Below are 115,343 nucleotides of genomic sequence, written 5' to 3'. Positions count from 1 at the left end.
GTACCAGTCACAACTTTCAAACCCACAACCCAGTCACGCGTCAGACCATAGCGTACAACCTTGATACCACCCGCATTGGTAGAAATATTTCCGCCCATTTGCGAAGAGCCAACGGCTGCGAAGTCGACGGGATAAAAAAGATTTTTTGAGTGTGCGAATTCTTGCAAAGATTCAGTCACAACACCCGGTTCGATAATCACTGTTTGATCAACAGGAGAGAAGTCTTTGATCTTATTCATTTGATCAAACGACACAACCACTTCACCTTGCGTTGCTACAGCAGCACCCGATAAACCTGTGCGACCGCCTGAAGGAATCAATGCGATTTTGTTAGCGCGCGCCCATTTAACAAGGCTTGCGACTTCTTCAGTTGTGTGTGGGAAAACGATAGCCGAAGCTTTGATATCGAAATAAGTTGTCCAGTCTTTGCCCCAATATTTCAGACTCTCTTCGTCGGTTTTGATTTGTTCTTTTTTAAGAAAACTTTCAAGTGCGAGAAGTGCTGATTGCGACATGGGAAACATCCTTATTCGTCGTAAGTCGGTCGGTGATAATCTTTTAGAGTTCTGATTCTAAAGAATGCGTAGACAGGACACAAGCCCCAACCTGCTGTGATGAGGCCATAAATGCCAATGTACGCCCAAAATGGACCACCTGCGACGGCGTATGTCGTTAACAACACACCGAATACAAAACGCAGAATACGGTCCCAAAGGGCGACATTGCATCTCACGGGATTATGCTTTCAAAAGGTCTTGAAGCTCACCAGATTGGTACATTTCCATCATGATGTCGCTACCACCAACAAGTTGTTTGTTGATGTAAAGTTGTGGGATCGTTGGCCAGTTGCCGTATTCTTTGATGCCTGAACGAATTTCTTCGTCATCAAGTACGTTCACATCGTGAAACTGTACACCGATGTCTTGAAGAATAGCGCAAGCACGTGCGGAGAAACCGCACATTGGGAACTGTTGAGTGCCTTTCATGAAAAGCACAACTTTGTTTTGGCCAAGAATGCCTTCGATTTTTTGGTGTGTAGGATTCATTTTCTTAATTTCCTTTGTAGTACAGTACAAACTTTATTACTTCGGCGGAGCCGAAGTGTTTAAGGTATTTTAGTCTTAATCGACAGAGCATGAACCTCGCCTGTCTTCAATTCTGGACCAAAGCAACCCATCACATGTTGATGCTGTTGAATACGAGTCATGCCCGCGAAAACGGAACTTTCCACGTAAACTTCCCAGTGGTCTTGAGTGCCTGTCAGATCGAAAACTTCAATCGTCGAGTTCGGATAATTTTGTGTTAAACGGTCTTTCATTTGCTCTGGCGTCATAGGAGGGGAACGTAGCATAAATTCCGGGGCAAAGTCCAGCCTCCTCGAGTGACACGAGGAATGCAAACGCGCCGACCTCGTTCTTGCTTAATGCAACCTGTCAGCGTAGGATACGCTCATGTTTGGGCCTTCACAGCGTATTCTTAAGATTTTTACTCTGATTTGTGTCGTTATCGGCTTTTATTTCATAGCTAGGATCGAATTCTTGGCCTGGAACTGGAATATGTTCAGGACGAAGCCCGTAGCCGATCTATTTTACGCACTATTTGTCGGTTTGCGTTTTGATATCTCGGCGGCTTTTTCAGTCGCAGCGCCCATTCTGCTTTTGTCGTTTTTACCATGGCCCCAAAGCTGGGAACGTTTCTGGCGAGTCGGGACGTGGATCATCTTTGCAGTCACACAGATTCCGTTTCTGATTCTAAACCTTGTCGATACTGAGTTTATTAACTTCGTAGGCCGTCGTTTCACTTACGACACCTTGTTCATCGTGGGCGAAGCGCAAGGCAAGATGATGGGTTTCATCGGAACTTATTGGCTGCTGTTTTTGATTAACACGGTTATTACTTTTGCGTTCGGTTGGTGTGCATGGAAAGTTGTGCAGGCCAATTGGAAAGTATCATGGCCTACAGTGGGCCGTGCAAAACACTGGGCCTTGCATGGCTTCTTAAGTTTTGTTGCGATTGTTATAACAGTGGTTGCGATTCGCGGTGGCTTGCAAGGGAAGCCGATCAGTTTTGTGAATGCCAATGTCTTCACGGCGCCGGTTTTGAATAATCTGGTTTTGAATTCTACTTTCACATTCATCAAAAGTTACGGCGCAGATGAAATTAAGCACGAAAAGTATTTCACGAATAAAGACGAAATGCTGAAGTACTTAAACGGATCTATCGAAACGCCGTCGCTGCTTGAGGGTAAACGTCCTTCCGGCAAACAAAACGTCGTTATCATCATTCTTGAAAGTTTTGGCAGTGAATACGTGGGACCTCACAACGGGAAAACTTATACGCCGTTCTTGGATTCATTGATGGCAAAATCTTTGGTGTTTAACAACGCCTATGCCGATGGCCGTCGATCCATCGAAGGCATTGCTGCTGTCATGGCAGGCATTCCCGCATTGATGAGTGAGCCCTTTATTTCTTCACATTTCACGGCGAATTATTTCTTGGGCATGGGCACGCTGTTGTCGCCAAAAAAATACTCATCTGCGTTCTTTCATGGTGGTCACAACGGCACGATGTACTTTGATTCATTCATGCAAAGTGCGGGTGTTGAAAAATACTATGGCTCGACAGAGTATGCGAATAGCAAAGACGATGACGGCATCTGGGGTATTTGGGACGAACCGTTTTTGCAATTTATGTTAACTAAGATCGACACGATGTCATCGCCGTTCCTGGCCTCGGTCTTTACATTGTCTTCGCATCATCCGTTCAAAGTTCCTGTACAGTACGAAAAAGATTTTCCTGAAGGACCGATCGAGATTTTAAAAACGGTTTCGTACACGGATATGGCTTTGAAGAAATTCTTTGCCGAGGCGGAAAAGAAGCCGTGGTTTAAAGATACTCTGTTCATCGTCACGGCTGACCACACATCAAAACATTATTTGCCAGAGTTTGAAAACGAAGTCGGGGACTATCGTATCCCGCTGTTCTTCTATCATCCGACGTACAAATTCCCAGCGGTAGACCGCGATATGGTCGTGCAGCAGATCGATATTTTACCAAGCGTTTTGGATTTCTTGGGTATTCGCAATAAGGAAGAAAACTTCTTAGGAAGTTCCGTGTTCATTCCGGGCGATAAAGATGCCGTGGCATTTATCGATGATCATTACTTGTTGTTTGCAAAGGACTACCGCATTCGTTGGTCACCAGGTCGAACGGAACCACAAATGTTTGCGATGAGCGATGTTGTCGGGGAAAATCCGCTGACGGAACCCGCAGCAAGAAAGAACGAGCTGACTTTAAGACTCAAAGCCAGCATTCAGTATTTCAATGAAGGTATGTGGGATAATAAACTTTATTATCCGGCTTTGCGGAAATAAAGTTCGCGTTGAAGATCTGTCAACGACGCGATGATTTTGTCTTCGCTTGGAGTCGCCAAGTGGTTGAACTCAACCCCTAAAACCAAGTGACTGACGCCACGACCCCGGATGTTTTTAATCACACCCTGAACCAAGATCGGTTCGCGATCGCCTAAGAAGATCTCTGCTTGAACGAGGTCTTCTAATTTTAACTCTGTTTCTTCCTGATGAATTTCAACGGCACAACCTTCTGTGGAAAGATCCAGCAGACGGCATTGGTGCGAGCAAATTGCTTGATTCAAATAGTTGATCACAAAGGTTGCAGAATAGTTCTGCGGAAGCGTGTAACGGAAATTACGGCGGCGTTGCAAGTGGTACAGATGGGTCACTGGCAACGAGATGTAGTTTTCATGCACAACAGGCTTCGTTTCGAACAAGTATTTTTCGTGACCAATTTGAAAGTTAGCCATGAATACTGAATTTTCTTGAAAGTTCATCGCTGTTTCTTCAGGCGGATGGCATTTCAGGTGGCCTTGCGAATTCACGCTAATTACACGCATTGTAATTACGCGCTCAAATTTGTCTTTCAGCGTGATGCGTTCCTGCGAAGAAAGCAGCTTCTGTAAAAGCATCTGCTTTTCTTGCTCGGAACCGATGGCTTTAAAGATAATCAGTGCTTCGCTCATTATGCCGCCGCTACGATCTTGTGACCGCATTCGCTGCAGAATTTTGCGCCAGCTTGAAGTTCCGCACTACAAGCAGGGCAGGCAGGGCCACCCGCAGAGGCGCGTTTCTTCGGCTTTTCTTCTTTTTCGTCCATGTCGACGAAACCTTTTTCGTTCCATTTTTCGATCTCGCGAAGCATTTTCCAGCTTTGGAAGATAGAACGGAACTCTTTGATTTCAAATTGTAGAATAACGCCCGTGCTGGCGTTTTTTCTTTTCATGAACACGCCTTTACCTTCAAGACGGGCAAAGTGGTCATTGTTCAAGTTAATGCCGATTTCGTTTTTGCAGTATTCAGTGAATTTGGCGAATTCAACACCCACGACACCGAAGCGATCGGCTTCTTGGCCGTCAGCCATTTTCAACAAACCATCAAGCATTTGTTGGCATAATTCATCGACTTTCAAAAGCTCCGAACGGCCGCCTTTGAAGTAATAGTATTGATAGAATTCAAAGAAGCTTTCAAGCAAACCCAGATCCAAGAAGTGAACGCGTTGAATCTCGTCAGGTCCTTCTGGATTGTCAGGAGCTTTACCCATTTCGTATAACGCAAGCTTCTGCTTCACAAGAATGTTAATCACTTGCTCGACACGTTTTGGGCCTTCACCAAAAATACGTTGTGAATACTGCTTCATCATCGGCCACTCGACCACAATGCGACCTGGAGTTGATCGATCGCCTTTGTGATTTGCCGTATGAAAAACCGCGCCAAATGCTTTTGCCACTTGGTCTTCAGGACATGGTGAAGAGTCTTTTTCAAGTTTTGCTGAACGCACGTCATTCATCGCCAAACGCAAACGGTCAGCCAATGATTTGACGATTACTTTCAACATTTGCGGAGCGCCCTCGTAGTGAGACTTCAAAGTCTCTACCGGGATTTCTAAAACTTTCGTTTCAGTTGTCGCGATGGCAGATGTCGGATGAGTTGTCGCACCCAAGATCACTTGGTCACCCAAAATATGGGAAGCACCCAATTGGAAAAGATCGATATTCTTTTTTCCGCGGATCAAACACTGACTGGCGCCACCTGATTGAATCAGGTAAACAGCGGTGATTTTATCGCCGTCTTTGTAGATCACTTCGCCTTTTTTAAAGGTTTTTACAGACATAGCTCACAACTCCTGCAATTTATTCTCGAATCCTATCGGTAAAAAGGGCCTCAAAATGAAGGTTTAGAAGCCCTATATTGGTCTAGATCTTGGAGTTTCCATTCCAGGCAAAGCCCATTGCGATTCACCTCGATTTACGCTATAAAATCCGCAATGGATTACTTCTTTTCTGCGGCCCCGGCTGCCCACCAAAAAAAGGAAAAAGCAAAAGCTCGCGAGCTGCGCATGAGCCAATGGTGGAAACAAGAAGTCGGCAAAGGTGTCTGTTATCATTGCGGAAATCGCTTTAAACCCGCAGAATTAACGATGGACCATCTGATTCCAATCGCCCGCGGTGGCAAATCTACAAAGAATAACTGCGTTCCTTCTTGCAAAGACTGCAACTCAAAAAAAGGTTACAAAACCCGAGCAGAAATGGCATTGGAAGAACTGTCAGCATCTCAGAACGACACAACACCTTCGTCAGACATTCCGTCAGACGATGAATCCACTGATTAGAGGTTATAAATGAAGCCAGTATTTTTGGTTTTAGCATCGCTGGTGTTCACTCTTTCGGCATGGGCCCATGAGCAAGATCCGGGTCGCAAGCCAGCTTCAAGTCGTATGGAAATCGCTAAAGAAGCGTGCCGTAAAAATTCTTGTTATAAAGCAGTTCCCAAGCTCACAATCGCCGGTAAAGAATATTTATTTGCTGCTGATCACGGTTCTGATGATCACGCTATCAGTCACGAAGAGTTCACGGACACAGAAGCGGTTTTACAAGCGGTGTGTGTTTCTTTTGGGTGGGGCGATCTTGCGGATTGGTCCGTAGAAAATTCGAAAAAGGACGGCCTTTATTTCAGAGCGGGAGCGGCGCTACAAACTTCGTCCACTGACAAAAACGGCAGCGGGGTTTTAGTCAGTAAAGATCACGCGCCCAAATACATCAGCCTCATCACTTGCGCGGCAAAACACTAAACACTTCTTCGCCGTGGCTGCACGCTTCTTGCCTCGCATCGTCTTCACTTTTAGAATGATCCCTCTGACAAGAAAGAGGGAAGAATGGCTAAGAAAACGTTAACGCCGCCGCAGGCGTCCAAGCATCCGACAACTTTTAAAAATCATGGCGACACACGAGTCGATGATTACTTCTGGTTGCGTGATAAAAATCATCCAGAAACGATGCCATATCTTCACGCTGAGAATGCTTACTTTCAATCTGTGATGAAGCCGCTTCAGGCTTTTAAAAACAAACTCTTCAAAGAGATGAAAGCTCGAATCAAAGAAAATGATTCTTCTGTGCCGGCGCCAGACGGTAGCTACCTTTACACGACGAAATTTAAAAAAGGAAAACAATACGCGATTCATACGCGTAAGCCTAAAAAAGGTGGTCGTGAAGTTGTTATTCTTGATGGCAACGTGGTTGCTAAAGGCAAAAAATACTTCGCCTTAGCAAGCATGCATATTTCAGCAGAAGAAAACACACTGGCTTATGCGGTGGATTTCGACGGTTCAGAACGTCACACAATTCATTTCAAAAATTTGAAATCGAATAAGATTTTGAAAGACACGTTATTGAATAGCAGTGGAAACGGCATGTGGGCTGCTGATGGCATGACGTATTTCTATGTCGTGCTTGATGCAAATCTTCGTCCGTTCCAAGTATGGCGTCATACTTTGGGTGAAGATGTTAAGAACGATGTTCTGGTTTATGAAGAAAAAGATGCGCAATTCTTCGTCGGTGTCGAGAAGTCTGAATCCGAAGACATGCTTTACATCCACACAGGCGGTAAAATCACGACGGAAGTGTGGTACTTAAGCGCGCACGAACCACATGGTCATTTCAAATGCATCGAACCTCGTAAAGAAGGTATCGAATATTCTGTGACGGATCGTGAGGGTGAGTTCTGGGTTCACACGAACTACAAAGCCACAAATTTCCAAATCATGAAAACGTCTTTGCAAAAACCGGGTCGCAAGAACTGGAAAACGTTCATTAAGAACTCTGATGCGATTTTGCGCACGGGTTTGATGATGTTCAAAGACTTCATGGTGATTACAGAGCGCGAAGGCGGATTGCCGCAAATTCGTATCTATGATTTCACTAAGAAAAAAGATCATCTTGTTTCATTCGCTGATAAAGCCTATGACGTTTCATTGGGCGCAAATCGTGAATTCGAAACAGAGGCTTTGCGTATTTCTTACTCGTCACCGATCACACCTGATTCCGTGATCGAGTACAATATGAAGACGCGTAAATCCAAAACTTTGAAAACCAAAGAAGTGAAAGGTCACAAGAAAGCAAACTATGTTTGTGAACGTGTATGGGTGAAATCTCATGACGGAGTGAAAGTGCCTTTGACGTTGGTGTATCGCAAAGGTTTGAAGAAGAACGGAAAAGCGCCAGGTTACTTGTATGGTTATGGCTCATACGGCATGAGCATTCCTGATGCATTCCCAGCTCGTCGTGATGTGTTCCGTTTGATTGATCGTGGTTTTGTGTATGCATTGGCCCATCCGCGTGGTGGCTCTGAAATGGGTCGTTACTGGTATGAAGACGGTAAGTTCTTGAAAAAGAAAAACACATTCTTAGATTTCAATGCGTGTGGCGATTACCTGATTAAAAGCGGTCTTGTTGCAAAAGATAAACTTGCAGCCTGCGGTGGCAGTGCCGGTGGTATGTTGATGGGAGCTTGTATGAATATGCGCCCTGATCTGTACAGCGCTATCGCAGCTCACGTGCCGTTTGTGGATGTGATCAACACAATGTTCGATAAGGATTTGCCACTGACACAAATTGAATACAAAGAGTGGGGCAATCCAGCGGATAAGAAATACTACAAGTACATGAAGAGTTATTCTCCGTATGATAACGTCGAAGCGAAAGCTTATCCCACGTTGTTTGTGACTTGTGGTTTGAACGATCCACGCGTGACATATTGGGAACCAGCTAAATGGGTTTCTAAATTGCGCGAGTTGAAAACCGATAGCAATACGTTGGTATTTAAAACCAACATGGGCGCAGGACACTTTGGGGTGTCAGGACGCTTTGATCACTTGTGGGAACAAGCGGAAGAATACGCTTTCATCATGAATAAGTTTGGAATCACGAAATAAGACTAAAAAGCCGGAAGAAATTCCGGCTTTTTTTTGCTCTATTTTTCCGGGCGTGCCGTGATGACTAACATCACGGCTTTGAATTGCTTGTTCTGGTCAAAGAGCGGAACGAAGCGATGAACTTGCGCGAAGATTTTAAGGCGTTCAAGAGTTTCACTTTCAGAAACAGGACACTCGGGTAAGCCTAGCTCCATCGTTTTCTTTTCGCTTGCCGTGAAGAATTCGTTCACCTTTGCTTGAAAGGCGGCTTCGTGTTCTGGCGGACGCAAAAAGATATGATACCAACGACGACACAAAAGATCTTCCAGCGTATAACTTGAAACTTCAAAAAAACGGAAACTTCTGAAGATCTGTCGTTGATCGACATCATAGATTTCAATGATGTGTTGATCTTCGATGCGTTCAAGCTCTTTAGGATCAATGTGCAGATCCAAACGATCTAAAGCTTTTTCCGTAAACACGCGTGTACTCTTTAAAGTTTGTCCGGTCGCGCGCATATCCAAGCAAATCTGATAGTAGTTCATCAGGTCGACGACGATCGCGCGTTGTAAGGCTTCATCAAGCAGACTGAAATAAGTCAGGGCTTCACGGGCATAAGGGCGAAAACTCAAACCCTCTTCTGAAATCAGATGGCAAATGTTCTCGCTGTGAGTACGGAATTTCGAATGTTCAGAGCGAGATGTGTGCTTCACCAAGATATCTTAACAGTCCAAAGGTTCTATTCCAATAGGTGACTGTTTGAGTGCCCATATGAGAGATAGACTCTGATTTCCAGGGAATGAACTCATCGCCGGCCGATAAAAACCGGCAATTAACAGCAAAAAAGCCGTCGAATACGCATCAAAATGGTAGGTTTTTTTATTGTTTCAGAGCCCTTTTTTCGGGGTTTTTTATGCCTCTCAGATATGGTTTTCAGAGGGAAACGACTGTTTTTTGGGCTGCTTTTTTGGAACTCGGTTTTTCTCACATTCAATTTTACGCCAAGCAGCGTTGGGGCTTTGGTCTTGATTTGACTCCATGCGTTCGAGTTAAGCTATCAAAGTCATTCATTAAAAATTGGCCAGGAAGGCAAATTAGCGCAGCTCCGGTAAGGGAGCAAGGGCAGGAGCCCTCGATAAAAATTCGTTAACATCGTTGTAAGGATTAAGCGACTGTGAGCAAAATTACTAAAAGTAGTACAGCTGAATATTTTGCTAAGAACCTCCAACAGGTCGGTTTCTCGTCTCCATTGAAGGCCGTTTTGACGACCTTGAAAGAGGCCGTGGATAACTCATTGGATGCCTGCGAATCTGCGGGAATTCTTCCAGATCTATTGGTTGAGATTTCAAAAGTGGGCAGCGGTTCCACTAAAAATACCGATCTTATTCGTATCGTCGTTGAAGATAACGGACCTGGTATCGAAGCCGAAGATCTTGCCAAAGTTTACGGTGAGTATCTTGCATCATCTAAGTTCGGTCGCGGTCAATGTTCTCGTGGTCAACAAGGTATCGGTATCTCTGCTGCAACAACATGGGCGCAAATGACGAATGCCCGTGGTGTAAACGTCGTTTCTAAAACTAAAAAAATGCGTAAAGCTGTCGCGGCTCAAGTAGACGTCGACATCAAATCCAATACAGGTGTTCTAAAAAATAAAGAAACTTTGGATTGGGATCGCGACCATGGAACTCGCGTTGAGTTCGTTCTTGATGGACGTATTCAATTGAACGGTGACGGTGGTCTTGTGACGTATCTTGAAGGTACGATCCTAGTAAATCCGCACATGACGATTACGTATAAGTTGATGGAAAATGATTTCGTTACTGTGACTCGCGTAAGTACAGATGTACCGCAAGTTCCAGAGGCGTCTTTGCCACATCCTCATACATTTAAATTAGGTGAGTTCATCACTCACTCGACATTGTTCGGTAAAACGACTTTGTCTAAATTCTTGAAAACTGGTTTTTCGCGCATCTCTGATCAATCGATCTCTGAGTTCGTGAAAAAAGGTTTGCCTAAGAATTTGCTAGAAAAACCGATCACTTCTTTGTCTGAAGAAGACTTCAAAAAAGTTTTCCAAGCGGTGCAAAATACAGATTTGATGGCGCCTTCAACGAAGTCAGTTTTGACTGTGGGTGAAGAAGCTCTTTCTAAATCAATCACGCGTTTGGGTGAAATCGACTTCTTCGCAGTTGTGACTCGTAAGCCGACTATTTGTGACTTCAAACCGGTGGTTGTGGAAGTGGCTTTGGCGCGTTTCAAAAACCGCAATCAAGAAGCGGATTCTCCTGTGACATTGCTACGTTTCGCGAATCGCGTGCCGTTGCAATTCGATAAATCAGGTTGTGCGATCACGTGGGCGATTGAATCAGTAAACTGGAAATCATACGGTCTTGGTCAGCCGAAAGACAGCTTGCCATTGGGTCCGTATATTTTCGCGGTTTCAATCGTGTCTCCGTTCATTAAATTTAAAAATGCTTCGAAAGAAACAATCGACGCTTCTGAAGAGTTGGTTGGTGAAATTCGTCTTGCCTTGATCCAAGCGGGTCAAAAGCTTTCTCGTCACATCAAAAAAGAAGTGAAAGAAGCGGATCTTGAAAGAAAACTTGCTCACATCGAGCAGTTCGGTCCGATCTTGGTAGAAGGTTTGGCAAGAATCATCAAAGCTCCAGAGTCTCGTAAGAAAAAAGCCGAAGAAGGTTTGAAAAAACTTTTGGGTCGCGATTCTGAAGAGGCGATTGCAGATTTGGAAGCAGCGGAATCTAAACTTCTTGAGCAGAAAAAGCGCGAGAAGAAAAAAGGTATCGACCACGGTGATGAAGAAGAGTTGGACGTAATCAGCTCTGAAGATTTGGTCGATGAGGCGTCGGAAGATAGTTCTCAAGGAACTAAAAAAGCGACGACAAAAAAAGTAGCAACTAAGAAAACGACTGGGAAAAAAGCGTAATGGCAAAACTACTCAGCATCCGTGATTTAAAAATTGATATCCCTAAAGAGGCCCGCATCTTGGCTGACAAGATGTTGAAGGATCTTGAATCTTCAAAACGTCCTGTTTTGGAAGCGGTAAAGACTTCTTTGGATAACTCTTTGTACAACGCCAAAGTGGGTTACCTGACTCCAGGTGATAAAGTTGTTCGTACAGAGTTGAACGTATCTTCCGTACAAAAACTTGCGCGCGTGGTTTTCATTCTTGAGATCTTGTTGCGTAACCTTGATGTCGGCAACGTCAATACGAAGCGTGAACTTTACTACATCTGTAAAGGTGAGATTAAAGGCAATCCTCGTTTGAAACCTTTGGATTTCGAAGATCAGCCTGAATCAGATGCGATCATCGATTTCATCGGCGATATGCTTGAAGTGTATCGTGAGGAATTGAACGTTTTCGCCAATGACCGTGGTGGACAAACTTACTCGCAACAATTGATCGTGACTGAAACTTTGGCAGACGGTGACCGTGCGGTGATCGATCTTTCAACTTTGGGTACGTCACCATTCCAACCGAAGAATAAACCTCAAGCTTTGAAATTGAAGGCGAAAAAGAAAATCGACTTCTGCTTGATCGTTGAATCTGAAGGTACGGCGAATACGCTTGTAACAATGGGTTTCACAAAACGTAACAACTGTATCGTCATGGGTGCTCAAGGGGTTCCATCGAATGGTGTTCGTGGTTGGGCGAAGCTGATCCAAGAAGAACTAGATGTTCCAATGTACTTCTTCGGAGATCTCGATGCGTACACGATGCAAAATATCTTCCGTACATTGAAAGCAGGCTCTGCGGCATCTTTGATCCGTAACGCTGACTTCTCTGCACCGAATGTAAAATTCTTGGGTGTATTGCCTGAAGACGTGAAAAAATACGATCTGCCTCACTACAAAGTGAAAGAATCTGATCCGGCTGAAGCACGTGCTTTGAAAAAAGCAAAAGACGCTTTGGAAAACGATCCATTCTTCTTGGATAAGAAGAATAAAAACTTGGCGGACATCCTTCGCTGGTTGATCAAAGAAAAGATTCGTTGTGAGCAGCAATCATTCTTCTCGGTAGATCCAAAGGACCCTATCAAGACAGAAAAGTTGATCTTGGAAAAAATCAAACGCGGCTCGTACGTATAACGGCGGAAGCCGGCAGAGCTGGAGCGACGGCAGTCGCGGAAGCTGAAGCAGCTAAAATAAAAAGGCACCGAAAGGTGCCTTTTGTTTTTTCGGATTAGATGAAGTCGATTTCTTCGTGCAGCTTCATCTGAAGCATTTTGGCGAGTGGTCCCACTTGCACATTCAGATCTTCATTCGCAGCACTGATTAGTAAGTCCACGCGTGGAAAGTATCGAACCGTGATTTTTTCATTTAAGTCTTCGCAGTTTTTAGCTGGTGTTGTGACCGAATGTCTGCGGCACATGACGGGGCGATTTTCGTAAATACTACAAGCACCCTCATCATTCAAAAACACACAACGGCTTTCAGGACTTTTCTTGGGACCTTGAAACCATAAGGGATCTTGCAGTTTGCGCTGACTTTGTTGTTTTAGGCGCTCGCGGTCTATTGCATGCCCGTCGGTGACAAGCTTATGAAGAATATCAGCTTCATAACTTGTGACTTCAACTTCCATGTGACAACAAGCGGAACACCCTTTGGTGCAACTGACTTGAATTTCTTTTTCACTATTAATTTCTTGATCGACCAGGCTTTGCAGCAAACGTGCACGGGCCGGTCCCGCCGGAGCTAATAACAATTGCTGAGAGTATTTCTGCAGCTCTTCATCAAGATTTACTAAAAACGCAGCGAACGTGTCTTCCGGGAGTTGTTGCTGAAAATCCAAAACGAACTTTTTCAAAGAACGAGTGAGTTTTGAATGTCTTTGAAAAAAGCTGTCAGCAGTCATTCCTAAAATTTTAAGTTCCTACCTGCATTCCCGCAAGGTACGGACTTACTTTTGGTTCAAAACGACGTCAATTGACGCAATTCTTAATCAAAAGTAAGTCCGTCCCTTTGCGAAGGTCGAGGCGGGGATATGTGTTTTTCGCGCTGGCGTTGAGGCTAACAACCGCCCTTAGTGTGATAAACAGAGGGGGAAGTATGCTGAAGGTGGTTGTTGCGGCTCTGTCGGTTGTGAGTTTATTGAGTGCCTGTCAAAGCGAACAAAAAAAAGAGGCTAAAGCTCAATCAGAAAAATCGGGAACAAACATCGCTCTTGCGAAAGCCGGGTTGTCTGAAAAAGACGTGACCGATGCTTATGTATACTTGATGTCTCGTTACTTCGTGATTCGTCAAGAGCGCCTGGATGTGGCAGAGAAAAATCTTGGCTACAATAAAATTAAGTATATTCCGACGGGACAAACCTCCGCTCCGAATCCAAATTTGGATTCGACGAACGTTGAAGCGTGGATTGCCGTTGATGAAAAGACATGCCAGATCTTAAACATTCCCAAAATCAAAGGTCGTTATTATACCGCGCAAGTGATGGACGAGTGGGCAGGGATCATTGCAAACATTAACGAACGAACGCTCCCACAACATCCCAACGGCAAATTTGCATTTTGCCTGAAAGAGGGTCCACCGACTGCGAAAGATATGGTGCGCATCAACCTGCCTTCGAATAAAGCGAAACTTGTCGCGCGTATCGAGGGACAAGATGCCGAAGCGGTGCGTTTGCAGAAATTGTTTAAGCTGACTCGTAATACAGAAACAGATGTGGAACCCGCGCAAAAGATTCCGATGTTCGCGAATGAAAATCTTTTGCAGGTGGAAGCTTTCGAATATCCGATTGTTGAGACGGTTTTAAGAAGTGCGCCTGATTCAATGAAGGCCGCGCAAGACTTGCAAGCCAAAGTGCGCGCGGTCGCGCAGTACGCTTCACAAAGTGATGTGAACAAAAAACAGATTGATACCTTGATCGAAGAAAAATCAGTGCCGCAATTTCGTCGTTTTGTCGCCGACATCGGGGTTAAAAACAATGGCTGGAGTTCGACGGCTCCGTACAAAGATGGATTTGGCGAAGACTATTGGTTCAGAACCGCGACAACCTTCGGTACGATCTGGTGGAATGAAGCGAAAGAAGTCGTGTACTTTAAAGCTGAAAAAGATCGCGATGATCGCGTGATGAACGGGACGAATACTTATTTAGTGCATTTTGATAAAGGCGCATTGCCTAAAGATGTAAGTGGCGGTTTCTGGTCTTTAACTATTTTAGGAGTGCCGGATTCAAAAGTCGTCACAAACGCCTATAAACGCTATCAGTTGAACAGTAAAAGCAACCTTACTTATGGCAGGGATGGATCACTAACGTTGGTTGTGGGCGATCAGCCACGCATTAACATCCCAAGAACAAATTGGATTCCGGGCCCGCGAGAAAAATTATTTTCGATGAATTTAAAAATTTATGCGCCGAAGGAGTCAGTGTTGAACGGAACTTGGACGGCGCCTTCGATTGTACAAATCGAAGGCCTTGATATCCAAAAGACCTCGCAACGCTGATTAGTGACGTGCTGACGGTGGAACTTCGCCCGGGCTATAGATGATGCCCTGGAAGTTTTTGCACAAATAAACGTTGAATGTGCGCGAATGAACGCCATGACGGTAAGTCTTAAGTTCTTCTTTATTGCAAGAGTCGAACTTCGCGTACTTCAACGGATCGTGATCATACTTTTCAGTTGTCACGACGATCGCATCTTGGCCTTCAAGATTTTTCATTTCTTCAACAGGTTGCATAACTGTGTAGTTACTGACTGTTGAATTCAACATGTAAATCTTTTGTTTTGTGCCCCAAGTTGTTTGCGCCGTCGTTTCATAACGAAGGGCAGACAAGAAAGGTTTGTGACCTGTTTCCGCGTGAATTTCGCGCTGACGACGATTGACGAAATCGCCAAGCTCTTCCCAGCCTGTGAATTCGTTACTGAAATCGTAAGTCGTTTTCCATTCTGCTTTTGGTGCAAAGAAATGGAATGCGGCTGGCACCCATGGATAGACAAACGGAGCATAAGAAAGAATCGCCAGTGGAATAAAGAAAGCAAGAATACCGCGAGTAAAAACTTTGCTTCTAGGTTTAACGACTTGGCGCGATCCCCACGTCATACCTTGCGACCAAATGGCGCCAGCACCAATCAACAACAATGTGTAAGCGGCACCACTCCAGTGCGGTTTGAAATCCGCGAACAAGGGTTGTGGATAAAACACAGCTAATGATGGAAGAGTCATGCAGAACAAGAATCTCCAGCGAGCTTCCGTGCGTTTTAGGAACGAGTTGATGAATGTTAAAACCACCAGCACATACAAGAACGGCGTTAAGAACAACAACTGCGCGCCAAAGAATCCAAACCAGCGACCGATGTTGATGCCACCGCCGCCTTCGTGACGATCATGGAATTGATAACGGAAACCCGGCCAGTCATGAATCACATTCCAAGCAAAGATCGGCGTACACAAAACAGTTGCGATTAAAAAACCAACCCACGGCCAGATCGTCAACAAATCGCGACGACGTGAAGGGGTTGCCAGTAAGTACAAACCAAAACCTGGAGCAATCAATGCGATAATGAACTTTGAATTTAATCCCAAGCCCATGATCACACCTAGCCACAGCCAAGTTTTCTTTGTGCTCCAGCGTTGGGCATCTTCGCGCACTCCTTGCCAGAATACGTAAGCAGCTGCAACGAAGCACAACATGAATGGTGGCTCTGGTGAAGCAACATAACCGCCGAAGCCCCAGAACGGTGACCACAAGATCACGAAGCCCACAGCGATCGCGGCGTACTCATCAAACAAATCTTTTGTAAGTTTGTACAAAAGAACCAAAGTGCCGGTCATGCACAAGAAACTTGGCAAGCGCACTCCGAAATAAGTATCGCCGAAGATTGCAGTCGATACGGCCTCAAGCCATGCGATCATACCGGGGTGATCGAAATAAGAAAGTTGCAGGCTTTTTGCCCATGACCAGTGATAAGTCTCGTCATCGATCAGGCCGACAGTTGTGCTGAAGAAAAGACGGAAGATTAAAGTCAGGATGAATACGATTGTGACTTTTTGCGATAAGCTTCTTTGCTTCCAATAAGCTGCCAACACGGGTGAGTTTCTCCTACTTAAAAATGTCAAAACTCTGTCGTAAACTGCCTTGTGACCACTGGCAATAATTGGGTGCATGACGGCTCGTGTAAAACACGTTAGTCTAAAGCATGGCCAATTCATTAAAGCCTCACTACGGCAAACAGGGCTTCCTTAACAATTACAACCGCGAACCCAGGGCGAGCGTCTTAAAATGGCAATGGGAGCGTTTAACCAAAGACAAACCCGAAGAAGCCCCATACGTTCCGCAAATCGTGAAGACTGATGTGAATGCCTTGCAACAAGCTTCGGGCGATAGGCTTACGTGGATTGGGCATTCCTCGGCATTATTGCAGCTTGATGGTGTGCGCGTTTTGATGGACCCAGTGTTTTCAGAAAGAGTTTCGCCTTTTTCTTTTATCGGACCTAAGCGTCAAGGAGAGTTGCCATTTCAACTGCAAGATCTGCCACCCATTGATGTCGTGATTATTTCGCACAATCACTATGATCACCTGGATCTTGCGACTTTAAAGTCACTCGAAAAGCGTGATCCAGGGAAAACGTTATTTCTTGTGGGGCTGGGGAACAAAAAACTTTTAGAAGACGAAGGCATTCGTAATGTCAAAGAGTTGGACTGGTGGGACAATTTTTTTGTCAAAGGGTTGACGCTGACCTTCACTCCGACACAACATTGGAGCAATCGCGGATTGTTCGATAGTAACCAGACATTGTGGGGCAGTTGGTTCATCACCACAGAAAAGTTTAAATTCTTTTTTGCAGGTGACACCGGGTACTCAAAAGATTTTCAGGATATCTATCGGAAATTTGGCGCTGTTGATGTCGCTTTGTTACCCATCGGTTCGTATGAGCCTCGTTGGTTCATGAAGCAGAATCACGTCGATCCGGCGGAAGCAGTGCAGATGCATAAAGACTTGCACGCGAAGCTTTCTATTGCGATTCACTGGGGCAGTTTTCGTTTAAGTGATGAAGCCATAGATGCGCCACCAGCTCTGTTAAACGAAGAGCTGAAAAAAGCGAATGTGTTAGACAGTTCTTTTCGTGTTTTAAAGCGCGGCGAGATTTTGAATTTGGAGCAGATGTAGTATGGAACAATTTAGAATTGAAAAAGACTTGTTAGGCGAATTGAAAGTTCCGGCCGTAGCATATTATGGGATTCACACCCTTCGTGCGATTCAAAATTTCGAGATCTCTGGAAAGACGATCGGGGAAGATGCCTTGTTTGTTCGTGGCTTGGCCCTGACGAAAAAAGCAACTGCGCTTGCGAATATGGAGCTTGGAACAATCCCTAAAGACGTTGGCCACTTGATTGTGAAAGCGTGCGATGAAATTTTAAAAAATCCCAAAGCGTGGGGCGCACAATTTCCTTCGGATGTTTTCCAAGGTGGCGCTGGCACTTCGGTAAACATGAATGCCAATGAAGTGATCGCAAATATTGCGTTGGAACTTCATGGCTTGGAAAAAGGCCGTTACGATGTGATTCATCCCAATGATCACGTCAACAAATGCCAATCGACGAACGATGCTTATCCGACGGCCTTCCGTGTGGCTTTGTATGAACACTTGAATGAAGTGATCAAAGCCGTTGGCGTTTTAGCAGAAGCGTTCGAAGCAAAAGGTGTCGAATTTAAAAAAGTTTTGAAAATGGGTCGCACGCAGTTGCAAGATGCGGTTCCAATGTCATTGGGTCAAGAATTCAACGCCTTTGCCACATTGTTGAAAGAAGACAGCCGTCTTTTGAAGACCGTGCAAAAACTAATTCTTGAAGTGAATCTTGGTGCCACAGCAATCGGCACGGGTGTGAATGCGCCTGAAGGTTACGCTCCATTAGCTGTTAAGAAGCTGGCAGAAGTGACTGGTTATGATTTCGTACAATCGGAAGATTTGATTGAAGCGACAAGTGACTGCGGTGCTTACATCATCATCTCAGGTGCATTGAAACGTACGGCAGTGAAGCTTTCAAAAATTTGCAACGACTTGCGTTTGTTAAGTTCAGGTCCACGCGCAGGTTTAAAAGAAATCAACTTGCCAGAGCTACAAGCGGGTTCGTCTATTATGCCGGCAAAAGTAAATCCGGTGATTCCAGAAGTTGTGAATCAAGTGTCTTTCAAAGTGATCGGCAATGATCTTGCGATTACTTTGGCCGCTGAAGCAGGGCAGTTGCAATTGAATGTTATGGAGCCCGTAATTGCATCCAGCATTTTCGAATCTATTTCGCTTCTGACAAACGCTTGCTACAACTTAAAATCAAAATGTGTCGATGGTATTACGGCGAACAAAGAACGCTGTCGTGAATACGTGATGAATTCTATCGGGATCGTGACGTATCTTGATCCTATCATCGGTCACGCTGAAGGAGATTTGATCGGCAAGATCTGTGCGCAAACTGGAAAGAGTGTGGCAGAAGTTGCGCTCGAAAGAGGAGTCGTCACGCAAGCACAGCTTGATGAGATTTTCTCAGATGAAAATCTTCTGAATCCGAAATATCTCGGCAAACGTCACAACTAGTCTACACTACACTCCGACTTCGTCGGAGTAGTTGCGTATATTCTGTACTTCATCGGAGTACTAAATTTTGGCGTCTAAAGTTCGCCGAAATCTTTTCAAGTGATCTCTGCAATTGTGGAGTAATGATGTAGTCTGCGCTGTGAAAGGTCAGACTATGTATAAATATTTACTCCTCTTATTGGCAGTTGTTTTAGTTGCAGGAGGATGTGCTGAGTTCAAGGGTTCACCCTTCACGGATATTCTCACAGAATCAAAACGCAACTGGAACGCAACCAACATCGCAAAAATTCAGAATCTAGGTTTAACGGATCATTTTAAGATCGCACTGATTTCAGATACACATTCGAATTATAACGATCTTCGTGACGTGATTAATGTGCTTAATGCTCGAAGCGATATCGACTTCGTCATTCATGTTGGTGACTTCACGAACCAAGGTTACAATTACGAATACGACTACTTCATTGAAGCGATGGAAAAAATGAAAAAGCCGTTTGTGGTTGTGATCGGCAATCATGATTCTGTGGGCAAAGGTCCGTCGCTGTATCGTCAAGCATTTGGCTCTGAAAACTTCACGATTGAATTTGCGAAGACGAAATTTATTTTCGCCAACAACAATCGTTTGGATTTTATTGACGAAGGTTGGAATGCACAGTGGTTAGAAAACCAAGTGCAGAACAGCCAGGCGAAGTACGAGAATCTGATCGTCGTTCATCACGTCGATGCGACGAATCCGTATTACTTTAATGAAAAATCAATTTCTGATTTCAACAGACTCTATGCTGATGACGGTGTGAACTGGGTGATCAATGGTCATCTTCACACCTTCAACATCACAGAGCATTCGAATTACAAGCAGTTGACCGTACCAAGAGTCGAAAACGGCCAATACAACGTGATGGAATTCAACGCGGGAGGCACAAATGTTTGGTACTGCCAATTGCGCAAGTGTGAACAAGTTAGTCGTTAGTTTCTTAATCCTGTTTGCAACCCAAGCAGGGGCCGTGACATGGGATGCATCAGCACAGCACGCGGGATTTTTAGGTGATGGCTCGATCGCGGTGGGTTTTGAAAATGAAGCCCACTGGTTTGGAATGGATCTGGGGATCGGTGGCTCGCAAGACTATGATGGATCCGTTGTCAGTCAATACAACTTGAAAATGCGCTTCATGCCCCTGACGTGGGGCCTTGGTAAGTGGGGCATCCTGGATGCTCCGTACTTGGGAGTGCAAGCGATGTATTCGCGCTCGGGCGATTTTTTCTATAAAAGCCCCGGGCAATATCCTGAAGGTAACTATTACGATGAGACTTCGCTGCGAACTGCAATCTCTATGGGTATTGCATGGTCGTCCAAGCAGTGGAGCGTGTTCTATGAGTTGGTGCTGATTGATACTGACATTATCTCGCAGTACAACACGCGTTCGTCGCTAGAGTACGAACAGCTTTTTTCTGCAGCCGTCGGTATTCGATACTATTTTGATCAATTGCGAGCAGAGTGAAGGGATGAACTTTCCTTTGCCGCTCGCTGCAGTTTATCCAATGGATATATTACTTCAACACGTGAAGGTGGCTTCATTTCACCAAGCCATTTTTTATAAATGCTTGCGAACTGTCCGTTCTTTTTCAAAGTCTCTAAAGATTTTTTCCAAGCAGTGATTTCTGTGGCATCAGTGCCTGGAGAAAAACCTAAATAAAGATTGTACTCGGCGAGTTCCTTCACCGAATTGATTTCGTGATGATCTATTTTTAAACGTGTCAGTGCATCGCGAATAGCCAAGCTGTCGTCGCAAATCAAGTCGACCCGGCCAGCGAGTAACAAACGTAAAGCCATTTCGGTGTCGCGAACGTCAAGAATATTTTTGTACTCCTCTTTGCGAGCTGCACTTTCAAAAGCGGTACCGCGAGTGACCGCAACGGTTGCCTTGGCTTTCATCACCTCAATATCCTTGAAGTGACGTTGAGGTTTCGTCAGCGAAAAGACAGTTGTGTTTCCGCGCGCGACAGGACCTAACATCGTAAACATTTTTTCGCGCTCGGGATTGCGAATCAATGTGAAAAGCATTGTATTAGGAGACGTTTGCAAAAGCTTGTAGCCGCGAGCCCATGGAACGACTTCGATGGAAGATTTGTTTCCAAGGTCTTTTTGTATAGCTTGCACCAGTTCAACGGCCATTCCTTTCGCTGCCCCTTTTTCTTCATAAGAAATCGGTGGCCAGTTTTCTGTTAGGATGCGCAGTTTTGCCTGCGCTGAAACTCCGATAATCGATGCAGAGGCTAGTGCTAGAAAAAAGTGAATTCGCCCGCGTGAGTTCATGTGTTAAGATTAACACATTCCAGAGTGAGAGCGGATTACAAGAGGACCATATGCCAGTCTATACGAACCTTACTACATCTCATGTTCCAGTGAAATTGTGGACGCCAAGTGAAGAGATTGAGTCTCAAGCATTAAAGCAACTTCAGAACACGGCATCGTTGCCATTCGTCTTCAAACACGTTGCAGCTATGCCTGATGTTCACTTGGGAATTGGTGCGACAGTGGGAAGCGTCGTTGCAACGAAAGGCGCTGTCATTCCTGCTGCGGTGGGCGTGGACATTGGTTGTGGTATGATTGCGGCACGTTTGAACGTAGAGCCTGATCGCATTTTACATGACCTGGATCGTTTGCGAGCAACAATCGAAAATGCAATTCCAGTGGGTCACGAATCGAATAGATCCCTTACAAAATCTGTTGAAAGTTGGAAAGGGTGGAAGAATATTCCCGAGTCTGTGCTGAACATGCGCTTAAAAGAAAAAGCGTCATTGCAGTTAGGCACACTGGGAGGAGGAAATCACTTCATCGAAGTTTGCGTGGATGAGCAAGGCAGTGTGTGGGTGATGTTGCATTCAGGCTCGCGCAATGTTGGTAAATCTTTGGCGGAAGCCCACATTCGTAACGCGAAATCGGAAATTAAGAATCTTGCAGTGAAGCTTCCTGATCCTGATCTTGCTTATTATGTCGAAGGCACAAAAGACTATGATGCTTACATGCGCGATCTTGAGTGGGCACAAAGTTATGCTCTTGAAAATCGTGAAGAGATGTTTCGTCGTGTGTTAAACGCCATCTCTTATCATATCGGAATGCACGGTGCGGAAATTCCGTATTCCTTGAAGGTGAATTGTCACCACAACTATGCGACTAAAGAAGTTCACTATGGCGAAAATGTTTTAGTGACTCGTAAAGGCGCGGTACGTGCCCAGCAGGGCGATCTAGGTATCATTCCCGGCTCGATGGGTGCAAGAAGCTACATCGTGCGCGGCAAAGGCAATCCCGAGTCGTTTAATAGCTGTGCGCACGGCGCGGGAAGAAGAATGTCGCGTTCGGAAGCCAAACGACGATTTACAGTTGCCGATCTTAAGAAACAAACCGAAGGTGTTGAATGTCGCAAGGACCAACACGTTGTCGATGAAATTCCAGCGGCCTACAAAGACATTGATCAAGTGATGAACAACCAAAACGATCTGGTCGAAGTGGTTGCAATCTTAAAACAAGTTCTATGTGTAAAAGGCTAAAATTAAAAAAGGGGCCATCCTAGCCCCCATAGTTATTCGCTATCGGAATAACTTAAATACTGCTCGTACAAAACAACCCCAGACCAGGGTAGGTAAGATGCCGTCACCTTGGCAAGATAGTCTTTGAAGCTATACTCAATCGACACTGAATTCATTGCCTCAGTAAAAGTTTTGACATCGATATCGCCAAAAATCTTTGTCGGATTCCCAAGTCGACTTTTCAAGCTGTGTGAAATGTCGCCTAAGATTTTTGCGCCATCAGTGGCAGAAAGTTTTCTGCGTAACAGATTGATTGAGACGAGTTTGCCTTTGTTATTAAAACTCAAAGCCATCTCATCGATCAGATTAAACGAGCGTTCTCCAAGTGAGTTTGCAGGAACGCGAATGCATTTTATAAAGGCGTACGCATTCACGCCGTGGCGGCATGATAAGCCTTTTTCTTGCAGCCAATTCGAAGCTTCGCGAATCGTCGTTTGATCAAGTATTAAACCTAAGGCGGGGCGTGAGGGCGCGTATTGGAATCCTTGTAAGTGTGAAATCGCACGTGTGCGTAATGAGCTTAATTCTGCAAATGACATTTTTTCTGAAGAGCAACTGTAACCTAATATTGAGTTCGTCGCTTCTTGAATAAATGGAATTCTTTGCGCCGCCGGAGTATGTAAAAATCCGACAAGCCCTGCCGTAACGACAAGCAGTACGAGTGCTAACAAAACTCCACGCGAGATTTCTTCTTTCATTTTTACTGTCATGATTACAGCCCCACTAAATCGTCGTGTTGTAAGTTCATTTGTTCAGTAATTAATTTCACGTCGTTATTGCTGACTCCGTTCGAACGAAGCACATCAATCAAAATCACCATAAAGCGATCATAGACCTCAGGGGAGAGATTAAAATTGCTTTGCAAGGATTTGATTTCGTAGCAAGAGTATCCTTCGTTCGGTGCACCACGGAAGTAAGAGACATCGGGATAGTTATAGGGGCCACCCATAAGTGAACTGAATTGTTGGTCCAAGCAGCTTAAGACCCGATCAAAAGAGTCGGCTTCGGAAGTACTTCCCGATAATAAGAACGGCGCTGTGACGGGATCCAAAAGCAAAGCAGCTCCGGTATCATCGACAATTTTTTTTATGGTTTGATAGCCACCATATTTTTCGTAAAGACTGCGCCCTGAATTAAGCGAGTTTAAGAAGCTAAAATTTTCAACGGCGGAAGTAAGGTGGAAACTGACGGCAGCGGCTGCGAAAGAACCACAGACTAAGAAGACACAGAAGAAGAGTTTTCGGAAAAACATAATGTCCTCCCTGATATCTCTAAATTACTTTAAAGTGCGATCAGGTGAGGACATGTCTTTTAGCGGATCTTAATTTCTTTTTTTACGTGCTTGATGACGGTGCTGTTCGTGCCAAGTTTTTCTTTCGGCAAGCGATTGGTCTTTCGTCATCTCGACCTTAGGTAAATGTTGAACAGCGGCTTTTAAGCGCGAGTGTGCTGGCATAAGATCCACGCCAGATGTCAAAAGTGCTTTATATTGTTTTGCAAAGTCAGAGTGCTCAACGTGTTCAAGCAAGAGGCGCTCGATTTCTGCGCGCGCTGTGCTTGAGTGGGTTTCAGTGATCTCTTCAAGCTCGGTCATGATGTCGATATCGGCCATCAACGACGTCAGCTCTTTCAACCACACATAACGTTCAGCCGTCATCAAAACTTGAAACCACTCTGTCGGAGCAGCCACGTAGCCCACTTCGCTATCGAATTGCTCTTTCAAAGAATTCAAAATTTCTTTTTGCAAAGCCCACAGGGCCTGGCGAACTTGCATTGCATTTGAATGGTGAGGCGTATTTGTCATAACTCTATTTTGCTCTTTCATATTGAGGTGGCCAAGTTATTTCTACGCCGAGTTTTTTCGCGGCATGCAATGGCCAGTAGGGATCTCGTAATAATTCGCGCGCAAGTAATACAAGATCCGCTTTTCCCGAAGTGAGAATCTGTTCAGCGGCCTCGGGATCAGTGATAAGTCCCACAGCTCCGGTCAAAATGTCAGCTTCTTTTTTAACGGCTTCTGCGAATGGCACTTGGTAGTGAGGACCCACAGCTATTTTTTGTGCGCCCGTCAAACCGCCCGAAGAACAATCAATAAGATCTACGCCGCGGGTTTTCAACTCTTGGCAGAAAATCAGGCTTTGATCTAAATCCCAGCCACCCTCGGCCCAGTCTGTTGCAGAGATGCGCACAAGCAAGGGCATATCAGACGGCATAACTTTGCGCACTTCCTCGACCACTTTTAAAGGCATACGCATGCGATTTTCTAAAGTGCCGCCATATTGATCATGGCGATGATTTGATAGGGGCGAAAGGAATTGGTGCATTAAATAACCGTGCGCAAAGTGCAATTCGATGACTTGGAATCCGGCATTAATCGCTCGTTGAGTCGCAGAACAGAAATCCTGGATCATTTGTTCGATCTCATCCGTGCTCATCTCTTTAGGCATCGTGTATTTGTCGGAATAAGAAATCGCACTCGGTGCGAGAGTTTGCCAACCTTCTTGTTGAGGCGTCAGACCCTTGCCACCTCTCCATGGAACGTCGGTTGATGCTTTTCTTCCGGCATGTGCAAGCTGAATCCCTGCGACAGCTCCGTTTTCCTTGATAAATGAAACGATGGGCTTAAAGCTTTCGGTCTGTTGATCGTTCCAAAGACCCAAGTCCCCTGGACTGATGCGTGCTTCGGGTGAAACGCCAGTTGCCTCAACAATAATCAATCCAGCTCCGCCGACGGCACGGGAACCCAAGTGCACCATATGCCAAGAATTAGGCACGCCATCCTTCGCGGAGTACTGACACATCGGAGAAACCGCGATGCGATTTTTAAGAGTAAGACTGCGAAGTTTAAGTGGTGAAAACAGGAGTGAATTCATGAGGACCTCTTGTGTTCTTTATAGTTCAGTTAAGATGCAGGCTAAAGATGGGCCGCGTTGTTTAATTTATTTTAGGACCTTGCTAGGTGACAAGCTTATGCTACCATAGCCTATCTTTAACAATATTTAACCGCGATTTTTAAGATCATAATCAACGGAGGATTCATGAAAAACGCACTATCTAAAATGGCTCTTGTAGCTCTTGTTGCAACTCTTGCTATGCCTTTCGCTGCTGAAGCGAAGAAAAAGCACCACGGCAAAAAAGCAGCTCACTCTGCTTCTCACAAAAAATCTTCTAAGAAGAAAGCTGCGGCAGCTCCTGCTGATTCAGCTCCAGCTATGGAAGCAGCTCCTGCAGCAGCACCTGCAACTGGCGCTGGTCAATAATCTGAATTTTATTCGAAGCCCCAAAGTTACTTTTACTTTGGGGCTTTTTTTATTTAAAAACAGGCCATGAAACCTCTTTGGATCCGTTTAGTTCGCTTCTTTTTAACTGCCTCTTTGGTCTTCGTGATCGGCAGTGTCGGATCTGTTCTGTTTTACCGATTTGTCCCAGTCTTCGTTACTCCACTGATGCTTATTCGTTCAGCACAATCTGTCTTTAGCGGCAGTCTTGTCGGCATTGAAAAAGAGTGGGTGCCTTTATCTGAAATTTCTCCGTCCATGCAAAAGGCTGTCTTGAAAGCGGAAGACGCCCGCTTTTTTGAACACAACGGTTTTGACTTCGATGCCATCGAAAAAGCGATGAAGTACAACAAGACCCACAAAAAAGTGAAAGGTGCCAGCACCATATCTCAGCAAACGGCGAAGAATGTCTTCTTGTGGCCGTCACGGGACTGGGTTCGCAAAGGACTTGAAGCTTACTTCACAGTCTTGATTGAAGCAGTTTGGCCTAAAGAGCGCATCATGGAAGTTTATCTGAACGTGATCGAAATGGGCCCTGGCGTTTACGGGGTGGAAGCCGCTTCGCAAAGATACTTTAAAAAGAGTGCGAAAAATATTTCCGCATCACAAGCGTCCTTAGTCGCGGCGGTCTTACCGAATCCACGTCGCTTCAGAATTGATCGTCCTTCCAATTACGTCGTGAAAAGACAGCATCGCATTTTATACCGTGTCAGTCCGCCGTTACCGACCGCACAGGTGGATGAAAAACAATCGCTCTTAGATTTTATAGATTTGAAATTTGATAACGATGATGAAGGGGAGAGTAAAAACTAACTCTTCAAAAAGAAAAGGGAGGTTGGAGCCTCCCTTTTTTATTTACTAAGCTTTTGCTGCTTTCGCTTTTGCAGTTGTTTCGATCATTAGTTTTTCGATCGCTGCCAAATCGTCTTCAGTGATTTCGTAAACTTGTTTGTCGCCCAATTTTGCGATGATCGCGTTGAACAACTCTTCAGACAAGAATGAACGAACTTTGCCTGATTGATATTCACGCTCTTTTTCAGCGTAAAGACCCAAGAATGTTTCATCACGGAACCAAGTTTGTTTGTTAGCCTTTTGGATAATTTCTAGTTCTTTATCGCTTGGATCGCGTTGCAAGAACTCGAAGAAGAAGCCAGAAGATTTTCCGCCCGGCAAGAACCACTCACCAGAGAAAACTTGAATCAAATTTTCGTGATCGTCTTTCAAGATCGGAGTCACGAATTGCACACCGCGCTCTAGGCAGTGTTCGTAGAAACCAAGCAAGTCTGGAGTACGCAAAGCCAAATGCTGAACGTGCGCCACATTGCTGTGACCATCCAACATTTCACGAACGTGTGAAGGTTGATTTGCAGGTTCAGAAGGTTGAACGATTGCGAAAATCGTTGGAAGTGGATCGCGCTCTTTTGGTTCCCATGTGCCCACGCGAGTCGCATATGTCATCGAAACGTCTTTTTCGCCGTTTTGACCTTTACGCTTTTTTTCGTACAACAAATCGTCTGGAGTTGTGCCGAAGATAATACGGAAAACTACGTAAGAAAGACGGTAAAGATTAGGGTGAAACAACATCGTCGTATGATCGATCGTGAAGTTCATGAATGGCTTTTTAGTCATTGCCTTTTCTCCTGTTAAAGCGCTGATCTTAGGAACCAATCTATTCCCGGTCAACTAAATCGGCGCGTCATTGGCGAGCGTGGGCCCTGGGTGGGAGTGTCTAATTTTGAATATTTGGGATCTGATTTTTGTTGGGTCCTTTATAGCAAAGTGTTGTTTCTACGCTACTCGAATATAAAACGCGTGGAATTGAGACCGAATAGCTTCGTTATTTCCACAGTTTACGACAGAGTGTCGTTCAGAGTTTTCCCATTCGCTCAAAATGTTAGAATGATAAACGCGTTCTAATTTAGAACGGGAGGTGGTTGTGAACAGCAAAAATACACTCTTAGTAAGTTCGATCTGTGCAAGCTTGATGGGGTGCTTAGATTCTGCAAAGGAAAGTTCAACAGAAGCTGCAAGCAAGCAGGCGACTTCATCTCAGCTAACAACGGTGGAAGCTGCAAATGTATCGAGCGAGAGCTGCTCTAACGGTAAAGAAGGATCTGTTGCTTACGATGCAAGCCAAAATCAATTCTTCGTTTGTAAAGAAGGCGAGTGGAGCTTAGTGGATTTACGCGGACCCAAAGGAGATAAGGGTGATACGGGTTCACAAGGTGTCGTAGGTCTTACTGGAGCAAGTGGAATAAATGGTATTAATGGCCGCGATGGGGTGGATGGAGAAGGACAACGGTTATCTTTGCGTGATGGAGCAAGACTCATTGGTGTTCTCGTGCAATATCAAAGATTCAGCTCTGACAGCGCCGCTTTGATTGCATTGCCCAACGGACAATATGTTTTTTATAACGTAAAAACTGGCAAACCTACGGGCTCGAGTTCAACCGTGGTTTATACGGGGCCTAATTGCACTGGCGACGCATTTACAGGAAGGGGCGACGAAGCAGATCCGTATTTTGTTGGACGTGTGTTCGCATCGCAAACGGAGGACCCTGGGCTGATGCGCTATTATCAAGTTGTTGGATATCCAGTTGGTACTGAAATTTATCAAAGCTCAAGAGATTTCGGTACTCTTGGAACCCGAGGCAAATGCATTGACAAACAACCATCAGCAACGGGGATTGTAAAGGTGGTTGAAGTTTCCGCACCGGAATCAGTCAGACATCTTGCGCCACTACAATTCACATTCTAAAAAAAAGATTAGGAGAGTCCATAAATGGGCTCTCCTAATTTGATCGCTGCTTCACTCGTAAGTGGGCAGTTCTCGTAGAGATATTACTTTTGAAAAAGTACAAATGGTTCGTTACTTCACTCTAATATTTCTATCATCGTAAAATTGAGCCTTTGTTTTCTATTTCATCCGTTATACCTCAATGATGAGTGTCTCGTTCTCGCGGAGATGGTTGGTTAACATCACTAGAATAACTAGTTCTATTAATTTCTTCCTCTCCTGGATTACTTCTGTCACTCAAACTATTTCTAAATTCATTAAATTTTTTTGTCGCCTCTTCCTTTGTTAAGCCGTAGGCTTTTTGAATTTTGCCTTCGAGCTCGTTCAAGTTACCTTCTGCAGAATCAATATCGTCATCGGTTAATTTTCCCCAAGCCGTTTTGATTTTGCCTTTGAGAATCTTCCAGTCACCGCTGACAGTTTGTTTGTTCATAAGATCCTCCTCAGCTACATCTTCATAAGACACCCATCGCGGCCGAAAAAAAAGACCAGAAAAGGCCTTTGTTAAAATGCTTGTCCAGTGCGGGACTCAAGGCTTACAAGCAATTTTGCTTTCATGAGAAAATTCATTTCATGTGAAACGAATTTTCTTACGAGCAGATTCACGATCGCGATTTGTTAAAACGCATACGAACGAAATCTTAAAATTTCCTCTCGAGAAAATATGGAGGCAAGCTTGTGAAGCCGAGTAAGAAACGACCTCTCTTGCTAAACATTTGATTATTTTTGTGAATATGAAATGCAGAAGCAGAGCCGCCTTGCGAGATAATTCAATTTCCAGGCAAAGTGGTGAAAATTCGCACCAAGAGTACGTTGTAAAATTTCGGTGAAATCTAAGGGAGATCATAGAAGATCGGTACAAATGGGGACTATAATAAAGAGGTGAAAGTAGTAATCGTCGATTTTAGTTTAAGACTTTTTTCAATGTTCCCGAGGATTCTATGGCACGCGCTGAAATGAAAAGACTCGTTAGCGTTATTCAAGATCTCTCTGCTGTGAAAAGCATCGAAGAAATAATGACCTTGGTGCGCAGCTCTGCTCGCGACTTGGTACACGCAGATGGTGCGACCTTCGTGCTTCGTGATAACGGATTCTGCTTTTACGCGGATGAAGATGCGATAAGTCCCTTATGGAAGGGACAAAAGTTTCCAATGGATTCATGTGTGAGTGGCTGGTCGATGACTCACAAGCAGTCGGTTGTCATTCCGGATATTTACAAAGACTCGCGCATTCCTCTTGAAGCGTACAAACCCACATTCGTAAAAAGCCTAGCGATGTTTCCTATTCGTAAAGAAAATCCTATCGGCGCGATCGGCGTTTACTGGGCAAAAGAATACACGCCCACTTCCGAAGAGCGCGAGATGTTGCAGGCCTTGGCTGATACTGTTTCAGTGGCGATGGAAAATGTCGAGCTCGTCAAAAATCTGAAAGCACAAATTGATCAGCTGGATCAGGCCAATAAAGCGAAAGACAATTTTCTGATGACGGTGTCACACGAATTGCGCACTCCATTGAATTCGATTTTAGGTTGGTCAGAAATGTTAACCGAAGAACAAAGCGATGATCGTGAAACTCAACGGGGACTAGAGACCATCGCACGCAATGCGCGCAACCAAGCGCATATCGTCGACGATCTTTTGGATACCTCGCGGATGATGGTGGGACGTCTTGCTTTGGATTTAAAACCGACGGATCTAGTCGCCGTCGCGAAAGAGGCGATTCAAAGCGTGCACTTTGATGCCCAGAAAAAACGCGTCGAGATCGAGTTCCTATCGCAGATGCCATCAGCTTTGGTGTTGGGCGACGCAAATCGCTTACGCCAAGTATTTGCGAATCTATTAACCAATGCGATTAAGTTTTCTAAAGATGACGGTCAGATCTTTGTAAAAATTCAAAAATCAGGGCCGGGCGTTCTTGTGAAAGTTGAAGATCATGGAGAAGGGATTTCTCCAGAGTTCATGGATGTTATTTTTGATCGTTTTAAGCAAGCGGATGAATCAGTGACTCGTCACCACGGAGGTTTAGGCTTGGGACTTTCTATCACAAAATATCTCGTTGAAGCACACGGTGGAAAAATTAAAGCGTCAAGTCCTGGCGTGGATAAAGGAGCCACTTTGGAATTCTCGATTCCTCTGATTGATCTTAATAAAGAAAAAACAGCGGAAGCACTTTCTATGTACGCGAAAAACTCAACGGAAAGAGTTCATCCTCTGACAGGCGCAAAAATTCTTGTCGTTGATGACGATGATGATTCGCGCGCACTCGTTGAAACTATTTTGAAAAAAAATGGTGCGAAAGTGGAAAAAGCGGATTCGGTGAATGAAGCTCTTCGTTTGGCGCAACTCTTTCCGTTCGACCTTGTGGTTTCAGATTTAAGTATGCCTGAAGAAGATGGCTTTTCACTTGCCCGTAAGGTTCGTGCCGGCAGAACGTCGTTGGGCACGCAAACCCCCATGATCGCAGTGACAGCCTTTACGGATAAAGAGAGTGAGCAAAAGGCACTGGGCAACGGCTTTAATGAATTCTTCGGCAAGCCGTTCTCAAGCCCGAAACTTGTCTCGAAAGTCGCGCACCTGGTGGGTTTGAGTTAGTTGACGCAAACGGTCTTTGCTCTATTAAAATTGCTACTCCGTAAGATTGTGGCTAGCTTTCAGGCATGTCTTGCAGATTTGCCATTTTGCTTACAGTTTTTATTTTCTCATTGTCCTCAAAAGCCTTTGCCCAAGCGGATTGGACGACATCAGCGCGCGTGCCTGAAGATGGTCGCGCAAACATTCTAAATCTTCCGCAAGGCGAGTTTGAAGCTTATCGCGATGCTGGAAAAATTCATGCGCAAATCTATCCAGTGACTGTGACCGGAGTTCTGCCGCCAGTACAACCGGTGCGTAACTTCATTGAAGATCGTTCGTGGAATCCTTTGAAAGAGCTTTTAAACAAGGTCATCCGAAACGTCACAGGCTTTACAAGTTTCGATGGCTTTTTGGCGCGCTTAGGTTTGCACACTTATCCTAAAGAAACAGACCAAGGTGTTTACGCCGTTCCTTATCCCGACAATCGTCGTCCCCAAACACGCATGGGTTACGGTGAGATTGATAGGGCCGGTGCCACAGGCTTCACGTTTTCATGTGCCGCTTGTCATGCCTCTGAATTATTTGGTAAAAGAGTTTTAGGCTTAACGAATCGTTTTCCTCGTGCGAATGAATTTTTTGTGAAAGCGAAAAAGATCACGGGCTATTACAACTCGTGGTTCTTTCAGCATTGGACGAATGCAACTGCGGCAGAAGCAGCCTTGATGGATGAAGCGGTTCGCAACTTAGATCGCGTTGAAGTCAAAGATCCTATCGTGTTGGGTCTTGATACTTCACTGGCGCAAGTGTCGTTGTCCTTAAATCGCAGAAGCACTGACGCTTATGCAACGCCGTCTCCTTTAGCGCAAAAAAATCCACGTAAAGATCCTATCTTGGACGATTATCCTGCGGATTCAAAACCTGCAGTGTGGTGGAATGTGAAATACAAAAATCGCTGGCTATCCGACGGCAGTGTGATTTCGGGAAATCCTATTTTCACAAATATCATTTGGAATGAAATCGGTCGCGGTGCAGATCTTAAAGTTTTGGAAAATTGGCTCGCACAAAATCAACAAGTGGTTGATGAGTTGACAGCCGCCGTGTTTTCTTCGGAAGCGCCACATATTACGGATTTCTTTCCAGCGGAAAAAATCGATATCGGGCGCGCAAAACTGGGCGAGCAAGCATTCAAGCAAAGCTGTGCCCGCTGTCATGGCCTTTATGAAAAAGCCTGGAGCTTGCCTGGCTCAGAGACTTGGCCGAAAGAAATGCAACTTCGTACAACGAAAGTCATTCCTCGTCGTAATACACCCGTTGAAGATGTCGGCACAGATCCGTACCGTCGTTTAGGGATGAAGTCGTTAGAGCAATTAAATCGTCTTTCGATTTCACAAAAAAATGGCATCGTCATTCAAGCGCAAGAAGGTTATGTGCCGCCACCACTTGTGGGTATTTGGGCACGTTGGCCGTACATGCATAACAACTCGGTCCCAAGCCTGTGCGCAGTTCTGACGAACAGTAAACAACGTCCAACTGCTTACTATGCTGGTGAAGCAAAAGATCCAAACGCTGATTTTGATTTCGAATGTAATGGTTATCCGTTGGGACAGAAGACGCCACAGTCATGGCGCGAAGCTGATTTCTATTACGACACTCGTAAACGTGGTATGAGTAATGCGGGCCACGACGAAGGAATCTTCTTAGAAAACGGCAAAGAGATCTTTACCGTTGAAGATAAGAAAAATCTTATTCAATACTTGCAAACGCTTTAACCGCGTTTTGCAAGCATCTCTAGCTGTGCTGTTTTTTCATTTAAGCTGGAACGAAGATTCTTTTTTTGTTCTTCGTTCATGCTAGCCAGAACTTTTACAACCAATGTCTGCAAATTCTTTTGATAGCTTAAGAACGCCGTTTGGAATTCGGGCATATCGTATTGGGCAGGGTGAGTGTAATAGTCCTTCACGAAGGCCTTCATCGTCTCTGCGGAGCCTTTTTCTTTTAAGAACTTATTGTACACAAACTCTTTATTGCGAATTTTAAGTTCAAGCGGAAACGGTGACGTGTTCACACTGTCTTCGATCATCGCTTTTTGTTCTTTAGTCAAATAGCCCAAAAACATCTCGAAGTAGTCGTTATATTTATTGCGATACTCTTTTTGCAGCTTGCTAAGGTTGCGAGCCTTGTCCATGTCTTCCGAATTTTTGCTTTTAAATGCTTTATCAAAGAAGCTTAATTGCGAAGAATTAGTTGTCGCGATGAAATCGACAGCGGTATTTGAAAAACGGGCATTGATAGTTTCGATGTCCTTCATAAACAACGAAAAATAAAATCCCACACGCTGTTCATTTAAAGGACCAGCGTCGACTTCTTTTTGAATCTCTTTAAGGCGATCAATCCATGTCGGTAAAACTTCCGCACGAATCGCGGCAAGATCTTTTTGAATGTCTTTTTTAAGGTCTTTACTTTGTTGTGATGAAATATCGAAATAGTCATCGACTTTAGAGGCGATGTAAGTGTCAGCCCATTTAAAGGCGATATCCAAACGGCTGCAACCTGTCAGAGCAAGAAACGCGAAACACAAAGAAACAATGTATTTGTTCATTATGATTTTTGTTGAGCGAGTTCATCATCAGCTGTCGTAATTTATGTCGTGGGACTCGGATTTTTTTGACTCCTAAGATCTAAGGATATCAAACAAAGACCAACGACAGAGAGCCCCAGGTAATAAACAGGCCCTTTGTCGTTGATGTAAGATGGCAAAAGATAGGTTTTAGTTCAGTTTAAGATCAGAAAGCTTAAATGCGAGGGGAGTATTTTTTCTGCTCGTTATCGCGCCAGAGCCATCTTGAAAGACGCCAAAGCAGGAATACAAGTTATCGTTATCATAAAAAACTTTGCCGCGCATATCGACGTCAAACAGGCCTGGGAATTTCCAGCTACGACGATTTGGATTTGCTTCTTGTCCTTTCAAAGCCGCTGCCAGGTCGAATTTCCAGATCGCATTCAAATAGCCAATCATCAAGCGGTTTCCTGGCAAAGAGCGAATACTTAAAGGGTAAGCGTTATCGATTTTGATTTGTTTTACGATATCCAAAGAACTTAAATCTAAAACGTAAAGACCGCGGAACTCGGCCTCGTCAGCGTTATCAACCGCGACCAACGCTTTTTTCTCTTCAATTAAGGTAATGTCTTGCGCTGAAGAGACAGTTGGTAGTGCGATCGTCTTTTCAACCACGCCCGTTTCAGGATTCAATAATGAAAATCCAAGCACACCGTGAGCGATCAGGGCTTTACCCGCACGGAAAACAAAGCCGGTCGCTTTCTTTGACCATTTAGATCCAGTGCCGACCTCGGGGTGACTTGCGTAAGAGTAAAGCTGTGTTTTGTTTTTCAGATCCCAAGCTTCAAAAGTTGTTTCTGTTAAGATGAAGGCTTTTCCGTCTTGAAGTTTAATATCGACAATGGTGTCATTCGCTGGAAACAGGCTTTGTTCTTTAGTCTGCAAATTTACTAAGGCCCAACGACCTTGGTGAGGACCGATGTCAGAAAGACTGGCTGCTAAGAATGAATCATCAGACGTTACAGCTTGACCACAGCTTGATAGATTTTCATAAGCGGCTTTGCGAAGATCAGAAATATTTTCCGCGTGCGCAAGTCCACAAAGAAAAAGAGCAGGGAATAGTAAAAGATATTTCATAAGTTCCTTTCGTGAAATCTGAAACTATTCCGAAACTGTTCACGAAAGAATAAAACTCTGCAGGTGCAATGAAATGTTGCTGCCAACTTGTCGAGCTACAACTAAAAGCCTTTCAACTGGCGACGTTTTTTTCTAAGACCATGCGTTGCCAGATACTCGTCTGTTTTCTGCGCGACTTCTTCAATGCCACCGGGAGTATCGCGGAAAGACGCCCCCAGTTCGCCACGTGGCGAGTCTTCGTCGCTTTGATTTTGTAGTCCACGCAGTGATGAATCCATCGCGCTTGCTGCAAGGTCCATCTGATCTTTAACGTCAACTTCGCCGCGCATGAAATCGCCAGGCAGATCTTCAAGGGGTTCAAAGGCTGTGTCAGTCAGATTGAAGCGTTCGACTGTGGATTTCACATTCGCAGGCTCGGTTTGATCTTTGTCGACAAGGATGTTGCTCTCATCCAGTTTATTTTCGATGGCGTCGCCTTTAGTCGGTTGTGTGAACGGCGGCACGATTGAATTGATGCGTTCATTTTCTGCCATGAGGCACCTCCTCGTTACTATTATTATAGCTTGGGCGAAGAGGTTTTAAAGAATGAAGCCCCTTGTATTCCTACAAAGAGCTACGGTATTTCCAGAATTTCGGAAGGCATAAAGCAGTACCAATGACAGCTATTACGCAGATAACTCCACCCCAGCTAATGCTTAAAGGAACTGAGTATTTTGCAGCCATCCATCCCGCGCGAGCATTCCCCAGCAGAGGTCCAGACATATAAGAAATCATTTCGATTCCTGACAATCGACCGCGCATTTCGTTCGGAACTGTTTCATTCCAGATAATGCCGCGGAAAAGTCCACTCATCATATCGGCGGCTCCCGCCAGGCCCAAGAACACGACAGCAATCCATAAATTCGGTGCGTAACCAACGCCAATGATGAACACTGCCCAGAAGCCTGCAGCGATGACGACCGCTCTTCCATGATGCGAAACTTTTCCTGTCCAGCCACTAAAGAGTGTCATGACCAATGAACCGACCGCCATGGCCGAGAATAAAAATCCTGCGGCTTTTGCTCCTCCCCAAGATTCAGACATGGCGGGGAACAGTGCGACCGGGAAGGCAAAGACCATGGCAACGATGTCGATTAAATATGTGCCAACAAGTTCCGGTTTTGAAAGGGCATAACGCAAACCTGCTTTTGCATCTTCGACGGCGCTGCGCTCGCTCTTTTCTGGCTGTGGAATTCTGTTCATCATGATCAACGCGATGAATGCCGCCACAAAACTAACAAAATCAAAACAAAAGGCCCCTTTGACTCCGAAAGTGGAAATCAACAAGCCACCCAGTGCAGGTCCCACAATCGCGCCCGCAGAGTAACGGAAGCTTCCCAGCGCACCAACCGCTGCATAATCTTGTGGTTCCACGATTTTCTGAGTCAAAGCATCCATTGCGGGACGATGGAAGCCCAGCACGGCTTGGAACAACGCAATTAGAACAAATATCACCGGCACGGAAGGCTTTTCCTGACAGGCGTTCAAGAACAAACCAAAGATGAGAATACTCAAAAGTATTTCTGAGAACACCAGAAGCTTACGGCGATCCAAACGATCTGCAAAGGTCCCACCCAGGATTCCGAAGATCAAAACTGGAAGTAATTGCACTATTCCTAACATGCCAACAAGCCAGTTATCCTTAGTGAGTTCATACACTTGATAAGGAATGGCGACGTAACTGACCATGCTGCCTAAGAATGAAATCATTTGACCAAAAAACAGAAGACGATAATCGCGATATTTTTTTAACGGAGAGATATTGATGAACATCGCACTATTGTATCGTAATCGTCGCGAGATTGGCAATGGATGCGGCTAACGCGAAAGTTAATTGATTTTGCTTTACTCACATAAGTGTATCTGGAATACTTCGAGCACTATGAGACGAGCGATCACCAAGACAGAGGCGATTATCGTCGAGGAAATGAAAAAAACTTTCCAAGCAAGACAGGAAAAAAATCCTCGTTATTCTTTGAGAGCTTTTGCACGTTCACTCGAAATCGAAGCATCGAATCTGTCTGAAATATTGTCCGGTAAAAGAGCCTTAACTGTTTTTGTGGCTGATAAAATTCTCGCCCATCTTGATTGTTCTCGGGAACGCGCCCTGCACCTCCAGCAAGAATTCAAATCAGAAGTTGATAAAGCAAAGCAAGCACGCAAACACGTGACGAACTCCGAGTTGCAAATGGAGGAAGATACTTTCCACCAAATCTCGACTTGGTATCACATGGCGATTCTTACTTTCTTTGAAACGGCCCACTATGACGGAACTCCTGAAAGTGTAGCGAAATACTTTGGTCTGCCTTTGGCGACCACACAACGAGCTTTAGAAACTTTGACAGAGCTTGGTTTGTTAGGTCTTGAGGACGGGAAGTATCGTAAGCTTGCGCAGACTTATAAAGCACCAAAAGAAGATCCAAGTGGTCGTAAAAGAATTGGTACTGAACAAGTCGTGATGGATGCGATTGATTTATCTGTGGAGCGTGGTCCTTTGTACCAACACTCTGAAAAAGAGTATTGGGCACAGTTCATGTCTTTCAACCCGTCACGTATGGCAGAAGCGAAGAACTATTTCCGTGAAGCTGTGATTAAGTTTATCACGTCGTTCACGGCTGAAGCAGGCGAGGAAAGCGAAGTCTTTCAACTTTCTTTCCAGATGTTCCCACTGAAAGGTGCGGGACACTCTACGTTCCCTGAAAATTCGAATAAAGAATAAAAAAAGTCCGGTTCTCACCGGACTTTTTTTTGCCTTGCTTTCACTCCAGCTTCGCTGGGGTACGCCTGCCTGGTATTATTGGGCAGTGAAATCCAAGCCTTTGAAGTACGCTTCAGATGAAGAAGCTGTATCGTTCGAGTCGTGTTGGATCGTGATCGCAACGATGTCCAGGTCTGCGATGTTTTTCTCTGGGAATGCACGTTTCAAGTCTTCCGCCAAGTTGCGCGAGTAAACTTGTGCTTTGCCCAAAGCATCTGGGTTGTTCAACAAAAGTTGTTTTGCGTACGGAAGAGTCGCAACCACAACGTTTTTGTTCGAGTACCAGTTTTCAAAGATGTCGCCTGCTTTGCGGTTTTCACCAGGAACTGCACCACCGTAGTAGTAACCGAACAAGAACACTTTATCAGCTTTTGCATCCAAAGTCGCTCTGTCGCCATTCGCACGACCGTCACGGATCGTGAACCACACTTGGAAAGCAGAGTCGTCTTTACCCGTTTTACCTTTAACTGGATCTGCACCCACAACGTCTTTAGTGACTGCCAACTTCAAATCCATTTTCGGGAAATCAAGTGGAGAGAATCTGTAAGCCATTGTCGTCATACGGATCGAGTTGTTGTTACTTCTCATCAAAGCCCAGTTTTTCTCGCCATTGAATTCTGACGTGATGTAACCGAAGTCTTTGTTGTCATCAAGTCCACCTGGTGAACGAGATTCATAGTTGAACTGGTGATCCATACGGAAGTGCACCATGTTCGCGTGGTTGTAATCGATGCGGATACCTTCTGGCATATTTTGACGAGACGCCGGAGTCACTTTTGTACCAGCCATTACGTCACCCAATTTCGATACATCAAGAACATTGTATGGATCATAACGAAGGCCTGATTGTGGCAATTTCGTTTTTACTTCATAACTGTCCGCTGGATCGTTCACTTTCGGAAGAACCTGACGATTCAATTCAAAAGAGTTGCCGTAAGGGATCATTTCTACCAAGTGATCTTGTTCCATACCGATTTGTTCAATGATGCCTGGCTTTTTCATACGGTAATACGTTTTGTTCTTAATGTAGTGAGCATTCGCTGCACCCAAGATCACTTGCGTATTCCAGTTAAAGTTGTTTTTGTCGTCGTTGATGTTCAACTCTGACAAAGAGCTTACAAGACCTTTCATGAATGCTTTTTGGTTGAAGCGTGAAGACAAGATACCTGCCAAGTGATCGGCGTGGATCGTACCCATATCAACAGCTTTCAAGCCTGCCGGGAATTTCGAAGAAGATACTGTCACAACACCGTCGTTGTCTTCATCGAATTGACCGATCAATTTTGTCGCCTTCATGAAGATGTGTGAATCTTCAGGAGAGCTTTCGAAAGTCACAGAGAAGTAACGAGTCAAACCCGTTAAACCTCTTTCATTTTTTCTCCAGAAAGCATCCATCGCAGTTGGCGTGATAGATTTCGCTGCTGTCTTTTCAGTTTGGCAAATCTCTGGACCTTGGTTTTCAGACAATGCTGATACCAATTGGAACGGAAGATCTGTCGTATTCAAGATGCTTGAACCGTGAAGTGGAGCGGCTACTGCAATCATACCTTTTACGTATGTTGATACAAAGCTTGGGCTCTTCGTGAATGCGTAAAGTGTATCAACTGCACCTTTAGAGTAGCTCAAGAACACATAGCGTGGAGCTGCGTGACCACGAGCTTGTCTGTCTTTGAAGTCTTTACGGATATAATCCAAGATCACGTCACCGTTGATGTCAGAAGAACAAGTTGCTTCTACTGGCGGTTGGATTACGCGAAGACCCATTTCGTCTGACAAAGCAGCAAGACCAAGGCTGAAGATCTCTTTATCGAAGATGCTGTTGTAAATACCTGGTACGTAAACGATCGTTACGTCTTCCAATTTTTGGTTATAGATTTTCGTCAATGGAGTCGGATAGATACGACCTTCCAAATCAGCTTCTTTGATTGCTTCTTTCAAAAGGTTTTGTACTTGTGACAATTGACCTTTCGGAGCTTGCGTCAATGCTTTGAATGACTGAGCCGAAACTTCTTTTTGTGTGACCCATTGTCTTGCGAAGTTCAGATCGCGAGTTTCAGGCAAGAATGGTTTTTCCTGAACTACGATTGAATTTTCAAGAAGGTATGGCATTTGGTACATTTTCATCACTGCGCGTTTTGCAGGAAGAAGGTACTCTTTCACTTGGTCAAGCATGCCGCCACCTGTTTTAAGGTCAACGTGTTGCATATCCAAAGCGGCTGTCTTCGTGTCTTGAAGCATGCCCACTTTTTCTTTTACTTTGTTGATGCGTGGATCTTTCATTAGGTTCTCTACAGAACCTGAAGTCAAAACTGCGTCTGTCACTGAACCAATGTCTTCTGGAGAGATCATTGTCGTCACATCGAATTTTGATACGTCAAAGCTCATTGGTGAAAGTCTTTGACCTGATGGATCTTTGAATGGATCGAATTTAAAAGCTTCCATGAAGCTCTTCATTTCTGATACGAGGAAGTAAGGACGAGTATCAGCTACGAACTTCGAGATATGACGGAAGATGCGTTTTTGGCTAAGGTCTTTTGCATCAGTTTCGATACCTTGTCGTTGGTTCGCAAGAACTTTATCAAGGGCTGCGCGACCTGTGTCTTTATGTTTGCTCAAAGAATCCGCGAACAGATCTTTAGGATCTACACCGATAAATGACATGATATCTTTTGAACGGATTTGACCTGGAACTTTACGTTTTGTTGAAGCCAACAAGCCGTATGATGAAGATGCCGTCAATGAACCGTGTGTGCGGTACATTTTTGCGAAAGCACCCAAAGAGTTTTCAATGTAGTGACCGTCTTTGATAGTTAAGATGAAGTCTGGGAAGTCGAAGTTTCTTTCAGAAGCAGATTCTACGATACGGTAGATCGCATCTGGATACGGAGTGTTTTGCGAAGCTTCGAATGCTTGTGTTGCATTCATCGCCACTGGTTTAGCTTGTGTGGACTGTTGAGCTGTTCCAATGCGAAGTGGATTTCCTTTAGTCGGGAAGTAGTAGTACAAGTTTGTCTTTTTATCGAATTGAACTTTTGCTTCACCGTCAGATGTAATAACAGTCATCAAAGTTTCTGATGAGTTGTTGCGGTTTACATAAACAGCCATATCGAACCAAGTTTCTTTTGCAAACTCGTTGATCAAGTTCGGCATGTTCTTTCTGTCTTTCAAATAAACTGGCGCCCAAGAACCCAATGCAAGTAGTGGCATTGCGACGTCTTTGTTATCTTTAAGTTGTTGAACTGGGTTCAAACCTGCGCGTTGTACGATTTTTTGTACGTCAACGCCTGCAAGTTCTTGTTCTTTTTTGCCTTCTTGGAAGCGACCGATGTTACCGTGGTCAGATACCAATACGATCTCTACGTCTTGGCCTTTTTCTTTGTATGATTTGATCAAGCGTTTTACTTCAGCATCAAGAGTTTTGATAACTGGGTAAAGACGGTTGATTTGTGTATGTGCTGTCGAGTCCACCGCACCCACGTAACCAGTCAGGAATTTTTTAGGTTTTGCAGCGATTAAGTCATCAACAACTGATTTCACTTCTAATTTTGGAACTTCTTCAGTTGGGAAGTACATCAAGGCTTCAACGTAAGGATTGAAGAAAGCGTCAAACGCACCCATGTAATATTTCGGGAAAGCCAAGCGGCGATAATAATCGCGTGGGTCACCTTGTACAGATTGGCTTGATTCATCAAAGTATGTTGCTTCAACCGATTTGATACGGCCGGCAGCTCCGAAAAGCTCTGCTGTATGAGTGATCGTTGACCATGATAAGTCCGTCATTGATGGGAATGGAGCTACGTGGGCGCCAGCGCTCGTGAATTCCTTAAACATACCTTGGCGTTGAGCTTCTTGGAATGCGAAGTAGCTGAAACCATCGACTGCAAGCACGATTGTTTGTACTTGTTGAGATTGAGTTGCTGCTTGTGCGTTCTTCCAAGGCAAGTTTAGGGCGCGTGCTTGTTGTGGCACTGCACTTACTAATAGAGCACTTGCTAGAACTCCCGCAGAAAACAATCTGATATAAGCAGACGGACGTTTCATGGATCCTCCAAATAAAAAAATGTATCAACTTGAATAAAGGCAAGGGCAGTGCCACGAAGAACCGTTAGGACTTCGTTTTAATCGTTTTCAGAACGGCCCTTGGCACTGAGATTGTTTCACGATGGGACCGGTGACATTCTTTCGCTCGCACTGACTAATTAGCACTCGGTATTTTAGAGCAATCTCAGAATGAGACCGCCGGCTACATTACTAAACATTCACGGCGTTCAGTCTAGATGTGAGAAAGCCGAAAAGAGGTAAGCCTATTATAAGGAGTCTTCCGTGAAATTCTTGGTTCTTGGACTTTGTCTATTATATGGTGCTTTTTCTCATGCCGTTTCTTTGAACGAAAGCGAGCGACAATTCTTCGATGAATCCTATGCTCTATTGAAAGCGGCCTATCCTTATGATGGCACTTCTAAAAAATACGCTCTGCCTGAAGGTGTGGTCTACGATAACTCGAAAACTATACAGATCTTGGCAGACACTTATGGCCCCGTGATGCCACCCGTGATGTCTTTTGAAACCAAGCTTAAGACGTCTTCCAAAAATGCTTTTTTCAATACATGCGTCGGCTACGATAATAGCAAAGACGACTCGATGAATGCGGCAGAGATTGCAAAACGCATTCACTATGGCTTCGGCAAAGTCGTCGCCAATTACAATGTCAGTGCGAACCTTGCGCCAGGAATTAGAACTGTGACTTTAAGTGATGGTCGCAAAGTTTCTGTCACAGAAATCATCGAAAGCCAAATCGAACAAAGCGATAAGTTTGCCGGCCAATACATGGACGAGCAAATGGCGAAATATCAAAAGGGCGGTACAGCGGCTTTGGATAAAACATCCAAGCGCGAAAAGATCTTTATGACGAATGTGTTGGTTTACCGCACGGTCGATAAAAAAGAAATCGTGGGCTTCGAATATTTCGAAACCCGAGTGGAAAGCCGCTGGTTAGCAGCTAAAATTCGCAATCTTGATAAGATCAGTTTAGCGAAGGGTGAAGCGCCGATCGTGATCCAAGCTTATGGGCGCTGTTTGTTGCCGCTGAAATAACTAGAACGAAGCAATCCACTTGTCGATCACAGGCACGAAGCGTGACACGATATCGTGTGTCCACAGTGCTGTGATCGCGCCTGCGAAGATGTCCATAGTCCAATGGGCTCTTAGTAACAAAACCGTTACAACTTCAAAGACCACAATCAGAATGGCCAATGTCGTGAACAGTGGTCCGCCTAATTGTGCAATTTCTAAAGCGCCCAGGACTGCTAAAGCAGTGTGACCCGAAAAGAACAGGTCATTCGATACGCCGTATGTAACAAACAGACTTGGAACGCCGGGATCTCTCCAGATCATGCCTTCAGGAGTTGGCAGAACGGTGACGGCCTGATTGATTTGACGAAGAGTGAAAAGTACAAGCAACGCAAGCAGGGGACGGAGTGAATCACCGATTAATGTTTGTACGATCAAGAAAATACCAACGGCATCAATCACCAAAGAACTTGAAATTAATAAGCCATTCGCAAGACGGGGACTGGCGTTCAGATGTTGGCTCCATTTATCAGTGAGGATGTGAACTAAGTCGCCAATTTTATCTTTAAACTTCATTTGGCGGGCGCCCAGAAGTTTTTGCGAGATCAGCCACATTGCAACGGCTACGACTGTCAGACCTAATTTAATTGCGATTGTCATACTATACATTCCTTGCATTTACGAAGTGGCTGACTTTTTCCAAAACCCATTGCGGATCTTCCAAAGTTAAATCATGACCAGCGTGAGGGTGAACGATCAAAGGCAAGTTCCAACCTTCAGCGATTTTTTTTGAACAATCAGGATGGACCACTTTATCAAGAGCAGAATTTAATACCAACACCGGAGCTGGCGGTGCCTGACGCTGTGGAATCTGCGAGGCAATCCCGATTTGCCATAAGAAATTCATCGGTTTTACCGGGTATTCGACACCGCGTGGGCCAAAGTTTTGGGCGATTTCCAAAACACGCTCATCAGCCATGTTTGAGGTCGTCATACGCACAATCATCGATTCGCGTGCAGTTAAATCTTTGATGAACGCTGATTTAAAAATTTGTGCGAAAGAACTCGGGCGAAGACGTTTATAGAATGGGGAGTTGTTTAAGCTCACGTTCAAAAGCACAACCGCTTCGACTTCTTCAGGGTGACGATGGGCCCATTCCAAAGCAAGCATGCCACCCAAAGAAAAACCGAAAAGAATTTTCTTCGTTGAGGTTGCCGGAACTTGTTCGCGAAGAACCGCGATATTTTTAGGAATACTCAGTGATGTCGTATGCGCGCAGAGTTTTCCATTTCCCATAATGTCGGCTGTGTGGAAAGTGTCTTCGGGAAAATGGGCTTGCATCTGGGGAAGAAAATCCCACCAGTGATAAGCCTCACTCATAATTCCTCTGATCAAAACCCACTCTTTAGCCATAGCGAACTAGCCCTCAGTAAAGCGAAATTAATAGAAAGGACCGGGAGTTGGCAATCCTTCTTTTTTCGTCATTGTTTTAAACACTTTTCGCAGGATTTAGAGTGAAAACACGCCGTTTTTTCCTGCATGACAGGGGCTAAAATGCCGATAAGTTCCCTATGAATTCAGCATCTTACTTGAAATCGCTGGTAGCGAAATGGGGTATCGAGATTGCGCTAGTCGCCATGGTGGCGTTAGTCGCATGTCTTTTTCAGGATGCGAAGTTCTTCACTTTGAATTCAACGACACCAGCACTGGATGAATCTTCAGAAAAACTCATCACGGAATTAGTGAAAATCGTTGATCGCGCAAAAATCAATCAACAAGATTATCTGCGCACACGTTCTTCTGACGCTCTAGCGATTTATAATCAACAAGTGACGTTGGTGAACAATAAAATGACCGAGCTTTCTGCTTCGGTAAAAGAAAATCCCGATCAAGCGTTGTCAGTTCATAAATTTAATTTGCTGGTATGGAATCAATTTGAAGAGTTAAACAAAGAGCTTTCAAATCCTCGTTCGTACCGCAAGCCCGCAAATAGCAACGATGCCGCGATCGAACAGTTGGCTGAAAAATTATTGCAACCAAAGAAAATTCAACAAACGGCTTTCGTCAGCGTTGGGGAATTCCATTTTTCGAAAATGGACGTGGGTGCTATTACGGCGATGTTCATCTTTGGCTTCATGTGTTTAAGCCGTCTGTGGCAGCGTGATGAACAGGCCTTGCAAGTCACAGATACGTTATCACTTAAAAATCGCTCGTTATTTTTAGACACCTTGTTAGCAAGTATGAGTGAAGCCTTGATCGTGATCGATCAAGACGGACACTTTACAAAATACAACGCCGCCGCGCAAAGAATCGTGGGCACGCGTATTAAAGACGTGTTCAATGACTGGAGCGTGAATGAGCTTGGCTTTTATGACGCGACAACAGGCAACATCTTTACCAAAGAAGAATTGCCATTCTATAAAGCCCTGTACGGTGAAACGGTTGATGATTTAGAAATCTTCGTAAAGAATGCGGAACATCCTGACGGAATGTTTATTAGCTTAAGCAGTCGTTGCATTAACGATATCGATGGCAGTATTCGTGGGGCCCTGGTTGTCTTTCGCGATATCACGCGCCGTAAACAGATCGAAAAAGAATATCAAAAGGCACGTGAAGCGGCTGTTGAAGCGTCCCACAAAAAATCAGACTTCTTAGCAGCAATGAGCCACGAAATCAGAACCCCAATGAATGGTGTCATCGGGATGAGTACTCTTTTAGCTGATACTTCATTAAATGCGGAACAACGCGAGTACGTGGGCACGGTGAAGCGTTCCGCTGAATCACTACTGATGTTGATCAACGACATCTTGGATTATTCAAAAATTGAAGCCGGTAAGATTTCTTTAGATCCCCAGCCCTTCGATATGAAGTTCCTGGTTCACGATATTCTTGAAATTTTTAAGCCTGCGGTCAATGAAAAGAACATTGAGTTAGAACTCACAATGAACCAGCGTTCCGCATGGAATTTTGTGGGTGATCAAGGTCGCCTACGACAAATCCTTGTGAATCTGATCGGTAACGCGGTGAAATTTACCGAAGTGGGTTCAGTGGAACTTTCCATTACGCAGTTCAATCAACAAAACGGCAAATCGACATTGAAATTTGAAGTGAAAGATACCGGTCCGGGTCTTCGTGAAGAAGATCGTCAGTCGCTGTTCCAAAAGTACTTCCAAACTAAGACCGGCATGAAAGTAGGCGGCACTGGATTGGGATTGTCGATTTCAAAACAGCTTGTTGATTTAATGGGTGGCAAGATCGGGGTCGAAAGCACTTATGGTGCCGGGGCCACATTCTGGTTTACCCTAGAACTTCCACAAAGCGAAGTTCAAGAGATGCCGAAAAATTCAGACGTGAATTTCGCGAAATTATTCAAAGGCCGCATCTTGGTTGCAGAAGACCAACCGGTCAATCAACGGGTTGTTACAAGCTATCTCAACAAGCTTGGCCTTGAGGTTGAAATCGCGGGCAATGGTGCCATCGCTTTGGATAAAGCAAAGCAGGGTCAATACGATTTGATTTTCATGGACTGCCAGATGCCGGTGATGAACGGTTTTGATTCGACAAAAGAAATTCGTCGCTTTGAAAGTGACTCGAACAAAACCGCAACTCCTATCATTGCATTAACGGCGAACGCCGCTAGCAGTGAAGAGCATCTTTATAAAGAAGCGGGCATGAATGACTATCTTGCGAAACCATTAGAGTTACCACGTCTTATTCAAACTCTGCAAAAATGGTTAAAGCCGCAAGAGCAAGCGGATGTGATTGATCTTAAAGTTTTACGCAAATTGCAAACTTATATGGTGAAAGATCAAAGTTTGGCCTCAGCATTGATTGTGGATTTTGAAAGTACGGCGCCGAATCTGATTGGTGAAATGAAAGAGGCACTTTCGAGTGAAGATTTGCAACGTCTTTCTGAAAGTGCACATGCATTGAAGTCGACAAGTGCAACATTGGGTGCACATCAGTTGGCAGAAATCTGTCAGCAACTGGAAGACTGTAAAAACTCACAGAGCGCGAAAGAACTTGTCGCTGAAATTGATATGCATTACACGAAAAGCCTGAATGAGCTGAAAAGCATCATGACGAAGGCAGCATAGGTGAAGCATGGCAAAGATACTTATAGTGGATGACCAAAAAAGTGTGCTGATGACCCTGGAAGCTCTTTTGACTCCGGAAGGATATGTCGTGGTGTCTGCAACAAACGCCATCGATGCTCTTCATCACTTAGCCTCTGAACCCTTTGATCTGGTTATTACCGACGCGATTATGCCAGGTGGAGGCGATGGCTATGCCTTGACGCGCACGATTCGCAAACAACCACAGATCGCAAAAATTCCAGTCATTCTGTTAACGGGTAAGCGCGAAAAAAGTGACGTCGAAAAAGGTATTGAATCCGGTGTTAACGATTACGTGATTAAACCGATCGATCCGGAATTGCTGTTAGCAAAGATTAAGAATCTGATCGCGAAGCAAGATGACGAACAAGAAGAAAAAAAGAACTTCATCGAAGCGCCAGTAAGCTTTAAAGCAGAATGGGAAACAAAAACCGAAGTCGTTTCTGTGTCGGAACTGGGTTTGACTCTTCATTCAAATACACAAATGCCAGTGGGTAAAATTGTGCGTATCAATAGTCCGGTCTTCGCAGAAATTGGAATCGATAAAATGCCAATGCGCGTGGACTCGTGTGAAGAACTGACGGGCAGTGAAAGCGGCGGTTACAAAATCCACACTCAATTCGTGGGACTCACAGAACGTGAACTCACTCCATTACGCCTCTGGATTCGCTCGCGCAAATCATACTAATGTGAAGAGCGCTCCCTAAGCTTAATACTCAGAGAGCGCCCTCGCGAAATTCATTACTTTTATAAAAATTCTTACTTACAAAGTGACAAGCCTTGAACCATTGATTTGATTGAGCTTAGTTTGTTGTATTGGCTGTTTGTTTTAATAACTGCCCAGTAAGCGCCGGAACCGATAGCGATTGTGCCTTTTTTAGCAATTTGATTTGCTAGGATACCAACACCGCAATGCAAGTTGATGTAAGGGTCAAGAATCGTTTTCTTAGGGTTCGTCGAGCTTAAGTTTTTATCTTTGCTCCAATCGATTTTACAGAACTTGTAAGCACGAGTGTCTTGATAAGAAAGTTGCAACAAGCCTTCAGAGTAAACGGGTCTTCCTGTCACAGGGTCCGTTCCCATTGTCGTCTCTTGCATACGAGACGTCGGGCTGTAAGCACTTTCATATTTTGTCATCGCGACGATCAACTGTGCCCATACGTTCGCACGTTGATTGTTATCCAAGTTATAGTAGTTCGAACAGAATGATTTGATATCGCTCGCACCAGCTAACAACGATTTCCAGTCAGTCAACAACAGAGTCATCAAGTAATCAGACCATTGCTCGCGCTCTGGATGGCTTGAAGTTTCCCATGCCAATGGAACCATTGTGTAAGTGCCAGGGTTAGGAGTTGTTGGCGTCGTTGGAGTTGGAGCCGGAGTGGGCTCTATCGGGGTAGCCCCCCAGTTACGGTCACGAGTGCCTTTGTCTACGACAGCGTATAGTAAGCTTCCGCCTTTAAGAGCCGCAAGAACTTTGCTGCGATTTTCTGGAGCGATTGCAGGACAACCCCAGCTACGACCTTGGATGACACTTTTCTCTTGGACGTAATCTGCCTGGTGAATTACGACAGCACGAGCGCGCGCATTTGAGTTCGTAGATGAAAGACCATCAAGCTTAGCAGACAAACCGTGTGAACCCGTGTAAGTCTCTGCAACTTTGTAGAAACCAAGTGAAGTTGCATTGGAACCAGAGACGTTAGAGAACTTTGTTGCGTAACCATCGTGATCAGGATCAGAACCTTTACCATGGGCAACGTGGATCGGCCATACACCACCGCTATTCATATCAATGATATAGAAGCGTGCTTCTTTAGAACTTTGTGCGAAGTTGATCACGGAAATATAATTTACGTTCGCGAACTTCTGTTTATTTTGGACCCAGTAAACAACCGCGTCTGCAAGAGCGTTCGTTGGTACCAAGTGTTTTGGATCAAGATAGTTATATTTTGCAAGAATTGCTGCGCGGTCTGTTGTTGCCGTCGCTTGAAGAGTCACATCATCTGCTGCTGCTTGATCGTTATCACCAGCTGTTGTGTTAACTACTTGTTCTTGGGTTACATCGTCTGGAAGAACCTCGTCACCGTTAGCGTTGATCGAGCTTCCATTGCCTGCGCCACAGGCTGCTAAGAAAACTAGAGAAGTGGCTAGGATCGTATTTCTGAAACGTGCGAAGAGTTTATGTCGTTTTACATCAATCGTCATTTTCCCTCCGAATTGTGCGTTAACAAACCCTAGCGGATGAAAATTGCATTTTGGAAAATTTGATTACTGTAACGATAAAATTAAGACCAAACGCAGAGGTATATGTGAGTGAGCTCGTATTATTCACAACGAAGGGCTCGTAGATAAACCAAAGTTGATATGACAAAGTCCTGCAAATAAAAGAAGAACATTCCAAATTAGAAACTTGTTGTTCGTCACTGGATGGGCTTTAACCAAGTCCATGCTCGATTTCACAGTACTTAATTCTTCATTTGCAAACCCGACTTGGATCTCGGCGATCTACGCGTTTCTTTTAAGTTTTATTCTGGGCGTCGCCTTGTCTCTGTTGTACGTAAAGACTTTCAAGGGATTGTCATACTCTTTGAACTTCCTGCATGGACTTGTTTTGCTTCCCATTGTGATCGCGATTGCGATGCAAGCGATTGGTGACAACGTTGCTCGTGGGATTGGAATGATTGGTGCGCTTTCGCTTTTGCGTTTCCGCACGAACGTTAAAGATCCACGCGACATGTTCTTTATTTTTGCGGCACTGACAATTGGTTTGTCATGCGGGGTCCATGCTTACGGAATTGCGATTCTTGGCACAGGTTGTTTTATCCTGGCACTTTTAGTTCTACAAAGATCACCTTTTGCCGCTGGCCCACAGTTCGATGGACTACTAAGATTCAATTTGCCACGCTCTCCGCAAGAGCAGCGGGAAGTTGAAGATGTGTTGCAAAACCAATGTCGTCATTTTGCGCTCGCGACGATTCGCGAGCTGGCACAAGGTGAGCGTTTGGATTTTTCATATCAGGTACGTTTGAAATCAACATCGTCATCAGCCGATCTTGTGGAGCAGCTTGGAAAGCTGCCGTCAGTGCGTGGTCTTAACTTTATGAATCAAGAATCGGTGATCGAGGTTTAGATGGAAAAGAAAAAGTCCCTCATTCAGTATTTGATGAACGAAGTGATTGGTACAGACAATCGTTTCCTATTTTTTAGTTGGTCTGCGGCTGTCGGTATCATTCTTATTTTAGGCTTCGTTTTAAGCTCACAGTCGATGACCATGCTGGGGGTCGCAGAATCACGCGAATTCCAAGTAAGTTTCGATGGACCCGTTGAAATCAAGCATGTTCACGTGATGCCTGGGCAAAACGTAAAACGTGGTGATTTGTTATTGGAATTGAATCAAACGGATCTTGAGCTGCAACTGCGCACGTTGAAAGCGCGTTTCGATAAATTATCGGCTGAAATCAAACTGCGCGAAGAGATTTCAACAGTGACCAAAGATTCGGTGCATTTGCCCGAAGGCGCTGATCCATTAAAGACCGAATTGAATGACACGCGTAAAGAGATGGAACTGGTTGAAAGAAAGTTGCGCAATCTTTATGTTTTCGCAGAAGTCGATGGCACCGTCGGTGCAGTGAACGTCAAAGACGGAGAAAGAGCTCCATCCTTTGCGGCCTTAGTGACGCTGCTGCCATTGCAACCAAGCTTCGTGAACGGTTATGTGAATGAAAATCTGCAATCGACAATTCAGATTGGTCAGAAAGTTGAAGTGGCTTCGGCGACGGGCAAATCAGTCCAAGGCACGGTTGTCAGTATCGGCACACGTATCGTGCAGATTCCGCAAAGACTGCTGCGCATCCAAAACCTTCAAGCGTGGGGCCGTGAAGTCGTTGTTAAGATTCCTCCGACAAATGATTTCCTGTTAGGTGAAAAGGTTTCTTTCCATAAACCCTGGGGCATTAAGGTTTTCAGCACGGCGGAAGCGAATGCAGAATCATTGCTGCCGGCATCGGCTCGTGTGGTCACCGCAAACTTACGTTATCCAACTTCGATCACGGATCAGTTCCATCCAGAAATTTCTGGCATGGTGTTTTTGCCTGAACTTCGTCAGTTCGCTTTGATTTCCGACGATTATCCCGACAACAAACCGTTATTGTTATTGATGAACGATAAAGGCGAAGTGCAGGAAAATATGCTTGAGATCGAAGGCCTACCAGAAATGGAAGACATCGAGTCTGTTTCCTTAAATGATCAAAGCCTTTATCTTTTAAGCTCTTTGTCAGCGACAAAAAAGGGTCATTTAAAACCGGGCCGCCAGATTTTTGCGAAAGTCGATCGTGATGGCATTCGCTTCCAACTAGATGAAAAACTGGATATGCGTTTGGCGTTGTTAAATGCGATGCGTACTTCACCAGACGCAACCTTGCGCGACATTGCCGCTCACGCTTTAGGAAATGAAGTTGATGACTTGGAAATTGAGGGGCACGCAATTCAGGGCGATATTTTGTATTTAGCACTGAAGCGTCCTCATTTAGTGCGCAATCAAGCGATCATTTTAAAAGTAAATTCAATCGCCAAACTTTTTGCACAAAAAAGCCTTGATCCAAAGGATTTGAGTGTCTTCGTACGTGCAGATTTAAAAGTTCCTGACAGTGATGCCGAAATTAAAGTGACTGACATGATCTTGGATCAAGATAACTTCTATCTTGCCTCGTCTTGTAAAGGCGATAAGTGCAGCGCTATCTGGAGGATCGGTCTTAAAGACAAGCGTGTTGAGCTGATTCAAGAATTTAAAGTGAAGCATTTGGAAAGTTTGGGATTCCATCCGCAGACTCATGACCTGTTTGGCGTTTTCGATAGTAAATCAAAAGGCCAATACATTGTGCTTTCGGCGGGGACTCTTTAATGCCTTTGCGCCCATGTCTGTCTTTGATTTTAGTGATGGCATACGGGCAGGGCTTATGGGCTTTAAGTTCGGATCAAGTTTTAAAGACTGCGTGGTCGGATAAAACATATTTGGTCCAAGACGATTTGCAGCAGACGAACTCAAAGAATCCTCTGCGAACTGTCGAGGCCTTTGTTGCAGGAGAAAGAAACGGTAAGGAAGAGATTGAATACGGATTGAAATTCCAATTCAAGTCCTGGCCAGAATGGAAGAACGTGCGTTCTAAAGATTCAGAACAAAAACTGCTAAAAGAAAGCTCTTTGGCGTGGGCCTTGCGCGATCGTTATGCCGTTCTGACAACGTATGATCTTTCTCAAAGCAAATTAAAACTTCTGGATCAAGCGGTGACAGTTGCCGATCGCAACGTGAAAGCGCAGAGTCTTGCTTTGAAGGCCGGCCGCGCAACCAGTAAGTCGTATCTGAAAGCGCAAGTGGATCAATTGAAGTTGAAGAAAGCGGTGAACACCGCGCAGGAAGAGCTTGCTTTCTGTAAACGTAAAATTCAGCAATGGTTGCCCGAGTGGAAAGGCGAAGAACCAAGCGATCTAAAGTCCTGGTCGGTGGAAGATATTGATAGTTATCTACAGAAGGCGCCTGCAGAAGATGTATCTCTGTCTAAGAAAATTGCTGCTGAAGAATTGCAGGAACTCAGCGATGAATTGACGATTTTAAAAGGTCGTGAATCGCAGTGGGTGAAAGCGTTTGAAATCGGGCAGACTCAGAAAAAAGGTGATGAGCGCAGCCTTGAGGTAGAGTTGACTTTTCAATTGCCGGGTCTTGGCCATGATGAATTGAATCGTCAGAAGCAAAATCAAATCGTTTTAAAGAAAGCTTTAAAACAGCGTGATATTGAAAACATCAATGACCCGGTTAAAACGTTACGTCTGCAAATTTTGAATCAGATCGATCTTTATAAGCTAACTCAAGCATCGGTCAGCAAAGTTTCCAGACCTGGCTCTGATCCGTTGGTAAATATCGAAGTGAAGATGGAAGAGATGCAGGAACGTCTGGATCTTTTGACACAGCAACAGCAGATCACGAATCTGTTCTTAGACTACCTGCTTGAAAGCGAAATGTTGAATCGTCAGCCAGAAAAAAATCATCTGAGCAGTTTGTTAAAGGAGGCCCTATGAGTGGACCGGTGTCTCCTTTAGCGTTAGAGCGCTATGAATTGAAATATCTGATTCCGCTTTCGATGGTGGAGCCGATTTCGAAGTTTGTCGAAGCTTATTGCGAGATGGATTATTACTCGCAAATTTCTGGCGATAACTATTATACAATCAACAGTCTTTATTTGGACAGTCCGACACATTATCTATTTAGAGCAAAGGAAAGTGCCAACGCCTTTAGTTTTAATATGCGTGTGCGCTCGTATGGTGTCAGTCCGGTGCCTCCGTACTATTATGAAATCAAATATAAGATTCGTGATTTCGTTAAAAAGAAGCGCGCGAAAGTGATGAACGACTGGGCGCAGATTCTTCAGCATTCCATCATTCCTGAAGATGCTCCGGCAGAGTCTATCAAAAATATGGAAGATTTCGTGTTCATGAGTCATACCTATAACGTGCAACCGACGATCCTGACTCAGTATCGTCGTAAAGCTTATTTGTCAGTGGTGGATGATTACGCGCGGGTGACGTTCGATCGCGATTTACGTTATCAAGAAACCAATGACTGGACCATCACGCCGGATGAGCGTTACATGTGTCATTACGACATTCCTGAATGGTTTGAAGAACCAGGTCAGAACGTCGTGCTGGAATTAAAGTGTGAAAAGAAGATTCCCGTATGGATGGTCGATTTGATTCGTCGCTTTGATTTGAATCACGCGTCGTTTTCTAAGTATGGCAACTCTATGACCACTCTTTATACAAAGCCCGACGTCTTTGCGCCGGGCCATCTTTATCGCTAAATATCGCAAGCCTGAGACATCTGCGGTGCTCCCGGCAGATAGGATTCTAAGTCGACATCGAAACGCAATTTACGGTTCTGGCAGTTTGTTTTAAGAATAGATTTTGCCTTCGCCACATTATCCTGAAGAGTCGCGAAGTTTTTTGCCGTAAATAACATCTCGCTCATGAAATAATCTTTGGCGCCCGGGCTTGTCAGTGTTTTCTCAAATGCCATGAAGCGATAGTAGGTGGTGTAACTCATGTGACGGACTTTTTCCAAAACAGAGTACTTGCGCATCATATTGTCTTTAGCAACACCACAGTCATTGTCTTTAAGAAGCATTTCTTTCGTTAAAACAGCCCGTTTGCCAGCCATCGCTGCAATTTCTGCTGGCGGAGTCACAACCTTATCGTTTTTAATTTCCGTATCAGATTTCTGACGCTCTAGTTTTGTCGGATTCATCGGGTCGTAGTAGTACCACACGAACTTATAGTGAATGTTGCCGATGCGATCTTGTTGATTCAATAAAGTATCCATCAAAACCATGTCGCTGACATCTTTCATTTGCAAAACAGTTTGCGCAACCTTTTGGAAATCGTTGGAACCTAAGAGTTCGTAAACGGATTTTGAACTTGCAACACGTTGGAAAGGTTTTTGCGCGATAAAGCGCGAATAGCGGGTTTCGTAAGAGCCTTTACCGCTGACGTCCGTGTAGCGTTCTTCTTTTTTTGGATTGTCGCTTAAAGCACCATATACTTGTGTATAAGTAGAATCGAACAATTCTGGATTCGAGCGAGGATCACGATGTGCTTGAGCCCAATCCTTCCAGGTTCTTGCGATCACCTCTAAAGACCAACCAAAGTGTCTAACCGCTTTGTCAGTGAGTTGCTGATGAATGCGTTTGTCCATCGTACGTAAAACAGTGACAGGCACGCGACCCGCACCACCAAAGATTCGCGACATGTGATAGTAGGCAAGAATCGACGGTGTGTACGAGCAGCTGATACTCTGTTTATATTTCGCTTCCGTTTTCACGTCCATTCTGTCGATGTTGCAGTCAGAGGCATCGATGGCTTGCTTTGAATATTTGTCGTTCGGTTTTAAAAGCAGAACACCTGGGTTCGTTGAATTGTATTTCGGGCAGATGCCTACGTTCGTATAAAAATCAAAAGAGCACAGCTCGTTTTCATCTTCCACGTCGCCCTTTTTATAAACTCCCGTTGGCCATTTTTTTGCGATAACGCATAATTCATTTTGTCCATAAGGAGACATGAAGACCGCGCGTCCTTCGCCTTTTAAATCGGTTAATGAAAGTGCAAGCGCACTTTGTGACAGAAGTACTGTGGCTGACACAGCAATTAAAGAAAGACGCATTTTTTTACCTCGTTGAATGTGTATGAACGTTTGATATCGCACGTCTTCAGCAGAGGCAGCTTACAAAAAGTCCAGCTCATACATTGAATCAACTCGCATTCTTGTAATTACGGTCTAGCAAGCTTGTGTAATTCAACATGCGACCCGCATGATTAAAAGAATGAAAACATCAAAAATATTTATTGCGATCCTGGCGTCTCTTTCAATCAACTCTTTACTTGCTTGTGCTCCGGCCGGTTCATCTTCGTTAACGACTACAAACACAGATCAAAGTGTTCCGAGGACTCCCGCTACGGACGCCACTGCGGAAACAGATGGCGCCGCGACAGCACCGCCAACAACAACTGGCTTTCGCTTAGATCAGGAAGTTTCAAAATTCAAAACACGCTATGACTTAAACGATCCTTATACGAAGTTGACTGACAACAAAGGTAAAGGTGTCGAAGAGCTGTGGGGCACACGCAATATGCGCGTGGTTCTTCACGGTGTGATGTATCGTGGTGGTGCTAATAATAAATATCTCGCAACACCAAGATCGAACACAAATCCACTTCCTACAATCGGTCTGACAAATCTTTGTAAAGAGGACTTCTCGGCGGCGATCTATTTGTACTCCGAAAACTTCTCAACGGCTCCTAAATCAGTTTCTTGTAAGAACACGTCTCATCAAGATCAAACGTTGGTTTACAAACAATATGCGGCAGCCGGTGAGAATGAAAAAATCCTTGCGATGGTTTACGATCGTATCAAAGGGAAGTTGAGCGGACCTGTTTATGCGCACTGTTGGAATGGTTGGCATTCTTCGGGATTGATTTCAGGCATGGCTTTAAAACAATTCTGTGGCTGGTCTGATGCGAAGGCGGATGCTTATTGGGTGAAGAACACAGATGGCAACTCTTCCGGGTTTGATAGTATCCGATCAAAACTAAAAGCATTTAAGCCACTTGCTAAATATAAAATCACGGCGGAAGAAGCGGCTTTGATCTGTCCTAATTAAGGAATTTCACTTAAGCCTAGTGTCGCTCAGCGCAGGCCTAGGCTTTCGATAAAAATCTGCTTTGTATTGGACGCCTTCGATTCCTCTTGATCGTTTCTTCATAGCGTCGGCACAATGATGCCATGAGCACATCAACAAATATTTTATTATTATTGGTTTTAGTCTCATCAATCACTTTCTATCCATTCAAGGCGATGTCGCAGTTTCGTTTGCGGCAAGAAGTTACAAAATTTGAAAATCGCTACGATGAAGAAAGCCCGTATCTTAAGTTAACCAACAACAGGGGACTCGGCTTTGACGATTTGTGGGGCACGCGCAATATGCGTGTGGTTCTTCATGGCGTTCTGTATCGCGGTGGTGCTAATAACGTCTTCCTGCCAAATCCGCGCTCGAATATAAATCCGTTGCCGACAGTTGGCTTGAAGAATCTGTGCAGAGAAGATTTTTCTACAGCGATTTATCTGTATTCAGAAAACTTTTCGAAAGCCCCCAAAGTAGTGACTTGTAAAAACACATCTCAACAAGATCAAACTTTAGTTTACAAGCAATATGCTGCGGCTGGCGAGTACGACGAAATTCTGAGACTCGTTTATGCGCGCATCAAAGGCCGACTGAATGGACCGATCTATGTGCACTGTTGGAATGGTTGGCATTCAGCAGGTCTGATTTCGGGAATTGCCTTGAAACAGTTTTGCGGTTGGTCCGATGAAAAGGCTGACGCTTACTGGGTTAGAAATACAGATGGCAACTCCAAAGGTTTTAAAAGTATCCGTGCAAAACTTCGCGATTTTGAACCCTTACCTAAATATAAAATTACGGCTGAAGAGGCTGCTTTAATCTGTCCATAAAGTTTTGTATTTTATCTTAAGCCTAGTGTGGCGTTCACGAGCGCTCTAGGCTTAACGTATGAAGAAAATATTATTGCTCCTTTCTTTGCTTTTTCTGTCAGCCTGCGGCTCACGCGGGACATTCCTTGATGATTTTCTAGTCTTAAGCGGCTCGTCGATGGGGCAGATCGATCAATATTTTGATCTGGACGAAAAGCAACATCAACGCTTGGAAAAGGATATCGACAACGATCTAAATCGCCTGCGCAAAGAGCGGTTTAAGGAAATCGCACAGACTTTAAGAAAAATCGAAAAGAAAGCGGAAAGCAGCGATCCAAAAATCATGTCCTCGGCTTATCGTGATTTACAAGCGCACTATAAGGATGCCAGTTCGTACTTTACAACCTCAACGAATACTTTGATCTCGTCATTAAAGCCGGAACAGATTGCAAATTTTGAAAAGCAAGTACGCCAGGAAATTAAAGACACTAAAGAAGCCTTGAATCACCCGGATAGTCTGAACGAAGAAATCATAGGACGATATAAAAAAGGTCTTGAATTCTGGATAGGTGATTTGTCGCTTTCACAAAATCAAGATATTGCGAAATTCGCGAAAGAACATCCGTTCCCTTGGAAAGAGAAAATCAAAAACAAAGAAGCGATTTTAGCAAAGTTCATTGATTCAAAAAGCAGTGAACAAAAGATGAAGGCTTTCGCTGAAAAGTTTGTGACAAACTACGATTCGGTGCGCACACCCGAATATGCAAAGGCCATCGCCAGTTATGAAAATGAAGTTCAAGATTTCTTGGATTCTTTCTGGAAAACCCTTAGTCCAGACCAGAAGTCGCGTATGAAAGACTATTTACTTACTCGTGCGGATAAATTGGAATCCCTGGCGAAGAAATAGCTAGAGCTCTGTGGTTTCTTAGGTAGAATGTTAAATCACAGGGGATAACTATGCTTAAAACGGCTTATAAGGGACTTGCTGGTTTATTGTTGTTAACGCTGACGGCGTGTACCACGACACCGAAACAAACATCTTCAGAATCGTTACCAACTCCCGTTGCAACAACCGACGAGTCGGGCACAAGCATTGACCTGAATGCTTTACAGACTTATTTAAAATTGGATCGCGACACTGAACAGTTGGGCTTTGTTGAAAAAGCTTTCAACACTTGCGATGCAGGATTCGGTTTTTCACGCTCGCAAAATTGCCATAAAGAGTATTTCGTTGTTTTGCATTTCCGTTTGATGTGTCGTGATACCGAAGGAACGATTTCAACAGTTCTTCACGATGGCGATGTCGAACCGATTGCTGGTCGTCCTGTGCGCTGGCAGCTTAAGAATATTTCCGGCACGATTGTGACTGACGGTCTTGGCTATGGACAGATTAAAGCGGTCTCTAAAATTTCTCAAAACAAACAACGCATTCGTTTGGGTGTCGGTAACGAGTTTTTGTACATGCGCTCAAATGAGATCACAAAAGTCATCACTCCGCGCCCGTGGTGTTATCAGTAGTCACCCATTGTAAAAGGGCGTCCCATGCTTGGCGACGCTCAATCTGACTGTGATCATAAACGTCGATCGCGGCCCCCATATCACGAATTTCTTTTAACGTATCAGCGAACTCTTGAACTGTGGGAGTGACGGTCGAGTGTTGACCGGTCCACGGTGAAATCTCCACGTGCAAAACTCCGACGGATCTTGTGTCGATAAATTTTAAAAATTCATTCGCGGCATATCGAGTCCATGCCGGTGTAAATATATTGCCGCCATATTCGCCAGCCCATTGTTGCCATAAGAACTCGCCAATAACGAAATCTAATTTTTCATCGCCTTGAAGATTTAGGACTCCATCGAAATCAAAACCTACAGAGTCACGAATCGTCGCAGGACTCATCAAAGTTCCGTCATAATAAGCAGGCCAGGTCTGCACGACTCCGGAAATCATTTTGTGTTGATGTGCGGCTTTAGAAACGATAGCGACAAGTTGAGTGATGCCTAAGGCACGAACTTTATTCCAGTCATTACCTCCTAAAGGACTCTGCGGATAGCGGCGTCTAAATTCTGTAATCACCGCTGGATTGTAATCGGGCTCACCGGTCCACAAGCAATCGACCGTGGGCTCGACAGCTTCAATACCTGTCAAACTTGGGAAACGAGTCAGCAGATCGTGCACGTAACCTTTGAACCATTCCCGAAACTCCGGATGCCATGCTGAAAGATGAAAAGTGCGCGCGAAAGGTTTGTAATCTGCACCTGATTGTAATTTAGAACGCCATTCAGGATGGGCTAACCACGCAATTCGAAAGTCATTGACGGGTGTCACCGCGATGACTTTGATATTCGCTGCCTTTGCCTCATCAACGACATAGGCAAAAGCATTTAAAACTCCCATGTGCTCTTCAATTTCAGTGAACGGGTAATCGGTTTGATAGAAGGCACCGTGTTCGGCACTATAGGCATAAAGAAAGATTGTATTAACGCCGGCCTTCTTGGCATTCGCAATGACTGTTTTTGCAATAACAGACGGCAATTGATGCGGATAAAGATCTGCAAAATATGCGGGATCAACACGCAGACTGCGCATATCATTTTCTGCTGACACGTTTTGCGCACACGCCGTCAGTGGAATTAAAACGAGTAAAATGAAAACAGAGCACAGGTACTTCACAAAGGCCTCCACGACACATTTTATTCTAACGTGATTCGTAGAAGATGTGAGTGGAGCTTGTCAGAAACCAAGGGGCAAAATTACTGACCAACTCCGTCAATCATATCCATGCGTTCCTGATCTCTTTGTAGCTGGAATAAATACTCGTCTTCACCGTCAGGATCTTTGCTGAGTTTTTTGAACTGCTGTAAAGATTCTTGATTAGATTTTGTGAACTCTTTGTTGGCGGGATCAACACGAATACGACCATCGACGTCAAAACGTGATGCGGCCGTATATTCCATTTTAACTTTCATTTTCGGATCGTGGCGTGTCATGTCGTTCAACCAGCTTGTTGTTGGTACAGCGGCCTTCTCTATGGACGGGTCTACGGAATAAGGTATAAGTTTTCCATCTTTCTGGACAAGCACGACCGGGGCCACGTGATATTTCCACTCAATCGTTTTGCCAGGTTTCGTCGGATGCGGAACCTTCAAGCGGGGAGCATCGTTTTCATTTACGGATGCAAAACCTTTTAACGGAGTGATTCCTTTAAGCATCATAAGTCGCGACATTTCGTGAGCTCGCTCTTCACAACCCGCGATCGCAAAATCAAATGGAATTTCTGTATGGGCTTGCATCTCTTTGAACAACTCTTGCGCATCCTGTTCACTTAAGACTGTGACTTTTTGACCTTGATAAGTTGTGGTTTGCGCAGACGTTGGAAGAAGGGGTTTCACCGCACACGGTTTATTTACTTCCGAACGATTGATGTGACGAAGACTTGAATCTAATTGCGAAACAAATGAATGCAATGAGGAGTCCTCAGCCATAGCGAGCGGTGCCGCAATCAAAGTGGTGAAAATGCTAAGGAAAAAAAGAAACTTCATCCTAGATCTTTTCGGAAAAAACAGGTCGAGCTAAACATTATGGAAAGATTGTATCAAACTGGGAATTCTCGAGAGGCAAAGCATGTTTAATACGGTCGACATAACATCGCAATTTTTTTTCAGTTGTGAGTCAGTACTTGGGCTCTTTTCACAAAAGTGATAAAGTAAGTTCATCAAAGGCTATCTATGACTACCGCTCTTCGTGACTTTAAGAAACTGATCTACGCTCGATTCTTTTTTACTCTCGCCGTACAAATGCAAGCCGTTGTTGTTGGCTGGCGCATTTACGAACTGACAAACGATGCTTTAGCTCTGGGGCTTATCGGTTTGGCGGAAGCGGTGCCAGCATTGTCGCTCGCGCTGTATGCGGGATATATCGTGGATCGTAGCAGGCCGGTTGGTGTGTATCGGTGGGTTCTCGAGGGCAGTTTGATCTCTGCCGTGATCTTGATGGCGTCAGCTATTCTACAAAATCATATTGGTATAGGTTGGCAAATTTCTGCTCTTTATATTGCGTCGATCTTTACCGGCGGCGCTCGGGCGTTTTCGCAGCCAGCGATGTTTGCGATTGTGCCAAGAATTATTAAGCGTGAAGAGTTGTCACAAGCGCAAGCAAGCATGGGCACGGCGATGCAAATTGCGCGCGTTGCGGGTCCGGCACTTGGTGGTGTGGTATTTGGTTTTGTTGGTGTGACGTATTCATTCGTGATTATCTGTGCGTTGTTATTAGTTGGATTGTTTGCAACTTATGCCATGGAAACTGTGGTGGAGCCGCCGATGATGACGGGTCAAGCGCGTTCTGTAAAAGAAGAACTTGCGGAAGGTGCACGTTACGTTTTCAAACATCCTATTTTATTCCCAGCATTGACGCTCGATATGGTGTCGGTGTTGTTCGGTGGTGTAACAGCTTTGTTGCCGATTTTTGCTAAAGAAATTCTAAACGTCGGCGCCCATGGACTGGGTGCTCTGCGAGCGGCGCCTGCAGTGGGTGCTGCGTTGATGGGTGTTTATTTGGCGCGCATTCCGCTAAGACATCGTGCCGGACCGTGGTTATTTACTTCGGTTGCAGGCTTCGGTGTTTGTATGCTGGTCTTTGCTGCAAGTAAGAACTTTACGTTGTCATTGATTGTCTTAGCACTTAGTGGGGCATTCGATAGTGTCAGTATGGTCGTCAGGAGTACGGCGGTGCAGTTGGCTTCGCCGGATCATATGCGTGGCAGAATTTCAGCGGTGAATTCAATGTTCATCGGTTCTTCAAATGAATTGGGCGAATTCGAATCGGGCCTTGCTGCAAAATGGCTCGGAGTCGTTCCTGCAGCGTATTTCGGCGCGATGATTTGTATTGCAACAGTTGGTGTCGTCGCTGTGTTATCACCAACTCTTCGTAAATTGGATCTTGATAAAGTCACAAGCTAGCTCTTCGGCTTGTGGCAGAAACCACATTGAGTTCTGCTACCGAGCACCCTATCTTTAGTAAGGAGAGAGGTGCATATGGTCGAAATAGAACCTCAGAGACGTCAACCCCAACGCATTAATAAGCAAGATATGCGCAAGCCTCAACCTCGCGAACATCAAGAAGTTGTCGAAGGAATGACTGAGCGCGATCACAAGTCAGAAGATTATAAAGACAGCCCGTTAAGAATTTTTATGGGCACAGAGATCTTTCTTTTAGTTGCTGGCCTAGTCATCGGCGCTGTCTATTTTTTCTTTTTTCGGCAGTAGGATTTCATATTTTTAAATAGCACTTCTGCCGAAGTGCTTCGGGGCTCGCCTATGGACGCTGTTGTAACCGTTTTAGCTTTACTCGTTGTGGTTTGTATAGGCCTGGGAATTTATTTTCTCAGAGAGCGCGCCCAAGTGGAAAAAAAGCTTAAGACCCAAGGCGACGCCTTGCGGGTCAGCGAAGATCGCAATCGCTCTTTCATTGAATTGGCTAATGATGCATTCATCGGGATGGATCAAAGCGGTAATATTTCTGACTGGAATCGCCAGGCGGAAAAAATCTTTGGCTGGCGCCGTGACGAAGTTATTGGTAAACAGCTTGCCGATACTGTTATTCCAGAAAAATATCGTGAATCTCATCGCAAAGGCTTGGCGAAATATCTTGCCACAGGTGAAGGACCGATACTCAATCATCGTATTGAAATAACGGGCATGCATAAAAGCGGTCGCGAAATTCCCATAGAGCTGACTGTGTATCCCATTCAACACCAAGATATGAAAATGTTCGGTTCATTCATTCACGATGTGACTGAAGAACGTCGTCTTGAACGAATTCAAATGACCAGATTAAAAGTGGCAGAGATTTTGTCGCGCGTAGAAACCTTGCATGATGCTGTTCCTGAATTACTTCGTCATATTTGCGAAGCAATGGATTGGGGTGCCGGCAATTTCTGGCTTAAAGATTCTTACGATAGTGAACTGCACTGTATTGAAACTTGGGCAGCGAACGATCCGCAGATGATCAGATTCCAAAATCGGTCAAAGCAAACACGTTTTAAACGTGGGCAGGGTTTACCAGGGCAAGTATGGCAAAGTGGACAATTCACGTGGATCAAAGATTTAGATCTCGATGGTAATTTTACACGTAAGAAAGAAGCTCAGGAGGCGGGCTTTAAAAGCGGGTTGGCCTTTCCTCTTAAAACTTCTGATGACAGTGTTCTTGGCGTGATGGAATTTTTCAGCACGGGAAATGATCCTGACGGCTTGCAAATTATAGATTTGGTAAAAGATCTTGGTAACTATATTGGGTTGTTCTTGCATCGCAAACTTGCTGAAGAAAAACTCAATCGCATCTATCAAGAACTGGAAGGCAAAGTCAAAGAGCGCACCAAAGATCTTGCAGAAGCCTATGAACAAGCACAGAGTGCGAATCGCCTGAAAGATGAGTTCTTAGCAACGGTATCTCATGAGCTGCGCACCCCACTGGGAGTCATTTTAGGTCACAGCGACATGTTGTTAGATGGAAGTTTATCTCGCGACGAACAAATTGTTTCGCTGCAAACCATTCACCGAAACGCACGCGCGCAGCTACAAATTATTAGCGACTTGTTAGATGTTTCACGAATCATCACGGGCAAAATGCAGTTAGTGTTAGGACCTGTTGATTTAGCTTCGGGAATTCAACTTGCGATTGATTCAATTCGTATTGCGGCTTCTACAAAAAATATCGAAATCATTGCCGACATCGAGCCCGATATGGGACCCGTTCGTGGCGACACCAATCGCCTACAGCAGGTATTGTGGAATTTGTTAGCCAATGCTGTGAAGTTCACGCCTAAAAATGGCAAAGTAACAGTCGCACTTAAACGCATTAATTCTCGAGCGAAAATTGAAGTCACGGATTCAGGTCGTGGGATTGATCCCGCTTTTCTGCCGTATATTTTCGAACGCTTCCGTCAAGAAGACGCGTCGACGACGCGAAGATTTGGTGGTTTGGGTTTGGGCTTAGCGATTGTCAGACATCTTGTGGAAGCCCATGGGGGAACCATTGATGCTTCAAGCCCTGGCGTTGATCGCGGTTCAACATTTACAGTGACATTGCCGTTGATGGCCTTTTGGAAAGAAAAAGATCCGCATTATGTGCGCTATCAGCCGACACGCAATGATAACAACACTGAAGGGGCCCGTCTTGATGGTGTTAAAATTTTAGTAGTGGATGATGAAGCCGATACGTTGACGATGTTAGGTTTGATCATGCGCCGCTCAGGAGCGACTCCATTTCTGGCTTCATCGATGCAGGAAGCTTTACAAAAGTTCAAAGACGTTGAACCCGAAATTGTTATCAGCGATATCAGTATGCCTGAACATGATGGTTACGAACTTATTCAACGTCTTCGCGAAATGCCGGGTGGGCGGGATGTTCCATGTGTGGCCTTGACAGCTCACGCCCGTGAAGATGAAAAACGCAAAGTCCTTGAAGCTGGATTTAATCGTCATATTTCAAAACCTGTTGAACCCGCACAATTGACTGAAGCGGTCTTCGAGCTCGTTTCTACAAGTCCACAGCCATGGAAAAAACCTTTGGGACCCACACAGCTCTCGGATTCTCTGTAGGAGCACTGTATTATCCCGTGACCTTCTTCACAGACAGGCTAGATTGAATACCCATGAATACAAAGCATTGGTGGAAAGAAGCCACAGTTTATCAGGTGTATCCGCGTAGTTTCATGGACTCTAACGGCGATGGGATGGGTGACATTCAAGGTGTCATTTCAAAACTCGATTACCTTAAAGATTTGGGTATTGATGTTATCTGGATTTGCCCGATCTATAAATCTCCACAAGATGACAACGGTTATGACATCAGCGACTACCAAGACATTCATCATGAATTTGGTACGATGGCGGATTTCGATCAATTGCTGAAGGAAACTCATCGTCGTGGGATGAAGTTGATCATTGATCTTGTGATCAACCACACGAGCGACGAACATCCGTGGTTTATTGAATCACGTTCATCAAAAGAAAATGCGAAACGCGACTGGTATATCTGGCGTGATGCTAAAAACGGCAAAGAGCCGAATAACTGGGAAAGCATCTTTGGCGGTTCTGCATGGAAGTTTGATGAACTGACTCAACAATATTTCATGCACATCTTTTCTGCAAAACAGCCCGATCTGAATTGGGAAAATAAAGACATGCGTGAAGCGGTCTATAAAATGATTCGCTGGTGGCTTGATAAAGGCATTGATGGTTTCCGTATCGATGCGATCAGCCACATTCGTAAGGAACCAGGTTTGGCTGATATGCCAAATCCTCAAGGCCTAGAATACGTTCCGTCGTACGCAAAACATATGAACGTCACAGGCGTTCAAGACTACATCAAGGATCTTTGCCAAAACACTTTTGTTCACTACAACATTATGACTGTGGGTGAAGCGAACGGGGTTTCCGCAGAAGGTGCGGAAGAGTGGGTTGGTGAATCTCAAAAAAAGTTCAACATGGTCATTCAATTTGAACATGTCGGTTTGTGGGATACGAATCCTGAAAAGCGCATCGACTTACACAAGGTCAAAGATGTGTTTAATCGTTGGCAAAAAGGCTTGGAAAACCGTGGTTGGAATGCGTTGTTCGTAGAAAACCATGATGTTCCAAGAATCGTATCGAAATGGGGAGACACGCAAAAATTCTGGCGTGAAAGTTCCACTTCGATCGCAACAATGTATTTCTTGATGCAAGGAACGCCGTTTATTTATCAAGGTCAAGAAATTGGCATGACGAATACGACGTTTGAAAAAGCAGAAGACTTCAATGATGTCTCTGCCAAGAACACTTTCACGATCAAACGCAAGCAAGGTGTTTCTGACGCTGAAATCATCAAAGAATTGACACCGGCTTCTCGTGATAATGCGCGAACGCCGATGCAGTGGAATGCTTCTGCGAATGCAGGTTTTTCGACGGGAACTCCGTGGTTGAAAGTGAATCCGAACTTTAAGCAAATTAACGTTCAGGTTCAGCATGAACAAAAAGACTCTGTTTTGAATTACTACCGTAATTTGATTCGTGTCAGAAAAGCAGATCCGATTTGGGTGTATGGTTCGTATGCTCCGGTGATGAATGAAAATGAACAGATCTATGCTTACACACGAACTCTTGACGGTAAGAAAGCACTGGTGATCGCTAATTTGACGGGTAAGGAGGCAAAATATGATTTCGCGCAGTTGCCGTTGTCATCGCAGTCATTATTGCTAAGCAACTATCCGGTCGATAAGCATGAAGGTGTGACAAGTTTCACATTAAAACCGTTCGAAGCACGAGTTTACAAATTCTAAAAAAGAAAAAGCCCCGCTACAAACGGGGCTTTTTTATTATTTCATTCTATCTACTGTTCTGATCAATTCTGGATTTCCATATTGATGCCAATAAGGATAAATCGGTTTTCTTGCGCTGACTTTATCAAGACGAGCTTCTTGTTCTGGAGTTAATTTCCAACCAACGGCGCCAAGGTTTTGACGAAGTTGTTCTTCGGTGCGTGCGCCGATTACCAGGCTTGTCACTGTAGGACGATTTAATACCCAGTTCAATGCCACTTGTGGAATTGTTTTGCCAGTTTCGTTTGCGATCTCTTCAAGTACGTCGACGATATCGAAAAGTTCTTCTGATTTTGACGACACAACGAAATCAAGTTGCGCGGAACGGCTGCCAGTTGGCGGCGGCGAATTGCGACGTACTTTTCCTGAAAGTGCACCACCAGCCATCGGACTCCACACAAATGTCGCAACACCTTGATCTTCAGCTAAAGGCATCAATTCCCATTCGTACTCACGACCTGCTAAAGAGTAATACGCTTGATGAGCGATATAACGACTCCAGCCATAGCGTTCAGAAACGGAAAGCGATTTCATTAAGTGCCACCCAGAAAAATTCGAGGCACCAATGTAGCGAATTTTTCCCGCTGTCACTAAATCATCCAAGGCGCGCAAAGTTTCTTCAACCGGTGTAGAAGAGTCAAATCCGTGCATTGTATAAAGATCGATATAATCTGTTTTAAGTCGTTTCAAACTCGCTTCGCATTCGCGAATGATGTTGAAGCGGGAAGAACCAATTTGATTCGGACCATCGCCCATGCGGAAAGTTGATTTTGTGGAAAGAAGAAGTTTGTCTCTTTTGCCTTCAATGGCTTCACCAAGAATCGTTTCCGACAAACCTTGCGAGTAAACGTTTGCTGTATCAAAAAGATTGATTCCGTTATCCAGGCACAGGTCCACCATGCGACGTGCTTCTTTAACGTCCGTGCTACCCCACGCTTTGAAGAACTCATTGCCGCCACCGAATGTTGCCGTACCAAAACTTAAGACGGGAACTTCGAAGCCTGCTGATTTAATTTTTCTATATTCCATGTGTATCTCCTGACATGGATCATAGAATCAACAGGCTTGAAGCACAATGCTCCCTTTACGAAATCAGTTTTTCTGTTTTAGAAACAATTCCGGCAACTCGTGCAATTACTTTGTCTCGACCGGGTAAATGCGGTTGATATTGTCCGCGAACTCCATCATGACATCTTTGATCTGGTCTATCTTTTCAACTGGCAGACGATTAAATAGTACGGCCCATGAAGATCCGTCGGCTCTACGAATATAGTATGTCAGCGTTCCGGTTTCTAACGCACCAGCATGTGAAATCACTTTGCCATCTTCAGCAGAAACAAAACCCATTGATGCTGTTGGATTGCCAATGTTGGAAACGGGCTTCGTCATGATGCGAATTGTTTCAGGCTTCAACAGCTGAGGCGCACCAGAACCTGGTGTCACAGCATTCAAGAATTTGACAAGATCACTTGCTGTTCCTAACCAACCACCGTGACCATCCATGGTGTGAAATGAAAAACCATTGTAGGCCATAGGGCCGACGGTTTTACCATCCAATGCAGAAGTGATGTCGGGGTGGCGGGGATCATCGTAGTATTTTGCTTCATCAGCACGACGATCTTTCAAAGTGTTTCCGGCGATCGCCATATCTGTGATGCCGATAGGTGCAAATAAATGCTTCTGCACATAAGCTTCATATTTTTCGCCGCTGACATTTTCAATCACACGAGCTAAAACGTTATAACCGAAGTTAGAGTAGTGATACTCTTTACCCGGTTCAAGATCCAACTTCTGATATTTGAGAACGTAACGAATGATGTCTTTTGCGCTAGCAGGGGACTTCACATGCAGTTTTTTTGCAATTTTATAAGTTTCATATTGAGGATCGTCTTCAGGATGCAAGCCGCTTGTGTGTTGCAGAAGATCGCGCAACGTTACTTTTAAAGCGCGTTTGTCTTTGATGTTTTTATATTCCGGCAAATAGCCTTTCGGACCAAAAACAGGTTTGTTCAAAGCGTCTTCGATATTCATGTTTTTTTCTTCAAGAACTTTAAACATTGCAACCGCAGTGATGGGCTTGCTGACACTTGCGATACGAAACACTGTCTGTTCTGTTGCTGGAACTTTATTTTCAACGTCTGCGAATCCAAAGCCTTTAGAATATTCAATTTTGCCGTGACGAGAAGCCGCGAACGAGGCCCCAGGAATATTATGCGCATGAATATAAGAGTTTACATAGGTCGCGAACACATCATCTTGCTTTGGTGTTTTGCTTGCACAAGCGATCAGTGCAAAAGCCGGCAAAGCGAGTAATAAAATCCTTTTCATCCAGAGCTCCTTCATATCAATGAGCTCTAGTTTAGACAAAACAAAACACTGCGGTCACTAAAAACCTCCAGGCCAGGTTTCTGGAAGATCTTGATAGTTCGGTTGTGCCTTAATGGATTTTAAAGCCGAAGTTTGATCGACAAAGACAAAGCAATCATAACGTTGTGCAGGAATTGTCGGCACATAGTTGTGTCCGTGTTGTTCAAAGCTTGGTTGATAAACAACGCCCACCGCACGATGCGGATAAGTCTTTGTTCCAAGCACACCGCTGCGAGCTGTTTCATCAAAGATAGAGTAAAATCTTTTGGCGGCAAAAGCCTCGGCCGCTTGGTGGCAATAATCTTCGAAGGATTTTTTCTTAGCAGGGTATAATGTTGTCACGGTTTCAGGCCCGTCCCACGCAGGCCCCGCAAGCACATCGCCTTCATAAGTACCAAAGCCCACAAGTTTCACGTTTGTTTCACCAAAGCGTTCTCGCGCAAGCCCGCCAAGATTAACATAGCCAGCGTCCTTCATATCGGTTGCACGGTAATCACCTATATGGGTGTTGTGTGCCCATACGATACATTTACTTTGTTCACCAGCGCGACGTAATAAAATATCTAAAGTATCCATCATGTGATTATCGCGGACGTTCCAGGACTCGGGTCCACCAAAGATCATTGCGCGATAGTAGCTTTCGGCATTACTGATAATACGCGCGTTTTGTTGGGCATCGAATAGCTGGTCATCCGCTTTGCTAAAGTCATTGATTCTCACTGTCAGCAAATTGCGAAGATTGCTAAGGACTTCCTGACGACAACCTTCAGGAAACTGAAGCAGATAGCGTGCATACGCTTTTTCATCACGGCTAAAAGGATCAAAGCAGGCATAGCGTTCTTGTAAAATGCCTGCAAGTTCGGGTCGGTTTTGCTTAGCCCACGCATTTACGGAATCTATTGATTCAAATAAAGAGTAAACATCCAAACCATAAAATTCGGTTTTTAATTTCTTCATTGATTCGATCAAACGTGCCGTTTCGTGATTGGCCCACATCCACGTCGGCCAACGCTCAAACTTATGCATGATATCAATGGCGCTTCGTTCCTTTGAGTTTCCCAGTGCATATTGATTCAGTTGTTGGCACGCAGGCCAGTCGCCTTCAACCGCGATAAACTTAAAGCCATACTCTTTCATCAAACGCTCAGAGATATAACGACGGATACTGTAGAACTCTTCAGTGCCATGACTGGATTCGCCCAGCATCACAACTCGCGTTTTACCCAGGTGGTCGATCAGCGCTTCCCAGCTTTGAGGGCCTCGAACGGGCATGCTACAGTCTGCGATTTCTTGCACGATATCGTCAGGTCCCGAATTTTTGGATGCAGAAGAATGATGCGCAGAATGTATTTTTCTTTGTTGCATCAAAGTTTTCACTTCGTCATCGCTGACTTGATCGAAGTTTTGATACCATTCGCCGACGGCGGCAAAATTTTCTGGTGTTTCAAGGCAGATCACGTCATCGGCAATAGCTTGTAATTGATAAACTGAATCACGTGCTCCGACGGGTGCAGCAACAATCACTTTGGCAGGATTTTTAGCGCGAATGAATTTGATTGCGGTAATTAAGGTTGTACCTGTCGCGATGCCGTCATCAATTAACAGAACTGTCTTGCCAGCAATATGCAAGGGTGTTGCAGAGCCGCGCAAGTTTTGCATTTGTTTGCGGATTTCCTGAATTTTTTCATTAGCAATTTCCTCGATGGCCATTTTATTAAGTCCATGCAGCGTTAGAAGACCTTCATTTAATATCGGTTTTTGATCTTCAGACACAGCCCCAACAGCATATTCAGGATTGCGAGGTGCTCCGATTTTTTTCACCATAATCAAGTCGAGGGGCGCATGGAGTTTTTGCGCGACCTCGAAGGCCACCGGAACGCCACCTCGAGGTATCGCAAGAACAACGGGATGCTGCGCTTTGAATGAAAAAAGGCGTTCAGCAAGTTTTTTTCCAGCATCAATGCGATCGCTAAAGATTTTCATAGAACCTTCTTGGTGATGAAACGGGTGCGATAATCAAATGATAAGAACACCACAGGAAATTTCAATGCGACCTTCGCCGTATGTCAGATAACGTTTCTGATTCGTAAATGGTCATCACAAGAAGCTGTTCGTATCCTTGAAGGAAATGAACGGTAGGAGGTGTCTATGGGACAATGTGAGACTTGTGGAAATCATTATAAAAACACATTCAAAGTGACGATGCACACTTCTACCCATGAGTTTGACTGCTTTGAATGTGCCATTCACATGTTAGCTCCGGTTTGCGCGAGTTGCTCTGTGCGAATTCTAGGCCCCGGCGTGGAAGAGGGCGGAATGATTTATTGTGGCGCACACTGTCTGCGTATGGCAGGACACGAGCTTTATGTGAGTGATTTAAACACCCCATCACCATAAAAATTTGCTGCGAAATCACAGTCACAGAGCTATAGTGGGGACTTTCAAGGAAGTCTCTTTTGTATCAGCTGCGCCCTTATCAACAAGAAGCCGTTCAAGCGACGCTGCAACACTTTCGTGTTGAGAAGTCACCGGCTGTCTTAGTTTTGCCGACGGGTGCCGGCAAAAGCTTAGTCATTGCGGAATTGGCGCGTTTAGCGAAAGGTCGTGTGTTGGTTCTGGCCCACGTCCGTGAATTGGTAGAACAAAATCACGCCAAATATATTTCTTTCGGCTTAGAAGCAGGAATTTACTCGGCAGGTCTGGACCGTAAAGAGATGCATCAGAAAGTTATTTTCGGAAGCATTCAATCTATCGCACGGGCACCTGAAGAATTCTTTCACAACTTTTCGTTGATCGTCATCGATGAATGTCATCGTGTTTCGATGGACGGAGAGACGCAGTATTTGCAAGTCATTTCTAAACTACAGAATTTAAATCCCGGTTTATGCATTCTTGGTTTAACGGCGACACCTTATCGTCTGGGCTTGGGCTGGATTTATAATTATCACGCGCAAAAGAAGTTGCAGCAAACCACAGAAGATCGTTTTTTTAAAAAATGTATTTTTGAGCTTTCGATCCGTTATCTGATTAAGAACAAGTTCCTGACTCCACCGGTTAAGATTGATTCACCGGTGGCGTGTTATGATTTTTCGACCTTAAAGCTTCAGCAAGGCCGCTTCGTGATGGCGCAGGTGGAAGCGCTTCTGAAAGATCAAAAGCGTATTACGCCGTTGATTATTAAAAATATTATCGACATGGCTCGGGATCGTGAAGGGGTGATGATCTTCACAAGTTCTGTTAATCACGCCATCGAAATCATGCAGTGTTTGCCTCCGTATGTTGCTGCCTTGGTTGTGGGCGATACCGCTGATGATGAACGTGACGAGATCATCGAGGCCTTTAAACAGAAAAAATTAAAATACCTGGTGAACGTGTCGGTCTTGACGACGGGATTTGATGCGCCTCACGTGGATGTTATTGCGATTCTTCGCCCGACAGAGTCGGTGAGTTTGTATCAACAAATTATCGGTCGTGGCTTGCGTTTAAGTCCCGGCAAAACCGATTGCTTGGTTCTGGATTATACAGGACAAGATCACGACCTCTATTCGCCGGAAATCGATGACGATAAACCTAGCGATAAAGCTGTACCTGTCGAAGTGCTATGTCCAAAGTGCGGTGTGACGAATCACTTTTGGGGTTTGTTAGATCCCGACGGGGAGCTTGTCGAGCATTATGGCCGTAAATGTAAAGCCGCGTTCGAAGATCCCACGACCAAAAAGATGACCGAATGCGATTTTAGATTTCGGTTTAAGAAATGCGATCAATGTGGCGAAGAAAACGATATCGCAGCACGAGTCTGTCATAGCTGCGATCGCATTTTAGTCGATAACGATAAAAAGTTAAAAGACGCTATGATGTTAAAAGATGCACACGTCATGCGTGTTGAAACGATGTCTTTAGAGCAGACCTACGACAAAAAGGGTCATCTGCGTCTGGAAGTCCGTTATTACGATGCCGATGCCCAGGTCTTAAAAGAATATTTTTATCTCAGCACGCCTGAAGATAGCCGCGCATTTTATTTTAATTTCACTCGCATGCACAATCGTTTGCCTGAACAGAAGTTGGCAATCCGTTCTGTGGCGGATGCGATACATAACAAAGATAAATTCCGCATTCCGATGTTTGTGATCGCGCGCAAGCAAAAGCATTTCTGGGCGATCCGCGAAAAGATTTTTGAGTAATCGCATATTTGAAATTCCACATGCACATTTCATTTTACAGCCAGACTTCGAAAACCTTGGCTGAATTTTCGGTTGGTGCTTCACTTCACTGGTATCAATAAAACCAAACAAAAAAAGGGAGTGTACTATGAAGCATTCAAGACTTCTGTGTGTGGTCGTGTCTTTAATGATGACCGTTATGATGTCCTCGGTGGGATTTGCGAATTCAGCGACGAAAGATGTGCAAAAAACGATCGTGCTGGTACATGGGGCCTTTGCTGATGGTTCAAGTTGGAGTGCCGTTATTCCACTCCTGCAACAAAAAGGGTATAAAGTCGTGGCCGTGCAAAATCCGCTGACTTCATTAGCGAATGATACGGATACGGTGAAGCGTGCCTTGGATAATCAAACAGGTCCAGTCGTGTTAGTGGGACATTCCTGGGGCGGAATGGTCATTACAAATTCTGGTGATCACGACAAAGTAAAAGCCCTTGTGTATGTGGCAGCCTTCGCCCCAGACGTGGGAGAGTCTGCGGCAGCGATGTCAGCTAAATATCCGGTGACTCCAGGCTTCAGTAAGCTTGTCGCGGATGCAAAGGGTTATTTCACTTTACCAGAAGATGCGATGAAAGATGATTTTGCTCAAGACCTTCCCGAAGTCGTGACGAAAGTTATGACGGCAACTCAAGGGCCAACATTTGGTGGTTGTTTTGCGGATACTCCAACAGTTGCTCCATGGAAAACCAAACCATCGTGGTATATCGTTGCTGAAAACGATCGCATGATCCAGCCAGATATGGAGCGTGATATGGCGAAAAAGATTAACGCTAAAGTCACAAGTCTAGCGACAAGCCATGTCCCTATGCTTTCAAAACCAGTTGATATTGCAAACGTGATTATCGAAGCGGCTGATTCAATTCAATAGTCCTAGATCATATGACGACATCGACGACCTCGAAGTTGTGTAATCTCAAAATAAGAACTTTGAAATCGGACCTTAACGAAGGCAGCATCTAAAAAGGCTGCCTTTCTTTTTTAATCAAAGAGGTTTGCCTGAGTTTCTGATCTGAGAACGCAAAGCTAAGAGTGAAACAGCATTTTGATTACAATCGTTCCGTCACTTTCCGGCGAGTCTACTTTTAAAGATTTTTTTATTTATATATTCAAAGTTATTAAGATTTCTTGAAGAGATCTGATTTTATTCAGGTTCTTTAGAGCACAAGTGCGACTTTTCTCATAAAACAAATTTCGATTTGATACGTTTTCATTACATCGAAAGAAATGGACTCTGGAGACAGTTAAAACTGTGTAACGATCCATTACAAGTGCTATATGTCCGTTGTCAAAATCCGACAAGTATAGCGTGGAGGATATGAAATCATGAGCAGTACTGCACGTAAAATCGATTTTGAAACGCAGCCAGAACACAGCGAAGACATCAATGTGATGAAGGAAGAAATTAAAGCCTTGAACCGCGCGCAAGCGGTGATTGAATTCGATCTTGACGGAAGAATTCTAAATGCGAACGACAACTTCCTTGCGACAGTTGGTTATAGCTTGGATGAGATTCGCAGCAACCATCACTCTATGTTCTGTGAACCTGCTTATGCCTCAAGTCCTCAGTATCGCGCTTTCTGGCAAGCCTTGAATAAAGGTGAATATGTTGCTGGCGAGTTCAAACGTTTTGGTAAAAACGGTAAAGAAGTTTGGATCAATGCTTCTTACAATCCCATCTTTAATGAAAACGGCGTGCCATTCAAAGTGGTGAAGTTCGCGACGGACGTCACGAAACAAAAAACACAACAATCTGAATTCGAAAGCAAAATTAATGCAATCAGCAGAGTCCAAGCTGTTATCGAATTCCAAAAAGATGGCACGATCGTCACCGCAAATGAAAACTTCACAAACACTGTGGGTTATTCATTGGGTGAAATCCAAGGCAAACATCATAGCATGTTCTGTGATCCTGCTTTTGCTGCCTCTGCTGAATATAAAGAGTTCTGGGCAAAACTAGGTCGTGGCGAGTATGCTGCCGCCGAATTCAAACGTTTCGGTAAAGGTGGCAAAGAGATCTGGATCAATGCCTCTTACAATCCCATCTTCGATGCGGATGGTAAGGTTGTTAGCGTTGTGAAGTTCGCAACAGATATCACAGCAGCAAAAACTAAAAATGCAGAAATCGAAGCGAAACTTGCAGCGATTAGTCGTGCACAAGCTGTCATTGAATTTAATCTTGATGGTTCTATCATTACGGCAAACGATAACTTCACAAACACAGTAGGTTATGCGTTAAACGAAATCCAAGGCCAACATCACAGCATGTTCTGTGATCCTGCGTTTGTGCGCTCTCAAGATTATAAAGACTTCTGGGCGAAATTAGGTCGTGGTGAGTTTGTTGCGGCTGAATTCAAACGCTTCGGTAAAGGCGGCAAAGAGATCTGGATCAATGCTTCTTACAATCCCATCTTCGATGCGAACGGCAAACCATTTAAAGTAGTGAAGTTTGCAACGGATGTGACGGCAGCGAAAATGCGTAACATCGAATTCGAAGGTAAGATGGAAGCGATTTCTAAAGCGCAAGCCGTTATCGAATTTAATTTGGATGGTACTATAATTTCTGCGAATGAAAACTTCCTGAAAACTTTGGGTTATTCAATGGCTGAAATCCAAGGCAAACATCACCGTATGTTCTGCGAAGGTGATTACAGTCGTTCTGCAGATTACGAAAATTTCTGGAAAAAATTGAACAAGGGCGAATTCGATTCAGGTCGTTACTTGCGCGTGGGTGCTGGTGGCAAACAAATCTGGATTCAAGCGACATACAATCCAATTATGGATATGGATGGTCGTCCTTATAAAGTGGTGAAGTTTGCAAGTGATATCACTGAACAAGTGAAACTTGAACAAGCTGTGAAATTGAAAGCAGAAGAAGATCAAAGAAAAGTCGATGAATTGTTAGTGACAGTGAGCAAAGCTTCTCAAGGTGATTTGACAGCGCCAATTACGGTGTCTGGTGTGGATGCTTTGGGTCAGTTGGCATCTGGTATCGATAAAATGATTCAAGACTTGCGCGCAGTTATCGGCAAAGTTGTGATCTCTGCGAATGGTTTTGGCGACTCTTCAAAATCAATTTCAATCCAATCGGATTCAGTGGCTTCAGGTGCCCAAAGCTTGGGTGCGACAGTTGAAGAAATGAATGCTTCCATCGAGGAATTCACAGCTTCAATTGACTCTATCGCTGATAATACGAAAAAAGCGAACGAGCTAGCCAAAGTCACTCAGAAAGAAGCAGAGATCGGTAGCCAAGCTATTGCGAAATCGATCGAAGCGATGGAATTAATCAATAAATCATCTGAAGATATTAGCGAGATCATTAAGGTGATCAGCGAAATCGCAAGCCAAACAAACTTGTTAGCATTCAATGCTGCGATCGAAGCGGCACGTGCAGGCGAGCATGGTCTTGGATTCTCTGTTGTAGCTGATGAAGTCCGTAAACTTGCAGAACGTTCATCACAAGCCACAAAAGAGATTTCTAAATTGATCAACGAGTCCGTAAAACGCGTTGAGCAAGGTAGTTCGATTTCTAAACAAGCCGGTGAAGCTTTCGGTAAGATCGTATCTGGTATCGAAAAAACGACTCAGTCGATCTCTGAAGTTAACGTTGCTGCGGAAGAGCAATCTGAAGCTGCAAAAGGCGTTAGTGCCGCGATCCAACACATCGCGACCGAGTCGGAAAAATCCGCACAGGCTTCTGAAAGTATCGCAAACTCGACACGCAGTCTGGTGAGTGGTGCTGAAGAATTGAATCAAACAGTTTCTAGATTCGTGGTATAAGAATGAGCGAAGCTGCTAAGCATCTATCAGGAGCAACCCTCAGCCGGTTGCTCCTTCTAGTAAAGTCCCATACTGGAATCACGATGGAAGAACGTAAGCGCGAACTTTTGTTCGCGCGTATTCGTCGTCGCCTTCGTGTTTTAAATCTTGAAACTCCAGAGCAATATATCGAGATCTTGGAAAGCAGCGAAGCTGAACGCCAAGAGTTCATTAATGCAGTAACGACCAACGAAACGTTATTTTTCAGAACTCCGTTGGTGTGGGAATATTTTAAAACAGAATTTTTGCCTGAATGGTATGAGCGCAATCGCAATGAAACGATGCGCGTTTGGTCCGCTGCTTCATCTTCGGGGGAAGAAGCCCACAGTATTGCCATGCTTTGTGAAGAATTTAAATTAGCAAATCCTGGCTTCAAATACCGTGTCTATGGTTCCGATATTTCGACAGAAGTATTAGGCGAAGCAAAATCTGGAATCTTTAAAACCAAAAATATTACAGAGCTTAAAAACAAATTCCCGGATTTCTTTGCAAAGTATTTCAGAGCTTTGCCGGATGGGAACTATAAAGCGTTAGAAGTTATTACGAGCAATATCGAGTTTTCGGTTCACAATCTTCACACTCGTTCTCCGAAAAGTCAGTTTTATGACATCGTTTTTCTACGCAATGTTTTGATTTATTTTAGTGATAAAGATCAAGAACTTGTTCTGCACAATGCCCATGGCGCTGTTAAGCCAGGCGGCGTGCTGATTGTCGGAGAGTCCGAGTCTTTGTCGCGCTTAAAAACGGAATTTACGTTTAAGAGACCACTTATCTATAGCAAGGCGGCTGCTTGAAATTAGAAGAGCACCACGTAAAGATCGGTCAGATTAAAGTTGGCACCGAAGGACATATACTCAAAGCGGTCCTTGGATCTTGCGTGGGGATCGCATTGATTTGGAAAAAACAAGGGAAGTGCGCGCTTGCTCACTGTCTGCTTCCATATCCGTGCAATGATAAGACCGGCACAGACGCACGCTATGTGACGGAAACTTTACCGCGCATGCTTGAGCAATTGGGTGCCACGAAAGCGGATTATTCAGATATTCGCGCGGTGATTTGTGGTGGCAGTCAGATGATGGAAGTTGAACAGCAATATACGAAGTTCACAGTGGGCCCAGAGAATTTGAAAATCGCACAGAAGTGCCTGCAAGATCAGCGTATTGAAATTATTGCGATTGAGCCCGGTGGTAATAAAGGGACGAAGATCACCGTCGACTGTGGGGCCGGTTCGTTTGAAGTTGAAAGATTAAAAAAGATAGCTGCTTAAAGAGGACGTTTAATGGAAACAGCAACGCAAAATTCAAAGACATACAGCTTGCAAATGTTTGCCTCATTTCGCTTAGGGCTTTCAGAGCTTGCGATTTCCGTAAAGTCTTTGCAAGAAGTTGTAAACTATCCTGAAAAAGTAACGACGGTGCCATTGGCTCCTCCTTATTTAACAGGCATCTTCAATTTGCGTGGAGCTGTCGTACCTATTATTGATGTTGCTAAAATGCTTGGCATTGAAAGCGATAAGAATGCCTTGAATCGCAAAGTGGCCATTATTTCGTCAGATAAAATTCGTGTAGGATTGTTGTTTGATGCGACTTCTGAAATCTTGAATGTGCAAGAATCAGATATTTCAAGTTTCGAATCGGATCCTGCAAGTCCTCGTGCCGCAATTCAAAGCGTGTTGAAACTTAACGGCGGAGATCGCTTGATTGAAGTGATTGATCCCGCAGCGTTATTTAAAATTCAAAATATCAAAGCATTGATTGAACAATCTAAAAACCAAGTGGTGGAAGTGGCACGCAGTAAATCCAAACGCTGCCAGTGTATTACTTTTAAATCCAACACGATGGAATTTGGTTTGGATATTTCCGCAATCAGAGAAATCATCAAAGTTCCCGAAATCAAACGCAGTGTCTTGGCCGTTGATTATTGCCTGGGGATGGTGAACTTGCGTGGTATGATCATTCCGATTTTAGATTTCGCGAAGTTTTTAAAACTCAGCGACGAAGGCGCCAAAGACATCGAATCAAAACGCATTGTCGTCATGAAGGTGCACAACATCCAAGTGGGTTTCCTGGTTGATTCAGTGGATAGCATCGTGACTTTCTTTGAAGAAGAAGTTTTGCCGATTCCTTTGTTTCAGCAAGAACGTATGGACATGATGCGCGGGATGCTTCCGTATGAAAAAGCTCCAAATGTTATTTTCTTGAATGAACAGCAAATTCTTTCAGATCAAGAAGTTCTTGATATTACTCGCGGCCACGCGTCTCTTTATGGCAAAGCTGAAGATACGGCTGCTGCGAAGAAAAAAGCAGGAGATCGCAAGCCTTATATCTCTTTCAAGCTCGACTATATGTTGTCGAGCCGTCTTAGCAATATTGATGAAATCGCAAAAGTCGAAGAAGAACTCATGCATCCTCCAGGTTATCCAAGTTATGTTGTCGGCATGATGAAAATGCGTGGCGATGTCGTGATGGTCATTGATTTGCGCGGTTATTACGGTCTGACTCCGACAGAAAATCCAATGAACTCGCGCGTTCTTGTGGTTAAGGGCGCAAAGGGCAAGTTCGGACTGCTGGTTGATTCGGTTGAATCAATCGACACGGTCGATGAAGCCAATAAAGTTAAAATCCCGATGTTCCTTGCGAAAGATATCGCCAATCGTTTACAGGGCGATATGAAAGAGGTCATCGAGATGGTCGATATTACTGGGAACAAGAAGACATTCATGATCCTTGATGTTCCAGAGCTTTTAAGCAAACTAGAGGCAGCGTCCGCTGCCTAAGCTTTAGACACCCTCGAAATATATTCCTTAGATTTAGGAACCTCAGCGCTCTTCACAAAAATGAATTATGATGGCGCATCCAATTTTAACGGAGGTTCCTGTGAGACTTTTCGATCTTGGTTGCCTAGCAAGCTTCTTTACTGTGCTTTCTGTAACGACGGTTGCTCATGGTGCTCAACAACAAGCGACACCTTTAAAGCTTAACAATCAAATGGTATCCGTCACTGGACAAGCTCGTGCATCGACTAAATTCGATGTGCTTGCGTTCTATGTTCCAACTTCTAAATACGATAACAGCCAACCTGAATCTGTATGCACTTTCAAAGAAGATGCATGGAGCATGGGTGGTAACGAAAAATCAGTGAAGATCCAAGTGACTGTCGGTGCTGACGGTAAGTACAGTATGCAAGTGCCAACAGCGGGTGTGCGTGGCAAGTGCAACTACTCTTTGGATTCAGTATTTGCTTCGGTCGAAGATGGCGACGTCTATGAAGCTTTGAAATTCCAATCTTCTGCAAGCGTTAAAAAATTGAATGATGATCTTGCGGATGTTGGTGGTGCAGGCGAAATTCCAGCGCTTTCATCTGTCGGTTCTTTGTATTGCCAATTCGCTTCTGAATACAACACAGGTCTTTGTTATAAAGCCGACGGTAGCCTTCCAGATTTAGCGAACGAAATTTCTTCGTCACCAGCGTCTTATACTTTGGATATTAAAGACGTTTCTGAACTGCCAGAGCCGAAGTACTAGTTGGTTCTTAAAAATTGCTGAGATTAAAAAGGAAAAGGGGATGATTGCTCATCCCCTTTTTTAATATAAACGCGCCGAAAAAAATTAATGTTGAGCGTTCGAGTAAATGCGATCTTCGAATGCTGCCAGGGCGGCTTTCGCCCCTTCACCCATCGCGATCACAATTTGCTTGTACGGAGTTGTCGTAACATCACCCGCAGCATAAATGCCTTGGATCGATGTGCGACCTTTCTCATCCACTATGATCTCACCAAATTTTGACAAGTTAACAGTGTCTTTTAAAAACTGGCTGTTCGGTACCAAGCCGATTTGTACGAAGATACCGTCTAGATCCATTTTCTCTGTGGTATTCAAAGAGCGATCTGTGTACTCGATCTGCTGAACCTTATTACCATCGCCCAAAACTTTCTCAGTTCGTGCATTTGTAATGATCGAGCAGTTCGGTAGAGATTTTAGTTTATCGACTAAGATCTGATCTGCTTTCAAAGTGTCGTTGTATTCAAAAACCACAACTTCACGCACGATACCCGCAAGGTCGATCGCTGCTTCAACGCCTGAGTTACCACCACCGATAACCGCAACTTTTTTTCCTTTATAGAAAGGGCCGTCACAGTGCGGGCAGTAAGCAACGCCGCGACCGAGATAATCTTTTTCACCTTCAACACCCAACTCGCGCCATTTAGCGCCCGTTGTAACGATGATGGAATCTGCTGTCAGATGCTCACCACTTTCAAGTTCAATCGCTTTTACTTTGTCAGTGTGAACTTTTTTAACTCGGCGATTTTCAAACACACGAATCGGATAGCTTGCCACGTGTTGATTCAATTGCGCTGCCAATTGAGGACCCTCTGTATAAGTGACAGAGATCAAGTTTTCGATACCTTTTGTTTCTTGCACTTGGCCACCGATTTTTTCAGTGATCATTGCTGTCGACAAACCTTTACGCACGCTATAGATCGCAGCCGATGCACCCGCAGGGCCACCACCGATAACCAAGACGTCAAAGTGACCCAAGTTTTTGTTCACAGGTTCAGAAGGTGCCGCATTTTCATCAACACCGAATGTTTTTTCTAGCTTAGCTAGAAGATCCAATAGTGAAATACGACCCGAATGGAACATTTTAGAATCAGCAACTAAGCTTGGTACACCTTGGATACCCAGTTTTTGAATATCGTCTTGTACGTAACCACCGTCGATGATTTCGTGTTTCATGCTACCGTGAACTAAAGCCATTTGATTCAAAGCTTGTACAACTTCAGGACAGTTTTCGCATGTCAAAGAGATGTAAGATTGAACCGTGATATTTTTATTTAAACGTTTTACGCGATCCACGATCACGCTATCAAGAAGCTTACCTTTACGGTTTGTATTCAAGATCGCAAGAATTAATGAAGTGAATTCGTGACCGCCAGGAATCCCTTTGAAAATGATGCCTGTGTGTTTGCCCTCATAGTTAATATGAAATTGTGGCATAGGGCTTGTGCCAGTATCGTTTTTACGCAAAACGATTTGCGAAGATGTGCTAGCAACATCTTGAAGCATGTCGATAAGATCTTTTTGATCTTCATGAGCGCTGTTTTCGTAAACAAGTTCTACGGGTTTATCAAGAGCTGCGAAGACCGAGGTAAGTTGTTCTTTAAGAGAAGAGTCTAATGACATAACAGCCTCCTTAGAAAGGGAACAGTCAGAGCGGATACAGAGAGAAAAAAGGGTCCCCACCAATTAGGAAATTCAGGAGCGGCGGGGACCACGAGGTCTAATACAATCCGACTTCGTCGGAGCAGGAACTAGATTTTACCAACTAGGTCCAAACCAGGTTTCAAAGTAGATTTACCTGGAGTCCATTTAGCTGGGCATACTTCGCCTGGGTTTGCAGCGATGTATTGAGCAGCTTGAGTTTTGCGGTACAACTCATCAGCGTTACGGCCGATACCGTTGTCTTGAACTTCTGCCAATACGATTTTGCCTTCTGGGTTCACCAAGAAAGTACCACGGTAAGCAAGACCTTCTTCTTCAATGTGCACGCCGAATGCGCGAGTCAATTGGAATGTAGGGTCAGCCAACATTGGGTATTTGATTTTTTTGATTGTGTCAGAAGCATCATGCCATGCTTTGTGAGTGAAGTGAGTGTCAGTAGAAACACCGTAAACTTCTACGCCGATTTTTTGGAAGTCAGCATATTTATCAGCCATGTCACCCAATTCAGTCGGGCAAACGAATGTAAAGTCAGCTGGATAGAAGAAGAAGATTGACCATTTACCTTTAAGGTCATTTGAAGTCACAGTTTTGAAATCACCGTGGTGGAAAGCTTGAACTTTGAAATCAGGTACTTTTGTGTTGATGATAGTTTGCATTTATTCTCCTTAGAATAAGCTAAATGGTTTTGTGCATATCTTTCGTGTTTTAGATTAGCGGAGCAACCCTTTTTAAGGAAATCGATTATAAATATACATTGATAGATATTATCTATTGCGTTAAAATGGCTTAAATAGGAGCGAATCTATGAATCCTAAGGTGAGCTTTTCTTTGACGCAGCTTGAATATGTGATGGCAGTGCATAAATATGGGCACTTTGCGAAAGCCGCAGAGGCCTGCCACGTCACTCAGCCGACGCTCAGCATGCAAATCCAGAAGTTAGAGGAAGATCTAGGTGTGGTTATTTTTGACCGCTCTAAGAAGCCCATCTTGCTGACGTCCATGGGTAAGAAATTGATTTCTCAAATGCAGACGGTGCTATTTGAGTCGAAAAAAATCGAAGCGATTATTCAACAGGAAAGTAAAGGCTCTAAAAAAGGCAGCCTGACCGTGGGAGTGATTCCAACTGTTGCACCGTATTTGCTGCCTCGACTTTTGCCCGTATGTGAAGAGATGTTTCCGGATATGGAGCTGACGATTAAAGAGCTTCAGACGGAACAGATTCTGTTGGCTTTAGATAATGATGAAATTGACGTCGGCATTTTAGCGACACCTTCGCAAACTCCGAAAATGTTTGAGCTGCCTTTATATTACGAGCCGTTTTATGTGTTGTGTGAAAAGACCCATGACTATGCAGCGATGAAGAAGATCAAATACAACGCCCTGGGGATGGATGACGTGTGGCTGCTTGAAGAAGGTCACTGTCTGCGCAATCAGGTTCTTGATTTATGCTCGATCAAAAAAGGCAAGACCGGCGGTCGTCGTTATAAATTTGAAAGCGGCAGTTTGGAAACGTTAAAGAACCTCGTTGATCTTTATGGTGGTTACACTTTGCTTCCGCATTTAGCGACAGAGCATATTGGTTCACGCAGTCAGTTGGTATCTTTTGATCGTCCTATTCCCGCGCGTGAAATTGGTTTGGTGTATCGTCGTGAACACTATAAAAACGAATTGATAGAAGCTCTGGGTGACGCTATCTTGAAAGCAATTCCCGAAGAGCTGCGCAAGATTCGTCAAAAAGATCTAGATGTCTTACCAATCGCTTAAGGTCAGACCTGAATTATTTGATTAAATTTTCGATCACGTGAATAACGTGGTCGATTTTTTTATTCAGATCTGCTTCTGCTTGTATTTTAGTGAAGCTTTTGTGTTTGCCCCAAACTTGCTCCAAAGCTTTTTCACTCTGTAGGCTTTGTTCATAATTATGAAAACGAGTTTGTGCCAAACCGCCGAAATGTTCGGGCTTCGGGAGCTCCATGAACAACACGTGATCGTACGAATTGAGTTCATGTTGATAATCGACGCCGAAATTTTTAAAATAATCTTCCGGCCCCGGTGGCCAGAAACCAGCGCCGTCTAATTTGGCGCGATCCAAAATCATTGTCGGCGCTGAACTTTTTCTAGAAAAAATATCTTCTAGATTTTCTTGCACAGATAGAATCGCTTTTTGAAAGGCCCGGATTTGTTCATTGTCGGTATGGCTCGGGGCGGGGAAGCCACCACTTAACAGCACAACCGCACTTTCCGGAACCAGTACAACTTTATCACCAAAATGTTTTTGCAACGCTTGCAGCGTCGTACTTTTTCCAGAAGAAGGAGCACCCGTTAAAACAATTTTCGTTTTCTTACGCAATGTTGCCATACCTTAAGTGGACGCTCTTTTCGGGTCACATGCAACCAACACATTCACGTTTAATTCGGCGCGTTCTTGACTTCACTTGTGTGGCCTCTACGATAAAGAAATGTCATTGGGCCGATTGAAGTATTCACATAAGATTTTCTTGGCTATTTTCGCGACCGCGGTTGGCGCAGTTCTGATTGTCTGCGGAACCTTATTCGGAATTTCCTATAAGTACCGTTTCGATGAATTCCGGGATTCCTATGAAGATCACATGGGATTACTTGGAACGGCCTTAGAAAGAGTTGAAGAGTCGCAAGCACAGCTGTCATTGAGCGCAGGATACGCTGTTCGCGAGATGTTGCAAAAAGGCCCATTAACAAACCACCAACTGCAAGACATCGCTAAAGCCCACAACGTCGGTTTGATTGCGATTTTTAATGCCAAAGGTTTGGCAGTTCAATCTTCAGGCTTTCTTCCAACGATCAATATTTTTTCAGACTGCTCCGAGGTCGCAAAATTATTAACAGGCGAAATTGAAAGAAGTGAAACGCCACTTTTGCCAAGCAGTGATGGCACGATCTCGCGCCACATGATGATTGCAACGGCAGACCGCAAACAAGTTATTCAAGTCAGCACGCAGTTTAAAGAGGTGACTCATTTATTGGGCGAGATGGCTCAACATGATGAAGACAATGAGTATATTGAACTCTTTGGTCCTGATCATACCAGCCTTGGCCAGTTACATCGCGAAGGCTTGCCTGACGTCAATGAGCTTGCTCCTTATGGTTCTAAAAAAGATGGATCGTACAAAGCGCCGTCAAAATTGATGGTGGTATCGTCAAGTAATGCACGCACGATCAATTGGTGCTCTGAAAAATATAAAGATGCCCATTATCGCTTGGTGACTCAGGTTTCAACAAAGTCGTTTGATGCGGAAATTCGCCGCGAGCTTTTAGTTTTAATCGGCATGAGCATTCTGTTGATTATCTTTGCTTACTTCCTTGCACGCGCCTTGACGACTCGCTTGCTATATAAACTTCAATCCATCCGTAAAGTCGTTTCGGAAATTACGCACGATCAGGATTATTCTCGTCGTGTCGAGATTTCGACAACAAGTGCGGATGAAATTGACGAACTGGGTGGCAAGTTCAACGACATGTTTGAAGCGATGCAAGTTCATCAAAAGCAAATGTTGGAAGCTGAACGAGATAAAGCGAAATCACAAATCGCGGCTCAAGTAGCTCACGATATCCGCAGCCCGTTGATGAGCATGAGTATGGCGGTGAATCAAATCCAAACCGAACAACAAGATGCCCTGGCGATTCTGCGCAGTGCGATCCAACGTGTTGCCGGAATTGCGAAAAAACTTTCAAGCAGTTCGAAAGAAAAGCAGGAAGAAACAAACGCCGTCGAAATGCCGAAGCTGACATTGCTTGAGCCTGTGGTTGCCAGTGTCGTGAATGAACATCGTATTAAAAACACCGCGAACAACATTGAATTGAAGGGCTTAAGCTTACTGCCGAAAATTTGGACTGTGATTCAAGTGGTTGAATTACAGACGGCCTTATCTAATATGCTGAATAATGCGTTTGAAGCAGGTGCAACACACGTCACTTTGGAAGTTGGACAAGTCGGCAAAAAAGCGCGCATCTCGTTGCAAGATAATGGCAAAGGTATGACTTCAGAAGTGTCCGCAAAAATCTTTGAGCGGGGAGCGAGCTTCGACAAGGCCACGGGCACGGGCTTAGGTTTATACCAAGCAAAGGCCGCGATCGAATGGAGTGGTGGCGAGATCGAGGTGCAATCGGCACCTGGCCAAGGCACGACGTTCGTGATCACTCTGCCGGCAGAGAAAAAACCGACGTGGTTGCCTGAATCCATTGAAATTGATGCAGACACACAGGTTTATATCGTGGATGATGATACAGGTATCTTGAAGTCTTGGAAGGATAAGACCGCGGGAATGGCCAATGTTCATTTTGCATCAAGCAGCCAAGAGCTTGCCCAAATGCAGAATCTGAAATCATGGCCAAGTAACGCGATTCTGATTATCGATCAAAACTTGATGGATGAAAAAGGTCTTGAGCTTATCGCAAGTCTGCACATCGGAAGAAGAGCCTATCTGTGCACTTCGGAATTCGATGAAAAAGTTATTCAAGATAAAGTTAAAAGCGTCAATGCATGGTTGTTACCTAAACCAAGCATTCAGGGAATTGAAATTAAAGTAAGGAACAGCTAATGCGTATTCTTATCGTTGATGACGAAACACTAGTTAGAAAAACTATGCAGGCGCAAATTTCAGCGCCGCACACTGTGACTTTGGCTGATTCATATGAAGAGGCTATTGAAGTTTTGGATCGTCAAATGATCGACCTGGTGTTCACAGATCTTTCTTTAGACGATGGCCCTGAACGTCTTGGTATTAAACTTATCAAAGAAATCGCCAAAGAGTATCCAACGACAGTTGTTATCGCAATGACCGGCCATGATGAAAACCACTTGGTGGAAGAGTGTTTGAAATCAGGCGCTTCGGATTATTTGCTTAAACCTTTCGATGAAAAAACGCTGGCACAAGTGTTAAGAAAAGCGCCGGTGGTGCATCGTTTGCTTCGCAAGAACCAATCATTGAAGGTTGCAGCCGGTTCAAAACTTGTTCAGCACAGACATCTGTACACAAAATCTCCAGCCTTCCAAGCCGTTCTTGAAACCGCTAAAAAAATCAGAGGCACCAATCACTCGATTCTTATTCGCGGCGAAAGCGGTTCGGGTAAAGAGATTATGGCGCAATATCTGTGGAGCTTGGAAAACGACAGCTCTCGTCCGTTCATTGCCGTGAATTGTGCAGCGATTCCCGCGCAATTGGCTGAATCCGAATTGTTCGGTCATAAAAAAGGTTCATTCACAGGGGCAACAGACGCACGCCAAGGTAAATTTGAAAGTGCCGATGGTGGTGATTTGTTCTTGGATGAATTGGCAACTTTAAGCACGGATATTCAAACAAAACTTCTTCGTGCACTCAGCAGTGGTGATATTTATCCAGTCGGTTCTGATGTCGGCAAAAAAGTAAATTGCCGTGTTATCGCGGCGACAAATGAAAACTTAGAAGAGATGATCCGTGAAAAGAAGTTCAGAGAAGATCTATTCTTCCGCATTAAAAACTTCACGATCACTTTGCCACCTTTGCGTGAACGTAAAGAAGACATCTTGGATTTGGCGAATGAATTTATCCGTGCCAACAATTACCGCGATAAATCTCTGTCGAAATCGGCGGAAGCTCTGTTGTTAAGTTATTCTTGGCCTGGCAATATTCGTGAATTGAAATCGGCGATTGATGTCGCCTGTGTTCTGTCAGACGGATCTGAAATTGAAGCGAGCGATATTACTCCGCACCTAGTGCAGTCAGCGCCGGTCTATGATCAGGTTCTTGCGAACAACTCTATCACAGAAATTGATGAAAGAGCGCTTGAAGGAAACTTCAAACACTTGGTCGCTGAGTTTGAATTAAAGTTGATCGACTTTGCGATGCAAAAGAAGGGTTCGGAATCATCAGCAGCCAAATACCTTGGCATTCCACGCAGCACATTAGGTGACTTGCGCAGAAAGCTTCAAGGCTTAAAAAAATAATTTATTGAATCGGCACCAGAATTTCAGTGAGTAGCTGATCTTCTGGGGTCTCGGTCGGATCATTCAGATAATTTTCAATACAGAAATCTGGTCTTAGTTCAAAGTGCTCTTTTTCAAGAACTTCCATGACGGTGTGAAATGCATGGTTGATTTCTGTGTAAGGGCCTTTCAAAACAAAGCGCGCAAATTTCCCGCCGGGAATTTTTCGATAAGTCGTGCCTTTGGGAATAATCATCGGCTTTTCCACGACTTCATAGCCCGCTTGATAAATCATCAACTCATCGCCCTTGTTGTCTTTTTGAATGTTACTAAGAGCAACGCAGCCTTGAATTTTGCTTTTCTCAATGTGGCCATTTGTTAGCGGAAAAAATTCTCGCCACGAAGCGGGAGCTGTCTCTTTGAAGTCTCCTTGCTTTTCGATGTAGATAAAATCCTTTTCCGAACGGTTGATCACTTCAGGTTTCATCGTCAAGCTCATATAAACCTCTCTGATTAAATGCTACGAGCTTGGCAATACACGGTAAATCGAAATATAGTAGACCTATGACACAAAACGAAGTCTTGTTTCCTTTACTTGGTGGAGTCCTGATCGGTTTAGCTGTGACCTTCATGCTTCTGTTCAACGGTCGAGTGACTGGTATTAGCGGCATTATCGCGGGTTCATTGAATGCCTCGGTCGAAGATCTGTGGTGGAGACTGACATTTATCACAGGACTTATCGTTGGCGGATTGGTTTTGCGTTACACCATTCCTGATGTGTTCACCAATACTTCAGGGCGCGACATCGGGACGATCGCACTGGCGGGATTGCTTGTGGGCTTCGGAACCGTGATGGGTGGTGGTTGTACCAGTGGTCACGGTGTTTGCGGGATCAGTCGTTTTTCTCCGCGTTCAATTGTCGCAACGGTGGTCTTTATTTTATTCGGTGTTGTTTCAGTGATGCTGTATCAATTTATAATGGGAGCTGTCGGATGAAAACTCGTGTGCAACAAGCGTTGGTCGCATTGTTTGTGGGATTTGTCTTTTCGCTCGGTCTTGGTATTGCGGGAATGACAAAACCACAAAATGTTATTGGCTTCCTGAATCCTTTATTTTGGAATCCGTCATTGATCTTTGTGATGGTCGGAGCGATTGCCGTGCACGCGATTTCGTATCCATTAATTCGTAAGAAAAAATCGCCGCTCTTTGATGTGAAGTTTCATGTGCCTGAAAGAAAAGACATCACATCAAGACTAGTCATCGGTGCCATCATTTTCGGAATTGGCTGGGGCCTTGGAGGGTTCTGTCCAGGCCCAGCGCTGACAAGTATCGCTTCCGGAGATCTGCGTGTATTTGTCTTCGTGGCAGCGATGATTGTCGGAATGACGTTGTTTATTTCTTTGGAAAAATATTTGCCGTTTAAGAAGTAAGCGTTCTATTTAGAACGCTTTGCTTTTTTCACAGTGGCATTTTTTAAAAGCTGATTCCAGACGGCTTTAGCGACGGGTCCCAACGGTTTCGTGCGCAAACGCATCACATGCAGATCCAAGGTGAAGGCTTTAATTTGTTCATCATCGATGATCACAAGCAGATCTTTTTTGATATCTTTATCGACTTCATTCAAAGGCAAGCGGCCCCAGCCGAAACCATTGATGATCATTTTGTGTTTTAATGAGTGATCCGTCACAAAACATTTTTTTGAATCGCTCAGGACGCCTCTGGAATCTTTTTTCAACAAAGCGCTCTTATCGCCATTCTGTAAAACGACGACCTGAGGGACTTTCTTTAAGGCCTTGGCAGTAAGTGTCGGCAAGTTTTTCGCTAACGACTTAGCGATCACCGGCACCATTTGAATTCTATCGAAAGGCACGCTTTCAATTTCATCACTCGTTGCTGAAAAAGGCGCAATAGCAAAGTCTGCTTCGCCAGAAATGAGGGAATCAACGCCACCATTCATGATTTCTGAGCGAAATGTCACTTCGGTCGGGTGCTGACTTAAAATTGTTTCTTGGAAGACCCCTTCAATAGCTTCAAAGCGCGCCAATGGATCAAGGACGATTGTTAAATAAGGCTCCACTTTTTTAGTGCCCAATTCCTGACCGACCGTGCGCAATTCACGGAATGAACTCAAAGTTTGTTTGGCCCAGTTATAAAAGACCAAACCTTCGGCAGTCAGTTTCGGGCGGTACTCTTCGCGATTGAAAAGTTGGAGATCAAATTCTTCTTCAAGCTTCTTGATCGCGACACTGAGGCTGGGTTGGGTTTTATACAGGTGCTCGGCAGCGGCTTTAAAGCTGCCTTTTTCTACGATCATCTCAAGTGTCTCTAATTGGTCTATTGTCATTCGCAAGCCTCGGAAACTATATAAATGGAATTTATCGAGATAATAGAAACATAGTAATTTTATTGCAAGCTCTTTTCGCCGATAATTAACTTCAAGAGGGAGGCCGTATGTTTGGCAATAAGAAGTTACCTCGTCGCAAATTTCTAATAGGCGCGTTGACATCCATGGTGGGTGTCATTAGCGGAGCAGCGACAATGAAGTCCCTCAGAAAGGAAAAGGGTATGTTAGTAGTAAGAAAATCAAATGATAGAGGATTGGCAGAGCATGGCTGGTTGAAATCACGTCATACTTTTTCTTTCGCTGAATATTACGATCCACAATTCATGGGCTTTGGACCACTGCGTGTGATCAATGAAGACCGTATTGCACCAAGCACGGGTTTCGATACGCATCCTCACAGCAATATGGAAATCATCTCCTACGTTATTTCAGGAGGTCTTCGTCACAGAGACTCGATGGGTAACGTGGCAGTGATTAAACCAGGCGAAGTTCAACGTATGAGCGCGGGAACGGGTGTGGCTCACTCGGAATATAATGACGAAGACAGTAAAGAGACTCACTTCTTTCAAATTTGGATTACTCCGAATGAACGCGGTGTGAAACCTGGCTATGGTCAGAAAAATTTCGAGAAAGAATTGAACTCGCAAAAAATAGTTCATGTCATTTCTCCCGATGGAAAAGACGGTACGATCGGTATTCATCAGAATGCTGATATGTATATCTCTCGATTGAAAAAGTCAGAAGACTTGAGCTTCAAACTTGCTGAAGGACGTAAACTTTGGATTCAGCTTGTGAAAGGTTCTGTGCAAATCAATGGTGAAAGCCTGCAAACAGGGGATGCGATCGCAGCCACTGACATTGGTACGGCTGAAATTAAAGCCAGTGATGATTCTGAAATGATTCTATTCGACCTTCCTTAACTTTGGTGGGCTGCCGAGACTTCGGCAGCCTCCCGAACCCCCGACAAAGCCCTTGCCGTGAACTCGGCAGGACCAGCTTCAGATCGAAATAACGCGTTTTAAAATGAGAAATCGTTGGCACCGCCTGTGCTTTTAAGAATGTCATCAGATCAACAACGAAGTTGATCAAAACATTTTTAAAAGGAGATTTCTATGAAAACGCAATACCAAAACACAATCGGTTTGATTCCTGCGACACCAATCGGAATCAACAATCTGCAAAACATGGTTGCACTTCAAGGCTTGAACTTGCGCGATCATGCACGCTTTCTACAAAATGTCGTGACTGAATTTTTCCCTCACACCTACGGTATGAAGGCTTTGGATCTTGCCGGAGGTAGCGGTGTTTCTGCTGTCACTTTGGCAGAGATGGGTTTTGAAGTCGCTGCGTATGACCTGTACAGAAATTCCATTTCAGTTGTGCAAAAGATCGCGCTTGAACAAAAAATGAATATTTCATTCGCGATGGGTGGAATTCTTCGCCTGGAACAAGTGGCGCAACAATTCGATTTAATCCATGACTGCGAGTGCTTAACTAACACTCCGATGCCAGAAGATCGCATGCGCTTGTTAAAAGCAATGCACGACTCATTGGCTGTGGATGGTAAGATCGTTTTAAAAACGACTATCTTAACTGAAATGTATGATCCTGAAGACAGCTTTGAGTCTGTGCACTTAGATCCAAATTTTATCTTGTGGCGCCAAACTCCACATTGCGATGTTGCAGGTGTGGTGGATAAAAATGGTAAATCATGGACGGCACAAAAACGTATCGCTCCACGCGAAATCATTCGCCAAGAATTGGTTGCTGCTGGATTTGTGATCCTTCATGAAGAAGTCGACAGTCCTGTAGGCAATGCGCCTGCAACTATGAAAGTTGTTTTAGCTAGCGGTTTGAACCGCTAGCTTCTTCTTTTCACAGAAAGTGAATGTGATATGAAAGATCTAAAATTACCAATTCTAGCTTTAATGATGTGCATTCTTTCTGCTTGTACCGGCGGAGGTGGTGGTACAAGCACAAACGAAACGCACACCATTTATGTTTTAAACAATGGTGATGAATCGATCTCTCAATATCAGAGTGTCGGCGGAGTGATCACACCAATGATCACGGCAAAACAACCTACTGGATCGTATCCGGTTGCAATGGTGCTGACGCCATCAGGAAAATCAGCGTATGTCGCGAATGCAGGGGACGACACTATTTCTCAATACGCGATTGGCAGTGATGGTGAGCTTGTGCCCATTAATTTGCCGGTAGTGACGGGATCATTTCCGCAGGCACTCGTCGTTTCACCGAATGGCCAATATCTTTATTCGGTGAATAAGCAAGATGACAATGTCACTCGTTATGAAATTGCGACTGATGGCAGTTTAACGAATTTGGGAAATATCGGTGGATTGAATTTTCCAATTAATATGACTTTTAATACAACAGGAAGTTACGCGTATATTGTCAATGCCGGAGACGACAGCATTGCACAATTCGCAGTCGCCACGGACGGCACATTGACTTCGCTTTCTCCAGCAACCGTTGCGGCATCCGCATGCCCCACAGGTCCTTTAGGTACGGCCAAAACAAATGGCGGCGAGTTCATCTTCACGGTCAGTTGCATGACGGATCAAGTTGAAGTTTTTAAAATTGGAAGTGACGGAACTTTGACGTCACAACAGACAATTGCAACAGGAGTTCGCCCGACAAGTATTAAAGTGCAAGGTTCCTATGTCTATGTGACGAATTCCAATGATGCGTCGGTATCCATGTATGCATTAGCGAATGATGGAACTTTGACGGATTTGACTCCAGGAACAACTCTTGTCGGTGAATTTCCAGAATCCATCGCAACCAAAGGAAACATGGCATTCGTTGTCGATGGAATGTCGTTGTTAATTCCGCTTACGATCTCAAATGATGGTTCGCTGATTCAACAGGCCACAGGCCAGACAACTGGCTTAGGACCAATTCAAGTATTGGTGAAATAAATAAAATCAAAGTCTGTATCCGGTCTTGTTTTCTAAAATCACCCGCGCATGCTTGAGTTATGGGGAGGCGGTTATGCCTAAGAAAACAACTCGCTTAATAATCCTCGGAAGTATCTATCTGGTTCTTGGCGTCTTGGCATTGATATTTACACCGGCGTCGACACTGTTTGCGGTGATGGCCTTGGCGGCAATTTTATTTGTCGCGGGTATTTCGCAAATCGTTTATGGCATTCAAGGGCGTAAGCACGGACAGCTATGGTCGCATATGACTCTGGGAGTACTAAGCGTCGTCTGCGGGATATTGATTGCGCGAAATCCTATCGCCAATACTTTAGGGCTTACTTTGATAGTGGGCTTCTTGCTGTTAGCAAGTGGTATTGCGAAAGTGGTGGGCTCATTTATCGAAGGTACTACGGGCTGGGGCTATTATGCTTTTAATGGTGTGATCTCGGTGTTCTTAGCAAGCATTATCTTGTACACCTTCCCGGCATCGGCATTCTGGACAATCGGAACTTTTGTTGGCGTCGACTTGGTATTTGGTGGTTTAAGTCTGATTGGTTTGGGATTCGCTCTTCGTAATGAACACAAAGAGCTTATGCAAGATATGAGCTTCGCGAAGTCGATGAAACCCATCTCTTACGATGAAATCGAATATCACTATTTCCAAGCACAAGGCAAAGACTGGGAAAGCACTCGCAACAGCGATAAAACTTCAACACCTTTGCACTAGCTTAAAGTTCGCTTGTGGGAACGAAGATAGACAGAAACCCTGCCTTGAAGCGTTTCCACCAGCTTGTTTCCGGTTCATTATCGTAAATAATATTTCTTCCGTCTTCGCTATCAGTCCAGCGAATATCACCGGCTTCATTTAGGCTTAACTTATAAGCAGTTTCAGGAAGCTTTGTAATAAACTGAGTCGCAAAATCCGTCGCCAACTCTGGGCTGTGAACGACAACGCCCATTTCACTGTTTAACTCCAACGAGCGCGGATCTAAATTCATAGAGCCGACAAAAATATTCTTACGATCAAAGACGAAGACTTTGCCATGCAACCCTGATTGCGCCGAGCTTGAACCAATATGGTGTGCGGTCTTCATTTCCTTCGGGATCGAGGGCTTTAATTCATACAGATGCACGCCATCTTTCAATAATGATTTACGTGAATCCTTATAACCTGAAAACACAACGGACTGATCGCTTGAGGCTAACGAGTTCGTTAATACCATTGCCTGCACGCCACGCTCTTGCAACTCTTTAAAGAATTTAAGACCGCTATCACGAGGCACAAAGTACGGCGACACTAAGATAAGTTCCTTTTGTGTGTTGCGAATGTAGGGTGCCAGTTGAAAGCGCAAAGTTGTTTTTTGTTCGTCTGGCTTTTGGTGAAACTTTTCCGGTGGATCGAAATGGACTTCATACTTAGCCCAGTAAGGCGTTAGATCTTTATCCAGCAACTGACCTTTTAAGGCTGTACGCAAAGTGCCCGCATATTGCGATTGCTCGGATTCTGAAAAAGCGTTGAAGGCCTTGATTTTTAAATCAGCAAGATCTTTTTCTGTGGGCTTAAAGTCAGGATTTAAACTTTCAATGGGATAAACGATATTGCTATTCCAATAGGTATCAAACTCCTTCGACAGATCTTGCGCCACGGAACCCATGGCCCATAAATCAAAATCGCCAAAATTGATTTCGTCACTCGCCCAGAAGTACTCGTTGCCGATATTTCTGCCACCCACGACGGCGATCTGATTGTCGGCAATAAAAACTTTATTGTGCATACGTTGATTGATATCGGAATAGCGTGTGAAATCCAGCCAGCGCGCAGTGCGATTAGCAAAAGGATTTACCATACGAATTTCGATGTTAGGATGGGAACTGAGAATCGTTAAAGTCTTTTGATATTGGCCCTGATTTAAATCGTCTAACAGAATGCGCACACGCACGCCACGGTCTGCCGCCAGCAAAACGTAATACATCATCGTGTGTCCCGTCAGATCGTTCGCCCAAATGTAGTATTGTAAATCTAAAGTTTTATCAGCTAAGTGCGCAGAACGAATACGAGCCAGCAAGGCATCTTGGCCAGTCACTAACGGAATGAAAGCGGAATCACCAGGATGCGCATCAGGATTTAAACGTTGAGCAAAGTCATGAGCGATGCGTGTATTGGGATCTGGTGGCAACGCGTAAGAGACGGGGCGATCAGGATTTTTTGGCAGTGAAGAACAGCCAGTACTTGCACAGCAAATTAATACGCACGCCAATAATAATCTCATAGTTTAATTATCGACGAGCGCTTTCTTTACTCACAATATGTTTACTGACAAATCTTAGTAATTAGAAATCTCGATCAAGTTCCAATCAGGATCGCGAATGTAGACCGAATTGATTTTACCGATAGCACCCGTGCGCTCGACAGGGCCTTCTTCGATTTTTACATTGCACTTACGAAGCCAGATGATGACTTCATTGATTGGCGTTTCAGTGATAAGACACAAATCGATAGAGCCCGGAGTCGGGCGCTGTGCCTTCGGTTCAAACTCATGACCTTTTTGATGAAGATTGAATTTTTGATTTCCAAACATCAGCGCCGTGCGACCTTGTTTGAAAGTTTCTTCGCGCATGCCAAGAACTTTGGTGTAGAAGGCAACGGTGTTGGGAATGTTTTCGACAGTAAGGACAATGTGATCAATTCGTGCGATGAAGTTTTCCATGGGGCACTCCTTAGTTATAATCTTGCTCTTATAACGAAGAACTGGAAAGGTCTAACGCACATAAAAAAGGGCATGAATTGCTTCATGCCCTGACCCCTTCTAGTAGTACCAACCCTTTTTCACATTCAAAACCTTGCCATCTTTTGTGCTCAAAAGAATGTAAGATTGTTGTGAAGGAGTTGAGTCACGACCATCTTTTGAAATACTAAAGCTTGATACACTGATACTGATCTTTGGTTGCAAAGTTTCAGAAGCATCGAATGTTTGCACATAGAATGTTCCGACGTAATCTTTGCCACCAGCCGCTTGAATGTATAAAGACTTCGCCGCTTCAAACGCTTCTTGATAAAGAAGTGCCATCGCGCTTTCGTCAAAGCCCATCGGGAAGCGTGCGTCTGTGCCATCTTGATGTCTGATCATCTGAGCAGAAACAGAAAACATCCCTTCAAACGAATCAATGGCGCCATTGAGCACTTTAAATTGTACAGCCGTTGACGGCCAATCAGCACGACCGACTTTCAAATATGCGGTGTAAATTTGCGCCGCTGGGTTTGAAAGTTGTTTGCCATGATAAAGGATTTTAGAAACTTCAATTTGCCCAGGGACGATATATCCTTGGCTACGATCTGCGTAGTCACGATAAGCATTTACTAACGCATTTGCCAAAGGACCTTGGGTTGCAACTTCTTGGGCTGCTGACGCAGTTAAAGAACCAAATACTAAACTTAGAACGATCATCAAATTTTTCATAATATAATTCTCCAAAATAAAAGTGTCAGTGAAGGCTTAAGTGAAAGGCGGGGGTTAGCCGCAATCTCTTTGGCCGATACCTTGAGTGGAAATCACTTCACAAGTCATTTTGCCGTTTTTATCTTTTTTAAGTTTGGTCTCTATTTGGATGCCGTCCAAGCATTCTTCATTCACGCTGTATTCGTAATTGTAAATGCCAGTGAAGCCTTCGTTGGCTTGGATTTCATTGCCGTCTTTATCAACGATCGTCACGTCACCTAATGAAGCTTCTTTGTCTTCTTTATGAGTTTCTTTTTCTGCGGCCTTTGCAGCAACAGCTTCGCAGAGGTCGTTCATTTGTCTGTATGTCATGCCCGAAGTTGCTGAACACTGCATAGGAATGCTCGCGATAAGTTCTTTCGTGTTAACGTCCTGCAAACGAACTTCAGCATTGCCGTTCCCAGAAACAGGGATCGCAAGGCCAACAATGTATTGCTCGTCTTTTTGTTGAATTTGGAAGTAAGCGTAGCTATTTTGCACGGCACCTGGCTTAAAGGTTTTAGTGCCCGGCCAGTTACGAATGACGTTGCCGCCGTTTTTAGTAACAGTAAACGCAAGTTGATAGATAGAGCCATCAGCGGCAGGGCCTTCACCCGTGACATCGACGAACAAAGGACGTTTTGCATCCGTTTTACCAGAGCATTTAAGGTCGCCGGCTTGGGCTTGGACTCCTGAAATCAGCGCCGCAAGGGCTAGAACAGTCGCTTTCATAAAATCTCCTAAAAGGGGTGGGGTTTTGTATGCGAGGACTTATAGGCGGGATTTCAAAAGAAGAGTAATGAATAGAAATACATATATTATACAGGAAATGCATATATTAAATATGACATTCCTTCTAGCCAGTAGGACATAAGTAAAATAGGATGAGCCTGGCTAACCTCATAGGTAGGAACATATGAAATACAGAATTAGTGATATTCAAAATTTCGTAGAAACCAGTTCGTGCACGACGATCATTCAAGCGGCGAAAAAGCTTGAAATCAGTCAGCCGGCCTTATCGGAAAGCTTAAAGCGCTTGGAAAGCGATCTGAGGTATGTGCTGTTTTACCGCTCTCGTACGGGGATTCAGTTAACTCCTTCTGGAAAAGTGTTCTTACGTAAGGCGCAGTCCTTGATGCAATCAATTCAAGATCTGGAAGTTGCAACCGGCGACCAAAGCGTCTTTGCCGGTCGTATGATTACAATTGGCGCGCACATGACCGTTGCCCAGTACTCGATTCCGGCGGCGATAGCGCATCTTAAAGAAAAAGCTCCCGATTATAAGATTGAGATTCGTCACGATCTTTCCCGTAACATTCAAGCCGAGATCCAACGCGGTAACATCGATATCGGTATCGTTATTAACGCCACAGAAGTTCCCGATTTGATTATTCAAAAACTCGCGGTGGATACTGTGGGCGTCTGGGGTCCAAAGAGCAATGAAGAGTTCGATACGATCATCTGCAATCCCAACTTATTCCAAACACAATCGATTCTGAAAAAGTGGTCGAACAAACCGCAACGAATTATCACGACGGACAGTCTTGAACTGATTTGCAAAATGATGGATGAAAAGATTGGCTATGGCATCGTTCCCGAAAGAGCGGTGAAGCTTTCAGGTTTTAATCTTCGTCAGCACACATCTTTGCCAACATTTAAAGACAGCATTTGCTTGGTCTATCGCCCTGAGTTCGGAAAAACTCCTGCAGAAAAACTAACGATTGAAGCTTTGAAACTTGCAGTGAAGTCATAAGGCTGCAATGTCGTCGTTATTTTGAAGGGTGTTTGTTAAGACTATGCTTAATATAGATTAACGAGTCTGTATTGCCGCGAAGGGCTTTGCGGAAGCTTGCTTCAATTTTAGGAAGCGCATTCTTGTGATTTTTATTGATGGCAAAATAGAGTGGTAAATCCACGAACGACTTTTTACTGACCAGCAAAGACTTCTCGAGATTTTTATCCGACGTAAGAAAGCTGTGAATAAATTCTTGCGGCATGATCACATAGTCAACGCGACCGGCTTGTAACATCTTAAGTAGATCGACGTATTCGTTGTTGATCTCGATAATATTCAATTTGCGTTTCTGTCCTTCGGCTTTCAGTGCAAAGTTATTTAAGACAATTGCCCCTTGGAATTTTTTAAGCTGTGATTCGATAAAAGTCGAATTCTTTTTCAAAGCGACAACTTTAAAAGTAGTGAAGGCAATCGGGAAGCTCGTGTTAATCAGATTTTTTGCTTCGGGAAAGTCTTGCGCGCTTCGAATTGGTAAAGCGTCGATTTCGCCATTATCAACCATTGTGGGTCCGCGTTTGCGTGGCGCTTCCGTCAGTTTCACTTCATAACCGGCATCTTTGACGACGCCAGAAATAAAGTCGATCGACTCTTTGTAAGCGGGGATGTGTTCGTATCCTGGAGTCACGTAAAGCGATAATGTCTCTTTCGCCATTGCAGAAGCAGCGGCGGTCATGAAGACACTAACGACAAGTAAAAGACGTTTCAGAAGAATCATGCGATAACTTCAACTTTGTCCTCTTCAGTCGTCGCCGTCAAATCCTTCCATACAGAATCTTTGTGTGGCAAGAAATAGCTATTATTGCTGTGGCATCCATCACGATATGCTGGAATTGTCATTAACACTTCGTGGAATTTTCTTAAGTTATAAAACGGCACTGATGGATAAAGGTGATGCACCAAATGCAGATTCACGTTGTGAGGTGCAAAAATCCACGCTTCAATCGGTCCGCACAAAACATCACGCGAGCCTTTCAATTCATTCACGCGCGAAAGACCATAATGTTCGCTGATATTTCTCAAACGCAGCAATGCCGGCAATACCCAGAACAACGGAAGCATCCAGTACATCAAGTACAGTTTCCATCCGCCAAAGACTGTCAGAGCAACGGCAAGCAGAATATAAAATGCCAAACGTCCATGCTTGGTTTGGTCCGTATCTTTTTTTACCGCCTGTTTAATTTCTGCATCCATCGTATAGCGGGCAGCGCGTTTTAGATTCGCGATCATGCCGAAGCCCAAGAAATCCATCGCGAAAATTTTAAGAAGTTTTTTAGCAGACATTGGGAATTGATAATCCCACAAATCTTTTTGATAGATCACATCTGGATCTTGGGGCGCATTTGTATATTGGTGATGTTGCAGATGACTTAAACGATATAACTCCAGTTGCACGAACAGTGGCCATGACGCCAGAAGGTTTGTCATCCACACATTGGCTTTACGATTTGTCAGAATGCGATAGTGGGCCGCATCGTGGGAAAGGATCGCGATCGCATGTTGGCGAGTCCCGATGAATAACACGGCTAAAAGATAAAGTGCTGGGCTAAAGAATTTTTCCGAAATTACGATCGTTGCTAAGATCAGAATCCAATCAAGTGCGAAGGCGCCGACACTTTTACGCTGATCTAAGACCGACAGTTCACGCAAGTTTTTGCGCACAACTTCTTTTTGGTCAGCTGTGAGTAGTTTTTCAAAACTCTGAGACATAGCAAGATCCTTGGTTAATGCGAAAAATTATTGCAACCGTAATGCCCGGAATTTCAGTGGTCATAAGGATTTAAATGCTCCTCGTAGGGGGATGATTGGCCATTAATTTGACAGGGGCGAAAAAGAGCAACTGAAAGGCAGTTGACAACAAGGTATGCTGCCATTATCTTGCAACCATTCGTTAGGGAGTAATCGTTCAGCACGTACCCACTTCGGTTTACCGGAGTCAACGCAGCTGAAGCTTTGGTCGACATACTGGCACTCGTAAGAGGTAAAGCCCGGCCAATTCGCGAGATCCATATCTTGTTGATGAGACTGACACTGGTAAAGCAATTTGCCGTGCATTCTCATATCGTATCGAATGAATTCACGGCGCAAAATTTAGGAGTTTTTGAAGATGGCAATGTTTATCGAAGTGCTCATCATGGGTTTGATTTTGTGCGCGGATTCTTTTTCAGCAGCGATTGCAATGGGCAGTCGTCCGTTCACGCGCAAAGACGCAATTAAGTTCGGTCTATCGTCAGGGGGCGCTGAAGCTATTGCAACATTTGTTGGTTACTGGGCGGGTGCGAACGTTATCAGTCTTATTTCTTCAATCGATCACTGGGTTGCATTCGGTTTGCTTGCAATTGTTGCGATTCACATGGCGATCGAAGGCATTCAAGAATTGCGCGGTCACGGCGGTGATGAAGCAGAAGAAAAGGTAGAGTTCCATTCCTTCGCAAAAGTTTTGTTGGTTTCTTTTGCAACAAGTCTTGATGCCTTTGGTGTTGGTGTGAGCTTAGGTATCGCACACAAACCGATTACGCCATTTATCATTTCAATCGGTCTGTGGGCGTTTGCTGCAACGATCGTAGGTTTGTATCTTTCAAGAAAGCTTTCAGACAAGTTCGGTCCAATTTTCACTCTGATTGCAGCAGGTGTATTGGGTTACATGTCGATCCAAATGCTTTCGATTTAGTTTTATCTAAAGTTCGACCAGAACTTTGAAACCACCATAGGACATGCGCATCGGATTGAACGGCATGTTCTTTGGGTCTCCCATCTCTTTTGCTAAGCGCGGATCGTTCATCACTTTTTTATTGATTCTGTTGCGATCCGCTTTCGACTTGTAAGTAATCCATGAAAAGACAACGACTTCATTGGGCTTCGTCTTTGCCAATTTGGGAAAGGGAATTCCGGCCATGACCTTAGGGTCTTCGCTGATGCATTCCACGTAATTAAGAGCCCCGTGTTCGCGCCAAATCTTGCCAGCCTTTTTTGCGATAGCTTTGTATTGAGTCAATTTACTTTTTGGAAGTGGAATAACGAAGCCATCGACATAAGCCATAAGAATACTCCTTTGTGTTTGTTTCATTTTTGAAGAGCGCCTTCATTTTGACAACCCTTTTTGGGCAAAGACATCGTTCGCTGAAGAGATGCATTTTGTCACAAGTCTGCTTGCGTAGTTCGATTTTAAAACTCTTTGGCGCAGAATGAATTTCTATTGACCAAGGAGTTCAGGATGCTTTCACTTTTTTTAACTCTGTCACTGGCTCACGCTGCTGATAAAGCTCCACCTTCGATGACGTTAGAGCATGCAAAGAAAATGATGAGCGCCGCCGAAGCTTACGCCAAGGGTAAAAAGGTTCCTTGTTCCATCGCGGTTGCGGACGACACGGGGTATCCGGTAATGATGGAAAAAATGGATAATGTCATGATGGCTAGTACGTCGCTCGCGCCCGAGAAAGCGAAAACGGCTGTGATCTTTAAAAAGAACACGGCAGATATTGAAAAAATGATTAATGACGGGCGCACGGCGATGGTGACTGCAGGAAATTGGACGCTCATGCAGGGTGGACTTGTGATCTTGCACGACGGGAAAGTGATTGGGGCCATTGCTGCCAGTTGTGACGTAAAAGATCAGGACATTCCAGTTGCTCAGGCGGGGCTGGATGCATTTAAACCCTAGTCGGGACAGTATTTTTGGCTCTGGGTGCCAATAATCTGTGAATGAACAAGATCTTGATTGACCGGAATGCAACTGCCGATAGTCTTATGTCTTGATGAAGACTAAGATCAAATCTGTAAAACATTTATCAAAAACGGATATTGCGGTGATGTACGAAATCATGCAGCAGTATTACGATAAAGTGACGCACGAAAGTTTCGTCGCCGATTTGATGGAAAAGCAAAAAGTGATTTTGCTTTTCGGTACAGATGCGCAGATCAAAGGATTCTCTACGATCCTTGAGCGTGCGATGAACATCGACGGTAAAAAAGTTGTCGCTTTATACAGCGGTGACACCGTATTAAGTCGCGAACATTGGGGTAACGGGGCTTTAGCAATGGCGTTTGGTCGTTATTTGACGAACGTAAAACTTCGCAATCCTTTTACTTCAGTTTACTGGTTTTTGATTTCTAAGGGTTATAAGACCTATCTGTTGATGACCAACAACTTTCCTGAACATTTCCCGCGCTATGAAGTAGCGACTCCGGTGTCGCATTTAAATATCATGAATGCTTTTTACGAAGAGCGTTTCGGTAAAAAATATTCTGCGGCGGAAGGTTTGATTCGTTTCGAAAATAATACCAGCGCGCACTTAAAAGATTTCGTCGCAGAAATCACGGAAGAGTGCCGCCAAAATCCACGTATCGCTTTTTTTGAAAAAAGAAATCCTGATTGGAAAGAAGGCGTGGAGCTTGCCTGTGTGGCCAAGGTCTCTTTATGGGTGCCACTACGCTATGTTTTAAAAAGAATTAGAAAGGCTTTTATCAAGGATGGAAAAGGGCTTGAGACAGTTTATCATAAGCAATAACGATTCTGCTTATCGATGGCGTCAATTTAAAAATCAAAGTCTTCCGTCTGTTTTTGCATCGGCAAGAGTCGATAGCCTTACGCCTTTTTCTAACACCCCTTTTTATTCTGCACTTAGCGAAGAACAAAAAAATGCCTTCTATAAAGCCTTCATCCAATTTAATGCCGAAGCTTTGATTTTGTTAGAGCTTGTTTTGTACGAAGGTGTTCGTTCCTTGATCACACAAAGACAAGACGCTACGTTGATCGAGGCTTCGCGCAAACTGATGCAAGAAGAAAAAGATCACTCCAAAGCCTTCATTCGTTTTTTACAAAACGATTGTCCAGGCTTTGCATCAACAAGTTATCTGCTTCGTCACAATAAGAAATTTAAAAATAGTTTTTTGTGGCTAGCGCGCACTTACCCTGTCGCGTTGGCTTTACCTGCCGCGAAGGTAGAGGCTTATACCGTTTTTTATGGCAAGGCTTTGCAGAATGCTTTCAGTGATAATGTGAATTCTTGGAGTCAGCTTAACGTTCTGCACTTGATGGATGAAAGCCTGCATATCGGTTATGAATTCGATATGTACGAGTTAGAACTCAGTCAACTTAAAGGACTTAAGAAAGTTTTGGCATTGGCTTCAACACTGGCTTGTATTTTCTATTTGCAGATTTGTTTCTTGATCGGTTGTTCGCGCATGGTGAAGGCCGTCTTGCATACAACGTCTTTCATGGAAACGACAAGATGGACTTTGCGTTTAGGTGGTTGGATATTGCGTGAATTTGCGCCGTATCGTCAAACCAGAAGCTTTATTAAAAATCAATTTCAATCCAGGAAGCCGTCCTTCGGGAATCTTTTTGGTTTCATGTATAAATAGGCAGCGACGATGTTGAAGGAAGATTTCAAAGCCACAGTGGTGAAGTATCATGCTTATAAAAGCAATACGACGTTAGCTATTTGGACGCTTTCGCGTGTGATTGCTTTGACTGCTATGTCTGTGGTGTTGTCACTTTCTTCAATGACGCTGGTATGGCTAGTGGGGCAGTGTTTGTTTGCGATCGCCGTGTTGCAGTGGTTCGTGTTACTTCACGATTTTGGGCACAATGTGTTTTTCAAGTCGGGAACTGCAAACTGGATTTGGGGGCATGTGGCTTCCATTTTCTGTTTGGTGCCGTTTACTCCGTGGAAATTCATTCATGCGCAACATCACACCTGGACGGGGTGGCAAGATAAAGATCCAACAATGGAATCAACTCTTCCACAGAATGGGAATAATTCACGTCGTAAAGTTGCGCGCTTTGCTTGGCGTTGGTGGATTCCAGTTTTAGCGATTTCTTTTTCAGTTAAGAACTTTTGGAATATGCCGCGACTGTTTCGATTATTTCCTCGCACAAAAGAACGCTGGCAGTTCGTATTTAGTTTTTTGGTTATGCAGCTGACCTTCTGGGTGATCTTTCCGCACACGCCACATATCTGGAAGATTTGGACTGTAGGATATTTATTGTTCTTAGTTATCGCGGATCCATTGTTGATCAGTCAGCACAGCCACGTTCCCCAAAAGATCGCGGGCAGTGAAGAAGTGCGTCCCGTGCCGGTGTATGAGCAAGATCAGTTCACGCGCACATTGTTTTTCCCACCGTTTGTATCGAAGTATATTCTATTAAGCTTCGATGCCCATGGTCCGCACCATATTTGGCCAAAAATTCCGTGTTATTTCCTACCGATGGTGAAAGTGCGCTCTGCCAATGATGCCGATTGGTATTCATGGTTGAAAGAGGCAAAAGCGCTGCCAGCAGATCAAATTTTATTTTCTAATCGCGAGGAAACTGGATGGAATATTTAAGCATACATGCGCTGACTCAAGCGATTTTATTTTTATTCGCACTTTATCACTTTGCAGTAGGTATTCCTTCGGTCTTGTCGACATCAGTGATTCGTAAGATTGCTTTGAAACTTTATGCTTTGGAATTGCCGCAGGAGTTGGACCCTCGCTACGAGTACAATCTGAAACCTTTAGGCTTTTACGCGATTTCAATTGCTTTGATGTGCACTCTTGAACTTTTTCAAAAAGATCCCGTTCATCGTGCCGCATTTATGGCGATATTATCGGCATTATTAGTGTTCCGTGCGTTGGGACGTTTTTTCTATCGTGATTTGGTGGAAAAAGCTTTTGCGATCACGTGGTCGCGCAGTCGTATGAATGTTATTTTTAATCTGACTCTTGCTTTCATCATGGGGGGGCTTGCATATGCCACATATTAAACTTGATAACCAATTTCCTGGCATCGTGGGCTTGATGGAGTATCGCCCAGAAACAGGAAGAGCCTTGCGTGGACTTGCACATGCATTGTTGGTGGAAGATTCTTCACTGTCGCGTGCAGAGCGCGAATTGATCGCAAGTTACGTATCATGGTTGAATGAATGTCAGTTCTGCTGTCGTTCCCATTCTGCAGTTGCATCAGCTTTGTTGGATGGCGATAAGTCTATCGTGGAACAAGTAAAGCGTGATTATAAAACAGCTGATATCTCTGATAAAATGAAAGCACTTTTAGAAATCGCAGGACAAGTTCAGAAGAAAGCTTTAGGTGTTTCACCAGAAATGATGGCGAAAGCTCGCGCGGCGGGTGCTTCAGACGCCTGCATTCATGATGCGGTTTTGGTGGCATCAGCCTTTTGTATGTTCAATCGTTATGTGGATGGTCTAGCGACTTTTGCTCCCGCAGAAGAACATGCCTATGACATGATGGCGGTTCGTCTTAAAAATGAAGGCTACTTGAAGGTTTAATGCGCTATTTTTGGTCACTCATCTCTTCAGATAACGGAAAATTGTTGATCGGTCGCAAGCCGCATCTTTTTGCCGTTTTTTACTCTGTGGACCAGACTCATACCGTTGAGCGCAAGTTCTGTATTTCGTGGCTTCCCGATGTCGGCGATTACACATTGTTTGGTGGGCCCGTGAAAGGTCGTAACTGGGGACTAAGAGAGACATTATTGGCTACACCCAAGGACGCATTACCGGTGACAGTGTGGGGACCGGTTGAGGTCTCACAAAGGTTTTTTGACAGAGCATGGGTTTTAAAAAACGAACTCGATGTAAATCGATATCAGTATAAGGTGCTTGATTGGACCGCAAAAAACTGTCGTAATTGCACAAGTGTCCTTGCAGAGTTGGATGCCGACAGAAAGTTTCCAGTGGGAACGAAGTCAGGTCGGATCGCAGGTCGCGCGATGTGGGCTTTTTATCAAAAGCATTATCGAACGCCTGAAGCCGTGCATGCTATTGAAGATTATTTTGAAGAGTTTAAAGAATTTAAGCATTGGGAAAAAGTTTAAAAAATTATGAGGGGGATTTCGTGAAATCAGTACTAGTAGTCTGTGCAGCGACTGTGATGGCAACATCAGCCATGGCTGCAAATCGTGCTCCGCAAAATGCAGCACCGGTATTGCGTGAAAGTTCGTTGGATATTTCAACAACAAGCTATCCTTGGATGAGCTCTACAGAATTCAAAGAAGCCGTAAAAACCGCTCATGACCGTGGGAATCGCAAAGTGGCTTCCAGCGGTATCGACTATGAATCACAAATGTCTGATAACTTGAAAGAGATTCGCGCAAAAATTCTTGCTGTTAAAAGCCCTGCGCAAATCGATTCTTTGATTAATGAATACCAAGCGAAGTTTGATACTTTGGCTCCAGATGCAAAAATGTTGATGGCACAATTAGTGTTGTTGCAACCATTTAAAGGTATCGTTTACAGAATTGCTCCGCTGGCTGCGAAGACTAACGTAACTCACAGTGTGATGTTGTCTTTCGTTATGAGACAAGCGGCACAAATGAAAGTGTACTTCCCAACGGAACAAGCAAATGCCTTGTTCGCTTATTTGACTCAGCCTTATGACGGCGTCGTGCAGTTCAAAGAAGGTGAAGAGTTCCAGGCTTTCCTTGGTGACGTTGTTTACCCAGCAGCTTTGAAGTCTGCTGAAACAATCAAAGGCATTCCAGTTTCAACTCCACTTGTGTGGGATAATAAAATCCTTTACGCAGGTATCGTTGACGCGAATATCGATACACAAGATCGCTACACATTGATCGGTTCTGCAGAAAAATGGGCTTTGTTGGCGGCGAAACAAATGGGCTTGCACTATTTGACGGCGTTCCGTTCTTATTCTGTAAAAAACGTGATGGCGATGTCTAAAGAGATGGGTTCGTTGTACGGCGTTGATGGTTTTACAACGTCATTGTTGCCAAATGGTTCTGTTGACGGTGTGAACAGCCTTGAGCGTACAGCGGTTTTCAAAAAACCTAAGTATGCGGGCACGTTCATTTTGTATCGTGATGGTCGTTTGTGGATGGAGCGTTCGTTCAATCACATGAAGGAAGCTGTGTCTTACTTGCGTATTGCATGGGAAGAAGTGAAAGACAAACCGGCTGCTGAAAACTTCTTGTTGAATCCAGCGTTCTTCGTGGGTTTTGATCGTCAAATCAACAACCACCTGTCAGTTCTTGAAGAGATGGTTCAAGGTCCAACAAAAATCAGAAGCCGTTTGACGGGCGAAACGATGGTTGTCGATCTTAAAGGTTTCTATATGAATCCTCCGAACGACGTGAAGTCATTGTTGCCAACGTCTTTCGATATGACTCAAAAATTCAGCAAAACTCAGATCAAAGTTGGTAAGAGCGCAAAAGCTGAAGACGTTTCTTACTATAACTACTTCCACGGTCGTCCAACTGATTGGAATGTAAATGCTTATAAAACGATCTTCCCAGAGATCAAAAAAGGTTCGGATGTCAGCACAGCAGCTCGCGTTCTTGCGCAGTCTTGGGGCGGTGTTGTGTTAGCAGGTCCATTGCGTGCAGTTGTTCGCTAATGTAAAAGCACATGGAAAAAAGGGGCTTCGGTTGTTAAACCGAAGCTTTCTTTTTTTGGAAAGACGGGTTCATCAAAAACCGCGTTGGGTGTTTACATTTATTGCTCTGGTTACTGTTCTTGCCTTGAGCCAAGCAACGAAAGTCCGTGGGGTCCTTTCAATTTATGAATTGCTGCCTTCGGCTTTTCCTTCTTTGGCTGAACTTAAGAACACCGATGAAAAGTTCAATGACAATCGTTATCTCATCCTGAATATCCTTCCGCAAAAATCACTGACTGAAAATGAGTTCTGTAAAGTGCGTGCGTGGATTAGTCACGAAGCACTGAACAATCAGCACGTCATTAAAGCGTTCAGTATCTTTGACATGCGTGGAATTAAAGAGATCGATTCGAAGATCTTCTATCCGCGCAGTCTTGAGCTGAATTGTGAACAGCCCACGGATAAAACTATTTCCCTGAATCAGTTTGTAAAATCTCCGTGGCAAGGGGTTCTCGTCGATGCGACGAAGGAATCGTTCCTGGTGCAATTTGATTTTGCTGAATCGGTTGTTGATCCTAAGATTCGTGCATTTTCATATCCCATCTTGAAGGACTTCATGGAGAGGTGGGAAGCGCAAGTCGGGAAACCGTTGCAATTGCAAACGGAATTCCTTGGTAGTGCTGCTTATGAAAGTTATCTCGGTAAAGGCAATCGTGAATTCTCGCGTGTGCATTTGCTATTGCTATTTGTGCTATTGATTTTCTTCCGACTCTTTATGGGGACATGGAAAGCGGGATTGCTTTATCTGTTAAGTCTGGTGATCGCATTGATTTGGGTCATAGGTTTAATGGGAGCAGTCGGTGGTAGCTTCGATATTCTGACGAATGCCTTGATGGTGATGATTGCCGTGTCCACGTTGCAAGATTTGGCATTTGTGGCGATGGATTACATGAAATCGACGGGAGTCGCTAGAAAATCCTATCGTCGCTTGCAACTTGCAGGATTTTTCACGTCGTTTACGACGATGGTGGGTTTTGGTTCTCTCGCGATTTCATCTTTGCCCATGATTCGCGATTTCGGAATTTTTGCCGCTTCGGGCGCTTTTTTTGAGTGGGTTTTGACGTTCTTCTTTTTGCCTCTGTTAACAAAACCGGGAAGTATTTTTGAACACTGGGTTTCATATGAAAAGGCCGTGGGCTTTCACTTCGTTGAAAAAATCAAAGTGTTATCGCGCTTTAAGTTTTTACGCTTTCATTGGATTGCTTTCTTTGTCGTGTTGTTGCCGTGGGGATTGCACTTTTATGATGAACCAAAATTGATGTTCCCAGGCTCGCACATCTTCCGTCAGGATACGGATGGATTTATAAAGCAAATGGGTTGGGAGTACTCAGTCAGTGTTGTTTTCAAAGATCCCGATTTCGCAAAAGATAAGATCGTTCTGGCGATGCAGAAAAATCCATTTGTGCAAAAGATTGATACCGCGCAAGCAGCGTTCGAGTCTTCCGCGGGGCATTTGACGGGTTTAACTCGTTCATTGGCTGAACGTGAGTTCTTTAAGATGTGGCGTCCAGATCGTTACTTTGGCAAGAAAGATTTGGAACGTTATCATTTATTTTTAAAGACCTCGGAAATTTCAGACGTCTTAAAATTGCGTGATGAAGTTCACACGCTTTGTGGTGATAGCTGCTATGCCAGTGGCGCCATCATCACCTATGCCGAATTTGTTCGTCATCTTGCGGAAACGCTGTTTGAAAGTCTGTTCGTCAGTTTCGTGTTGGTGATTATCATTTTGTTATTCTTGGCGATGGTATTGGATTTCCCTCGACCGTTGATGGTCGTCTACAGTGCCTTATGGGGACCTGCCGTTTTGTTGATTTTGATCATGGTATTTAGAATTCCGATTAATATGATGACGTCATTAACAGCCTCCGTGGTCTTGGGGCTGACAGGCGATAACATTATTGAATTTATGTTTGCGAAAGATACCATGCGCTTTGATGAAGGCATGGATGCAAGATTTCCCGGCGCGATTGTCACCAGTGTCATGATGTCGACAGCGTGTTTGGTGTTCTTGGCGTCACCGTTTGCGCCACCTCGGACACTGGGCATTTTATTCTGTCTTGGATTTTTACTAAGTCTTTTTGGCGACTACTTCGTTCTTCGCTACCTTTGGAATAAAAAAGTACATAAGTCGTAAGTGTTTAAGGATCGATACTTTTTCAAACTCGGTGCGGGCCCTCGGCTTCACCGTTTCGTTGTGATAGTGCGGAAGCTTTGACCAGTGCATCTTTGGCTGTTCGTGATGCGCAAGATGATAGCCGTTGTTCAGTAAAAAATAATTACCAATTTTTGTCGTGAAAGTCAGAGAGTGATCCAGCTTTGAATCGTAATCACAACCGTCATGCAAAGCGAAGTTCATTAGAATCAATGCATTCATACTTAAAAACCACGGCAGTAAATTGTGCAGTAAAAACGAAACAGGATGCGCGTAAAGCGCATAGGCGATGTAGATGCCCAGTGCGAGGGCTTCAAGGCATAGTGATGATTTACGATAAGTATTTAAACCCGCAAAAAGTGAGCGTGGACGCATTTTCATCGGGGCGATTTGTGCTTTTGCGATGTAAATCAAGGCGCGCCAAAGTCCTTGGTGACCATCCACCAAATGTGCTCCTGCCCAGTCTTTGCCGTTGCAGGGGTTGGGATGATGATTTTGCACGTGCGGCAAGTAAATCATCGTGACGGGGACTCCGGTGCACAGGGATAGCAGAATATTTGCCGCGATATTCAGCGGTGTCGCGCGAAACATCCCCAAATGCAATTGGTTGTGATTGATGGTGAAGCAGATGTAAAAAAAGAGGCACGATGCCGGGATCAACGCCAAACTCCACCAACCAACTGGTGTCACAAGGCCTTCGTACAATAAAGCGGTACTGATGGCCATAAAAGTTAAGCTGCGAAGGTCTTCCCGGAAGCGAAGCATAGCCTAAAATAAGAGGGAAAATCCTCTCTGGCAAATATTAAAATTACGCGCCTTGTAGTCTCGGATTCATGATGACATTAGTGCCCGTTCTTGAATTAAGTAGAGTATGGAACAAATCTTACAGCCTATTGGCATTGCTTTTCAGGATCTTAAAGTTCGCTTTGAAAAATTGGACCCACGTATTCCTGTGGCCGTCATCTTGTTTATTTATTTGTTACTAGGTTTGACAGTTCTGGGCTTTAATCGCTCGCCACTTCAAGCCATCACGACAACAGTGTCTTGCGTAGTTTTGGAAATGGTTCTGACAAGAATTTTCAAAGGGGAGTGGATGTTCCCACTCAGCGCTTTGATCACAAGTTTTTCTTTGTCGTTTCTGTTGAACTATAGTCACGATTTGTTTTTGCTGTTTGTGCCGGTCTTCTTTGCGATTGGTTTTAAGTATTTGATTACCTTTAAAGGTAAGCATGCGCTGAATCCTGCAATGGTGGGTGTCAGCATGTCGTTGTTGTTTTCTCATGATTTGATTACGGCGGCACCGGCCTATCAATGGAACGGTATTGGCGCGATGTCGATCTTCGTTTTGATGTTAGGCTTAATGTTCGTTATCCCTAAAGTGAATAGACAGTGGTTGGTGATTTCGTTCTTATTCTTTTTCACGATTCAAACGGCATTGCGTGCGTTCATCATGCGCCACCATTTACCATTTGAAACTTTGTTCTTAGGGACGTTGTCGTCACCTTCGTTTTTGATCTTTACGTTCTTCATGATCACAGATCCGGCAACGACACCGAAGGATCGTAAGACACAAATTTGGGTTGGCTTCTGGCTTGCGACGATTGATTTGGCGCTGCACTTACGTCAAAGCTATTACACGTTTTTCTATTCAGCATTGATTGTTGGTTCGTTCCGTTTCGGCCTAAATCATTTCCGTGCGGCGCGTGCGATGGGCTTCGGGAACTATTTTAAAGTCAACTTCATTGAAAGCGGTTATTTCAAGCGTCCGCTTGTTTTGGGAGCGATATTCTTTTCAGGCAGTTTCGTTTACGCGCAGTTCATTCACCCGAACTTGTCCATTGAAAACCTAAACTGGCACCTGGAAAAGGTCGAATCGAAACATTCAGGTCTGAACGCAGAAAAGTACGGTGGCCTGTATGAGGATCTTGATCCACGCATCCAACACGTGGCCAAGTGGATTCTTAGCGTTGGTGATGCTGTTGCCGTTGCTGATGTCGACAATGATGGTCGTCAGGATATTTTCTTAACGAACATGGTCAAAGAAAAATCAGAGCGCGCGGCTTTGTATCGCAATGTGGGTGACTTTAAATTTGAGCGTATTCCCTTGCCAATGCTTGATAGTTTCATCGCGGATCCTAAAGTGAACGGCGTTATCAGCAACGCGATCTTTGCAGATTATGACAATGATGGCGATCAAGACTTACTTTTGACGGTTGGTTTTGGTCATCCGATCTTGCTTAAAAATATGTTGCAAGAAACGGGCAAGCTTTCGTTTGTCGATGTTTCTAAAGAAGTGGGTCTTGATAAGCTTTATACAAACTCTTTGGCAGCGACCTTTGCTGATTTTAACAAAGATGGTTTGCTTGATATTTTAATTTTGAATGTGTGGCCTGAAAATCTTCCGGACTATCAAACTCCACATCAGTTGAATCTTTTCCATTTGCCACAGGCTGAATACGAAGGGGATCAACGTCCGTTTAATTTCATGCATGATAGCTGGCACATGTCGAACAATGGCGGCAAGAACTTGCTGTTGTTGCAAACGCCTGATCATAAGTTCGCTTTGCAAGATTCAGATAAGTGGGGCTTGCCGGAAACGCGTTGGTCGTTGGCTGTCGGTATTGCGGATTTCAATAAAGATGGTTGGCCAGATATTTATATTGCCAACGATTTTGGCCCTGATGATTTGTACTACAATCACGAAGGTAAATACTTTGAAAATATCAAAGGCGATATCTTTGGCTCGATTGGTAAGGATACTTACAAAGGTATGAATGTCTCTGTCGGGGATTTCGATCGCACAGGTTGGTTGGGAGTCTACGTTTCAAACGTGCACCATGCTTTCCAGGCAGAGGGCAGTTTGTTGTGGATGTTCTCTAAAGGACAAAGCGCATTCTATCCTGAAGTGACAGAGATGGCGACAGCGAAGGGCGCGTTGAATGAAGACCGCTTCGGTTGGGGTGGTGTCGCCGCTGACTTCGATAATGACGGTTGGGTGGATCTTGGCCAAGCAAATGGGATGGTCGATGATAAAATCGATAGAAAATTCGAATCGTGTCCTGATTATTGGTATGTGAATGAAAAAGTGGCTCGCTCGCCACCAGCAATCCATCGTTATGCAAATAAATGGGGTGATCTTCGTGGTTATTGCATTTATGGAAACGAGCAAAATCGTATTTACCTAAATCGTGGTCCATCACAAAAACCACAATTCGTTGACGTGGCGTCTGCTGTGGGTGTCACAGAGTTGACGAATTCGCGTGGTGTTGCTGCTGCCGATTTTGAAAATACGGGTCGTATGGATGTTATCTTCACACACCAGTTCGGCGAACCGACATTGTATAAAAACGTTTACAAAGGCACAGCAGCCGATGCGAATGCATGGATCGGTTTAGATTTGTCGAGTGCAAACCCGCAATGTAATGCAGAGGCCTTAGGAACACGAGTTGAACTTTTCGTTGAAAAAGAAAATGGCGAAAAATTCACTCTATTCCAAGAGACGCAAGCGGTGAGTGGCTTTTCTGCACAAAGTGATAAGCGTGTGCACTTTGGTTTGGGCCATGGTGTGAAGAAAGTTTCAGCGAAAATTAATTGGTGCCTTATGCACGAGGAAGTTTTCGAAGACTTGAAAGTAAATGAGTACACGAAGTTAACATGGAAAAAATAATGCACAGCCTGCGCGAACAAGACGGTGATTTAGTAAATCACTGGTACATTCTTGCCTTAGAGTCGGAAGTTCCCGCGGGTAAACCGATCAAACGTTATTTGTATGACACTCCTTACGTTCTTTTTAGAAATGAAAAGGGCGAAGTGACAGCATTGCTTGATAAGTGTATTCATCGCGGTGCTCAGCTCTCGTTGGGTACCGTCGAAAACGGCGCCGTTCGTTGTCCTTATCATGGTTGGAAGTTTAATTCAGATGGTCAGCTTATTGACGTGCCTTCTGATGGTCCGTCTGTGGAAGCGCAAGATGCCGTCAAGAAACGCAACTGGTGCACGCATAAGACACCAGTGGTTGTGCAAGATGGATGCGTGTGGATTTGGCCGGGCGATGCAAAGCTTGCAACAGCAGGTCCAAGCTGGCGTTTTCCTGAGTACGGCAATAAAGCTGTCGTGTCTTACTTCATGATCACGGATTTTGATAATGAGGTCACTCATTTGGTTCAGAACTTCATGGATGTGCCACATACCGTGTTTGTGCATTCCAAATGGTTTAGAAATCGTTCGCTTTTAAAAGTTCCGGTCGACATTGCCGTTGGCAATGCGCGTGTTAAAGTTACCTATAACCAAACGCAAGACACTATTGGTTTTACCAGTAAGGTTTTAAATCCCGGTAACGAGCCGATGATTCATATGGATGAGTTCATCTTTCCAAATTTGACTCGGGTCGATTATAAATTCGGGAAAAAGTTTTTTATCATCAATAGTCAATGTTCACCGATTTCGCGTTATAAATCTCGCGTATATACGTGGATTGCTTACGATGTCGGACTGCTCAGTCGCGTGTTTAAGCCATTTATGCAGTTCTATACTCGTAAAGTGATTCAACAAGACGTCGAAATTATGAAAAATCAAGGCGACAACTTCGTGCAGTTTGGTGAAGGGGATTTCAAGTCCACTCAAGCCGATGAATTGCACGTAGCGATCGATCGCATGCGCGTGAAAGGCATCACGAACCGCCACGACGCCCATGAAATCAATTTCAATCGAGAGAGAGAGTTTTGGATTTAAAATCCTACTTCGCTGAAAATAAAGATCTTATTCTTTTTGATTATGCTCGTGATAATCAGAAAGTTTTGGATTTTATGAATGCGGCACCGATGCGTTTAAGTGGTATCGAACTTCTTTACGATCGCAGTCCGTCATTTCCTCGTCTGTTAGAATGCCAAGCTGCCAAATATATGACAGTCATGGGTTGGCAAAAGGAACGTGTTAGCGGTTTCTTTTCGATGTCGGTGCAACAAAAATGGGTTCATGGGCAAAAGGCTTCATGTGCTTACATTGGGGATTTTCGCACGGATGGCACTCGAGCGGCGGCTAAACTTTGGCGTAAGGCGTATGCGGAAATTTTGAATTTAATTAAAGCCGATGAAAGTTTTGATCGACCTCAGTATTTTTTGACGGCGATTTTAAAGAAAAACATCGAAGCGCTCCGCAGTCTGACTTCTAGTAAAAAAGACTTTGGCTTTTATTATGAGTTCTTGAAAGAAGTCGACATGGTGAATGTCTATGGACGCTTGCCGTGGTATCGTTCATCGAAATTAGCCGCTGTGGCGGCGCAACCAGAAGATCTTCCAGTTCTAAAAAAGTTTTTACAGATGAACGAGACGCGCAAACTTTTTGGTGCGATCTTTGATGACAGCGCTGATGATTGTTGGAACTATCGCAGTTCCGCGTGGCAGGGCTTTGCGCTTGAAAAGTTTTTACTTATTAAAAATCAAGCAGGACAAATTGTGGCCTGTACGTTGCCGTGGAGCCCTGGTTTTGCGAAACGCATGACTGTGGTGAAGGCCCCTGTGGTCTTGCGGGCCTTATTTAAGACTTTACGTTTCTGCGGCCTTAATA

General features: G+C 44.3%; 107 protein-coding genes (2 of these 107 running past the window's edge). 64 read left to right on the top strand and 43 right to left on the bottom strand.

All coding sequences use genetic code 11. From position 1 onward, the window contains the following. The 4 genes in view from DOE51_RS14540 to DOE51_RS14525 are tightly spaced (at most 59 nt apart) and all read right to left on the bottom strand, a layout consistent with a single transcriptional unit that may run on beyond the window. Positions 1-515 carry the 5' end (the start) of an FAD-binding oxidoreductase gene (locus DOE51_RS14540; protein ID WP_142697275.1) on the bottom strand. It extends 877 nt beyond the left edge of the window, so the window shows 515 of its 1,392 coding nt (coding positions 1-515); the start codon lies at positions 513-515; its stop codon lies beyond the left edge, outside the window. A gap of 11 nt (positions 516-526) precedes the next feature. After that, on the bottom strand, positions 527-733 hold the full coding sequence (locus DOE51_RS14535) for a DUF2892 domain-containing protein (RefSeq protein WP_142697274.1): 207 nt from the start codon (positions 731-733) through the stop codon (positions 527-529). A 4-nt stretch (positions 734-737) separates the two neighbouring features. Beyond that, positions 738-1,046 (bottom strand): Grx4 family monothiol glutaredoxin, encoded by a 309-nt coding sequence (gene grxD, locus DOE51_RS14530; RefSeq protein ID WP_142697273.1) that lies wholly within the window; start codon positions 1,044-1,046, stop codon positions 738-740. Positions 1,047-1,105: 59 nt separating this feature from the next. Then, complete coding sequence (locus DOE51_RS14525) at positions 1,106-1,318, bottom strand: BolA/IbaG family iron-sulfur metabolism protein (RefSeq protein WP_246845105.1); 213 nt, start codon at positions 1,316-1,318, stop codon at positions 1,106-1,108. Positions 1,319-1,556: 238 nt separating this feature from the next. Here DOE51_RS14525 and DOE51_RS14520 point away from each other — a divergent pair, with 238 nt between their 5' ends. Next, positions 1,557-3,374: an LTA synthase family protein gene (locus DOE51_RS14520; RefSeq protein ID WP_246845104.1), complete on the top strand. Its 1,818-nt coding sequence runs from the start codon at positions 1,557-1,559 to the stop codon at positions 3,372-3,374. On the opposite strand, the gene DOE51_RS14515 is transcribed toward DOE51_RS14520, so the two are convergent. Together DOE51_RS14515 and DOE51_RS14510 are read right to left on the bottom strand one after the other, a co-directional pair. Then, positions 3,353-4,039 (bottom strand): flagellar brake protein, encoded by a 687-nt coding sequence (locus DOE51_RS14515; protein WP_142697271.1) that lies wholly within the window; start codon positions 4,037-4,039, stop codon positions 3,353-3,355. The genes DOE51_RS14520 and DOE51_RS14515 overlap by 22 nt on opposite strands. Continuing rightward, a complete protein-coding gene (locus DOE51_RS14510) occupies positions 4,039-5,187 on the bottom strand; it encodes a cyclic nucleotide-binding domain-containing protein (protein ID WP_142697270.1) in 1,149 nt (382 codons plus the stop codon). The genes DOE51_RS14515 and DOE51_RS14510 overlap by 1 nt, the downstream gene beginning before the upstream one ends. Positions 5,188-5,340: 153 nt before the next feature. Between DOE51_RS14510 and DOE51_RS14505 the strand changes: the two genes are divergently transcribed. The 3 genes from DOE51_RS14505 (at position 5,341) to DOE51_RS14495 (ending at position 8,283) form a co-directional block, all read left to right on the top strand. Further along, the gene (locus DOE51_RS14505) at positions 5,341-5,685 is read left to right on the top strand and encodes an HNH endonuclease (protein ID WP_142697269.1); all 345 of its coding nucleotides are present in this window, start codon (positions 5,341-5,343) and stop codon (positions 5,683-5,685) included. Between the two features lie 9 nt (positions 5,686-5,694). Beyond that, positions 5,695-6,144 carry a hypothetical protein gene (locus DOE51_RS14500; RefSeq protein ID WP_142697268.1) on the top strand — a complete coding sequence of 150 codons (450 nt, stop codon included), beginning with the start codon at positions 5,695-5,697 and terminating at the stop codon, positions 6,142-6,144. Between the two features lie 84 nt (positions 6,145-6,228). Further along, positions 6,229-8,283, top strand: a complete 2,055-nt coding sequence (locus tag DOE51_RS14495; RefSeq protein ID WP_142697267.1) for a S9 family peptidase — start codon at positions 6,229-6,231, stop codon at positions 8,281-8,283. A gap of 38 nt (positions 8,284-8,321) precedes the next feature. Here DOE51_RS14495 and DOE51_RS14490 read toward each other — a convergent pair whose 3' ends face one another. Further along, positions 8,322-8,975, bottom strand: coding sequence for a hypothetical protein (locus DOE51_RS14490; protein WP_142697266.1), 654 nt, complete (start codon positions 8,973-8,975; stop codon positions 8,322-8,324). A gap of 461 nt (positions 8,976-9,436) precedes the next feature. Between DOE51_RS14490 and DOE51_RS14485 the strand changes: the two genes are divergently transcribed. Continuing rightward, on the top strand, positions 9,437-11,206 hold the full coding sequence (locus DOE51_RS14485) for a DNA topoisomerase VI subunit B (protein ID WP_142697265.1): 1,770 nt from the start codon (positions 9,437-9,439) through the stop codon (positions 11,204-11,206). After that, a complete protein-coding gene (locus DOE51_RS14480) occupies positions 11,206-12,369 on the top strand; it encodes a DNA topoisomerase VI (RefSeq protein WP_142697264.1) in 1,164 nt (387 codons plus the stop codon). The genes DOE51_RS14485 and DOE51_RS14480 overlap by 1 nt, the downstream gene beginning before the upstream one ends. A 94-nt stretch (positions 12,370-12,463) precedes the next feature. On the opposite strand, the gene DOE51_RS14475 is transcribed toward DOE51_RS14480, so the two are convergent. After that, positions 12,464-13,135, bottom strand: a complete 672-nt coding sequence (locus DOE51_RS14475) for a YkgJ family cysteine cluster protein (RefSeq protein ID WP_142697263.1) — start codon at positions 13,133-13,135, stop codon at positions 12,464-12,466. A 194-nt stretch (positions 13,136-13,329) separates the two neighbouring features. Between DOE51_RS14475 and DOE51_RS14470 the strand changes: the two genes are divergently transcribed. Further along, positions 13,330-14,727 (top strand): DUF1214 domain-containing protein, encoded by a 1,398-nt coding sequence (locus DOE51_RS14470; RefSeq protein WP_142697262.1) that lies wholly within the window; start codon positions 13,330-13,332, stop codon positions 14,725-14,727. Here DOE51_RS14470 and DOE51_RS14465 read toward each other — a convergent pair whose 3' ends face one another. After that, positions 14,728-16,389, bottom strand: coding sequence for a glycosyltransferase family 39 protein (locus tag DOE51_RS14465; protein WP_142697261.1), 1,662 nt, complete (start codon positions 16,387-16,389; stop codon positions 14,728-14,730). A gap of 32 nt (positions 16,390-16,421) precedes the next feature. Between DOE51_RS14465 and DOE51_RS14460 the strand changes: the two genes are divergently transcribed. The 4 genes from DOE51_RS14460 (at position 16,422) to DOE51_RS14445 (ending at position 20,315) form a co-directional block, all read left to right on the top strand. Next, positions 16,422-17,393 (top strand): MBL fold metallo-hydrolase, encoded by a 972-nt coding sequence (locus tag DOE51_RS14460; protein ID WP_142697260.1) that lies wholly within the window; start codon positions 16,422-16,424, stop codon positions 17,391-17,393. A gap of 1 nt (position 17,394) precedes the next feature. Continuing rightward, positions 17,395-18,816 carry an aspartate ammonia-lyase gene (gene aspA, locus DOE51_RS14455; protein WP_142697259.1) on the top strand — a complete coding sequence of 474 codons (1,422 nt, stop codon included), beginning with the start codon at positions 17,395-17,397 and terminating at the stop codon, positions 18,814-18,816. Between the two features lie 178 nt (positions 18,817-18,994). Next, positions 18,995-19,786: a metallophosphoesterase gene (locus DOE51_RS14450; RefSeq protein ID WP_168196464.1), complete on the top strand. Its 792-nt coding sequence runs from the start codon at positions 18,995-18,997 to the stop codon at positions 19,784-19,786. Then, positions 19,740-20,315: a hypothetical protein gene (locus tag DOE51_RS14445; protein WP_142697257.1), complete on the top strand. Its 576-nt coding sequence runs from the start codon at positions 19,740-19,742 to the stop codon at positions 20,313-20,315. Before DOE51_RS14450 ends, DOE51_RS14445 begins: the two co-directional genes overlap by 47 nt. Here the strand turns inward: DOE51_RS14445 and DOE51_RS14440 are convergent. After that, a complete protein-coding gene (locus DOE51_RS14440; protein ID WP_142697256.1) occupies positions 20,297-21,130 on the bottom strand; it encodes an ABC transporter substrate-binding protein in 834 nt (277 codons plus the stop codon). The genes DOE51_RS14445 and DOE51_RS14440 overlap by 19 nt on opposite strands. 50 nt (positions 21,131-21,180) lie before the next feature. On the opposite strand from DOE51_RS14440, the gene DOE51_RS14435 reads away from it, so the two are divergent. Further along, on the top strand, positions 21,181-22,365 hold the full coding sequence (locus DOE51_RS14435) for an RtcB family protein (RefSeq protein WP_142697255.1): 1,185 nt from the start codon (positions 21,181-21,183) through the stop codon (positions 22,363-22,365). A gap of 32 nt (positions 22,366-22,397) precedes the next feature. Here the strand turns inward: DOE51_RS14435 and DOE51_RS14430 are convergent, their stop codons facing one another. From DOE51_RS14430 to DOE51_RS14415, 4 genes are all read right to left on the bottom strand, one after another. Beyond that, complete coding sequence (locus DOE51_RS14430) at positions 22,398-23,114, bottom strand: hypothetical protein (RefSeq protein WP_142697254.1); 717 nt, start codon at positions 23,112-23,114, stop codon at positions 22,398-22,400. A gap of 2 nt (positions 23,115-23,116) precedes the next feature. Next, on the bottom strand, positions 23,117-23,656 hold the full coding sequence (locus DOE51_RS14425; protein WP_142697253.1) for a hypothetical protein: 540 nt from the start codon (positions 23,654-23,656) through the stop codon (positions 23,117-23,119). 69 nt (positions 23,657-23,725) lie between these two features. Further along, entirely contained in the window at positions 23,726-24,208 is a 483-nt protein-coding gene (locus DOE51_RS14420) for a hypothetical protein (RefSeq protein WP_142697252.1), read from the bottom strand. A gap of 4 nt (positions 24,209-24,212) precedes the next feature. After that, the gene (locus DOE51_RS14415; RefSeq protein ID WP_142697251.1) at positions 24,213-25,277 is read right to left on the bottom strand and encodes an NADH:flavin oxidoreductase/NADH oxidase; all 1,065 of its coding nucleotides are present in this window, start codon (positions 25,275-25,277) and stop codon (positions 24,213-24,215) included. A gap of 165 nt (positions 25,278-25,442) precedes the next feature. Here DOE51_RS14415 and DOE51_RS14410 point away from each other — a divergent pair, with 165 nt between their 5' ends. Beyond that, positions 25,443-25,664, top strand: a complete 222-nt coding sequence (locus tag DOE51_RS14410; RefSeq protein WP_142697250.1) for a hypothetical protein — start codon at positions 25,443-25,445, stop codon at positions 25,662-25,664. Between the two features lie 66 nt (positions 25,665-25,730). Further along, positions 25,731-26,495: a monofunctional biosynthetic peptidoglycan transglycosylase gene (mtgA, locus tag DOE51_RS14405; RefSeq protein WP_142697249.1), complete on the top strand. Its 765-nt coding sequence runs from the start codon at positions 25,731-25,733 to the stop codon at positions 26,493-26,495. Between the two features lie 45 nt (positions 26,496-26,540). On the opposite strand, the gene DOE51_RS14400 is transcribed toward mtgA, so the two are convergent. Further along, on the bottom strand, positions 26,541-27,311 hold the full coding sequence (locus tag DOE51_RS14400; RefSeq protein ID WP_142697248.1) for a hypothetical protein: 771 nt from the start codon (positions 27,309-27,311) through the stop codon (positions 26,541-26,543). A gap of 307 nt (positions 27,312-27,618) precedes the next feature. Between DOE51_RS14400 and DOE51_RS14395 the strand changes: the two genes are divergently transcribed. Further along, positions 27,619-28,440 (top strand): hypothetical protein, encoded by an 822-nt coding sequence (locus DOE51_RS14395; protein ID WP_142697247.1) that lies wholly within the window; start codon positions 27,619-27,621, stop codon positions 28,438-28,440. Between the two features lie 178 nt (positions 28,441-28,618). On the opposite strand, the gene DOE51_RS19460 is transcribed toward DOE51_RS14395, so the two are convergent. Continuing rightward, entirely contained in the window at positions 28,619-28,912 is a 294-nt protein-coding gene (locus DOE51_RS19460; RefSeq protein WP_142697246.1) for a CsbD family protein, read from the bottom strand. Between the two features lie 508 nt (positions 28,913-29,420). Between DOE51_RS19460 and DOE51_RS14385 the strand changes: the two genes are divergently transcribed. Beyond that, positions 29,421-31,070, top strand: a complete 1,650-nt coding sequence (locus DOE51_RS14385) for a GAF domain-containing hybrid sensor histidine kinase/response regulator (protein WP_142697245.1) — start codon at positions 29,421-29,423, stop codon at positions 31,068-31,070. A 110-nt stretch (positions 31,071-31,180) separates the two neighbouring features. After that, entirely contained in the window at positions 31,181-32,818 is a 1,638-nt protein-coding gene (locus tag DOE51_RS14380; protein WP_246845103.1) for a hypothetical protein, read from the top strand. On the opposite strand, the gene DOE51_RS14375 is transcribed toward DOE51_RS14380, so the two are convergent. From DOE51_RS14375 to DOE51_RS14360, 4 genes are all read right to left on the bottom strand, one after another. Then, complete coding sequence (locus DOE51_RS14375) at positions 32,815-33,648, bottom strand: DUF6279 family lipoprotein (protein ID WP_142697243.1); 834 nt, start codon at positions 33,646-33,648, stop codon at positions 32,815-32,817. The two genes, DOE51_RS14380 and DOE51_RS14375, sit on opposite strands and share 4 nt — an antisense overlap. 168 nt (positions 33,649-33,816) lie before the next feature. Next, on the bottom strand, positions 33,817-34,743 hold the full coding sequence (locus tag DOE51_RS14370; RefSeq protein WP_142697242.1) for a hypothetical protein: 927 nt from the start codon (positions 34,741-34,743) through the stop codon (positions 33,817-33,819). A gap of 101 nt (positions 34,744-34,844) precedes the next feature. Next, a complete protein-coding gene (locus DOE51_RS14365; protein ID WP_142697241.1) occupies positions 34,845-35,276 on the bottom strand; it encodes a hypothetical protein in 432 nt (143 codons plus the stop codon). Positions 35,277-35,346: 70 nt separating this feature from the next. Next, on the bottom strand, positions 35,347-36,555 hold the full coding sequence (locus DOE51_RS14360; RefSeq protein WP_142697240.1) for an MFS transporter: 1,209 nt from the start codon (positions 36,553-36,555) through the stop codon (positions 35,347-35,349). A 109-nt stretch (positions 36,556-36,664) separates the two neighbouring features. Here DOE51_RS14360 and DOE51_RS14355 point away from each other — a divergent pair, with 109 nt between their 5' ends. Next, positions 36,665-37,501: a TIGR02147 family protein gene (locus DOE51_RS14355; protein ID WP_142697239.1), complete on the top strand. Its 837-nt coding sequence runs from the start codon at positions 36,665-36,667 to the stop codon at positions 37,499-37,501. Between the two features lie 75 nt (positions 37,502-37,576). Here DOE51_RS14355 and DOE51_RS14350 read toward each other — a convergent pair whose 3' ends face one another. Further along, the gene (locus DOE51_RS14350; RefSeq protein ID WP_142697238.1) at positions 37,577-41,581 is read right to left on the bottom strand and encodes an alkaline phosphatase family protein; all 4,005 of its coding nucleotides are present in this window, start codon (positions 41,579-41,581) and stop codon (positions 37,577-37,579) included. A 282-nt stretch (positions 41,582-41,863) separates the two neighbouring features. Here DOE51_RS14350 and DOE51_RS14345 point away from each other — a divergent pair, with 282 nt between their 5' ends. Then, the gene (locus DOE51_RS14345) at positions 41,864-42,634 is read left to right on the top strand and encodes a hypothetical protein (RefSeq protein WP_142697237.1); all 771 of its coding nucleotides are present in this window, start codon (positions 41,864-41,866) and stop codon (positions 42,632-42,634) included. On the opposite strand, the gene DOE51_RS14340 is transcribed toward DOE51_RS14345, so the two are convergent. Both DOE51_RS14340 and DOE51_RS14335 read right to left on the bottom strand, forming a co-directional pair. Then, positions 42,635-43,270: a phosphatase PAP2-related protein gene (locus tag DOE51_RS14340; RefSeq protein ID WP_168196462.1), complete on the bottom strand. Its 636-nt coding sequence runs from the start codon at positions 43,268-43,270 to the stop codon at positions 42,635-42,637. It lies immediately after the preceding gene. 1 nt (position 43,271) lies between these two features. Further along, on the bottom strand, positions 43,272-44,024 hold the full coding sequence (locus tag DOE51_RS14335) for an alpha/beta fold hydrolase (RefSeq protein ID WP_142697235.1): 753 nt from the start codon (positions 44,022-44,024) through the stop codon (positions 43,272-43,274). Positions 44,025-44,182: 158 nt separating this feature from the next. Here DOE51_RS14335 and DOE51_RS14330 point away from each other — a divergent pair, with 158 nt between their 5' ends. After that, entirely contained in the window at positions 44,183-46,708 is a 2,526-nt protein-coding gene (locus DOE51_RS14330) for a PAS domain-containing hybrid sensor histidine kinase/response regulator (protein ID WP_142697234.1), read from the top strand. A gap of 7 nt (positions 46,709-46,715) precedes the next feature. Beyond that, entirely contained in the window at positions 46,716-47,414 is a 699-nt protein-coding gene (locus DOE51_RS14325) for a PleD family two-component system response regulator (protein WP_142697233.1), read from the top strand. A 71-nt stretch (positions 47,415-47,485) separates the two neighbouring features. Here the strand turns inward: DOE51_RS14325 and DOE51_RS14320 are convergent, their stop codons facing one another. After that, complete coding sequence (locus DOE51_RS14320) at positions 47,486-48,931, bottom strand: murein L,D-transpeptidase catalytic domain family protein (RefSeq protein WP_142697232.1); 1,446 nt, start codon at positions 48,929-48,931, stop codon at positions 47,486-47,488. 241 nt (positions 48,932-49,172) lie between these two features. Here DOE51_RS14320 and DOE51_RS14315 point away from each other — a divergent pair, with 241 nt between their 5' ends. Genes DOE51_RS14315 through DOE51_RS14300 form a run of 4 tightly spaced genes read left to right on the top strand, consistent with a single transcriptional unit; the run spans position 49,173 to position 53,577 of the window. Beyond that, positions 49,173-49,856: a DUF4956 domain-containing protein gene (locus DOE51_RS14315; protein WP_142697231.1), complete on the top strand. Its 684-nt coding sequence runs from the start codon at positions 49,173-49,175 to the stop codon at positions 49,854-49,856. Next, positions 49,857-51,626 carry an HlyD family secretion protein gene (locus tag DOE51_RS14310; protein ID WP_246845102.1) on the top strand — a complete coding sequence of 590 codons (1,770 nt, stop codon included), beginning with the start codon at positions 49,857-49,859 and terminating at the stop codon, positions 51,624-51,626. 35 nt (positions 51,627-51,661) lie between these two features. Further along, positions 51,662-52,798 carry a hypothetical protein gene (locus tag DOE51_RS14305; RefSeq protein ID WP_142697230.1) on the top strand — a complete coding sequence of 379 codons (1,137 nt, stop codon included), beginning with the start codon at positions 51,662-51,664 and terminating at the stop codon, positions 52,796-52,798. Next, positions 52,795-53,577, top strand: coding sequence for a polyphosphate polymerase domain-containing protein (locus DOE51_RS14300; RefSeq protein ID WP_142697229.1), 783 nt, complete (start codon positions 52,795-52,797; stop codon positions 53,575-53,577). The genes DOE51_RS14305 and DOE51_RS14300 overlap by 4 nt, the downstream gene beginning before the upstream one ends. On the opposite strand, the gene DOE51_RS14295 is transcribed toward DOE51_RS14300, so the two are convergent. Next, on the bottom strand, positions 53,574-54,932 hold the full coding sequence (locus DOE51_RS14295; protein WP_142697228.1) for a hypothetical protein: 1,359 nt from the start codon (positions 54,930-54,932) through the stop codon (positions 53,574-53,576). The genes DOE51_RS14300 and DOE51_RS14295 overlap by 4 nt on opposite strands. A 160-nt stretch (positions 54,933-55,092) precedes the next feature. Here DOE51_RS14295 and DOE51_RS14290 point away from each other — a divergent pair, with 160 nt between their 5' ends. From DOE51_RS14290 to DOE51_RS14275, 4 genes are all read left to right on the top strand, one after another. After that, the gene (locus DOE51_RS14290; protein ID WP_142697227.1) at positions 55,093-55,929 is read left to right on the top strand and encodes a hypothetical protein; all 837 of its coding nucleotides are present in this window, start codon (positions 55,093-55,095) and stop codon (positions 55,927-55,929) included. Between the two features lie 122 nt (positions 55,930-56,051). Beyond that, positions 56,052-56,777 carry a hypothetical protein gene (locus DOE51_RS14285; protein WP_142697226.1) on the top strand — a complete coding sequence of 242 codons (726 nt, stop codon included), beginning with the start codon at positions 56,052-56,054 and terminating at the stop codon, positions 56,775-56,777. A gap of 58 nt (positions 56,778-56,835) precedes the next feature. Continuing rightward, positions 56,836-57,663 (top strand): DUF6279 family lipoprotein, encoded by an 828-nt coding sequence (locus tag DOE51_RS14280; RefSeq protein ID WP_142697225.1) that lies wholly within the window; start codon positions 56,836-56,838, stop codon positions 57,661-57,663. 50 nt (positions 57,664-57,713) lie between these two features. Then, positions 57,714-58,274 (top strand): hypothetical protein, encoded by a 561-nt coding sequence (locus tag DOE51_RS14275; RefSeq protein ID WP_142697224.1) that lies wholly within the window; start codon positions 57,714-57,716, stop codon positions 58,272-58,274. On the opposite strand, the gene DOE51_RS14270 is transcribed toward DOE51_RS14275, so the two are convergent. Then, positions 58,246-59,430, bottom strand: coding sequence for a hypothetical protein (locus DOE51_RS14270; RefSeq protein ID WP_142697223.1), 1,185 nt, complete (start codon positions 59,428-59,430; stop codon positions 58,246-58,248). The two genes, DOE51_RS14275 and DOE51_RS14270, sit on opposite strands and share 29 nt — an antisense overlap. Positions 59,431-59,510: 80 nt before the next feature. Beyond that, positions 59,511-60,299, bottom strand: coding sequence for a protein-glutamine glutaminase family protein (locus DOE51_RS14265; protein ID WP_142697222.1), 789 nt, complete (start codon positions 60,297-60,299; stop codon positions 59,511-59,513). A 186-nt stretch (positions 60,300-60,485) separates the two neighbouring features. Between DOE51_RS14265 and DOE51_RS14260 the strand changes: the two genes are divergently transcribed. The 4 genes from DOE51_RS14260 (at position 60,486) to DOE51_RS14245 (ending at position 66,073) form a co-directional block, all read left to right on the top strand. Then, entirely contained in the window at positions 60,486-61,715 is a 1,230-nt protein-coding gene (locus DOE51_RS14260; RefSeq protein WP_142697221.1) for an MFS transporter, read from the top strand. 75 nt (positions 61,716-61,790) lie between these two features. Continuing rightward, complete coding sequence (locus DOE51_RS14255) at positions 61,791-62,021, top strand: hypothetical protein (RefSeq protein ID WP_142697220.1); 231 nt, start codon at positions 61,791-61,793, stop codon at positions 62,019-62,021. Positions 62,022-62,156: 135 nt separating this feature from the next. After that, positions 62,157-64,355 (top strand): ATP-binding protein, encoded by a 2,199-nt coding sequence (locus DOE51_RS14250; protein WP_168196461.1) that lies wholly within the window; start codon positions 62,157-62,159, stop codon positions 64,353-64,355. A gap of 53 nt (positions 64,356-64,408) precedes the next feature. Further along, entirely contained in the window at positions 64,409-66,073 is a 1,665-nt protein-coding gene (locus DOE51_RS14245; protein WP_142697218.1) for an alpha-glucosidase, read from the top strand. A gap of 36 nt (positions 66,074-66,109) precedes the next feature. On the opposite strand, the gene DOE51_RS14240 is transcribed toward DOE51_RS14245, so the two are convergent. From DOE51_RS14240 to DOE51_RS14230, 3 genes are all read right to left on the bottom strand, one after another. Beyond that, positions 66,110-67,141, bottom strand: coding sequence for an aldo/keto reductase (locus DOE51_RS14240; protein ID WP_142697217.1), 1,032 nt, complete (start codon positions 67,139-67,141; stop codon positions 66,110-66,112). Positions 67,142-67,246: 105 nt separating this feature from the next. After that, complete coding sequence (locus tag DOE51_RS14235) at positions 67,247-68,440, bottom strand: serine hydrolase (RefSeq protein WP_168196460.1); 1,194 nt, start codon at positions 68,438-68,440, stop codon at positions 67,247-67,249. A gap of 57 nt (positions 68,441-68,497) precedes the next feature. Continuing rightward, positions 68,498-70,462 (bottom strand): erythromycin esterase family protein, encoded by a 1,965-nt coding sequence (locus DOE51_RS14230; protein ID WP_142697215.1) that lies wholly within the window; start codon positions 70,460-70,462, stop codon positions 68,498-68,500. Positions 70,463-70,627: 165 nt separating this feature from the next. On the opposite strand from DOE51_RS14230, the gene DOE51_RS14225 reads away from it, so the two are divergent. From DOE51_RS14225 to DOE51_RS14190, 8 genes are all read left to right on the top strand, one after another. Next, a complete protein-coding gene (locus DOE51_RS14225) occupies positions 70,628-70,876 on the top strand; it encodes a hypothetical protein (RefSeq protein ID WP_142697214.1) in 249 nt (82 codons plus the stop codon). A gap of 59 nt (positions 70,877-70,935) precedes the next feature. After that, positions 70,936-72,660 carry a DEAD/DEAH box helicase gene (locus DOE51_RS14220; RefSeq protein ID WP_142697213.1) on the top strand — a complete coding sequence of 575 codons (1,725 nt, stop codon included), beginning with the start codon at positions 70,936-70,938 and terminating at the stop codon, positions 72,658-72,660. A 127-nt stretch (positions 72,661-72,787) separates the two neighbouring features. After that, entirely contained in the window at positions 72,788-73,564 is a 777-nt protein-coding gene (locus tag DOE51_RS14215; RefSeq protein ID WP_142697212.1) for an alpha/beta fold hydrolase, read from the top strand. A 455-nt stretch (positions 73,565-74,019) separates the two neighbouring features. Beyond that, positions 74,020-76,473: a PAS domain-containing protein gene (locus DOE51_RS14210; RefSeq protein WP_142697211.1), complete on the top strand. Its 2,454-nt coding sequence runs from the start codon at positions 74,020-74,022 to the stop codon at positions 76,471-76,473. Between the two features lie 2 nt (positions 76,474-76,475). After that, positions 76,476-77,306, top strand: a complete 831-nt coding sequence (locus tag DOE51_RS14205; protein ID WP_142697210.1) for a protein-glutamate O-methyltransferase CheR — start codon at positions 76,476-76,478, stop codon at positions 77,304-77,306. Further along, entirely contained in the window at positions 77,303-77,779 is a 477-nt protein-coding gene (locus DOE51_RS14200) for a chemotaxis protein CheD (RefSeq protein ID WP_142697209.1), read from the top strand. Before DOE51_RS14205 ends, DOE51_RS14200 begins: the two co-directional genes overlap by 4 nt. Positions 77,780-77,791: 12 nt before the next feature. Next, the gene (locus DOE51_RS14195) at positions 77,792-79,288 is read left to right on the top strand and encodes a chemotaxis protein CheW (protein ID WP_246845100.1); all 1,497 of its coding nucleotides are present in this window, start codon (positions 77,792-77,794) and stop codon (positions 79,286-79,288) included. 100 nt (positions 79,289-79,388) lie between these two features. Beyond that, positions 79,389-80,036 (top strand): hypothetical protein, encoded by a 648-nt coding sequence (locus tag DOE51_RS14190; RefSeq protein ID WP_142697208.1) that lies wholly within the window; start codon positions 79,389-79,391, stop codon positions 80,034-80,036. Positions 80,037-80,120: 84 nt separating this feature from the next. Here the strand turns inward: DOE51_RS14190 and ahpF are convergent, their stop codons facing one another. Then, positions 80,121-81,695, bottom strand: coding sequence for an alkyl hydroperoxide reductase subunit F (ahpF, locus tag DOE51_RS14185; protein ID WP_142697207.1), 1,575 nt, complete (start codon positions 81,693-81,695; stop codon positions 80,121-80,123). Positions 81,696-81,823: 128 nt separating this feature from the next. Continuing rightward, on the bottom strand, positions 81,824-82,390 hold the full coding sequence (gene ahpC / locus DOE51_RS14180) for an alkyl hydroperoxide reductase subunit C (RefSeq protein WP_142697206.1): 567 nt from the start codon (positions 82,388-82,390) through the stop codon (positions 81,824-81,826). A 148-nt stretch (positions 82,391-82,538) separates the two neighbouring features. Between ahpC and DOE51_RS14175 the strand changes: the two genes are divergently transcribed. Continuing rightward, positions 82,539-83,498, top strand: a complete 960-nt coding sequence (locus DOE51_RS14175) for a hydrogen peroxide-inducible genes activator (protein ID WP_142697205.1) — start codon at positions 82,539-82,541, stop codon at positions 83,496-83,498. Between the two features lie 13 nt (positions 83,499-83,511). On the opposite strand, the gene DOE51_RS14170 is transcribed toward DOE51_RS14175, so the two are convergent. Then, entirely contained in the window at positions 83,512-84,093 is a 582-nt protein-coding gene (locus DOE51_RS14170; RefSeq protein ID WP_142697204.1) for an ATP-binding protein, read from the bottom strand. 100 nt (positions 84,094-84,193) lie between these two features. Here DOE51_RS14170 and DOE51_RS14165 point away from each other — a divergent pair, with 100 nt between their 5' ends. Both DOE51_RS14165 and DOE51_RS14160 read left to right on the top strand, forming a co-directional pair. After that, on the top strand, positions 84,194-86,311 hold the full coding sequence (locus DOE51_RS14165) for a HAMP domain-containing sensor histidine kinase (RefSeq protein WP_142697203.1): 2,118 nt from the start codon (positions 84,194-84,196) through the stop codon (positions 86,309-86,311). Continuing rightward, complete coding sequence (locus tag DOE51_RS14160) at positions 86,311-87,696, top strand: sigma-54 dependent transcriptional regulator (RefSeq protein ID WP_142697202.1); 1,386 nt, start codon at positions 86,311-86,313, stop codon at positions 87,694-87,696. Before DOE51_RS14165 ends, DOE51_RS14160 begins: the two co-directional genes overlap by 1 nt. A gap of 1 nt (position 87,697) precedes the next feature. Here the strand turns inward: DOE51_RS14160 and DOE51_RS14155 are convergent, their stop codons facing one another. Next, on the bottom strand, positions 87,698-88,174 hold the full coding sequence (locus tag DOE51_RS14155; RefSeq protein ID WP_142697201.1) for a GyrI-like domain-containing protein: 477 nt from the start codon (positions 88,172-88,174) through the stop codon (positions 87,698-87,700). Between the two features lie 65 nt (positions 88,175-88,239). On the opposite strand from DOE51_RS14155, the gene DOE51_RS14150 reads away from it, so the two are divergent. After that, positions 88,240-88,671, top strand: coding sequence for a YeeE/YedE family protein (locus tag DOE51_RS14150; protein ID WP_142697200.1), 432 nt, complete (start codon positions 88,240-88,242; stop codon positions 88,669-88,671). Beyond that, on the top strand, positions 88,668-89,105 hold the full coding sequence (locus tag DOE51_RS14145) for a DUF6691 family protein (RefSeq protein WP_142697199.1): 438 nt from the start codon (positions 88,668-88,670) through the stop codon (positions 89,103-89,105). The genes DOE51_RS14150 and DOE51_RS14145 overlap by 4 nt, the downstream gene beginning before the upstream one ends. A 5-nt stretch (positions 89,106-89,110) precedes the next feature. Here the strand turns inward: DOE51_RS14145 and DOE51_RS14140 are convergent, their stop codons facing one another. Next, positions 89,111-90,019, bottom strand: coding sequence for a LysR family transcriptional regulator (locus DOE51_RS14140; RefSeq protein ID WP_168196459.1), 909 nt, complete (start codon positions 90,017-90,019; stop codon positions 89,111-89,113). A 221-nt stretch (positions 90,020-90,240) separates the two neighbouring features. On the opposite strand from DOE51_RS14140, the gene DOE51_RS14135 reads away from it, so the two are divergent. The 4 genes from DOE51_RS14135 to DOE51_RS14120 all read left to right on the top strand — a co-directional run bounded on the left by DOE51_RS14135 (position 90,241) and on the right by DOE51_RS14120 (position 93,691). Then, a complete protein-coding gene (locus DOE51_RS14135) occupies positions 90,241-90,939 on the top strand; it encodes a pirin family protein (protein WP_142697197.1) in 699 nt (232 codons plus the stop codon). A 192-nt stretch (positions 90,940-91,131) separates the two neighbouring features. After that, positions 91,132-91,884, top strand: coding sequence for a bifunctional 2-polyprenyl-6-hydroxyphenol methylase/3-demethylubiquinol 3-O-methyltransferase UbiG (locus DOE51_RS14130; protein WP_142697196.1), 753 nt, complete (start codon positions 91,132-91,134; stop codon positions 91,882-91,884). A gap of 30 nt (positions 91,885-91,914) precedes the next feature. Next, a complete protein-coding gene (locus tag DOE51_RS14125) occupies positions 91,915-92,961 on the top strand; it encodes a beta-propeller fold lactonase family protein (RefSeq protein ID WP_142697195.1) in 1,047 nt (348 codons plus the stop codon). Between the two features lie 73 nt (positions 92,962-93,034). After that, the gene (locus DOE51_RS14120; protein WP_142697194.1) at positions 93,035-93,691 is read left to right on the top strand and encodes an HdeD family acid-resistance protein; all 657 of its coding nucleotides are present in this window, start codon (positions 93,035-93,037) and stop codon (positions 93,689-93,691) included. A gap of 1 nt (position 93,692) precedes the next feature. Here the strand turns inward: DOE51_RS14120 and DOE51_RS14115 are convergent, their stop codons facing one another. From DOE51_RS14115 to DOE51_RS14100, 4 genes are all read right to left on the bottom strand, one after another. Next, positions 93,693-95,234 (bottom strand): phospholipase D family protein, encoded by a 1,542-nt coding sequence (locus DOE51_RS14115; protein WP_142697193.1) that lies wholly within the window; start codon positions 95,232-95,234, stop codon positions 93,693-93,695. A 54-nt stretch (positions 95,235-95,288) separates the two neighbouring features. Next, positions 95,289-95,672: a VOC family protein gene (locus DOE51_RS14110; protein ID WP_142697192.1), complete on the bottom strand. Its 384-nt coding sequence runs from the start codon at positions 95,670-95,672 to the stop codon at positions 95,289-95,291. 99 nt (positions 95,673-95,771) lie between these two features. Further along, on the bottom strand, positions 95,772-96,422 hold the full coding sequence (locus tag DOE51_RS14105) for a hypothetical protein (protein ID WP_142697191.1): 651 nt from the start codon (positions 96,420-96,422) through the stop codon (positions 95,772-95,774). 54 nt (positions 96,423-96,476) lie between these two features. Then, a complete protein-coding gene (locus tag DOE51_RS14100) occupies positions 96,477-97,172 on the bottom strand; it encodes a hypothetical protein (protein ID WP_142697190.1) in 696 nt (231 codons plus the stop codon). A 184-nt stretch (positions 97,173-97,356) separates the two neighbouring features. On the opposite strand from DOE51_RS14100, the gene DOE51_RS14095 reads away from it, so the two are divergent. Next, positions 97,357-98,193, top strand: a complete 837-nt coding sequence (locus DOE51_RS14095; protein WP_142697189.1) for a LysR family transcriptional regulator — start codon at positions 97,357-97,359, stop codon at positions 98,191-98,193. 16 nt (positions 98,194-98,209) lie between these two features. On the opposite strand, the gene DOE51_RS14090 is transcribed toward DOE51_RS14095, so the two are convergent. Both DOE51_RS14090 and DOE51_RS14085 read right to left on the bottom strand, forming a co-directional pair. Next, on the bottom strand, positions 98,210-98,950 hold the full coding sequence (locus tag DOE51_RS14090) for an ABC transporter substrate-binding protein (protein ID WP_142697188.1): 741 nt from the start codon (positions 98,948-98,950) through the stop codon (positions 98,210-98,212). Beyond that, positions 98,947-99,942, bottom strand: coding sequence for a fatty acid desaturase family protein (locus DOE51_RS14085; protein WP_142697187.1), 996 nt, complete (start codon positions 99,940-99,942; stop codon positions 98,947-98,949). The genes DOE51_RS14090 and DOE51_RS14085 overlap by 4 nt, the downstream gene beginning before the upstream one ends. 397 nt (positions 99,943-100,339) lie before the next feature. On the opposite strand from DOE51_RS14085, the gene DOE51_RS14080 reads away from it, so the two are divergent. Continuing rightward, positions 100,340-100,903 (top strand): manganese efflux pump, encoded by a 564-nt coding sequence (locus DOE51_RS14080; protein WP_142697186.1) that lies wholly within the window; start codon positions 100,340-100,342, stop codon positions 100,901-100,903. A 6-nt stretch (positions 100,904-100,909) separates the two neighbouring features. Here DOE51_RS14080 and DOE51_RS14075 read toward each other — a convergent pair whose 3' ends face one another. Further along, positions 100,910-101,272 carry a DUF1428 domain-containing protein gene (locus DOE51_RS14075; protein ID WP_142697185.1) on the bottom strand — a complete coding sequence of 121 codons (363 nt, stop codon included), beginning with the start codon at positions 101,270-101,272 and terminating at the stop codon, positions 100,910-100,912. A gap of 174 nt (positions 101,273-101,446) precedes the next feature. Between DOE51_RS14075 and DOE51_RS14070 the strand changes: the two genes are divergently transcribed. The 9 genes from DOE51_RS14070 to DOE51_RS14030 all read left to right on the top strand — a co-directional run bounded on the left by DOE51_RS14070 (position 101,447) and on the right by DOE51_RS14030 (position 109,760). Continuing rightward, positions 101,447-101,893, top strand: a complete 447-nt coding sequence (locus tag DOE51_RS14070) for a heme-binding protein (protein WP_142697184.1) — start codon at positions 101,447-101,449, stop codon at positions 101,891-101,893. A gap of 94 nt (positions 101,894-101,987) precedes the next feature. Next, positions 101,988-102,740: a hypothetical protein gene (locus DOE51_RS14065; protein WP_142697183.1), complete on the top strand. Its 753-nt coding sequence runs from the start codon at positions 101,988-101,990 to the stop codon at positions 102,738-102,740. Then, positions 102,715-103,596: a hypothetical protein gene (locus DOE51_RS14060; RefSeq protein ID WP_142697182.1), complete on the top strand. Its 882-nt coding sequence runs from the start codon at positions 102,715-102,717 to the stop codon at positions 103,594-103,596. Before DOE51_RS14065 ends, DOE51_RS14060 begins: the two co-directional genes overlap by 26 nt. A gap of 9 nt (positions 103,597-103,605) precedes the next feature. Further along, positions 103,606-104,562 (top strand): fatty acid desaturase, encoded by a 957-nt coding sequence (locus tag DOE51_RS14055; RefSeq protein ID WP_142697181.1) that lies wholly within the window; start codon positions 103,606-103,608, stop codon positions 104,560-104,562. After that, on the top strand, positions 104,550-104,981 hold the full coding sequence (locus DOE51_RS14050) for a hypothetical protein (RefSeq protein WP_142697180.1): 432 nt from the start codon (positions 104,550-104,552) through the stop codon (positions 104,979-104,981). Before DOE51_RS14055 ends, DOE51_RS14050 begins: the two co-directional genes overlap by 13 nt. Next, entirely contained in the window at positions 104,968-105,504 is a 537-nt protein-coding gene (locus DOE51_RS14045) for a carboxymuconolactone decarboxylase family protein (protein ID WP_142697179.1), read from the top strand. The genes DOE51_RS14050 and DOE51_RS14045 overlap by 14 nt, the downstream gene beginning before the upstream one ends. Further along, positions 105,504-106,052, top strand: a complete 549-nt coding sequence (locus tag DOE51_RS14040) for a hypothetical protein (RefSeq protein WP_142697178.1) — start codon at positions 105,504-105,506, stop codon at positions 106,050-106,052. Before DOE51_RS14045 ends, DOE51_RS14040 begins: the two co-directional genes overlap by 1 nt. Before the next feature lie 20 nt (positions 106,053-106,072). Beyond that, positions 106,073-107,584 carry a hypothetical protein gene (locus tag DOE51_RS14035; protein ID WP_142697177.1) on the top strand — a complete coding sequence of 504 codons (1,512 nt, stop codon included), beginning with the start codon at positions 106,073-106,075 and terminating at the stop codon, positions 107,582-107,584. A gap of 88 nt (positions 107,585-107,672) precedes the next feature. After that, entirely contained in the window at positions 107,673-109,760 is a 2,088-nt protein-coding gene (locus DOE51_RS14030) for a hypothetical protein (protein WP_142697176.1), read from the top strand. Here DOE51_RS14030 and DOE51_RS14025 read toward each other — a convergent pair. Next, positions 109,695-110,504, bottom strand: coding sequence for a fatty acid desaturase (locus tag DOE51_RS14025; RefSeq protein ID WP_168196458.1), 810 nt, complete (start codon positions 110,502-110,504; stop codon positions 109,695-109,697). The two genes, DOE51_RS14030 and DOE51_RS14025, sit on opposite strands and share 66 nt — an antisense overlap. A 145-nt stretch (positions 110,505-110,649) precedes the next feature. Here DOE51_RS14025 and DOE51_RS14020 point away from each other — a divergent pair, with 145 nt between their 5' ends. The 3 genes in view from DOE51_RS14020 to DOE51_RS14010 are tightly spaced (each overlapping or abutting the next) and all read left to right on the top strand, a layout consistent with a single transcriptional unit that may run on beyond the window. Then, on the top strand, positions 110,650-113,445 hold the full coding sequence (locus DOE51_RS14020) for an FG-GAP-like repeat-containing protein (RefSeq protein ID WP_142697174.1): 2,796 nt from the start codon (positions 110,650-110,652) through the stop codon (positions 113,443-113,445). Further along, positions 113,433-114,509, top strand: a complete 1,077-nt coding sequence (locus DOE51_RS14015) for an aromatic ring-hydroxylating dioxygenase subunit alpha (protein ID WP_142697173.1) — start codon at positions 113,433-113,435, stop codon at positions 114,507-114,509. Before DOE51_RS14020 ends, DOE51_RS14015 begins: the two co-directional genes overlap by 13 nt. Next, positions 114,500-115,343, top strand: the 5' portion of a protein-coding gene (locus DOE51_RS14010; protein ID WP_142697172.1) for a hypothetical protein. Its footprint extends 278 nt past the window's final position; 844 of the gene's 1,122 nt are visible here — the first part of the coding sequence; its start codon is at positions 114,500-114,502; its stop codon lies beyond the right edge, outside the window. Before DOE51_RS14015 ends, DOE51_RS14010 begins: the two co-directional genes overlap by 10 nt.

This window comes from Bdellovibrio sp. NC01 (assembly GCF_006874625.1).
GTDB lineage: Bacteria > Bdellovibrionota > Bdellovibrionia > Bdellovibrionales > Bdellovibrionaceae > Bdellovibrio.
Note: the sequence above shows the minus strand (reverse complement) of the source record. Positions and strands in the feature narration are given on the sequence as shown.

Excerpts from the sequence above, each read along its gene's own strand:
- grxD (WP_142697273.1), bottom strand. The coding sequence starts at position 1,046 with ATGAATCCTACACACCAAAAAATCGAAGGCATTCTTGGCCAAAACAAA.
- DOE51_RS14525 (WP_246845105.1), bottom strand. The coding sequence starts at position 1,318 with ATGAAAGACCGTTTAACACAAAATTATCCGAACTCGACGATTGAAGTT.
- DOE51_RS14520 (WP_246845104.1), top strand. The coding sequence starts at position 1,557 with ATGTTCAGGACGAAGCCCGTAGCCGATCTATTTTACGCACTATTTGTC.
- DOE51_RS14515 (WP_142697271.1), bottom strand. The coding sequence starts at position 4,039 with ATGAGCGAAGCACTGATTATCTTTAAAGCCATCGGTTCCGAGCAAGAA.
- DOE51_RS14510 (WP_142697270.1), bottom strand. The coding sequence starts at position 5,187 with ATGTCTGTAAAAACCTTTAAAAAAGGCGAAGTGATCTACAAAGACGGC.
- DOE51_RS14505 (WP_142697269.1), top strand. The coding sequence starts at position 5,341 with ATGGATTACTTCTTTTCTGCGGCCCCGGCTGCCCACCAAAAAAAGGAA.
- DOE51_RS14500 (WP_142697268.1), top strand. The coding sequence starts at position 5,695 with ATGAAGCCAGTATTTTTGGTTTTAGCATCGCTGGTGTTCACTCTTTCG.
- DOE51_RS14495 (WP_142697267.1), top strand. The coding sequence starts at position 6,229 with ATGGCTAAGAAAACGTTAACGCCGCCGCAGGCGTCCAAGCATCCGACA.
- DOE51_RS14480 (WP_142697264.1), top strand. The coding sequence starts at position 11,206 with ATGGCAAAACTACTCAGCATCCGTGATTTAAAAATTGATATCCCTAAA.
- DOE51_RS14475 (WP_142697263.1), bottom strand. The coding sequence starts at position 13,135 with ATGACTGCTGACAGCTTTTTTCAAAGACATTCAAAACTCACTCGTTCT.
- DOE51_RS14470 (WP_142697262.1), top strand. The coding sequence starts at position 13,330 with ATGCTGAAGGTGGTTGTTGCGGCTCTGTCGGTTGTGAGTTTATTGAGT.
- DOE51_RS14465 (WP_142697261.1), bottom strand. The coding sequence starts at position 16,389 with ATGCACCCAATTATTGCCAGTGGTCACAAGGCAGTTTACGACAGAGTT.
- DOE51_RS14460 (WP_142697260.1), top strand. The coding sequence starts at position 16,422 with ATGGCCAATTCATTAAAGCCTCACTACGGCAAACAGGGCTTCCTTAAC.
- aspA (WP_142697259.1), top strand. The coding sequence starts at position 17,395 with ATGGAACAATTTAGAATTGAAAAAGACTTGTTAGGCGAATTGAAAGTT.
- DOE51_RS14445 (WP_142697257.1), top strand. The coding sequence starts at position 19,740 with ATGTTTGGTACTGCCAATTGCGCAAGTGTGAACAAGTTAGTCGTTAGT.
- DOE51_RS14440 (WP_142697256.1), bottom strand. The coding sequence starts at position 21,130 with ATGAACTCACGCGGGCGAATTCACTTTTTTCTAGCACTAGCCTCTGCA.
- DOE51_RS14435 (WP_142697255.1), top strand. The coding sequence starts at position 21,181 with ATGCCAGTCTATACGAACCTTACTACATCTCATGTTCCAGTGAAATTG.
- DOE51_RS14430 (WP_142697254.1), bottom strand. The coding sequence starts at position 23,114 with ATGACAGTAAAAATGAAAGAAGAAATCTCGCGTGGAGTTTTGTTAGCA.
- DOE51_RS14425 (WP_142697253.1), bottom strand. The coding sequence starts at position 23,656 with ATGTTTTTCCGAAAACTCTTCTTCTGTGTCTTCTTAGTCTGTGGTTCT.
- DOE51_RS14420 (WP_142697252.1), bottom strand. The coding sequence starts at position 24,208 with ATGACAAATACGCCTCACCATTCAAATGCAATGCAAGTTCGCCAGGCC.
- DOE51_RS14415 (WP_142697251.1), bottom strand. The coding sequence starts at position 25,277 with ATGAATTCACTCCTGTTTTCACCACTTAAACTTCGCAGTCTTACTCTT.
- DOE51_RS14410 (WP_142697250.1), top strand. The coding sequence starts at position 25,443 with ATGAAAAACGCACTATCTAAAATGGCTCTTGTAGCTCTTGTTGCAACT.
- mtgA (WP_142697249.1), top strand. The coding sequence starts at position 25,731 with ATGAAACCTCTTTGGATCCGTTTAGTTCGCTTCTTTTTAACTGCCTCT.
- DOE51_RS14400 (WP_142697248.1), bottom strand. The coding sequence starts at position 27,311 with ATGACTAAAAAGCCATTCATGAACTTCACGATCGATCATACGACGATG.
- DOE51_RS19460 (WP_142697246.1), bottom strand. The coding sequence starts at position 28,912 with ATGAACAAACAAACTGTCAGCGGTGACTGGAAGATTCTCAAAGGCAAA.
- DOE51_RS14385 (WP_142697245.1), top strand. The coding sequence starts at position 29,421 with ATGGCACGCGCTGAAATGAAAAGACTCGTTAGCGTTATTCAAGATCTC.
- DOE51_RS14375 (WP_142697243.1), bottom strand. The coding sequence starts at position 33,648 with ATGAACAAATACATTGTTTCTTTGTGTTTCGCGTTTCTTGCTCTGACA.
- DOE51_RS14370 (WP_142697242.1), bottom strand. The coding sequence starts at position 34,743 with ATGAAATATCTTTTACTATTCCCTGCTCTTTTTCTTTGTGGACTTGCG.
- DOE51_RS14365 (WP_142697241.1), bottom strand. The coding sequence starts at position 35,276 with ATGGCAGAAAATGAACGCATCAATTCAATCGTGCCGCCGTTCACACAA.
- DOE51_RS14360 (WP_142697240.1), bottom strand. The coding sequence starts at position 36,555 with ATGTTCATCAATATCTCTCCGTTAAAAAAATATCGCGATTATCGTCTT.
- DOE51_RS14355 (WP_142697239.1), top strand. The coding sequence starts at position 36,665 with ATGAGACGAGCGATCACCAAGACAGAGGCGATTATCGTCGAGGAAATG.
- DOE51_RS14350 (WP_142697238.1), bottom strand. The coding sequence starts at position 41,581 with ATGAAACGTCCGTCTGCTTATATCAGATTGTTTTCTGCGGGAGTTCTA.
- DOE51_RS14340 (WP_168196462.1), bottom strand. The coding sequence starts at position 43,270 with ATGACAATCGCAATTAAATTAGGTCTGACAGTCGTAGCCGTTGCAATG.
- DOE51_RS14335 (WP_142697235.1), bottom strand. The coding sequence starts at position 44,024 with ATGGCTAAAGAGTGGGTTTTGATCAGAGGAATTATGAGTGAGGCTTAT.
- DOE51_RS14330 (WP_142697234.1), top strand. The coding sequence starts at position 44,183 with ATGAATTCAGCATCTTACTTGAAATCGCTGGTAGCGAAATGGGGTATC.
- DOE51_RS14325 (WP_142697233.1), top strand. The coding sequence starts at position 46,716 with ATGGCAAAGATACTTATAGTGGATGACCAAAAAAGTGTGCTGATGACC.
- DOE51_RS14320 (WP_142697232.1), bottom strand. The coding sequence starts at position 48,931 with ATGACGATTGATGTAAAACGACATAAACTCTTCGCACGTTTCAGAAAT.
- DOE51_RS14315 (WP_142697231.1), top strand. The coding sequence starts at position 49,173 with ATGCTCGATTTCACAGTACTTAATTCTTCATTTGCAAACCCGACTTGG.
- DOE51_RS14310 (WP_246845102.1), top strand. The coding sequence starts at position 49,857 with ATGGAAAAGAAAAAGTCCCTCATTCAGTATTTGATGAACGAAGTGATT.
- DOE51_RS14305 (WP_142697230.1), top strand. The coding sequence starts at position 51,662 with ATGGCATACGGGCAGGGCTTATGGGCTTTAAGTTCGGATCAAGTTTTA.
- DOE51_RS14300 (WP_142697229.1), top strand. The coding sequence starts at position 52,795 with ATGAGTGGACCGGTGTCTCCTTTAGCGTTAGAGCGCTATGAATTGAAA.
- DOE51_RS14295 (WP_142697228.1), bottom strand. The coding sequence starts at position 54,932 with ATGCGTCTTTCTTTAATTGCTGTGTCAGCCACAGTACTTCTGTCACAA.
- DOE51_RS14290 (WP_142697227.1), top strand. The coding sequence starts at position 55,093 with ATGAAAACATCAAAAATATTTATTGCGATCCTGGCGTCTCTTTCAATC.
- DOE51_RS14285 (WP_142697226.1), top strand. The coding sequence starts at position 56,052 with ATGAGCACATCAACAAATATTTTATTATTATTGGTTTTAGTCTCATCA.
- DOE51_RS14280 (WP_142697225.1), top strand. The coding sequence starts at position 56,836 with ATGAAGAAAATATTATTGCTCCTTTCTTTGCTTTTTCTGTCAGCCTGC.
- DOE51_RS14275 (WP_142697224.1), top strand. The coding sequence starts at position 57,714 with ATGCTTAAAACGGCTTATAAGGGACTTGCTGGTTTATTGTTGTTAACG.
- DOE51_RS14265 (WP_142697222.1), bottom strand. The coding sequence starts at position 60,299 with ATGAAGTTTCTTTTTTTCCTTAGCATTTTCACCACTTTGATTGCGGCA.
- DOE51_RS14260 (WP_142697221.1), top strand. The coding sequence starts at position 60,486 with ATGACTACCGCTCTTCGTGACTTTAAGAAACTGATCTACGCTCGATTC.
- DOE51_RS14255 (WP_142697220.1), top strand. The coding sequence starts at position 61,791 with ATGGTCGAAATAGAACCTCAGAGACGTCAACCCCAACGCATTAATAAG.
- DOE51_RS14245 (WP_142697218.1), top strand. The coding sequence starts at position 64,409 with ATGAATACAAAGCATTGGTGGAAAGAAGCCACAGTTTATCAGGTGTAT.
- DOE51_RS14240 (WP_142697217.1), bottom strand. The coding sequence starts at position 67,141 with ATGGAATATAGAAAAATTAAATCAGCAGGCTTCGAAGTTCCCGTCTTA.
- DOE51_RS14235 (WP_168196460.1), bottom strand. The coding sequence starts at position 68,440 with ATGAAAAGGATTTTATTACTCGCTTTGCCGGCTTTTGCACTGATCGCT.
- DOE51_RS14230 (WP_142697215.1), bottom strand. The coding sequence starts at position 70,462 with ATGAAAATCTTTAGCGATCGCATTGATGCTGGAAAAAAACTTGCTGAA.
- DOE51_RS14225 (WP_142697214.1), top strand. The coding sequence starts at position 70,628 with ATGGGACAATGTGAGACTTGTGGAAATCATTATAAAAACACATTCAAA.
- DOE51_RS14215 (WP_142697212.1), top strand. The coding sequence starts at position 72,788 with ATGAAGCATTCAAGACTTCTGTGTGTGGTCGTGTCTTTAATGATGACC.
- DOE51_RS14210 (WP_142697211.1), top strand. The coding sequence starts at position 74,020 with ATGAGCAGTACTGCACGTAAAATCGATTTTGAAACGCAGCCAGAACAC.
- DOE51_RS14205 (WP_142697210.1), top strand. The coding sequence starts at position 76,476 with ATGAGCGAAGCTGCTAAGCATCTATCAGGAGCAACCCTCAGCCGGTTG.
- DOE51_RS14195 (WP_246845100.1), top strand. The coding sequence starts at position 77,792 with ATGGAAACAGCAACGCAAAATTCAAAGACATACAGCTTGCAAATGTTT.
- ahpF (WP_142697207.1), bottom strand. The coding sequence starts at position 81,695 with ATGTCATTAGACTCTTCTCTTAAAGAACAACTTACCTCGGTCTTCGCA.
- ahpC (WP_142697206.1), bottom strand. The coding sequence starts at position 82,390 with ATGCAAACTATCATCAACACAAAAGTACCTGATTTCAAAGTTCAAGCT.
- DOE51_RS14175 (WP_142697205.1), top strand. The coding sequence starts at position 82,539 with ATGAATCCTAAGGTGAGCTTTTCTTTGACGCAGCTTGAATATGTGATG.
- DOE51_RS14170 (WP_142697204.1), bottom strand. The coding sequence starts at position 84,093 with ATGGCAACATTGCGTAAGAAAACGAAAATTGTTTTAACGGGTGCTCCT.
- DOE51_RS14165 (WP_142697203.1), top strand. The coding sequence starts at position 84,194 with ATGTCATTGGGCCGATTGAAGTATTCACATAAGATTTTCTTGGCTATT.
- DOE51_RS14160 (WP_142697202.1), top strand. The coding sequence starts at position 86,311 with ATGCGTATTCTTATCGTTGATGACGAAACACTAGTTAGAAAAACTATG.
- DOE51_RS14155 (WP_142697201.1), bottom strand. The coding sequence starts at position 88,174 with ATGAGCTTGACGATGAAACCTGAAGTGATCAACCGTTCGGAAAAGGAT.
- DOE51_RS14150 (WP_142697200.1), top strand. The coding sequence starts at position 88,240 with ATGACACAAAACGAAGTCTTGTTTCCTTTACTTGGTGGAGTCCTGATC.
- DOE51_RS14145 (WP_142697199.1), top strand. The coding sequence starts at position 88,668 with ATGAAAACTCGTGTGCAACAAGCGTTGGTCGCATTGTTTGTGGGATTT.
- DOE51_RS14140 (WP_168196459.1), bottom strand. The coding sequence starts at position 90,019 with ATGACAATAGACCAATTAGAGACACTTGAGATGATCGTAGAAAAAGGC.
- DOE51_RS14135 (WP_142697197.1), top strand. The coding sequence starts at position 90,241 with ATGTTAGTAGTAAGAAAATCAAATGATAGAGGATTGGCAGAGCATGGC.
- DOE51_RS14130 (WP_142697196.1), top strand. The coding sequence starts at position 91,132 with ATGAAAACGCAATACCAAAACACAATCGGTTTGATTCCTGCGACACCA.
- DOE51_RS14125 (WP_142697195.1), top strand. The coding sequence starts at position 91,915 with ATGAAAGATCTAAAATTACCAATTCTAGCTTTAATGATGTGCATTCTT.
- DOE51_RS14120 (WP_142697194.1), top strand. The coding sequence starts at position 93,035 with ATGCCTAAGAAAACAACTCGCTTAATAATCCTCGGAAGTATCTATCTG.
- DOE51_RS14115 (WP_142697193.1), bottom strand. The coding sequence starts at position 95,234 with ATGAGATTATTATTGGCGTGCGTATTAATTTGCTGTGCAAGTACTGGC.
- DOE51_RS14110 (WP_142697192.1), bottom strand. The coding sequence starts at position 95,672 with ATGGAAAACTTCATCGCACGAATTGATCACATTGTCCTTACTGTCGAA.
- DOE51_RS14105 (WP_142697191.1), bottom strand. The coding sequence starts at position 96,422 with ATGAAAAATTTGATGATCGTTCTAAGTTTAGTATTTGGTTCTTTAACT.
- DOE51_RS14100 (WP_142697190.1), bottom strand. The coding sequence starts at position 97,172 with ATGAAAGCGACTGTTCTAGCCCTTGCGGCGCTGATTTCAGGAGTCCAA.
- DOE51_RS14095 (WP_142697189.1), top strand. The coding sequence starts at position 97,357 with ATGAAATACAGAATTAGTGATATTCAAAATTTCGTAGAAACCAGTTCG.
- DOE51_RS14090 (WP_142697188.1), bottom strand. The coding sequence starts at position 98,950 with ATGATTCTTCTGAAACGTCTTTTACTTGTCGTTAGTGTCTTCATGACC.
- DOE51_RS14085 (WP_142697187.1), bottom strand. The coding sequence starts at position 99,942 with ATGTCTCAGAGTTTTGAAAAACTACTCACAGCTGACCAAAAAGAAGTT.
- DOE51_RS14080 (WP_142697186.1), top strand. The coding sequence starts at position 100,340 with ATGGCAATGTTTATCGAAGTGCTCATCATGGGTTTGATTTTGTGCGCG.
- DOE51_RS14075 (WP_142697185.1), bottom strand. The coding sequence starts at position 101,272 with ATGGCTTATGTCGATGGCTTCGTTATTCCACTTCCAAAAAGTAAATTG.
- DOE51_RS14070 (WP_142697184.1), top strand. The coding sequence starts at position 101,447 with ATGCTTTCACTTTTTTTAACTCTGTCACTGGCTCACGCTGCTGATAAA.
- DOE51_RS14065 (WP_142697183.1), top strand. The coding sequence starts at position 101,988 with ATGAAGACTAAGATCAAATCTGTAAAACATTTATCAAAAACGGATATT.
- DOE51_RS14055 (WP_142697181.1), top strand. The coding sequence starts at position 103,606 with ATGTTGAAGGAAGATTTCAAAGCCACAGTGGTGAAGTATCATGCTTAT.
- DOE51_RS14050 (WP_142697180.1), top strand. The coding sequence starts at position 104,550 with ATGGAATATTTAAGCATACATGCGCTGACTCAAGCGATTTTATTTTTA.
- DOE51_RS14045 (WP_142697179.1), top strand. The coding sequence starts at position 104,968 with ATGCCACATATTAAACTTGATAACCAATTTCCTGGCATCGTGGGCTTG.
- DOE51_RS14040 (WP_142697178.1), top strand. The coding sequence starts at position 105,504 with ATGCGCTATTTTTGGTCACTCATCTCTTCAGATAACGGAAAATTGTTG.
- DOE51_RS14025 (WP_168196458.1), bottom strand. The coding sequence starts at position 110,504 with ATGGCCATCAGTACCGCTTTATTGTACGAAGGCCTTGTGACACCAGTT.
- DOE51_RS14020 (WP_142697174.1), top strand. The coding sequence starts at position 110,650 with ATGGAACAAATCTTACAGCCTATTGGCATTGCTTTTCAGGATCTTAAA.
- DOE51_RS14015 (WP_142697173.1), top strand. The coding sequence starts at position 113,433 with ATGGAAAAAATAATGCACAGCCTGCGCGAACAAGACGGTGATTTAGTA.